The sequence below is a fragment of the Marinobacter sp. G5_S1_61_S3 genome, assembly GCF_054968585.1.
On record NZ_JBQKUK010000011.1, the window covers coordinates 1 to 113,138 of the forward strand.

Below are 113,138 nucleotides of genomic sequence, written 5' to 3' on the forward strand. Positions count from 1 at the left end.
GGCGTTAAAAGGCTAAAATTACATCTTGCCAGGCCCTCCATAAAGGTATATTTTTTATACCTATGTATTCTTTTGAATTTGACCCAAAGAAGAGTGAATCTAACCAGAAAAAGCATGGGATTGACTTTGTTCAAGCCCAAGCCATCTGGCAAGACACTGATTTTATTGAAATTATGGCTAAATCAGAGGATGAGCCAAGGGCTTTGGTGGTCGGCATGATCGGCGGGAAGCATTGGTCTGCAATTATTACTTACCGTAAAGACAAGATTCGGATTATCTCAGTCAGGCGGTCCCGGGAATCTGAGGTGGCACTCTATGAAAGCTAAATCACTGGATAAGAAGTTCGACGATAACCAATCGGATATCGTTGATGAGCTCGATCTATCAACAATTAAGCGTCCCAATCAAACTCAGAAGAGAGTCAACGTAGACTTTCCTACCTGGATGATTGAGTCCCTTGATAAAGAAGCAACACGTCTTGGTGTTACTCGCCAATCCATTATCAAGGTATGGCTTGCTGAACGTTTGGAGCAATCAACTTTTAACAAGTCAAGCAACCGGACGCAGTAAACTGCACCAGTTCTTGAGGCGTTAGATTTTTTAGAGGAAGCTCCCTTTGACCGAAGAAAAAAACAAACTTGAGAATGAGAAAAGCCTATGGATTACCGGTATAGGTCTGTTGGGATTCATAATCGTTTTTTTGGTTGGCGGAAGTCTTGCTGACAGTAAAAGTGATTACGCTCCAGCCGTCATTTGGTTTGGATTAATTTTATTTGTTTACTACATATTCTTGTTTGTCGGTAATACACGGTTTGTTAAAACCATGGCAGGAGAATGGGGGTCAAAAGTTGCATTCAGTGTTGTAATAGCCATTCTTCTTCTTGAGAGTAATAGACAAGCCTCAATCGAAATAAACTCTGTGTTTGGTATCTCCGCTTCAGCATTTTCAGGAACTTTGTATATTATGACCATACTTAAAACATTCATTTTGAGTAAGGTTCTTTTAAGCGTTTTCACAGTCTGGGGTGTAGTGGCGTTTGTCTATTACCTGTTTACTGGCGGCGCAGGAAATCATAAGTCATTTCAAACTTTTATCTTCGCTATTTCTGGGTTGCTGATTGGTGGAGTTGGGTGGCTCCTTGTTGAGACCAAGCTTAATGATGATGTTTTGCATAAGAAAGCCTACTTAGTAGCCCACTCATTCGATTTTAATCAGCATGTGAAATGTCCAGGTAAGGTGGTAAAAGGCGCGGCTGTATTTCTTGGGCCAGCACAAAATAGAGTGCTAGTGGATGAGAGCGAACCTCCCCAAATGGATTGGCTACAGGCTATTTATGCAAATCCTGAAGAGCTCAGTTCGGTCATGTTGCCAGGTGAGAACGAGCTAAGGGTGCTTTCGTGCAGCTAAAATCTAACAAGTTGCTGCACGCGGAAAAATTAGTCGCTGCGCTCCCAATTTTCCGGTGAGCAAGGCGTTAAGTGTATCTATGAAGCTGATCACAGGCCTATTTCTCGTACTCACATTAGTGATTTTGGGCGTTTGGGGAATGGACATTGCTACCGACCGAACCAAGGTCGTTGAGGTTACTGCTCCGGTGTCCGCATACCCTGACTGGGATTGTGGCTATTCCAATCAATCAGGGTGTAGCGTGGTATTCGAGACAAGGGCGGATGCCAAATATGGCGTGCAGCGCATACGGTACGGTAAGGACTTTATGGCAATCGAAATCCAACAAGACGGTTTAAGCGGCTGGATCTTCTCTGGCAAAGAGGTGAGGATCTATGCTGAGCCAAACACTTAACAAGTGCGTCAAATACGTTCCGGGCCTAATGGCCCTCCACCGGACGGCTTTTGCTCCGCTTCGCTGCGCAAAATCCGCCGTTTACGCAGGCGTTAAGTGTCGCTATGAAATTGAGTATGGGTTTAGTGGTTGCATCTGCCTTGGTTGTTCTGGGCGTGTGGTTTATAGATATCGCTTCCGACCGGGAGAATGTCGTGGAGATCACTGGCACGGCGTCCGCATATACTGACTGGGAATGTGGCTATCACGATCAGCCAGACTGTAGTGTCGTATTCGAGGCATATGTGGGTGAGAAATATGACGTGCGGCGCATTCGTTACGGTAAGGATTTTATGGCAATCAAAATCCAGCAAGGTGATTTAAGCGGCTGGGTTTTTTCTGGCGAAGGAGTTCGGGTCAATGCTAAACCAAACACTTAACAAGTGGCGGCAGCCGGACCCAGTTTCCGCTCGTGCCTCGCTACAACTAGCCCGCTGCGCCGGGCGTTATGTGCCTTGTAAGGAGGTCGTGTGGCATTTTCTGATTTAGAAAGAGAAGCACTATTATCTGTTAAAGGGGTTGGCCCTACCGTCCTGAAAAGATTTGAGGAAATTGGAATAGATACTCTTTCTGACTTGGCTACTTATCAGGCGGATGACATAGCGGAAATGGTTGCCTCAATGCTGAGGACAACTTGCTGGAAAAATAGCCCGCAAGCCAAGGCGGCTATTGAGGCTGCAATTTCTCGGGCAAAAGAAGGGCTGTAGTGGGAGCTTGCGCAGCCACACATAACAAGCCAAGGCAGTGGGACATATTTTGTTTCGCTGCGCTCAAAACACAAAATATGCCCCTGCTTGGGGCGTTATACATTAGGAAAATAACTACTCACAGAAAGGAGTCTGACCATGAAAAAACAGATTAAACGTCTCTCACCGCACCAAAATGGAAAGGTTTTTGGGGTGCTCATGGCAGTTGCCACATTGCCAATTTTCTTACCCATGATTTTGATGATGAACCTTGCTGGTCCGTCGGTGGGCCCGGACGGAAACACCGTTGGGTTTCCAACTTTTGTGTTCTTTATTTTCCCGTTGCTCTACCTGATTTTCGGCTACATATCAGTCGTGATTGGCTGCTTTTTCTACAATATCCTCAATCGTTTTATCGGCGGGTTTGAATTTCTTGTCGAAGAGGTTCATTGAGGTCGAGATGTATAACAATGCCATTAAGGTTGTTCCGGGCCTTTGGCCCTACACCGGACGCCCTTGTCAGGGCGCCGCTTATGGCTGGCGTTAGGCATATTTATGGCTGACTTCAGAAATTTACGTGGAAAGGTCCTTTCGGCTGTCCGAGTTGGGAGGAACCACCAAAAGGTTCATCCAGCATGGCAGGACGATACCAATGAGGGCTTTCTGATTTGCTACGACCTAAATTTGGAATTTGAGGACAAAACGGTCTTCTCTGTGCAGCCATGCGAAGTGGAAATTTCTGGGCGCTATCCAAGTCTGGGGTTGGCATTAGAAAACGTTGAAGCAGCGAATTTTACGGAGAGGTTCGAAGTTTCGTGTCTTCCGATGAGAGTAGAAAAAGTGATTCAAACTGATTACTTGGGCGAGAACGCAAACAATCAATTTGACCTAGTTCTAGAGGATGGAAGCAAAATTGTAATCAGGCATGTCTTTCCACCAATGACGATGGGAATAAAGCTGGAGGGAGAAAATGCCTAACAAGTGACTGTGGTGTCAATCGCACACATTAAGCCTTATTTTCGCGCCACGGCTCCTGGTTTTTGACCATGGTATTGAGCACCACGATCATCTTTCTCATACAGGCAATGAGGGCTACTTTTGGGATCTTCCCCTGGGCCTTGAGACGTTCGTAAAAGCGTTTGAAAACCGGATTGCATTGGATGGATTAGAGCATGGCCATGAACATCACGGTTCGAACTCTGTGCCGGCCACCTCGTATCCGCCGCTTTCCATTGAGCTTGCCGCTGTCCCGGTTGATGGGTGCCACGCCGACGAGCGCAGCAATCTCCTTACGGTTCAGCGAACCGAGTTCCGGGAGCTCACTCAGGAAGGTGTAGGCAAGGACCTTCCCAACACCAGGTACGCTGGTCATGATCTCCATTTTGGTACGCCACTGATCGACTTTGGCGACCTCTTGGTCGATCTGTCGGGTCACGGTTTCAATCTGGCTCTGGAGCATTCTGAGCAGGCTTCTGATAGACCGGTGAAGGTATTTGGGCAGTATCTGGAGACGATTTTTCTCCATGGTGGACATTTCCAGAAGCTGAGAGCGTCGAATCAGTAAGTCCTTAATTTTCTGGGGAGTCTTATCCGGAATCGGCTTGATCTCAGGCTTTAGCGTGGCGGCATACAGGGCAATGACCTGTGCATCGATCCGGTCGGTTTTGGCGAGCACACCGATAGCCTGAGCGTAGCGCCGAACGCTGACGGGATTGACCACAATGATGGGCAAACCAGCCTGGTCGCAGGCTTGAACCAGCGCATGTTCGTACCGCCCTGAGGCTTCCACAACGATGCGTTCGACGTTGTAGTTTTGGAGAATTTTAACGAAATGCCGGATGTGGGCTTCGGTATTTGGAATGGTATGGAACTGCCCGGAGGGATGAAGAGCGATGTCCAGGTTGGCTTTACCGACATCGACACCGACGTTGACTGGGGTTTGGATTTCCGTGTTGTTCATAATAAGCTGACTCTGCCTTGCTATACGGGCTCGAGGCCCCGATGACTGTTCGAGTTATCGCTTGAGAGTCATGCAGCGCTACACACTTGTTATCGGTCTCTCGAAAGAGGAGCCAGGCAAGCATCGAGCTGCTGCATGAAGGCCCCCAGCGGCCACTGGGGGTGGGCCTCAATTTACCCAAACACGGCAGAAATTATCCATACAAGTGCAGGCACGGCGACGCCCATTACATTGCGCCTTCGGCTCCATTCCGTGGGCGCGCATGCTGCAAGCGTTAGGCAATGAGCACAGCTGTGTGCGTCAGTTTGCGAGGGCTTTAGTATGAGCAAATCAAAAGGAAGACGCAGGAACAGAAAGAAAGTTGTAACGCCCGCTGAAACTCCAGAGTTACTCAGAACGATTCGAGATGACCTGCTATTTCTCCGAAATCTAAATTTTGGCAGACCAAGCCGCACAGAGGTCCGGTTATCAAGTGGTGTTCTTCGTAGATTACTACACGAAGGTTTACTGCAGGCCGGCTGGAATATCTGTTTCGAGAGTGGCAGCCCAACCATACCTGCGACCGATCTGGAAGCAATGTTGGCAAGGGTTCCGCCGAAATATATTCACTATGCCTATGCAGGCGGAGCTGCAACTGAAGGAGCTCAACATGTTGGTTACTTTCTGTTGGTAATACCAAAAGATGAATATGATAGAAACAATCCAGGAGAAAAAGCCAAAGAGATCCAGAGTCTTTTCGATCATGGCGCGAAAAGAGACTTTTCACTACCTGAATTTCTGAACTCAGCCTGTGTGATTTCGGGGGCAGCAGGCGTAAGCCGTCTTGAGTTAGTGAAGTTTGTTGCGAACAAGTTGGGTGGCGTACATTGGGATAATCATCGTGGTGGTTGGACTGGCCCCGTGTCTAGCAGGCATCTGTTGCTAGATGAAGGCCATTTAATTGTAGGGCGACTTCCTGCACCCCTCTATGAAACTCTTTCTATTGCAGAAGCTATTGCAGAAGCCCCTGACATAGAGGCTCTTTGTAAAAAGATAGACGAAGTCGCTCCAGAGGAGGAGGTTGCCTCAAACGTAATAAAATTTCGCGAAGGTCGAACTGGGAAGTACTCCGATTTGACGTTCAACACTCAATCTGGAAATCCATAATAACAGCAGAGTAGGCAGTTCTATATTAGAGGGGACCGCCTAACAAACACAGCCACGGCGACGTCTACTACATTGCGGCTTCGCCTCCATTCCGTAGCCGCGCGTGCTGTTGGCGTTAAGCACAAGGAAGGTTCATGCACGCGAATATAGCCCGCTACGGAATAATTCTGAACACGGAAAATTTTGAGGCGTGTGTGGCGTTCTATCGAGACCTCTTTGGCCTGCGTCAGCTGTTCGCGAAAGACGAGAACGGCTTTAAGCTAACCTGCCTCGAATACGGAGAGAGTTACTTGATGGTGGAACAAGGCGGCAAAGCAAAGAGCGGCGTCAAGTCGCCCAAAGAGGGGAGCTTCAAGCTGCGTTTCAACGTCAAGGACCTAGAGAAGGCCTTGGCAGAAATTAGAGCATGGGGCATCGACGTTGACATCACAGAAAACCCTTGGGGCAGGACCATCAATATCAGTGATCCCGATGGCAATCGGGTCGGTGTTAGAGATGAAGCCGGCTTCGTTCGTCAGCTTAATGCTTAAGTAAGTGGCTGTGGGGCGATACCACTTTCTGCATTACACCCAGTTCAGCTGTTCCATCCGAATGTTCGCTTTGCGACCTAAGAGTACCAAGCGAATCTATTTGCTTAACTATCGTAGAGCGGCTGTGCCATAGAGAAGGTGGGCTGAAAGCCGTGCAAAGGTCACTGATCGAATCAGAGGTTTTCGGATTGCTCAGGTGCGAGTGAAACAGGTGATGAGGCTTTCTTGAGGATAACTCATTGATTTGCCAAATTAATGGCCCGCCCGTCAGGATTCGAACCTGAGACCTTTGCCTCCGGAGGGCAACGCTCTATCCAGCTGAGCTACGGGCGGAAGAAATCGATGCAAGGTGCGTCAATTTCGAGTGCGCAATCTTACGTGTGATGGTGTTCTCTGTCTAGCCCTGTTGGTATCAAAGAATTCAGTCAAAGGCCTTGAATCAACCATTCGTTGTCCGGGGGTTTTTGGGGTAGTAACGCTCCGGCAGCCGTTCGATATGAGGGAAGAAGCGGGTGTCCTTGTAGGGCATTTTCATGAAGCCGGATACCCCCAGGCCAGTGATCTGGCCGACCGCGGACAGTATCTCATCCAGCAGGCGGCTGAATTCACTTTCCCGGTCCGGGTCCAGCAGGCGGTAATGGCTGTGGATCTTGAGGTGGCGGGGCAGGGCCTCGAAGATGATCATGCCGGTGTGGTGGATGTCGTTGAGGGATTCCAGCGCGGTGATGATGGTTTGCGGCAGCACCAGGAATTCTTCCGGGTCGGGGCCGTCTTCGAAGTAGGAGTGCACCCGTGACTCGTCTTCCACTTCCGGCGCGGCGCTGACTTCGTATTTCAATTGCATGCCGGGCTCGGGCACGAAAGGCTGGTCGGGTTCGGCGCGGTCGATGTGCAGGGTGTTGCGGGCGTTGAACAGGCAACTCTTGAATATCCCCTGGCGGTAGATGGCCTGGGCCAGGTACACCATGTTGTTGACGGCACGGATAAATGCGGTTTTCAGTGTCGGGTCGTGCAGGTTCAGGGACGTGTCGATATAAACGCCATCGGTTTCCCAGCGCACGGCGAGTCCTCCTTCGACGGGATACCGCCCCAGTCGGCTGACGGCGGCCAGGAAGGCTTTTTCGGTTTCTCCCATGCCTTGCATGAAATTTTTATAGTAGCGGTCCAGCTGCACATCGTTCACATCATTGAGGGTTTCCGGGGCGCCTTCCTGGCGGAGGAAAGACTTCCGGGAGCTGTAAACGACCGTGTCGATTTCATGATCGGAGGCGCGGGTCCACACCGGCACCATGGGGGCCAGCGGTGGTTCCGTGAGATCGATCATCACCGTGCGTGCCATTCGCGACATTTCGTTCAGGTAGTAGTCACCGGCTTTTCGCCGCGTCTGTGGGTCCGGAGACAGCATTCCGTCGAGCATGCGGGCGAACTCCATCGGCAGCCCGAGGGACGCGGCGGGAATGGCCTGGTGCCCGAACCGGCAAGACTGGCCGGATGCCAGCGCATACAATGTGCCCGCAGCGCCCTGTTCATCAAAACGAGGGGAAGACAGCCCACCGTTCAGTTGTTCCTCGCCGATAAAGTAGACATCCCCCAACCGGGCGTTGGTCTGTTGCAGGTTATCGGACATCAATTCCATCACGTTGGTGGTGAGGAACTGCTGGTTAGCGTCCAGCTGGGCGAACACCGACGAGCCCCAGTCGATCAGGGCAATGTTCTCGGTGCTGGCGTCAAACACCAGGTTCGAGGGTTTGATGTCACCGTGCACGATGGGGCGCCCCGAGGGGCCATTCTCGCGGCGCAGGTTGCGCAGGATATCCGCAATCTGGTCGGCAATCCGCATGACCAGTCTGGGCTTCAGTCGGCCCTCCCGCAGGGACACCTCTTCCAGGTTCAGGCCTGCCGCGCGTTCCATCACCAGGATGGGTTGGTTGTGGGCCCGTTGATAGGCAACCAGGCGAGGCACCCTCGGATGCCGGACCTGCTCGAGGATATAGGCTTCATCCTCCAGTCGGTCCTGCAGGTGTTGGGGAAGGTTGATGCGGGTGAATTTGAAGACGTGTTCGGGGCCGGAGCTGTCCTGGTGTGGCAGGCGGCCGGCGAATACGAAGCCGTAGGCGCCTTTGCCGATCAGTTCGATGTCCTGGTAACCCAGTTGGCGGAGCTGGGCGGCGCAGAGCGCCACCCAGTCCTTGAGTTTCTTGGCATCGTCATGGCTGAGCAGATAGATCGACTGCTCTTCTGGGATGTAGAACTGCTGCAGTTGCGTCTTCTGCGCCATGATGCTCCGTCAGCCCAGATGCAGCAGCATCGACTGCGGCGATTCCAGGTAGCCTTTCCAGCGATTGCAGAAGCGCGCAATGGTGCCGCCATCAATAATGCGATGGTCGCCTGCCCAGCTCACGGTCATGATGGCCCGCTCGACCACCTGGCCATTGCTGTCAAAGCGCGGCAGTTTCTGGGTACGGCCAAGGGCCACAATCGCCACTTCCGGTGGGTTGATGATCGGGGCTGCGTAGGTGCCACCCAAAGCGCCAATATTGGAAATGGTGATGGTGCCACCCTTGAGATCCTCCTGGCTGACACGGCCCGAGCGGGCAGCCTCGGTCAGGCGCGCTACCTCGTCGGCGATACCCAGCAGGGTCAGGTCTTCCACGCCCTTGATGTTGGGAACCATCAGCCCGGCCTTGCCGTCCACGGCCATGCCGATATTGCACTGCGGCTGGTAGTGGATCTCGGTGACGTCGTCGTTGAGGCGGCTGTTGAGTACCGGGTATTCCTGCACCGCCAGGGCCATGGACTTCATGAAGAAGGGCATCAGAGTCAGCCTTGATCCGCTGGCTTCAGCTTCTGGTTTCAGCTGTTCCCGTAGTTTGAGCAGGTCGGTGACATCGATGTCCTCACTGTAGATGAAGTGGGGAATGGTGGTCGCCGAGGTAACCATGCTGCGGGCCATAGCGGCTTTCATGCCGCGGATGGGCTCAACGCGCACTTCCTGTTCCCGGGATGGCCGGCGGCGCTCACCGCCTGAGCTTGCCGATTGCGATTCGCCGGAGCTGTCCTGTGCCGGTGAGGTTGTGGCGGGTTTGTCGAGATGAGCCAGTACATCGGCCTTCAGTACCCGGCCATCCTTGCCGGAACCTGTGATGTCCGCCAGGTCCAGGTCGTGTTCGCGGACAATGCGGCGTACAGCCGGGCTGGCCGGCGTCCGCGGTTGGTTGCGGGATACAACGGGTTGCGCGGTGGTCGGCGTTGGTTTCGATTCTGCTTCCGGGGCTGCGTGTGACGTTTTCTGGGCCTGAGCCGGCTCGTCACGCTCACGGGGAACGAACTCAAACAGCGGTGAATGCACCCGCGCCATTTCCTGCTGCTTATGGTAAAGCTTCGTGACACGGCCGGCCTTGGGGGCGGTGATCTCGACCATGGCCTTGTCGGTCATGACGTCCACCACCGGCTGGTCTTCTTCGATCTCGTCGCCCTCGGCCACGCGCCATTCCACCACTTCGCATTCGACGATGCCTTCGCCGATGTCGGGAAGGATGAAGTCCTCCGTTGGGTCATCGCCATCGGCTTCGCCGGAGCTTGCTTGTGCCTGGGTTGCCGGCGTTTCGCTGGCCGTTTCCGGGGCTTTGGGCTCAGGCGTTGAATCTTGCTGGCTGTCGCCGCCTTCCTCCACCAGTTCAAACAACGGGGCGTGCACTTTCGCGATGTCCCCTTCCTTGTGATAGAGGCGCGTCACCTTGCCTTTATAGGGCGCCGGGATCTCCACCAGCGCCTTGTCGGTCATGACTTCGGCCACCGGCTGGTCTTCTTCGATGATGTCGCCTTCGCTGACCAGCCACTTGACCAGTTCGCACTCCACGATACCTTCGCCGATATCGGGCAGTATAAAATCACTCATGATTGCTCTCCTGTCCTGATATCAACCTAGAAATCCACGCTCGACCTGATGGCCTCATAGACCTTCAGGTGATTGGGCAGATGCTCTTTTTCCAGCACCAGCGGGAAGGGGGTGTCCATCCCGGTCACGCGAGCGATCGGGGATTCCAGGTACAGGAAGCAGCGCTCCTGTATGGTCGCCGCGATTTCACCGGCAAAACCACCGGTCAGTGGCGCTTCGTGAGTGACCACCAGGCGCCCGGTCTTGAGTACCGACTTGGCCACGGTTTCCACATCCCAGGGCAGGATGGTTCTCAGGTCGATGACTTCACAGGAAATGCCTTCTTTCTCCGCCCGTTCGACGGCGTGCTCAATCACTTCCATCTGCGCACCCCAGCCCAACACGGTGATATCGGTGCCTTCCTTGATCACTTCGGCTTCGCCCAGCGGCAGCCGGTAGTCTTCGTCGGGCACTTCCCCGACGGAGGCGCGGTAGAGGCGCTTGGGTTCAAAGAACAGGGTTGGGTTGGGGTCGTGGATGGCGCCCAGTAGCAGGCCCTTGGCCTGATGCGGGTTGCGTGGCACCACGATCTTCAGGCCCGGTGTGTGGGCAAAGTAGGCTTCCGGCGATTGTGAGTGGTAAAGCCCGCCGGCGATGCCGCCGCCGTAGGGCGCACGAATCGTTAGCCCGCCCACGTCGAACAGACTGCCCGAGCGATAACGGAACTTGGCCGACTCGTTCACGATCTGGTCGAAGGCCGGGAAAATGTAATCGGCAAACTGAATCTCGGCCACGGGCACGGAACCCTGTGCGGCCAGGCCGTTGGCAAAACCGACGATACCCTGCTCGACCAGCGGCGTGTTGAAACAGCGGTCCTTGCCGTATTTCTGTTGCAGGTTGCTGGTGGCGCGGAATACACCACCGAAAATGCCCACGTCTTCACCGAAACACAGCACCCGCTCGTTGGCGGCCATGGCAGTGTCGAGGGCGTTGTTGATGGCCTGGAGCATATTCATCTGGGTCATCTCACGCACCTCCCTTTGCTTGTTCTGCGGTTTTCGGATATTCGTCCGGATGCCGGCGGATGTGCGCCTTGAGTTTGTCGAATTGCTCGGCCAGCCCCGGCGGCACCTCGTCGTAGACGTCGCTCACCAGGGTGTCGAGCGCGGGTGGCGGCCGCTTCTGTGCCCGTTTCATGGTTTCGAGCACTTCCCGGCGCATGTTTTCCTGCAGCTGTTTCTCATCGTCCTCGCTCCACCACTTCTTGCGTTCGAGCCAGAGACGCATGCGCAGGATAGGGTCTTTCTCGCGCCATACCGCTTCCTCGTCCTTGCTGCGATAGCCGGAGGGGTCGTCCGAGGATGAGTGTGCCGCCAGGCGGTAGGTCATGGTTTCAATCAGCACCGGCCGGTTGTGTTCCACCGCCAGTTTGCGGGCAGCCTTGGTGGCCTCATGCACGGCGAGGATGTCGTTGCCGTCAACACGGATCACGTCCATCTTATAGCCGTAGGCCCTGGGTGCCACGCCGTCAGCGGCGAACTGCTCGGCGGCGGGGGTGGAAATGGCGTAGCCGTTGTTCCGGCACAGGAAAATAACCGGAACGCGGTGGACGGCGGCCATGTTCAGGGCAGCGTGGAAGTCTCCTTCCGAAGCGGCGCCTTCGCCAAAGTAGGTGATGGTGCAGTGGCCTTCGCCCGCCAGTTTCTGACCGTAGGCGTAGCCCGTGGCCTGAGGGATTTGCGTGGCCAGTGGCGAGGAAATGGTCATGTAGTTCAGCTTGCGGGAACCGTAATGAACTGGCATCTGGCGACCTTTGCCATAGTCCAGTTCGTTGCCGAACAGCTGGTTCATGAACTCATCAATAGAAAAACCGCGATAGGTCAGAGAGCCCTGTTCACGGTACTGAGCCATGATCATGTCGGCGTCATCCAGTGCGGCGGTACTGCCAATAACCGCGGCTTCCTCGCCGGTGCACTGCATGTAAAAGCTCAGGCGCCCCTGCCGTTGGGCCGCGAGCATGCGTTCGTCGAGAATCCGGGTGGTGACCATCGCCCGGTAGATGCGCAGGGCTTTGTCTTTGTCGAGCTCAGGAGCCTTGGCGCCTTTGTAGAGCGAGCCGTCCTGCTTGAGTAACTTGAAGGTGGGAATTCGGAACTCCGCACCGTCGGTAAAAACCGGGTTATAAACAACTTTGGATTTTGTTGTTGTCATAATCCTCTTCCTGGGGTAGTGGCCTGAGGAACAAAACACCCCTTGTGAGGGTGTCGATGCTTGCTTTGAGTATAGCCAAACTGACGGAACCTGGTGTGGCCCGGGTCAATATCGGCTAAAGTTTACCTTAACGTAAACTGGATCGATCTGGTAGACCCCGACGGGGGATTTTTTACTCAGGGTAGAGCGGTACAGGTGTCACACTGACGAGCGTGTCGTCATTGCCAATATTGACGGTGCCGTCCTGGACGGTGCATTGCAGGTTCATGCCGCGCTCAGCCAGGGCAGCCAGAGATTCGGTGTCGTCTGTCGGCAGGTCGATGATGGTGAGGTTGTCGAAGCGGGTCAGTTTGCCCTGGTGTTTCTCCCACCACAGTGGCACGGCGCGGCCACCGTAGGTGTACAGGATAACCTGATCCGCCCGGTTGCAGGCCTTGCGCAGGCGGCTCTCGTCGGGCAGGCCGAGCTCGATCCACAGTTCGATCTCGTCGCTCAGGCTTTTTTGCCACAGATCCGGCTCGTCGTCCGTGCTGATCCCTTTGGTGAATTCCAGGCTCTCGCTGGCGTTCAGTATGAAAGCCAGCAGGCGTATCATCATGCGCTCGTCGGTCTCGGACGGGTGGCGGGCGATGGTGAGGTGGTGGTCACCGTAATAGTGCCGGTCCATATCCGCGATGTTCAGTGTTGCTTTAAAGATGGTTGCCTTGAGCGCCATGGGGTATCCGAACTGGTGTCAAACTTTGGGTATGGGCTAGTGTAGAGCAATTCGTTACTTGATGAGCATGACAATATGTCGATGTTGCGGGGTTTCCTGACTCTGGTTTTATGTTTCATGCTTGGCGAAGCCTTGCGACTGGTTTTCCTGATTCCGGTCAGCGGCGGTGTGCTGGGCATGATTCTGATGACAATCACGCTGATGCTGAAGGGCAGTGTCAGTGATGACCTGGCCACGGCGAGCCAGGGACTGATTTCGGTGCTGGTGCTGCTGATCATGCCGGGCGTGGTGGGTGTGTTCTTCTCTGCTGATCAGTTCAGCGGCCAGTGGCTGGCGGTGGCGGGGGCGCTCTTGGTGGGCACCTTTTTGAGTGTACTGACCACGCTGCTGCTGATGGCGTCTCTGGTCAAAGCAGGGCAGCGGAGAGCGTCGGATGACTGATCTCCTGGAGCGTTTTCTCGCACTTCCCAATACCCTGTCTGCGAGCCCGATACTGGCGATTGGGTTAACCCTGGGCGCGTTCTTCGCGGGCAACTGGCTTTTCCGGAGGATGGGGCGACCGCTTTGGTTGCCACCGGTGGTGCTTTCGGCCTTCCTGTTGTCGGCCACCATCGCGCTACTGTCACTGGATTACACCCGTTATCAGCAGGGAGCCCAGTGGCTGATGCTGTTGCTCGGGCCAGCCACCGTCGCGCTCGGTATACCGTTGTACCAGCAGATGCACCACGTGCGGGCGTTGTGGCGTCCGATTCTGTGCACCCTGCCAATAGCGGCCACCCTGGCGGCCGTGTATGCGGTCGTGATCGCCTGGGCTCTCGGGGCGACACCTCTGGTGCTGGCGTCCCTGGCGCCGAAGTCGGTGACCGCGCCCATTGCCATTGGTATTACCGAACAACTGGGCGGTTCGGTGCCGCTGATGATGGGCGGGCTTCTGGTGACCGGTGTTGTCGCAACGCTCTTTGTCGACCTGCTTTCCAAGGCGCTGTCGATCACCGACGACCGCATTCTGGGTTTTGCGCTCGGGCTGAACGGCCATGCGGTGGGAACGGCGCGAGCGTTCGAGATCAGTCGCACAGCCGGTGCCTTTGCCTCCCTGGGAATGGGGCTTACAGGGGTGTTCACCGCACTGATTCTGCCGCTGGCGTTTCGCCTTTGGTAAGCGCCCCAAACAGGGTCATTCACTTCACGAATAACGCCAAGTCGCAATTTCGATTGCTGTTCGGGTTTTCCACGACTAGTTTTTAGCGCAGACATCTGGCGTGAAGTTGCGCCGATGTGCCGCAAAAATTCTTAAAACAGCGACGGAAAACGCGATGAAAACACTACTGACTGCTTTTGTTGGTTCCATGGCCCTGGCAACAGCCCCGATGGCGATGTCTGCCGAGGCGAACAAGGAACTGAAAATGGCGTACGACGCCGACCCTGTAAGCCTGGACATTCACGAACAGCTCTCCGGCGGCATGTTGCAGTTAAGCCACATGACCTTTGATCCCCTGATCCGCTGGACCAAGGATCTCGGCTTCGAGCCGCGTCTGGCGAAAAGCTGGGAGCGTATTGACGAGAACACCATGCGCTTCGAGTTGCGTGAAGGTGTGAATTTTCATTCTGGCAACGAGCTGACCGCCAAAGACGTCAAGTTCACCTTTAATCGCCTGAAGCAGAGCCAGGACTACAAAGCCATCTTCAAACCGTTCAGCGAACTCAAGGTGATTGATGACTACACCTTTGAGCTGGTGACCAACGAGCCATACCCGCTGCTGCTGAACACCGCGACTTACATCTTCCCGCTGGACAGCGAGTTTTACACCGGTAAGACCGAAAGCGGGAAAGACAAGAGCGCCATCACCAAGCACGGCAATTCTTTTGCTTCCGAGAACCTGTCCGGCACAGGCCCTTATGTCATTACCGGTCGTCAGCAGGGCGTGCGTGTCGAGTTTGAGCGCTTCGACGATTACTGGGACACCGAGTCACCGGGTAACGTCGGCAAGATCGTGCTGACTCCGATCAAGGAAAACAACACCCGTGTCTCCGCGCTGCTGTCTGGCGGTGTGGATTTCATTGCACCGGTGCCGCCGACCGATCTGGAGCGTATTCGCCGTGACAAGAACGCCGATCTGGTGACCATGAGCGGTACCCGCATCATCCTGTTCCACATGAACCAGGACCGGGTGGAAGCGTTCAAGAACCCGAAAGTGCGCGAGGCCATTGCCTATGCCATCAACCAGGAAGGCATTGCCGCCAAGATCATGAAGGGCTTCGCTACCCCGGCCGCTCAGATGTCGCCGGAAGGTTACCAGGGCCACAACGAATCCCTGGCAACGCGGTTTGATGTCGAAAAAGCCCAGCAGTTGATGAAAGAAGCCGGTTATGAAGACGGTTTCACCATCTCCATGATGGCGCCCAATAACCGTTACGTGAATGACGACAAGATCGCCCAGGCGGTTGCCGCCATGCTGGCGCGTATCAACATCAAGGTGGATCTGAAAACGCTGCCGAAAGCCCAATACTGGCCGGAGTATGACGCCCGCGCCGCCGACATGATGATGATCGGCTGGCACGCAGACACCGAGGACTCCGCCAACTTCTACGAGTTCCTGACCTTCTGCCCGGATGCGGACAGCGGTTCGGGCCAGTACAACGCCGGTAACTACTGCAACCCGGAGATCGACGAACTGGTCAACAAGGCCAACGTCGAGACGGACCTGGACAAGCGCACGGCCATGCTGAAAGAGGTGGAGCAGCGCCTGTATGACGACGCAGCGTTCGTTCCCCTGCACTGGCAGGACCTGGCCTGGGCCAGCAAGAAGAACGTGAAGATCGAACCGATCCTCAACGTGATGAACTTCCCGTACCTGGGCGACCTGGTCGTGGAGTAACAGCCTTTATGGGCGGGCCGGCTTCGGATCAGCCCGGAGCCGGCCTTTTGTTTGCAGCTTGACCCGGAATTTTTCATGTTAGCGTTTTTGGTTCAGCGAATTTCCCAGGCCGTACTGGTCATGTTCGTGATCAGTGTGATTGCTTTCGCCATTCAGGATGGCCTGGGCGACCCGCTTCAACAGATGGTGGGCATGTCCGTCTCGCAGGATGAGCGGGAAGCGATCCGTGAGGAAATGGGACTGAATGACCCATTGGTTGTGCAATACGTCCGGTTTGCCGGTAACGCCCTGCAGGGTGACCTGGGTATTTCCTATTTTTACGGAAAGCCCACCATGGACGTAATCCTCGAGCACCTGCCGGCCACCCTCGAGCTGGTGATCGGCGCCAGCCTGATTATTATTGTGTTCTCGGTGCCCATCGGGGTGTTCGCCGCGATTCGCCCTCAGGCATGGCTGTCCAAATTCTTCATGGGGGTCAGTACCGTCGGGATTTCCATTCCGGTGTTCCTGACCGCCATCGTACTGATTCAGATTTTCTCGATCGGTATCACCGTCGACTGGTTCCCGCAGGATGCTGGCTGGGGGCAGTGGCTGAACGCCGCACTATCCACTGAAGGCGGATTGCCGTCCTACGGTCGGGGTGATGACCTGACGCCGTTATTCGGCACTTGGGAATCCGGCTTTTTCTCCCAGGGCGGCCTCCTGCACCTGATTCTGCCGTCGGTATCGCTGGCGTCCATCATGCTGCCGCTGTTCATCCGCCTGATCCGTGCGGAAATGATGGAAGTGCTGCAGAGCGACTACATCCGGTACGCCCGCGCCAAGGGCCTGAGCTCTTCCCGGGTCTATTTCCTGCACGCGCTCAAGAACACCATGCTGCCGGTGATTACCGTGGGCGGTGTGCAGATCGGCATCATGGTGGCCTACACCATTCTTACGGAAACCGTGTTCCAGTGGCCCGGTGTCGGGCTGATGTTCCTGGAGGCCATCACCCGCAGCGATATTCCCCTGATCGTGGCGTACCTGATGGTGGTAGGCCTGATATTCGTGATTACCAATACCGTGGTGGATCTGATCTACGGTCTGGTGAATCCCACCGTAAAACTGACAGGTAAGAAAGCATGACGACGGCGACTCTTTCACGCTGGGATCGCTTTCGCGAGTCCTTCCTCTGGTACAGCTTCAAGCGCGACAAGGTGGCGATTGCCAGCTTTATCGTGCTGTTGTCCATGGTGCTGGCGGCCGTCTTTGCGCCTTTGCTGGCGCCGGCCGACCCCTACGACCTGGCCCAGATCAACATCATGAACTCCGAGCTGCCACCGGTCGGCCTGGATGGCTCCGATCCGGCCTTCCCGCTGGGCACCGACGCCCAGGGCAGGGATTTGCTCTCCACCATTCTGTATGGCACCCGGGTGTCGTTGTTGATCGGGTTTGGCGCGGTTGTCCTGCAAGCGGCGCTGGGCATCCTGTTCGGCCTGCTGGCGGGCTATCTGGGCGGTCGGGTCGACTCCATCCTGATGCGGATTGCCGATGTGCAGCTGTCGTTCTCTACCCTGATGGTCGCGATCATTGTCGGTGCCGTGTTTAAGGCCAGCTTTGGCAATCTGATGTTCGGCGAAGTCGCTATCTACATGCTGATCTTCATCATTGGTGTGGCAGAGTGGCCTCAGATTGCCCGTACAGTGAGGGCCTCGGTACTGGCGGAGAAGAAAAAGGAATACGTGGATGCGGCGAAGGTGATGGGGTTTCGCACCCGCCGGATCATGTTCCGCCACATCCTGCCCAATACCCTGTCACCGATTTTCGTCATTGCCACGGTACAGATCGCCAACGCGATCATTTCCGAGGCGGCGTTGTCGTTCCTGGGCCTGGGCATGCCGGAAACCCAGCCGTCGCTGGGCTCGCTGATCAAATCCGGTTTTGACTACATCCAGAGTGGTTCCTGGTGGATCACCCTGATCCCCGGTCTGGTGCTGGTGGTACTCGTATTGGTCATCAACCTGCTGGGTGACTGGTTGCGGGATGTCATGAACCCACGGCTGTACAAGGGGTAACGCCATGCCATTGCTGGAAGTAATAGATCTTGAGGCCCGCTTCGCTGTCCGTGGCGGGGACCTTACCGCTCTGCGTGGCATCAGTTTCAGCCTCGACAAGGGCGAGCGCCTGGGGCTGGTGGGGGAATCCGGCGCGGGTAAATCCGTAGCGGCTTTCTCCATTCTCAACCTGATCGCCCGGCCCGGTTACATTGCCGCTGGCCAGATCCTGTTCGAGGGTAAGGACCTGGCAGCCATGAGCGAGCGGGAACTGCGCAAGATTCGCGGCAACCGCATCGCCATGATTTTCCAGGACCCGATGATGACCCTGAACCCGGTGCTGACCATTGGCACCCAGATGGTGGAAGCGCTCAAGGCGCACCGCCGGATCAGCACCAGGGCGGCCCGGGATATCGCCCTGAACAAGCTGCGCAAGGTACAGATTCCGTCGCCGGACAAGCGCCTGGATCAATACCCCCATGAACTGTCTGGCGGCATGCGCCAACGCGTTATCATCGCCATCGCATTGCTGCTGGACCCGGAGATCATCATCGCGGATGAGCCGACGACGGCCCTGGATGTGACGATTCAGGCTGAGATCATGGCGTTGCTGTTGGAGTTGTGCGAGCAGGACAACGTGGCGCTGATGCTGATCACTCACGATCTCGGCGTGGTGTCTCAGGTCACCCAGCGCATGCTGGTGATGTATTCCGGCCGAATCATTGAGCAAGGGCCCACCCGCGAAATCATCAATGACGCCCAGCATCCCTATACCCAGGGGCTGATCAACGCGCTGCCCCAGATGGGTGAGCCCGGCGAGCGGCTGTTCCAGATCCCGGGTTCCATGCCGTCCCTGAAGAATGTGCCCACAGGCTGCCCCTTCCACCCACGCTGTTCCTTCGCCACTGATCAGTGCAAGCGTCGGATGCCGGAGTATGTTCGGTCGGGTAATGTGGATGTGGCCTGTTACGAAGTCAGCAACCTTATTGAGCAGGAGAAACGCATGCAGGAGGTGGAATCGTGACCTCCCCGTCATCCACGCTGGTCGATATACGCGGCCTGGAGAAGAAGTTTGATCTTTCCGGTGGCCTGCTGGAGCAGATCTCATTCAAAGGCGGTCGTTTCCACCGCAAACAGGAAGCCGTGCACGCGATCAATGGGGTTGATCTGCAGGTCCAGAAAGGCGAAGCGCTATGCGTTGTGGGTGAGTCCGGGTGTGGCAAATCGACCGTGGCTCGTACCGTCATGGGGTTGTTGTCTCCCAGCGCTGGCGAGATCCACTACGACGGCCAGCGTATCGACCATCTTGACGGTAAAGAGGTGCTGCCGTACCGCCGCAAGATGCAGATGATCTTCCAGAACCCCTACGCCTCGCTGAACCCGAGGATGACCATCCAGCAAACCCTGGAAGAGCCAATTCGCTTTCATCAGCCGGATGCCTCGGAGTCCCAGATCCGTGACAAGGTGCAGGATGTTATGGAGTCGGTGGGGATCGACCCGGACTGGGGTAGCCGTTTTGGTCATGAATTTTCCGGCGGTCAGCGCCAGCGCATTGCCATTGCCCGGGCGCTGGCGGTGGACCCCGAGTTCATCGTTGCGGACGAACCGATTTCGGCGCTGGACGTCTCCATTCAGGCGCAGGTGCTCAACCTGCTGATGGAAGCTCAGGAAAGCCGCAACCTGACCTATCTTTTTATTACTCATGATCTGGCCGTGGTAGAGCATTTTGGTACCCGGGTCGCGGTCATGTACCTTGGCCGGGTATGCGAGTTGGCAGATACCAGAACGCTGTTCAATACCCCGAGGCATCCATATACCCAGGCGTTGCTGTCGGCCATTCCAAAGCTGGAGGACGACCGGCCCAACCATATCCGGTTGCAGGGCGAGGTTCCGACACCAGTGCAGTTGCCGTCAGGTTGCGTCTTCCATGGTCGCTGCCCGTATGCCGACGACCGATGCCGGCAGGAAATACCTCAGTTGATAGCGACGGATGGCGGCGCCCAGGTTGCGTGTCATGCGGTGGAGGAAGGGCGGCTATAGCCAGTTCCCCACGATGGGCTATGATGCCTGACAACCATTCCCGACGCTGGTAACACCATGGAAATACGCTGGCTTGAAGACTTCATGGCGCTGGCCCGAACGCGTCATTTCTCACGTGCCGCTGAACTGCAGCATGTGAGCCAGCCGACGTTCAGCCGCCGCATCAAGCTTCTCGAGGAAGCCATGGGGGCAACACTGATCAACCGCCAGACCCTGCCATTGTCGCTGACACCGGCGGGGGAGGCTTTTGTTGAGCTGTGCGAGCGCGTAACGCGGGACGTTCGTGAAACCAAAGACCGGATCAGCGACATGGAGTCCGAGGCGTCTGCCCGGATCAGTGTGGGATCAACCCAGGGGCTGTTTTCCCACTTTTATCAGGGGTGGGCCCGGCAGGAGGGATTGGCCGAGCGGCTACAACTGAACCTGAAAGCCACCAACTGGGTGGGGGAGCAGTTTCTGGATGCGCTGGATAGCGGCGAATGTGACCTGGTGCTGTGCTACTGGCATGAGGATCTGCCCTGGAAGGATCATCTGAGCGAGGACCGCTACGAATGGGTGACGCTGGCGAGGGAATTTCTGGTGCCTGTAAGTGTGGCCGATGAAAACGGGCAACCACGATTTGCGCTGCCGGGCACGCCGGAGCAGCCCGTCCCGCTGATTGCCTATCACTCCCGGGGGTTCCTGCAGTCTGCCATTGAGGGGCACCTGAACAGATGCAAGCTGCCAGCCAACTTGTTGCCACTGAATGAAAATACCCAATCGGCCGGTATCAAGGCGCTGGTAAAACAGGGCTTTGGCATGGGGTGGCTGCCACAACGAATGACGGAAAAGAGCGAGCGTTTCGGCAGTCTTACCCGGGCCGGGGACAAACGTTGCGATGTGCCATTGGAGATCCGCTTGATTCGCCTGCGTGAGCCCCGTTCCGACGATCTGCTAACCCTCTGGAAAACACTGGAAAACAAGCATGTCTGACATCGAGTTACTGTCACTGCAGACGGACCATATTCGCACGCTTCAGCAGCGTTACGAGCACGCCATCGCCGAGCAGGGTTATGACGGTCTGCTGATCAGTTCCGGCGCCGCACCCGTGCGTTATGGTGACGACCAGGCATGGCATTTTCAGGGCTATGGCCCCTTCCTGCACTGGACCGGGCTGACCGGGCAGGAACACAGCTGGTTACTTATCCGGCCCGGGCATAAGCCGCTGCTCAGTCTTTATCACCCCGTGGACTTCTGGCATGCCACTCCGGAATTGCCGGACGAGCCCTGGCTGCAGTCGATGGAGGTGCGTTCCAGTGATCGTCGGGAAGCGCCGGTAATGAACGTCAATGGCAGGCTTGCCGTTGTGGGCGACCCGTCCCAGTTGTCCGGGGTTGATGGGGAGCAAAATCCGGAGGGCCTGTTGTCTGCTCTGGACGAAACCCGGGTGCATAAGACCCCGTATGAAATAGCCTGCCTGGCTCGTGCCAACCACGTGGCCATGCAGGGCCACCGGGCGGCCCGAAAGACGTTTCTGGACGGAGGCAGTGAGTTTGAAATAAACCTGGCCTACCAGCAGGCGACCGGGCAGCGTGAAGCCCAAGCGCCGTATCACAGTATTATCGGCGTGAATGAACACGCCGGCACCCTGCATTACCAATACTATGACACCGAAGCCCCTGCGCGTCCCCGCAGCCTTCTGATCGACGCCGGTGTCCGTTTTCGCGGTTACTGTTCCGACATTACCCGCACCACGCCCGGGGCAGGGGAAAGACGTTTTGCCGCGTTGATTCAGGGGTTGGAACAATTGCAGCAACGGCTGTGCGGGATGGTTGCACCCGGCGTGGAGTATGTGGCGATCCATCGCAAGACCCACCAAGGCATTGCGGCACTGTTGAATGCCGCCGGAGTGGTTCAGGGGGTGGATGACGAAACCCTGGTGGAGCAGGGCGTTACCAGGGCGTTCTTTCCGCACGGTATTGGTCATTTCCTGGGAGTTCAGGTGCATGACGTCTCTGGCAAGAAAGAACCGCCGCCGTCAGACGCCCCATTCCTACGCCTGACCCGGACCCTGGAGGCAGGCATGGTCGTCACCATAGAGCCGGGGCTTTATATCATTCCTTCATTGCTGGACCCGGTATTGGATGGGCCACTGGGGAAGAACTTTAACCGTTCAGTGATCGATGAATTACGAGGGTGCGGCGGTATTCGCATTGAGGATAATGTGGTCGTTACACACGATGGCGCCAGAAACCTGACCCGTGAGGCGGGCGGTTAAAAAGAATTTGCACAAAAATCGCTCTTTGGGCTTGCAAAGCTGCATGCAAATGACAATAATTATCACTAGCTTTGTTATCGTTAGTGAGATGCTCCTATGTACGTATGCCTCTGCCATGGTGTAACAGACCGAGAAATCCGTGAAGCCGCCGACAATGGCGTCAGTTCCATGCGCCAGCTTGGCAAGGAGCTCGGTGTTGGCACGCAATGCGGTCGTTGTGCCTGTACAGCACGGGAGATTCTCCGCGAAAGCCGCACCCCTGATTACCTGGCCATGGCTGACATGCTAGCCCAGCCCGCCTGACGGATAGGGTAGTGATAGGGAGAGTGCGGAATCCGTTCTTGCCTGCACCTGATTCCTAAATGTGATTTTTTCTCCCCGCGTGAAAGACTATCCTTGTAAGGATTGCACACTCACGAAAGGAGATCCGTCATGAAAGGCGACAAGAAAGTCATCCAGTTCCTGAATAAAGTACTCGCCAACGAGCTGACCGCCATCAACCAGTACTTCCTCCATTCCCGCATGTACAAGGATTGGGGTATCACCAAACTGGCGGACAAGGAATACGAAGAGTCCATCGACGAAATGAAGCATGCGGATCTGCTGATCGAACGCATCCTGTTTCTGGAAGGGCTACCTAACCTCCAGGACCTAAACAAGCTGCTGATCGGTGAAAACGTCGAGGAAATGCTGTCCTGTGACCTCAAACTGGAAATGATCGCCCATCAGGACCTGAAAGATGCGGTTGTTCATTGTGAGCAGGTGAAGGACTACACCAGTCGTGAACTGTTCCGTGGCATCCTCGACAGCGAAGAAGAGCACATCGATTGGCTCGAAACCCAGCTCGACATGATCGGCAAGATGGGTATCCAGAACTACATCCAGCTTCAGTCGTCCGCCGCGGAGTAAACATCAGTGACAATGGATCTGTCCTGTTTTAAAGCCTATGACCTTCGTGGCCGAGTGCCGGACCAGCTTAACCCAGAGCTGGCCGAACGCATCGGTCGCGCCTATGTGGAAGTGACGGGGGCGAAAAGAGTCATCGTCGGCTACGACATCCGGCTGTCCAGCCGTGAAATCGCCGACGCCCTCTGCTCCGGCCTTATGGCCGCCGGTGCCGACGTTTTCGACATCGGCCTGTGTGGTACCGAGTTGGTCTACTTCGCCACCAGCCATTACAAAATGGACGGCGGCATCATGGTCACCGCCAGCCACAACCCGCGTGATCACAATGGCATGAAGATGGTGGGGCCGGACTCGCGCCCTATCAGTTCCGACAACGGCCTGAATGACATCCGTGACCGGGTGCCTGAGCCCTTCGGTGATGCGCCGGAACAGGGACGATATGAGCCGCTGGAAGTGGTTACCGCCTATATCGATCACCTGTTGGGTTATATAGCGGCAGGATCGCTCAAGCCCAAAACCATCGTGGTCAATGCTGGTAACGGCGGGGCGGGGTTGATTGTCGACGAGCTGGAACAACACCTGCCGTTCGATTTCGTCAAAGTGCACCACCAGGCCGATGGTCATTTCCCGAACGGTGTTCCCAACCCCATTCTGGAAGAAAACCGCGCCGCCACCGCGGATGCGGTTGTGGAGTATGGCGCTGCCATGGGCATTGCCTGGGACGGCGACTACGATCGCTGCTTCTTCTTCGACGAAAACGGCCGCTTCATCGAGGGCTATTACATTGTCGGCCTGCTGGCAGACCAGTTCCTCCGCAAAACCGGCGGCGGTAAAGTCATCCACGACCCAAGACTGACCTGGAACACCATCGACCTCGTCAACGCCGTTGGCGGCGAAGCCATCGAAAGCAAAACCGGCCACGCCTTCATCAAACAACGCATGCGCGACGAAGATGCAGTCTACGGCGGCGAAATGAGCGCCCACCACTACTTCCGCGACTTCGCCTACTGCGACAGCGGCATGATCCCTTGGTTGCTCGTCGCCGAACGCCTGTGCCAGTCCGGCCAGACGCTGTCCTCCCTGATAGACGCCCGAATCGAGGCCTATCCGGCCAGCGGCGAAATCAACCGCACGATCGATGATCCCCCCAAGGTCATTGCCGCCATAGAGGCCAAATACAGCCCGGGCGCCAAAAGTGTCAGCCACGTCGACGGTGCCAGCATCGAATTCGACGACTGGCGGTTCAACCTGCGAATGTCCAACACCGAACCGGTGGTTCGCCTGAACGTGGAATCGAGGGGAGATATTGCGTTGATGAAGGAAAAAACGGCAGAGCTGCTGGCGGAAATGCAAAGGCTAAACGAGAAAGGCTAACTCCGAATTTTGGGGCAGGCCGTCATGGTTCCCTCTCCCGAAACTGTGCGGAGCCATGGATGGCGAAGCCCAAGCGTCACATGGATGTGCCGCAAGGAGCGTGTTTCGGGAGAGGGAACCATGACGGACTGTCTTGCACCAATGGCAAAAGCCGGGAACCACTCAAAGCCAGTCGTTCAACATAACCCCGATACCAATCCGCTGAATCCGCTCATTGTAGTCAATCAGACTCTCACCATAGCCATTGTAATAATGGACATACCCCTTGATCGTATCCCCCATCGGAAAGCTATAACCCAACTCAATCGACGTCTTGTTGTCTGACCGCAAGTTGTTCATCAGCTTCATCGACAGCGTCCGATCCTCACTCCACTTGTAGATCGCCATGTAGTTCGCATAGCCCAGATAGCGCTCAATATCCTCATTGTCGTCCTCGCTGTCATCCTCCGGCAGTCGATACCAAGGCTGAAGGATGAACAGCCAGCGATCATAGCTGTAGGCTGCCGACCCCACGATCCGGTTCCAACTGCGGGAACGGGGTTCCGACTGGCCATTGGACTCATGATTAAAGCCCAGCGTGACACCATTCAGCCTGCCAGGGCCCAGGTCATAATTCGTCTCATAGCGTACAAAGACTTCCGGCTCATAATTGGTTTCCCGGAATGGCGCTGAGTCATCCGTGTTATACACCTGCCAAAACGATTTCTGGGTGTAGCCGAACCAGAGCGTCGTGCGGTCATCCAGCCAGCCAGTCAACAAGGGTACCTTGAAACTGATCTGGTACTTGGCTTCCTGGTTGTCGATGCCATAGTCGTAATCGGTTGCGCCCAGTCTCGGATTTGTGGGTTCACGATTGGCATTCTTCATATAGCTGAACGGCAGGATATACATCGGCCGATGGCCAACAAAACTGCCGGAAAACGAGAAAATAGCCTTCTCTGCGGCGACATAACGGTTCAGGATCGCCGACATCACGCCGGTATCTTCTCCGTCCTCTCCGGTCGTGCTTTCTTCCGCGGGCCCCAGTGTTGCATCGCCGTTTTCCGCATTCGCTGCCTCTTCGTACTGCAGCGCCTCCGTCGACTTATCGATGGCGTCCAGGCTCTCATCAGAGGCACCATTGCGAGCGCTGGCCGGGTCATTGATGGCGTCGTAACATGCGAGACGCTGAACGCCATCCTTGATCAGGGCACAGTCTTCCGGCTTCACTCCCTCAAAATTCCGGTTCCCGGGGGGCTCGTCCTGCGCGGTGGCCGTTCCGGGAAGGAACAGGTTCAGAGACAACAGCAAGCCAGTAAACCTCAAAAGTTCAGGGCGGCGAACGATGGGCATGGTCCAGTCCTTATGCGTTGGAAACACTGATCCAGGTGTTGGCGACGCCGTAAGCCCATACTCCGAGCAGCGTCATCACCAGCAGGGAGAATACGATTTTATGCCGGGGTTTGCGTTCAGCAGCTGCTGCAACTACCCAGCGCAGGTACATCAGCCCGATAAAACTGATGAATACCGCAAGACTTGCGGCGGCGGGAATCAATAACCACACAGGGCTCAGTGCGGCACCCTCTGCCGCGCGGCTGGAAAACCAGCCCATGGACGCCAGCAGTATGGCTACCGCGGTAAACTCGGTGATCAGTAATGGCTTTCGCCAGGGGTGTGGCTGGTTGGTATCAGGCATACATTCGAACCTTCGGTATCTGTTTGGTGCATGGTACCCGGAAAGTGCTTCCGGAGCCCTCTGACTTACGAAATGGCAACGAAAATTGATTGAAATCGGGGGTTCATTTTGCAGTTTGGTTTTTTTGGCCTGCCGCAGTCGCTATAATGCGTGCACTAACGATTATAACGCCCAATTGTGAGGTGCATTGTGATGATGAAGAGAGTCCTGGCTGCCGTATTGCTTGGTTTCGGCCTGACCGCAGGTGCCGTAATGGCCAATGTTGAAGATGAAATTCGCGCTCGCATTGCCCCGGTTGGCGAAGTGTGCGTCCAGGGTGAAGACTGTGGGCAGGCAGCTGCTCCATCTGCAAGCGCAAGCTCGGGCCCTCGTTCTGGAAGTGACGTTTACGATGCAGCCTGTACCGCTTGCCACAGCACTGGCGCGGCAGGCGCTCCCAAGAAGGGCGACACAGCCGCATGGTCACCCCGTATTGAAAAAGGACTGGACACACTGGTCAATCACGCAATCAACGGCTTCAATGCCATGCCGGCCAAGGGCGGTTGTTCCGGGTGCTCTGATGAGGAAATCGAGAGCGCCGTCGAGCACATGGTTGAGGCCAGCCAGTAGCAACTGTATTCCGGCCCACGGTAGATCAAAAAGCCCCCGATATTACGGGGGCTTTTTATTGGTTAGCGGAATGTTCTCCCGTTAGTGAATGGGCATATAGGTCAGTTGTCCTTCGATTCGCTCAGTGCCGTTTTTGGGCGTTGTCACTGCAATTGACCAGGTTTTGGGCCCATCTGCGCTGTTGCTGTCATGCAGAACATTGAGCCGGGAGTCCAGCCAGCCAAAAGCGCCGGATTGAGACATTGTCACCCAGGACGTCTGGCTCGTTTCCGCCGACTGGTTTGGTAGCGCTTTCCAGCTGGGGCTCTCCGTATTAACGGTGACTTCGGTTCGGGTAAATCGTATAAACGCCTCCCCGTCCGTGCCCAATACGGTCAGAGGTTCTTCACCTTGATATCGAAGCAATATGCCCGGGCGCGGTGCATCCAGAATGATTGCACTGAGTCCGGGAATGTCGGGTTGATGGGCTATTCGAGCCTTTACGATGCCGTCCGGAACGTCCTCTGTCTCCAGTGCACCGTGGGCCCCTGCCAGCCCGGAGGCTGACAGGGACACCAGGCCGAACAACACCGGGGCCGCCAGGCGAGCTCCGATCTGTTCGATGTGTTTCATAACAATCCTCCTGACGGTCACAGCAGCTCGAGGGTTGACTCAATGATGCCACCGCTGGTGGTGGTATCGCTGGCCACCTGCGTGGGCGCCATGCAGGCGAGATTCTCATTCACCACAGTGATCGGCGCGGACACCGAGGGTACGCGGCCATCTGGGGTGTCCTTGCTGACGAACAGCATGTATTCGCCGGCGGGCACCACGTTGTGGTTGTCGGGCATGGTCAGAGTCAGCTTGTTGCCAGGGCCCCGCTCCATGACCAGTTCAATGGCACGCTGGTCACCGTCAATGACGTGGGTCATGACCGTACGGCGAATCAGCAGGGCCTTGTCAATCTGATCCGCCTGGTCGACCTTGATGTTGAATCGGTCGCCAATGGTCAGATTGCTGGGTGCACTTTTAATTTTGGGGCGGTCGTCCCGCATGGCGTAGGGCGGAGTGTAGATTTCGAAACTCGGATCGCGGCCGTCATAGGGTGCGAGTCCGAAATCCTGAAGATCCACGAATGTCAGGTAAGCGGTGTTGATTGGTGAGTGGCCGGCAACCATAACGCGGCCGTCCTCCATCAGTACCGCAGTGTTGTGGTAGGTGCGGGCGCGGTGGCCGGTAGCCATTTCCGTCCATTCTCCGGTTTCCGGGTTGAACTGCTCGGCGGTGCGGATCGGGCCTTCCAGGCCGGGCGCTACCACACCGTCACGATTGCCGCCGCTGAACACCATCACGGTGCCGTCGGGCATCACAACGTTTGTGCCGTACCAGCGAGGCTGATTCAGTGGGCCGGCCAAACGCGACTCGTAGCCGATTTCGTCGCCGTTGGTGGTGACAGTATCGATGCGGGTCTGGTCGGTGGGCAGGTAGCCGCCGGGGTTCGTCAGTACTGCATAACTGGGTACGCCGCCCGCGGTCAGCAGTTCCACTTCATTGTAGTTACCGCTGGCGTCTGGTTTCAGCGGCAACATGGTGGACGACGTGGAGCCCCGCATACCACCGGCGATCGCCATGCGCAGATTTTCTTCAGATACCCCAAGATCGGCTGCGCTGGTCAGCAAATCCGTGGGCGAGTCAAGAACATCGCCAAGCAGTGAGCCGACCTGATCAAGCGACAGGTTGGTGATGTTCAGGGTGCTGCTCAACTGACCCAGCCCGGCTTCATCCAGCCTTAGTGGGAGGCCTGCATAGCCAATGTCGTTCCAGCGCTGGGTATCCGGGTTGAAACTGGCGACAATGTTCCACAATGCCTGATCGTAACCCTGGCCGAATGGGTTGAAGGCCTGGCCACCAGCGTTGTAGAAGATGTGTCCATTCGGCAGCAGATGCATGCGTGGATAGAGCGGTAAGGAGCGATCAGCGGTGGACGGATTCTGCGTCCAGGCACCGGCGCAGGGGTCGTAGGTCTCCGTTTGCACCACGTTGCGTCCGCTGTTCAGTGGCTCATCCGGGTACACTGGCTTCAGCAGCTTGGTGACACCACTGGCGACGAAGACGTTGCCGTTGCCCATGGTTACGAGTGATGGATACCAGCGCCCGTAGGTCATATCGCCACTTTGGCGCCAGGTGTTGGTCTCCTCGTCGAATATTCTCGAATTCTTGATACCTTCCAGTTCCGCCACCCCAAGAGGCAGGCCATCAATGCCTGGCTCGGAATAGTAGTCGGTGCCGCCAACGGCCATCACATCACCGTTGGCCAGGCCGATGACGTCGGAGCAGAACAGGGCGCCGTCGTTGGCGCTGGTGTTGTCGGCGGTATCGAGCAGGCCATCCAGCTCGGTGCCATTCAGCAGTGTTTCACTGTCGTTGCCATCCGGGTTGGCGCCGGCATCCAGGGGAGAGGGTTTGATCCAGGATGGATTGTCGTTTTCATCCAGCGACAGAACGCGGGTCTGATCGTTGACGGACACTTCGCCAAATTCCGCAACAATGGATAACTCAACGTTCTCAGTGCCTTCCAGGGCGTTCAGGTAAAGCAGGCGACCGTCTTTGAGAAGTGCCATGGTGCCGGCCGCGGGTTTGCACTCATCCATGCCGTCAGCGCGGGTAATACATTTTTCGTCCGTTTCGACAGCTTCACCATCCACAATAATGGTGGGTTCCGCAAAGGGCTCACTGAACGTGCCCTTGCTGTTGTAACTGTCAGGAGCTGACGGTTCCTCAGTCTGGGTCGTTGAGTCCTCGGATGAGCCGCCCAGCAGGCTGCCGAGAAGGCCCGCGTTGGCGGTGCCTGATCCTGCGATGAGCAGAATCAGCGAACCGGTGACGCTTGATAATCGATTGAATCGACGGGACATGGTGTTCTCCTGATCTTGTTTTTGTGTTTGCCGGAAGCAAAGCTCCCTAGGCTGTTACGGATCAGGAGGTCATAAGGTTGCAGGGATTGTGAAAAAACGTGAAATTCAGCTTCCGAGGTCGCCGAGTAATGCACTGAGGGTGGCCTTACCTTTTTGCTGGTTGGCTTCCACGTCCAGGTCGCCGGTGCCTTCCCATCTCAGGTCGTCCTCGGGCAGCTCATCAAGAAACCGGCTTGGAATAGTTTCCAGCTTTTCGCCGTACTGTTTTCGCTGGGCGGCAAACGTAAGGGTCAGGGTTTCCCGGGCTCGGGTGATACCCACGTACATCAGTCGCCGTTCTTCCTCGACATTGCCTTCCTCAATGCTGGAGCGGTGGGGCAGTATTTCCTCTTCCAGACCCATGATGAACACGTGGGGGAATTCCAGGCCTTTTGAGGCGTGGAGGGTCAGTAGCTGGACCTTGTCGCTGTCGTCCTCTTCTTCGCGCTGCTCCATCATGTCGCGCAGGATTAGCCGGCTGATGGCGTCTTCAATGCCCATTTCGTCGGCCGTACCCTTGCCGTCGTCCAGCATGCGCTGGATGGACTCCACCAGATACCAGATGTTCTCCATTCGCCGTTCCGCCTGTTTTGGCGAGCCGGAATGCAGGTGCAGCCATTCCTCGTATTCGATATCGGTGAACAACTGCTTGATCACCGGAATCGGATCTTCGCTGTGCAGGCGCTCGCAGGTGTTGTCCACCCAGTGAGCGAAGCGCCGCAGACGGTCCAGCCCCTTCTCGGTAACGTGGGTTTCGGCACCCATATCGCCCAGGGCACGAAACAGGCTGACGTTGCGGGAGCGGGCGTAATGGCTGAGCTGTTCCAGCGTGCGGGGGCCGATCTCCCGGCGGGGCACGTTCACGACGCGCAGGAATGCCGCGTCGTCATCCGGGTTCACCAACAGACGCAGATAGGACATGGCGTCCTTGATCTCGTTCTTGGAGAAAAACGACTGGCCACCGGAGATGTGATAGGGGATCTGGTAAGCCTGCAGTTTCATTTCCAGCAGCCGTGCCTGGTGGTTGCCCCGATAGAGAACGGCGAAGTCCCGGAAAGCCAGGCCTTTCTTGAGTTTCTGGTCGAGAATTTCCGTGGCCACCCGTTCGGCTTCCGCGTCTTCGCTGCGGCAGCGGACGATTCTTAGCTCGTCCCCGACCGTATGATCACTCCACAGGGCTTTCTCGAACACGTGGGGATTATTGGCAATGACCGTGTTGGCACAACGAAGGATGCGAACCGTGGAACGGTAGTTCTGCTCCAGCTTGACGATTTTGAGGCTTGGGAAGTCTTCCTTGAGCTGAGCAAGGTTTTCAGGTCGGGCGCCGCGCCAGGCGTAGATCGACTGGTCGTCATCACCAACGACGGTAAAGGCGGCCCGTTCTGCCACCAACAGCTTGACCAGTTCGTACTGGCACAGGTTGGTGTCCTGGTATTCGTCCACCAGCATGTAGCGGATTTTTCGCCGCCATTTCTGCAACACCTCGGGGTTGTCGCGGAACAGCTGTACCGGCAGCAGGATCAGATCATCGAAATCCACCGCGTTATAGGCCTTCAGGTATTCGTTGTAGTGGCGGTAAATGATGGCAATACGCTGCTCCCGCTCATCAGCGGCCCGGCTCCAGGCGTCCTGGGGGCTGCGCATGGCATTCTTCCAGGACGAGATGGTCATCTGCACGTCAGACAGTTCATCGCCGGCATCCGCGCTGGCCTCGCGCATCATCAGGTCCTGCAGCAGGGCCTTGGCATCTTCCGCATCGAAGATCGAAAAACCGGGGTGATAGCCCAGGTGCTCGTGCTCCTCGCGGATCATGTTCAGCCCGAGGTTATGGAAGGTGGAAACAATCAATCCCCGGGTCAGTTTGCGATCCACCAGGCGTCCGACACGTTCTTTCATTTCGCGCGCGGCCTTGTTGGTGAAGGTCACGGCGGCGATATGACGCCCTGGAATGCCAAGGTGTTCGATCAGATAAGCCACTTTGCGGGTGATCACGCTGGTCTTACCGCTGCCGGCACCAGCCAGTACCAGCATAGGACCCTCCGCATAGCGGACGGCTTCACTCTGTCGGGGGTTGAGCTTGTTCACAATAATTGCGCCAATCCGGGAAATTCCGAGATAACCTGGGAAGCAAACATTCTACACTAGGCAGACATGCTGTACCTTGACGATCTATCAGCTATTCTTGAGGGAACGGAGATGTTTGATCACGAGGAACGGGACGCTTCTTAATGACCCTGGCAGTAAAACAACCCAATCCCAGCCATGTACGGCTGCTGGTGCTGACGCCGGAGTATGCGGATTTTCTCTGGCTGGGTGCGCTCCTGTCACGTGATTGTGAAATGGAACCGGACCTGACCTGGTGCCCGGATCTTATCGACTGCGATGATCTGATTCGCAATACCCATTTTGACGTTATCCTCTGGGACTGTGTGTTTCATGGCGGTTCCGAAGACGCTTTCCTGCAGTACCTGTCCGTGTCCAGCAATGAGAAACCGGTGTTGGCACTGAGTGCCGAGCCAGCCTCCGAGCGTGCTGTTGACCTGCTTGCCAATGGCGCTTCGGACTACCTGAGTCGCCAGTCATTGGAAGAGTGGGGGCTGCGCCGCGCGGTACGCTGTCTTTGGTATCGGCAGCAGCTTTCGGAGTCCGCTCACGGCCAGTTGGGCCGGGAAGTGGCCAGTGGTTTTATCAACCGTGACCTGTTCTTCGATCGCCTGCAACAGGCATTGCTGAGGGCCGAGCGTGCCAGCCAGCGGCTGGCGTTGTTGCACATCAACCTGGATGATTTCCGCAGCTTCAATGAATCCTTCGGTTACCAGAAGAGTGACCAGATCATGCTGAAGCTGGCGGAACGGCTGCGACAGAATTTGCGGCGAGTGGATTCGCTGATGCGCATTGGCGGCGACGAGTTTGCGATCATTGTCGAGAAAGTGGAAGACTCCCTGGATATTACCCAGATCATCCGCAAGCTCGTGACTGCGATGGGTGAACCATTCAGCCTTGACGGCCAGAATGTCGTCGTCAGCGCCAGCCTCGGCGTGGCCACCTACCCGGAAGCGGGTGACAGCCCGGAAAACCTTCTGCGACGTGCCAACCGAGCCATGTTTGAGGCCAAGCGCGATCCAGGTACCAGCTACCGGTTTTACGATCGTCAGTTGCACATAACGGCCGGATACCAACTGCGCCTGGAGGCGGATCTCCGTAACGCTCTGCGGGGCAATGAGCTGGAAGTGTATTATCAGCCGCGTATCGACCTCGCGTCGGAGGAAGTTCGTGGGGTGGAGTGCCTGCTCCGGTGGAATCATCCGGAAAGGGGGTTGGTGGGTCCGGACGAATTCATTCCGGTGGCTGAGCGCAGCGGGTTGATCGTTCCTATCGGCTACTGGGTGATTGAACAGGCCTGCAAGCGTCTGCAGGAGTGTTCAGACCTCGGGCACCCGGGGCTGGTGTTTGCCGTGAACCTGTCGTTCCGTCAGTTCCATGATCGCAAGATGACCGAAACCATTTTCCGCATTATCTTCAATGCCAATATCGACACCAGTCTGTTGGAGTTGGAGCTTACGGAAAGCGCCATGATGCATGACCCGGAATATGCCCAGCGATGTCTGCGGGAGCTCAATCAACTGGGTATCAGTTTTGCCCTGGATGACTTCGGAACCGGGTTCTCCTCACTCAGCAATCTTCAGCACCTGCCTATATCCCTCGTAAAAATCGACAAGTCTTTCGTTCAGGAGTTGGGGCAGTCTGCCGACGCCGAGCATATCATCCGTGCCATTATCAGCCTGGCTCACAGCCTGCAAATCAGCGTGGTGGCGGAAGGGGTGGAGACGGAAGGACAACTGGAATTCCTGCGCCAGCAACACTGTGATGAAATTCAGGGTTACTACTACGCGCGCCCCATGCCATGGGCAGATCTTGTGCAATTCCTGGACAACCGTAGCCGCGCTGCTTGCCTGCAGCAATAAGCCGCTGTACCTTTGCGCTTTGACTCGTAAGCATCAGATGAGGTTGCATGAACAGTATCATCAGGCGCATTGCTGACGAACTGGGTGTTCGTGAACAGCAGGTGAATGCCACCGTTGAAATGCTGGACGGTGGCGCCACCGTTCCTTTTATTGCCCGTTATCGCAAGGAAGTCACCGGTTCGCTCGATGACAGCCAGTTACGGTCCCTGGAAGACCGCCTGCGTTATCTGCGTGAGCTGGAAGACCGTCGTTCCACGATCCTCAACAGCATTGAGGAGCAGGGCAAGCTGACCGATGAGCTGCGTGCCAGCATCGATTCGGCGGACACCAAGAACCGCCTCGAAGACCTCTACCTGCCGTATAAGCCCAAGCGCCGAACCAAAGCGCAGATTGCCCGTGAAGCCGGTCTGGAGCCCCTGGCCGATGCCCTGTATGACGACCCCACGCTGGAGCCAGAGAGCACAGCGGAAGGCTATATCAATGATGAGGCCGGTGTTACCGACACCAAGGCCGCGCTTGATGGTGCCCGCTACATTCTGATGGAACGCTTTGCCGAGGATGCGGAACTCCTGGGTGAGCTGCGTGACTTTATCTGGCAGCAGGGGCAGCTCAAGGTCACCGTGGTGGACGGCAAGGAAAATGAAGGTGCCAAGTTCCGCGACTACTTCGACCATGTCGAGCCACTGAAAAAGGTGCCATCCCATCGTGCGCTTGCCATCCTCCGGGGGCGCAATGAAGGCGTGCTTACCTACTCCATTGTGGTTGGCGATGCGGAAGACGACCGTCGCCAGCCCCATCCGGCGGAACAGCGTATTGCCGCGCGCTGGCATATCCGTGACAACGGCCGTGCGGCCGACCGCTGGTTGTCGGAAGTGGTGCGCTGGACCTGGCGCGTAAAGCTGTCCACCCAGATCGAAACCGACCTTATGGCCCAGGTGCGGGAAGCGGCAGAAACCGAGGCCATCAATGTGTTTGCCGCCAACCTCAAGGATCTGCTGTTACTGGCGCCGGCGGGCCCCCGCGCCACACTGGGGCTGGACCCCGGCCTGCGCACCGGTGTGAAGGTGGCCATCATCGACGGCACCGGCCAGGTGGTGGGTCACGGTGGTATTTTCCCGCACGCGCCCCGCAACCAGTGGGACCAGTCCATTGAACAGTTGGCGAGCTGGTGTCGGCAGTACCGCATTGAACTGGTGGCCATTGGTAACGGTACGGCCTCCCGCGAAACCGAAAAGCTGGTCGCGGACCTGAGCAAGCGTTACCCGGAGCTGAAGCTGGCGCGGATTGTGGTCAGCGAATCCGGTGCTTCGATCTATTCCGCCTCTGAATTCGCCTCCCGCGAACTGCCGGACCTGGACGTGACCATTCGCGGGGCGGTTTCCATCGCCCGCCGGTTGCAGGACCCACTGGCGGAAATGGTGAAGATCGAACCCAAGTCCATCGGTGTGGGGCAGTACCAGCACGACGTGTCTCAGGTTCAGTTGGCCCGCAGCCTGGATGCCGTGGTGGAGGACTGTGTTAACGGTGTTGGTGTGGATCTCAACACCGCATCCATCCCCCTGCTGGCACGGGTGTCCGGCCTGAACCAGAGTATTGCCCAGAATATCGTCGATTTTCGTAACCAGAATGGCGTGTTCCGTGATCGCAGGCAGTTGCTTAAAGTGTCCCGCCTTGGTGATCGTACCTTTGAGCAGTCGGCCGGTTTCCTTCGCATTGCGGGGGGCGACAATCCGCTGGACCGCTCGTCGGTGCACCCGGAAGCCTATGGGGTGGTTGAGGCTATTGCCCGCCAGAACAATCGCAAGATTGAAGGTATCGTCGGCGACGCCGATTTCCTGCGCTCGTTGAACCCGCAGGACTATGTCACCGAACAGTTTGGTCTGCCGACCATAAAGGATATTATTACGGAATTGGAAAAGCCGGGCCGTGACCCCCGGCCGGAGTTCCGCTTTGCCAGCTTCGAGGAGGGAGTGGAAACCCTCAATGACCTGAAGCCGGGTATGGTGCTGGAAGGGTCGGTCACCAACGTGACCAATTTCGGCGCGTTCGTGGACATCGGCGTCCATCAGGATGGCCTTGTGCATATCTCTGCGTTGTCGAATACCTTCGTGAAAGATCCGAGGGAAGTGGTCAAGGCAGGGGATATCGTCAAGGTGAAAGTGATGGACGTGGATATCCCGAGAAAGCGGATTGCGCTTTCCATGCGTATGGATGACCAGCCCGGGGAGAAATCCGACAACCGCGCCGGCTCCAGCAGTAAAGGTGGCAAACCTTCCGCAAGAAATGACCGCCACAAGGGCGCAGACAGCGGGCAGAAGGGTGCCATGGCCGGAGCGCTGGCACAGGCTCTGGCGTCGGCCCGCAAAGACGGCCGTTAACCCGCGCCGCTACACACTACCGTAATGGCCGCCGGTGTTCCCGGCGGCCATTCAAGCAGGAGTCATTCATGGGTGAATCCCGCCATCAGCTTTTTCAGCAGTTCACGGCCAACCAATGGGCCGGATTTCGAAAAGGCGTTGAGAAAGAAGGCCTGCGGGTCGATCGCAACGGCTTTATCGCACAGACTCCGCACCCCCGCTCGCTGGGTTCCACGCTGACCCATCCCCGTATCACCACGGATTACTCCGAAGCTTTGTTGGAGCTGATTACCCCGGTGTTCGATACCACGCGAGGGATGCTCGATTCGCTCCGGGATACCCATCGCTTCGTTCAGTGCAATCTTGGGGATGAGGTGTTCTGGGCCGCGAGTATGCCGTGTGAGCTGGACGGCGACGCGAGCATTCCCATTGCCGAGTATGGCACTGCCAATATCGGTCGCTTGAAGCATGTGTATCGCCAGGGGCTGGCCGTGCGTTACGGTCGCATGATGCAAAGCATTGCTGGCGCCCACTACAACCTGTCGCTGCCTGACAGTTTCTGGAGGCTTTGGCAGGACGCCCTTGGTAACCAACAAAGCCTGCAGGACTTCAAGTCGGACCAGTATTTCTGGCTGATCCGCAATTTCCGTCGTCGCAGCTGGATGCTGATGCTGCTGTTCGGCGCTTCTCCGGCGCTGGATGCCAGCTTTGTGGCGGGTGTACGTCATGACCTGAGCAGGTTCAGCGATGATACCTGGTATGGCCGCGAGGCCACATCGCTGCGCATGGGCGATCTGGGCTATCACAACAACGCTCAGGCATCGCTGAATATCTGTTTCAATGAACTGAAGACCTATACCGACACTCTGTTCAGGGCGATTCATACCCCGTGGCCAGCTTACGAAAAGATGGGAACCCGGCGCGACGGCGAATTCATCCAGATCAACACCAGCGTGCTGCAGATTGAGAACGAGTACTACAGCGCCGTGCGGCCAAAGCGCACCACCGAGCGTGGGGAAAAGCCGATACAGGCCCTGGAGTCACGGGGCGTGGAGTACATTGAGGTGCGTTGCCTGGACCTGGATCCGTTCTCCCCGGTTGGCGTTAACGAAAGCCAGATCGATTTTCTTGACCTGTTCCTGCTGGACTGCCTGCTGTCAGACAGCCCCCGCATTGACGATGACGAATGCGATCGCCTTGATGACAATTACCAGGATGTGGTGGCTAGGGGCCGGAATCCGGACCTGACGATCTGTCGCTCCGGTGAACGCGGCCGGGTCGGTGACGCTGCCATTGCCCTGATGGACCGTCTTGCCCCCCTTGCAGAACAGTTGGACAGCTTGAACGGAGATTCCACCTATCGGCGAGCGCTGGATGACCAGCGTGCCAAGCTCGACGATCCGCGTGAGTTACCTTCAGCGAAGGTGCTTGAAGCCATGGAGGCTTCCGGCATGGGTCACCGGGAATGGGGGCTGGAAATGTCCAGGCAGCACCAGCAAACGCTGCGAGGGGAAGGGCTGTCGCCGGATGTGATGGCGGCGTTTGACAAAATGACCGCTGATTCGCTTTCCGAGCAGGATGAAATGGAGCAAGCCGAAAACCAGCCATTCGGAGAATTCCTGGAGCAATACCTGCAATCCTGAACCGGGAGTGCCCCTCCCGGTCGGGCGTCACACTCTCCCCGGACCTGTCGCACAGAAACGTAATTAACGTTTGTCAGCTTCGGTTAGCGCTGTTAGTTTCTGTAAGCAGAGTGACAGCATCTGATGGTGGCTACAGGTAAAGGGAGAACCGGTATGGCCAGAGACATCAAGTTAGGGTGGGATGTTGAGTCCCTGAATAAAGCCTATCGCCAGGGCTATATGGCCGCCTCTATGGGCATGGAACGCAGCCGCTGTCCCTATCGCGGAGAAGTTGTTGTTGCCGCCTGGGAAGCAGGATGGGAAGACGCTGAACAGGTTACCAATGAGGCGCGGCCGGTCGACGACCTGTTCTCCCGCATCGCCTGATACCTGTGCTTGCCGCCTGCTCACCCGGCCGTTGTATTACTTCTGTACAACGAACTCCGTAAACAGCACACCGGTAATGCTCTCACCGGTCTGTTGCTCTTCCAGGGCCGTGTTTATTCTCTTCGTGGCCTCTTCACGCAGCGACTGCTGTCCCTCTTTCGAGGACAGCTGTTCCGCGTCAGTCTGCTCCCCGAACAGCATCACCAGCTCATGACGTAGCCTGGGCATGTGTGCCTCCACCGCCGGGCGGGTGGTTTCCTTCGACGCCCTGATGGTAACCGCTGCCTTGAGATAGGTCAGTTTGGTGCCCGGGTCCCCCACGTGGGTGACAAAGGGCGGATCCATTTCGATGTAGTCCGTGATGGCTGGTTCCTTTTCCTGCTCTTCCTGTGTCTCGTCTCCCCCTTCTTCCTCCTGGGCAAAGGCGGTTGGAGCCAGGGGAAAGGCAAAAAACAGGGCCAGCAGAAGGTACTTTGGCTTAAGTGTCATAGGCTTGAAGTTCGTATTGGTTTAAGGTTAAGTGGCTGGGCGCACGCAGCCGCCACCTGATGCTGGGAGAATAGCAGGCTCGATGCGCGGTTGCAGCATCCGATGCTTTACCGCCCAAGGCGGGCGACAGACTGACCTGAACGTTAACCCGAGGTACCCCTTTGAACTCCAGAGCCGTTTTCTTTCTGATATTCCTGCTATGCGCCGGGCTGCTTGGCGTGGCCTTCTACATGGAGCACGTTATGGGGTTGGAGCCCTGTCCTCTGTGTTGGCTGCAGCGATTCGGTTTTATGGCCGCTGGCATCGTCAGCCTCCTGGCAGCGCTCCATGGCCCCCATGGGTTCGGTGCAAGGGTCTATGGGTTATTGTTGTCTGTCAGCGCCGGTGCTGGCCTGGCGATGGCGGGCCGACAACTGTGGCTTCAAAGCCTGCCGGCGGATCAGGTGCCGGCCTGCGGGCCATCGGTGGATTACATGCTGGATGTGTTGCCCTGGATGGAGGTGTTGACCACGGCGCTGAAAGGCACGGGCGATTGCGCCGAAGTGACCTGGCGTTTCCTGGGGCTCAGTATTCCTGGCTGGACGGCCATCTTTTTCTTGTTGCTGGTGATTGTCGGCCTGGTGATGCTGTTCCGGCCCCCAAGAAAGCCGGAATGGATACAGGGATGAAACGGTTGCGACCGACCGCTGGCATGGGGTAACTTGAGTTTCGATACAACAGAAATCAAACCAGAACGCGGTAACCGGAGATAGGCGTCATGTTGGATAATTGCCGTAATGCCAGGGAGCGTTGGGGTGGCGTCAGCGAGCTGATTGATCGCTGGCTGAAAGAAAGGCAGGAACTGCTGGTACACTACTGCGATTTGTCCGGTACGACGGACTATTCCCAGACAGAGGCGCTGCGCACGAAATTTATCAAGCTGTGTGAGGTGCTGGTGGATTACGTGTCGGCAGGGCACTTCGAAATTTACGAGCAATTGGTTCAGGAAGCCCGTGAATTTAACGACGGTGGACTGGAGCTGGCGGCAAAGCTGTACCCGAAAATTGAGCAGACCACGGAAACGGCACTCAATTTCAACGATCGCCTTAACGGGCAGTCGCTGACGGAGAGCGAAGTTCGCGATTTGTTCCAGCAGCTATCAGAGCTCGGTGAAACTCTGGAAAGCCGGTTTGAGATGGAAGATTTCCTGATTGAGCATCTGCACAATGCCCATGCTGACAAGGTAATGTCGTCGGCTTGAGGTGACGGCTTGAAACCTCCCCCCGATTCCAAAAGGAAATGGGGGGAGTGGCCGTTGTTGCCAAGCGGCTTATTTATTCCGGATTGATTTCCAGAAGTTCCACGTCGAAGACCAGGGTCTCGTTGGGCCCGATCCGCTGGTTTCCTCCAGGCCCATAAGCCAGTTCCGAAGGAATGTAGAGTTTCGCCCTGCTGCCTTCAGACATCAGTTGCAGTCCTTCGGTCCAGCCCGGTATGACCTGATTCAGTCCAAAGGTGACCGGCTCGCCGCGCTCGCGGGAGCTGTCGAACACTTCGCCTGAGATCAACTCGCCGGTGTAGTGCACCTGCACGCGGTCTTCGGCCGTCGGCTTTTCACCATCGCCTTCTTCCAGGATTTCATATTGCAGGCCGGATTCCGTGGTTTTGACGCCGTCGCGTTTGGCGTTCTCCGCGAGGAACTGTTCCCCGGCTTCCTGATTTTTCTTCGCCAGTTCTTCCGCCTGGGCCGACTCCTGCTCCTGGAGCTGAGTCTGGTAGGCCATCAGGGCTTCCTGGATTTCCTCACGGCTCATTCGCGTCTGTTCTTCGTCGCCGTCGTGGCCGTGCTGAATGCCTTGGAGGAATTGCTCCATTTTAAGGTTCGGCAGGTCGTTGCTCATTCTCTGGCCCATGACCAGGCCCATGCCGTAGCTGACTTTCTCATCCGTGGATTCCAGCGCCGGATCTTCCGGAACCGCTTCCTGGGAAGAAGAACAGCCTGCCATGACACCGGCCACAGACAGTGCGATCAGGGTTTTTCTCATTACATCGTCCTTAGTTAAGCTTGCGTTGAATGATCGGGAACGCACAAAAGGTAACGGGTTCTGTCGCCAGATGCCACTGAACATGTGTTAAGGAAGGGAGTAATCTCAACTACCGTTATTGGCAGTGTCAGGGCCGAGCGAAAAAGGTGCGCGATAGGGCGATTGCCAATCGGTTTCCGAGTCGGACACGGGCGGGCGTACGCTCTTGCTTTCAGATCGCTCTATTGCCAGCGCGTTCCAGGGCCCTTGCGCAGGTGGCTTGTCAGCGTAGTGCCAGCTGCCGTCGCTATCCTTCCATTTGAAGACGATGTCGGGCCCTTCAGTTGGAACCGGTGAGGGAACCAGGCCCTCAAACGCGGGAATTTCGGCGTTGGTTTCGGCCTTTGCGGGTTTGCTGGTGGTTTCGGCGGGGTCATTCAGGCCGAAAAACATCAGTGCCACCAGGACGCCGAGAGCGGGAAACGCCAGCCGGATTAGCCATTTCATCAACATGGCTTGTTATCTCCTTCAACGAGGGTCGACAGTTCTCTGGTCAAAATGTCCAGCAAGCTGCCGGTCTCGTTATCCATTGTCTTCTCTGGTGCTGCGGCGAGCAAGTTGCTGAGGGCCAGATTGGCCATTGTTGCCTCACCGCTGCCTGTATGTTTGTTTGAAACCAGAGCCTGATAGGCCAAGGCCAACTCGACCCGTTCCGCTTCAAGTTCGCTACGGGCGATGCACTCTCTTACAATAGCAGTGCCGGGGTCATTCTTCGTAATGGTTTTCTTCGCTGATCGAAGCGGCTCCGTGACTTGGCGCCGCCATGCGGTTACCTGCGCGCTCTCAGTACCCGGAAGCACGTTGCCTGAGGTGGCCAGCCACGCTGCGCAGAGAATCCGGGTAACGCTCCAGCCTCGGTCCTGCAGGCCGAGGCACGCATCCCGTGCTGCAGAGGACTCCCAGAAACGGCAGGCAAACCGCCACAATGGGTTTTCCGGATCTGCATCCTCAGGTATCTTGCTACCGCTACACGCCATAGGGGCCAGGCCGGTTCCTTATCAAACGTTCCTTGATACCATTACGTTATGCTTACGATAACCGATCTCAGTTTACAACGAGGTGGCGTCTGGTTGCTAGAAGCCGTCAACCTGACCATCCAGCCCGGCCAACGGGTAGCGATAGTGGGTGCCAATGGCGCTGGCAAGTCCAGTTTGTTCCAGTTATTGCTGGGGCAGCTGGCGCCGGAGCAGGGCAGTGCGTCTTTGCCCGGAGGGTGCCGAATCGCTCACATGGCTCAGGAAGTGGCCGCCTCGTCCCGCACGGCTCGGGATTTTGTGCTGGATGGCGACTATGATCTGCGACGCATGGAGTCAGAGTTGGCGGACGCCGAAGAGCGGGGTGACGATCACCGCATTGCCCGTATTCATGGCGAGCTCGACATCCATGAAGCCTGGTCTGCGCCTCGCCGCGCGGAAGCGTTGCTGAGAGGTCTGGGGTTTTCGGATGCCGACGCTGATCGGCCAGTGTCTTCGTTTTCCGGCGGCTGGCGGATACGCCTCAACCTGGCCCAGGCGTTGATGCGCCCGTCCGACCTGTTGTTGTTGGACGAGCCCACCAACCATCTGGACCTGGACGCCTGTCTTTGGCTTGAGAACTGGCTGCGGCGGTACGAGGGCACCCTGCTGTTCATTTCCCACGACCGGGACTTCATGGACCGTGTGGCGACTCACCTGGTGCATTTCGACCAACGGCGGCTGGACCTGTATACGGGTAATTACTCATCATTTGAGACCCAGCGCAGTGAGCGCATTGCCCAGCAGCAGGCCGGGTATGAGCGCCAGCAGGCAAGAATTGCCGAGATCCAGCGTTTCATCGATCGTTTTAAAGCAAAAGCCACCAAAGCCCGCCAGGCCCAGAGCCGGGTCAAAGCGCTGGAGCGCATGGAAAAGATTGCTCCGGCCCATGTGGATTCCCCGTTCAGTTTCGGGTTTCCGGTAGCCGATAAAGTGTCCAATCCGCTGATGTCGATTCGTAACGGCGCGGCGGGTTATGGCGACGCCGTTGTACTCGAAGGCATCAACTTGTCACTGCTGCCGGGCAGTCGTATTGGTCTCTTGGGCCCCAATGGTGCGGGCAAGTCCACGTTGATGGATGCCCTGCGGGGGCAAAGCACCCTGTTGCGGGGTGAGCGGACCACGGGAGAACACGTGGCGATCGGTTATTTTGCCCAGCATCAGTTGGAGTCGCTGGACCTGGACGCAAGCCCGTTCCTGCACCTGCAGCGGCTGGCCCCGAAAGCCTCCGAGCAAAGTGTCCGTAATTTTTTGGGCGGCTTTGACTTCCACGGCGACGAGGCCTTGAGTGCTATTCGCTCATTCTCCGGTGGTGAAAAGGCCCGTGTGGCGCTGGCGGTGATTGCCTGGCAAAAGCCCAACCTGTTGCTGCTGGACGAGCCCACCAACCACCTGGACCTGGAAATGCGTCAGGCCCTTACCATGGCGCTGCAAAACTTTGAGGGGGCGATTGTGGTGGTTTCCCATGATCGTCACCTGCTGCGTAACACGGTTGATGACTTCTGGCTGGTGAACGAGGGTCGGGTTACGGAATACGAAGGCGACCTGGAAGACTATGAGCGCTGGCTGGCGGACCGTCGCAAGGACGAAACCGAAGCTCCGCGCCGGGAAAGTAGTGAGGCCCAGGCCGCAGGCGGTAACGCATTGGCTGCGGATAGTGGTGCGGGTGAGAACGCCGAAGATCGCAAGGCCCGCAAGCGGGCGGAGGCGGCCATTCGCCAGAAACTTAGCCCCTATCGCAAGCAACAGGGGGCTCTGGAGAAAGAGATGGATCAGCTCCAGTCCACGTTGGTGACACTGGAGCAGAGCCTTTCAGAGCCGGAGCTCTATGCCGATCAGGGTAAGCAGAAGCTAAAGGAACTTTTGGGTCAACAGGCCGCAGCAAAGAGTCGTCTGGCAGAGGTAGAAGCCGAATGGCTTGAAATCAGCGAAACGGTCGAGAGCCTTGAGGCAGAGCTAACGCCCTAGAATTTCACCTCCAGGGTGAAATCCTGTTTGGCCAGGTAATCCCGTTCGTTTTCAAGATCGGCCAGGGTTAGCGGGCGTTCATCCAGCCACCCTTCAGTGAATTCCACGGCCAGACCATTGGTAGACGGGTGCAGGCGGAATTCGGGGGGCTGCTCATGATTCCGCGGATGCTGCAGTAGCACTGCCAGTCGAACCAGCACGCACAGGTAGCGTAGACGGGGAACGTCTTCGGGGTTCAGCCCGTCGAAAATGGCGGAAGAGAACTTGCGCCGGTGCCCACGAACCAGGGTTGCCAGATCGCGCTGAAACTGTTGACTGAAGCCGGGTAGGTCGGAATACCGCAACAGGTAGGCGCCGTGCTTGTGGTACTGGCTGTGTGAAATGGTCAGGCCGATTTCATGCAGCCGGCAGGCCCAGCGCAGCACTTCTTCATCAACTGCTGTGTTCAGCTCCCAAGTGCTCGCCACCTGTCTCCAGGCCGCGATGGCGGTGTGTTCCACCGCGCTGCCGTGTTCCTGGTCTACGTGGTAGCGTTCCTGCAGGGCCTGAATTGTTCGTACCCTTACATCCTCGTGCTGAATCCGGCCGGCGATGTCGTACAGCAGGCCTTCCCTCAGGGCGCCATCAGCGAACGTCATTTCGGTTATCCGCAGCGACTGGAACGCGCCCATCAAAATCGCAAACCCCGCGGGGAAGATACTTTGGCGATCGGCGCGGACGCCCAGGTCACCGAGCTTCTCAGCCTTGCCCATATCGACCAGCCGGGTCCTGAGTTCCATCATCGCGTCCAGGGTGATGGTGCCGTCCGTGATCCTGAGGCTGGTCAACACGCTGGCAATCGCCTTGATTGAGCCGGATGACCCTACAGCGCTTTGCCAACCCTTGTTGCGGAAATGCTGACGGATGTTGAGCAGTTCCTGTTCGGCGTGGGTAACGGCCTTATCCATTTGCTTGCGGGTGATCTTGCCGTCAGGAAAGTATCGGTTGCGGAACGACACGCAGCCCATGTGCAGACTTTCGAGCTCCTGGGGTTCGAAGCGTTCCCCGATGATAAACTCGGTACTACCGCCCCCGATGTCAATCACCAGTCGCCGGCCACTGTCATCCGACAGGGTGTGTGATACGCCCAGGTAAATCAGACGGGCCTCCTCCCGGCCGGCAATGATCTCCACCGGGTATCCCAGCACCTCTTCCGCCCGGGTCATGAATTCATGGGCGTTGCGCGCCACCCGCAACGCGTTGGTGCCCACCACCTGAACCGCCTCCGGTGGCATGCCCTGAAGCCTCTGGGCAAAACGGCTAAGGCAGGCCAGGGCACGTTCCTGGGCGTCTTCGGTCAGACGGTTATGACTGTCCAGCCCGGCACCGAGCTGTACCTTCTCCCCCATCTTCTCCAGGGTGCGGATCTCACCGTGAACCAGGCGGGCGACCACCATGTGGAAACTGTTGGAGCCCATATCGATTGCAGCGAGCAGTTCTGGCGGGGTGGCGGAAGAGTTGGCCGTCACGTGTAATGAATTCCTTCTGCCAGGCCCTAAATAGAGGGAAGGGAGCTTGAAAGACTGCATGCCGGAAACTCGGCAGCGTTCATGTAACCATTGTTATCAGGGCGAAAGTGGACGTTTAACCACCATGCCTGGGGATTACTATAAGCGATATGCGGTGTAACGCAATGGGGCGGTATTGCTCAGGATGAGGGTAATCCGAAGTGCCGGGGTGGAACGAAGCGCTTCACATACGCCTGACCAATCGCGTAAAGTAAGGCTTACAATAATTTAGGAAATCGGTTGCCCCAAGCCTTTTGCGGCAACTGTCAGAACAGTCAACAGCATCATTCAGGCGGCCAGAGCCGCTGGTGGGTGCACGAATCGGGAAACTGAAATGAGCGGAAATATTGTAAACGTTACAGATGCCTCTTTTGAGCAGGATGTACTGCAGTCAGACGTACCGGTACTGGTCGACTACTGGGCAGAATGGTGCGGCCCATGCAAGATGATCGCGCCAGTCCTGGAAGAGATGGCTGAAGAGTACGAAGGCAAGCTGAAAGTCTGCAAACTGAACATCGACGAAAACGAGCAGACCCCGCCCAAATTCAACATCCGCGGCATCCCCACCCTGATGCTGTTCAAGAACGGCAACGTGGACGCCACCAAAGTAGGCGCACTGTCCAAGTCACAGCTGGCTGCGTTCCTCGACAGCAACCTCTGATTGCTGCGAGTTGGCCAAAAGCCGCCCCTGAGCAAACGCTCACGGGCGGTTTTTTATTGCCAGGCAAACAACCAGTCAGGCGAGTAGTTCCGAACACCCCTTCCGAAAATGTGCGGAGCCAAGGATGGCGGAGCCCAAGCGTACACGGACGTATTCAAAGCGTTTTTCGGAAGGGGTGTTCGGAATTACTCGCCGTCTGGCCACAAAGTTTCGGAGTTAATCCCAACTCTGAGTCCGGTCCAGATCAGCAGCTTTCTGCTCAACCCAGTGCTCCGTGTCGCCCGTGATCTCCTTCTTCCAGAACGGCGCCGACGTCTTTAGTGCATCCATGATGAACTCACAGGCCGCAAATGCATCACCACGATGGGCACTGCACACCCCCACAAACACAATCTGATCAGACAATGCCAGCGATCCCACCCGATGAATAATCCGCGCGTCCCGCACATCCCAGCGTTGTGAGGCTTCATGAACCAGTCCCTCGATAACCTGCTCCGTCATCCCTGGATAGTGCTCCAGAAACAGCCCCGTCACACCGCTCAGGTCACCACTGTCCCGAACGAGTCCGGTAAACGTCGCGATGGCCCCGGTGCCGGAACCGCTGTTCCGAAGGGCACGGTACTCTTCAGCCGGGTCAAAATCCTGTTGCTGGACGCGGATCACATCAACCTCCTGTCACTGGCGGAAAAAAGGCCACTTCATCACCGGGCTTTAGCGCCCTGTCAGGCTTGGTCATTACCTGATTGACCGCAATCATCACCGGTTGCGCGCCGTCCAGCTGGGCCCAGTTTCCCCCTTTAGAAGCAAGGCTGTGCAGCAGTTGACCGGCAGTCAGCCCGGGTTGGGCCTCAACCGTCAGCGTGGTTGTATCCAGTTCCTCCCTCAGGCGGGCAAAGAACTTCACCGTAATAGAATTATCCGTAGCCATGGTCATTCCAGCAGCTCCGCAAACGAGTAATAGGTAACAGGGTCACCGAGGTTAATGGTCGTGTTCTCAGGTACCACAGCCAATCCGTCAGCCCAGCAGGCAGAGCTCAGGACGCCGGAGCTCTGGTTGGGATAGGCCGTGATCATCAGGCCGTCATCGCCAATGCTCTTGCGGGCACGGACGTATTGTCGACGAATTGAGGGCTTCTCCGTCGAAAATCCGGCCGGGATCTGTTCTCCGCCACCAGTAACCCCCGTTCGGCCCTGGCAGGCGCGAATAAACGGCATGCCCATCACCATAAAGCTGACCAGCACGGCCACCGGGTTGCCGGGCAGGCCCAGCACCGGCGTGTCGCCAATCGTACCGAAGGCCATTGGTTTGCCAGGTTTGCTGGCAAGCCGCCACAGGGACAGGTTGCCAGATTCCTCCAGCACCGCCCGAACATGGTCTTCCTCGCCCACCGACACGCCGCCGCTGGTGATGATCAGGTCGGCCTCGGCTGCGGCCCGCTCAAGAGTCTTGCGGGTCGCTTCCCGAGCGTCCTTCAGGGCCTCACAGAGCACCACCTCGCAGCCTGCTTTCGCCAGCAATCCCAGCAGGGTGTAGCGATTGCTGTTATAGATCTGTCCAGGCCCCAGTGGTTGTCCGGGATCCACCAACTCGTCACCGGTTGTGAGAACGGCGACTTTCAGTTTTGCGTACACGGCAACGTCTGCCGTACCAATGGAGCCCAGCAGGCCCATTTCCTGGGGGCGGATCCTGGTGCCCGCCGCCAATGCCAGCTCGCCCTGAGCCAGATCCTGGCCACGGCGACGGATATTCTGGCCTTCGCTGACAGGCCCATTGACGGTGATACCGTCGCCGCAAACGCTGACCCGTTCCTGCATGATGACCGCGTCCGCGCCTGAGGGGATTTCCGAACCGGTGAAAAGACGCACGGCCGTTCCAGGCTTGAGGGTCAGGCGTTCTTCACCAGCAGCTGTGCGCCCGGACACCGGTAGTGGTTCCCCGCCAGCAAGATCCCCGGCACGCACGGCGTAACCGTCGACGGCGCTGTTATCCGCTGGTGGTACATCCGCCGGAACTGTGTAGTCCCGGGCCAGAACCCGGTCCAGACTGTTTGTCAGCGCCACGGTTTGCGAGCGCGTGATCGGGCGCGCCCGGGCAACCAGATGGTCAATGGCTTCTTCAACGGGAGTCAGGTCAGAGCTTGCCATGGATTATCGCTCCGAGCGCTCGCCAATAACCTGGTCGATCCGGCTGAGAGGCTTGTCCGGTTTGCCGAGGGCCAGGTCTGAGAAGTTGCAGGGGCCGTGGCGACTGTCCAACTGACTGACGAGAATGCCGTTCCAGCCGGTGCGGCAGGCACTTGTTGAACCGGGCAGGCAGAAAATCACCGTGTGATTGGCCAATCCGCCAAAGGCTCGGGACTGAATCGTGGAAGAGCCAATCTCGCTGGCGGAAAGCCGGCGGAACTCCTCACCGAAGCCGTCGATGGCCTTGTCCAGCAATGGGGAGACCGCTTCTGGCGTACTATCGCGCTCATGGAAGCCGGTGCCGCCGGTGATGATCACCACATTGATCTCCGGGTCGGCGATCCAGCCGGACATCAGCGCCCGTATGAGATAGACATCGTCCGGCAGGATGCGTCGGGCAACCAGTCGGTGGCCCGCTTCAATGATGCTGTTCTCCAGGAACTTTCCTGATGAGTCTTCCGCTTCACCCCGGCTGTCGGACACCGTCAGCAGGGCGATACTCAGGGGTTTCAGTTCGACGGTGGCGTCGATACTCATGGATGCTCTCCAAAGTTTTTATAGGTCTGTCTAACAGTATCTCTATTGGGAATGATGAATGGAAGGGGAGACATTCATCAGAGGGATACGGGGCATTTGCGGAGGCTGTGGGCGACCCCTTAAGGAGAAATTGGTTCAAAAATGCGCGACATTACTTGACATTGGTACGCAAGGTGGCTGATGATCGCTCTTGCCCGGCGAACGGTTGTTCTTCCTGTCTCTGGCTTCAGTACCTTTCCGGACTCCATCTACACCGGTTGCTCCATCTGGCCAGCACCAAGTTCAACGTATATCCGATCAATCCGTTTAGGGGCACCCCTTTCATTTCAATATTCGTTTACTTCCATTCCTGACTATCTAACAACCTATGAACCTTACTGAACTCAAGCAGAACTCCATGCCCGAATTGCTCGATATTGCGCAAGAGATGGGCCTCGATAACCTGGCTCGCTCGCGCAAGCAGGATGTCATCTTCACGATCCTGAAGAAGCATGCTAAAAGCGGCGAAGACATTTATGGTGACGGCGTACTGGAAATTCTGCAGGACGGTTTCGGCTTCCTCCGTTCCGCCGACGCCTCATACCTTGCCGGTCCTGACGACATCTACGTGTCGCCAAGCCAGATTCGCCGTTTTAACCTGCGGACCGGTGACACCGTTGCCGGCAAGATACGCCCGCCGAAAGACGGCGAGCGTTACTTTGCCCTGCTGAAAGTTAACGAGATTAACTTCGACAAGCCGGACAACGCCCGAAACAAGATCCTGTTCGAGAACCTGACACCGCTGTTCCCGGACGAGCGCCTGATGCTTGAAGCCGGTAATGGTAGCACCGAGGATCTGTCCTCACGGGTTCTGGATCTGGTAGCGCCCATCGGCAAGGGCCAGCGCGGCCTGATCGTGTCTCCGCCCAAAGCCGGTAAGACGCTGCTGATGCAAAGCATCGCCCAGTCCATCACCCGTAACAATCCAGAGTGCCATGTGATGGTGCTGCTGATTGACGAGCGTCCGGAAGAAGTAACCGAGATGCAGCGCACCGTGCGTGGTGAAGTGATCGCCTCCACCTTCGATGAGCCCCCGGCCCGTCATGTGCAGGTGGCCGAGATGGTCATCGAAAAGGCCAAGCGTTTGGTCGAACACAAGAAAGACGTGGTGATTCTGCTGGATTCCATCACCCGTCTGGCCCGTGCCTACAACACGGTGATTCCGTCCTCCGGCAAGGTACTGACCGGTGGTGTGGACGCCCACGCCCTTGAGAAGCCCAAGCGTTTCTTTGGTGCGGCCCGTAACGTGGAAGAGGGCGGCAGCCTGACCATTCTTGCCACTGCGCTGGTCAACACTGGCTCCAAGATGGATGAAGTCATCTATGAGGAGTTCAAGGGAACCGGTAACATGGAGATCCATCTGGATCGCAAGATTGCCGAGAAGCGCACCTATCCCGCCATCAATATTCGCAGCTCTGGCACCCGCCGTGAGGACCTGCTGATGAGCGAGGCGGATATCCAGCGCATCTGGATTCTGCGCAAGCTGCTGCACTCCATGGACGACGATACTGGTGCCATTGAGTTCCTGCTGGACAAGCTGCGTGAAACCAAGACCAACGACGAATTCTTCCAGTCGATGAAGCGTCGTTGATTCTTACAGCGCTCTAGGTTTCGGGGCGCACAGCGCAGGAGCATTCTTCCCCGGACACGCCGTAAATACGTCCCTGTAGGCTTGGTCTTGCCATCCCTGGCAAGACACAGTCCAGGGAAGAATGCTCCCGCGCTGTAGATCTGATTCCGTGCGCGCATCGTTGATACCTCCTCAGGCGCTTCGCGCGCATTGTTTGCAGCTGACTCGGGGCAGGTGAACAGGGTGCTGAATGGCGTCCTCAGACCGTGCATTGCCATGGATGGCAATGCCGAGCCCCCAGGGATGGGTTTACGGCGTGTCTGGGGACGCCATTCAGCATCCTGTTCCTGCACCCAAGTTAAAACCGGAGCAGCCGATGAAATACAACGACCTGAGAGACTTCATAGGCCAGCTTGAAAAGCTGGGAGAGCTGAAGCGTATTTCAGTGGAAGTCGATCCCCACCTGGAAATGACCGAGATCTGCGACCGCACGCTGCGGGCAGGTGGCCCCGCGTTGTTGTTCGAGAACCCCAAAGGCTACGACATGCCCGTGCTTGCCAACCTGTTTGGTACGCCGAAACGCGTGGCCATGGGCATGGGGCAAGACAGCGTGACCGCGCTGCGGGACATCGGCAAGCTGCTCGCCTTCCTGAAAGAGCCCGATCCTCCCAAGGGCTTCAAAGACGCCATCGAGAAACTGCCGCTGTTCAGGCAGGTGATGCGTATGAGCCCCAAAGTGCTTCGCTCGGCGCCCTGCCAGGACGTGGTGATCGAAAAGGACCAGGTGGATCTGTACCAGATACCGGTTCAGCACTGCTGGCCCGGGGACGCAGGGCCTTTGGTGACCTGGCCGTTGGTGATAACCCGTGGGCCCCATAAAGAACGCCAGAACCTGGGTATTTATCGGCAACAGGTAATTGGTCGTAACCGGCTGATCATGCGCTGGCTGAGCCATCGCGGAGGTGCGCTGGATTTTCAGGAGTTCCAGAAGGCCAACCCGGGTAAACCCTATCCTGTGGCCGTCGCCCTTGGGGCGGACCCGGCAACCATCCTGGGTGCGGTGACGCCGGTGCCGGATTCGTTATCGGAATACGCCTTTGCTGGCCTGCTCCGCGGCGGAAGAACCGAATTGGTGCAGTGTGGTCTCAGCGATCTGCAGGTGCCGGCCAGTGCCGAGATTGTGCTGGAAGGGTTCATCTACCCGGACGACGTAGCGCCGGAAGGCCCGTTCGGGGACCATACCGGTTATTACAACGAAGTGGATGAATTCCCGGTGTTCACCGTGGAGCGGGTGACGCACCGCAAGGACCCGATTTACCATAGTACCTACACTGGCCGCCCACCCGATGAGCCCGCCATTCTGGGTGTGGCACTGAACGAAGTCTTCATTCCCATCCTGCAGAAGCAGTTCCCCGAGATTGTGGATTTTTACCTGCCTCCCGAGGGGTGCTCCTACCGTCTTGCAGTGGTGACCATGAAGAAACAGTACCCCGGCCATGCCAAACGGGTGATGATGGGAGTATGGTCATTCCTGCGGCAGTTCATGTACACCAAGTTTGTGATCGTTACCGACGACGACGTAAACGCACGGGACTGGAAAGACGTGATCTGGGCCATGACCACCCGCATGGACCCATCCAGGGATACCACGCTGGTTGAGAGCACTCCCATCGACTACCTGGACTTCGCTTCGCCGGTGTCCGGGCTGGGCTCGAAAATGGGGATGGATGCCACCAGCAAATGGCCGGGCGAAACCGATCGGGAGTGGGGCACGCCCATCACCATGTCCGACGACGTCAAAAGGCGTGTGGACGACATCTGGGACAGCCTGGGGATTGAAGTTTCATCCGATCGCCCCGATTGATATGGCCAGCCGTGAATGTCGTATTCAACTCGTGCCGGCGGTATTGTCCTTTACCGCAGCCGCCGACGAGACGCTGCTTGCGGCAGCCGGCAGGGCGGGCATTGCGGTTCCCGCCGCCTGTCGCAATGGCGTGTGCGAGCTCTGTGAGGCTCGCCTGGTCAGTGGCGAGGCCCTGAATACCCGCAATCAACACACAATTCCGGTCACCGGGCGACTGATGATGTGTCGCACCCTGGCGCTCAGTGACCTTGAACTGGAGATAGACGCCGTTATGGCAGCCGGAGACAACCAGCCTCGCAAGTTCCAGGCAAAGGTGGTGGACGTTCGTTCCATCAGCCACGATGTTTACCGTGTGGAACTGCAACTGCCCCGTCGCCGGGAACTGTCGTTTCACGCCGGCCAGTACCTGTCCGTGAATCTGCCGGATACAGACCCCTGTTATTTTTCCATCGCCAGCAGTCCGTCTGAAGAATTGATTGAGCTGCACATTCAGGCGACACCGGAGTGGGTGTCTGCACAGAAAGTGATTGATGCATTGACCTCTGGCGGAGAGGTGACCGTTGAATTACCCCACGGCCGCGCGTGCCTGGCGTCCGCGCCGGACAAACCGCTGTTGCTGGTCGCCGCCGGAACGGGGTTTGCCCAAATGAAGAGCCTGGTGGACTACCTGCAGAACACGTCTTACGACAAGCCTGTGAAGTTCTACTGGGGCGTTCGCCGCCACGAGGATATGTACCTGCGATCCCTGGCCCAGCAGTGGCAGGAAGAATGGCCGCCCTTTACCTTCCTGCCCGTGGTAGGGGATGACGAAGACAACGAGTGGAGTGGCCACCACGACCAGTTGGTGCGAACCGTGCTGGCGTCGGGCATGGACTGGAGCAACGTGGAAGTTCACGCCAGCGGCTCGCCGACGATGGTCTATACCTTGATGGATGCGTTACTGGAGGTGGGGTTGCCGCAGGAAGCATTTTTCTCCGATGTACTGGAATACGCCCCGAGAGGTTGAGACCCGGGGCCAGCCCCTCAGGCCTTGGGCATCGGCAAATCCGGCAACCCACTATCGTTAACCAATCCCTGCATCAACAGCTTCACACTGTTCTCACCCTCGCCCATGTGAGCATTCAGGCGGCTCAGCTCGGCCATGGTTTCACGGCTGCGGCGTAGCCGAAGGCTGGTTTCGAAATACTCCCGCGCCTTGCCCCAGAGCTCGTTGCGCAGGCTCAGACGGCCGAGTGCCAACAGCAGCTCTGCATTGTTGGGACGATCCTTCAGCCACTGCTCCGCTACCAGCAACTGCTCATCCGGCTTCAGGCCTTTTACGCGGCCATAAAGATTGACCAGTTCATCACCCCAGTGATTGCGCAGGACTTTCCTCAGCAGGGTTTCAGCCTGGGCTTCGTCGCCCAGATCGGCAAGCAGCCGGGCATACTCCCGAATGGTGTGTTCGTCACGGCGGAGAAACCCTGGCAGCTCATCCCAAAGTTTGGTGAGAGGCTCAAGGGACGCTGAAGGCTCACCCGAGTGGCGGCGGCACTCCTCTGCGGCACGCTGCAGAAGGTTTTGCCAAACCAGGCGTTCCAGGTCGCCCTGTTCTTCACTCTCCATCAGGTTGCGCTTGCGGATTTCCGGCAACAGGCGGGACAGCTCACGCCAGTCTTCCAGGCGCACATAGGTGTTTTTCAGCAACTTGAGTACAAACGGATGGTGGGGCGCCTGCTTGCGCAGCCGCACCAGGGTTGCCAGGGCCTGCTCCAGTCGGTTACCTGCCAGTTGCAGTTGGGCCTGAGTAATGCCCACGGCCATGTCGGAGCCCGGGGTGCTTTCAAAGGCCTTGCGCAACAGTTCGTCAACGGCCTCGTGATCGCCGGATTCAAACGAGGCCTGGGCCGCTGCCAGGTAGTTGATCAGTGGCGTGTCCGCGTGCTCTGCTGAAGAAGTGAGCAGCTTGCGGGCACGTGGCCAGTTACCCTCCGCCAGGGCCAGCAGCCCCTGAGTGGTTCGGCGCCGGGCCCGGCGTTCATTGCTGCGGGCCAGCCAGCCGGCGACCATGCCGGTGCCATGGCGCAGTCGACGGAACAGATTGATGGTTAGCACGGAGGCTGCCACCAGCAGTACCAGCAACGCCAGACCAATCCAGAAATTGGTTTCAATCAGATAGTTGCCCAGGCTGATGCGGATGTAGCCAAGGTCGTACTGCAACCCCAGCGCAAGCCCGGTGCCCAGCAGTAAGGCGACCAGGATGATCAGCAAAATGCGGATCATGATGCGTCTCCCTGTTCACCGTTGCTGCCATTCTTTTCGGCCTCTCCGTTGTCCAGTCGACCGGCCAGTCGCGCCTTGAGCAGTTCCAGTGAGCGGCTGATGTCTGGCAGTTCCGGGTCAACGTTCTTTTGTGAGAGTTCCTCCAGGGTCTGCGAGAGCGCGATGATGCGGGTGTTGCTGCTGTCGTACCAATTATTGATGGCATTGCTGGCTTTGGTCAGGGAGCGTGAGTAGAGCTGTTGATGACCGCGAAGTACGGCCAGCTCGGCTTCTTCCAGCATCAACTGCAGATTGAGCCGTGCATAGGCGCTTTGCTCCGGAGACAGCAGGGGTTTGACCGGCTCATCGAGCCTGCGGACCACAACCACCTGAGACAGGGTTTGCTTGACCTTGTGCCATCCCTCGGCAACCAGGCCCTGCCCGGAAGCATCGGCTTCCGGGTTCTCGCCGCTACTGACAAATCCTGGGGCGCGATCATGAATCAGTGCACTGTCTGTCAGTTGGTGGATGCTGTCGATGGCCGCTTCCAGTTTCAGGTAGAGCCCGGTGCGGTCGACATCGACAATGCCCTTGAGCGCCAGGATTTCCTTGGCCAGTTGCTGGCGAACCGGGTAAACGCCGATATCGTCTGATTCCGCCAGAACTTCATCACCGGATTCCAGTGCCGCCAAGGCCCCGCGAATGTCCTTTTCGATCATGAGCCTCTGGTTGGCCACCCTCAGCAGATATTCCGCCTCGGCCAGCAGCCAGTCAGTACGAGTGCGGTTTCCGGCCTCCAGCAGTTCACGGGCGTTGTGGTCGATCTGCCGTTGCTGGGTCGCGATCAGTTCACGCTGTTCAGACAGCTTGTCTTCCAGCGCCTGCAGGCGACGGCTCTGCTCACTGCCGGTCTGGCCGTACATCCGGTCCAGTTGCTCGGTGTCACTCTCCAGATCGGTGATGGACTGTTGCAGTGCCTGGTAGTTGTTCCATTGCTGCCAGCTCCAAAGAGCCAGGGCAACGGCCAGGGCGAGCGCCAGTAGTGTAATGATCCCGAGGGGCCACAGTTTTTGCCGTGTTTGCTGATGCTTTTCGATCGGGGCAGGCAGTTGTGCGTTTGATTCTGTCACGGGCATCCTTACTTGGTGTTTCCGGAGCCTCCGTCCAGGCTGGCAAGTTGTTCTGCAACTGCAGCCACAATCGAGCTATCGGCAAGGCTTCCTGGTATACACGTTCGCCGGAGGCCGGCCAGACGTGCTTGTTCGGCAATCCGCTCAACGGGGACAACCAGTAAAGTGTTTTCAAGATTATGGCCGGTATTGTCACTGAGTGCGATGAGATTGTTCAATGTTTCTCCCGACAGTGTGACGATGGCCTCGGGGGAAAAGTCGTTCAGCATCGCGTTCAGCGTCGCTTTATCATAGTCGGGACAGAAGCGACGATAAAGGGGCAGCACGGTGACTCGCGCGCCTCTGCGTTCCAGGGTTTGCGGGATCAGTTCCCGGCCTTCCTGTCCGCGCACCACCAGAACCTTTTCGTGCTCCAGTGTGGCCAGCTCCGGCAACTGTAGCAAATCTTCGCTGGTGTGGCCGGTTTCCGGTTGCCGCGTTTCCAGGCCATAGTTGCTCAGCACCGTGGCGGTTCCTGCCCCGACGCCGTACCAGTGGATGTCGGTGGGTGTCTGGGGCCACCACTCGTCCAGCCAGTCGAGCAGCAAGGCGGCGGCATAGGGGCTGACGGCAATGACGTGGGCGAACTCGTCCAGGTTGAGGATCAGCGTGCGGGTTGCGGGGTCTTCCGGGAGCGGCTCGCGGGCGATAAGCGGCATGACCCGCGCATCGGCGCCGGCATCGCAAAAGCGCGAGGCCAGCCGGTCGGCTTCCGGTTGTGGCCGGCAGATGAGTATCCGCCGGCCCTCAAGGGGTAGCGAATCAGGTTGGGGTGTGGCCATAGATGTCAGCCAGTACCTTGTCTGCACCCAGTGCGAGTAGGTCTTCCGCCAGTTCGCGTCCAAGGCGCTCGCCTTCGCTGCGGGGCGCGCGGCCTTCAACGCGGAATACCTGGGTGCCGTCGACGGCGCCCACGAGTCCCCGAAGCCAGAGCATGTCATCGTCTTCCAGCAACGCGTAAGCCGCGATGGGTACCTGGCAGCCGCCCTGCAATCGCCGGTTCAGGGCCCGTTCCGCTTTCACTCGGTCCGAGCTGTCGCGATGATCCAGGGGCTCCAGCATGGCGATCAGTTCGGCATCATCGAGGCGGCATTCGATGCCAAGCGCACCCTGGCCCACGGCAGGCAGGGATATACTGTCTGGCAGGCAGTAGCGGATACGGTCATGGAAACCGAGGCGTTTGAGCCCGGAGCTGGCCAGGACGATGGCCTGGTAATCGCCGGCATCCAGCTTTGCCAGGCGGGTGTTGACGTTGCCACGCAAGGTGCGGATTTCCAGGTCGGGCCGGTAGGCACGCAACTGGGCTTCCCGGCGCAGGCTGGCAGTGCCGACTACGGCGCCGTGGGGCAGGGCGTCCACGTTATCGTAGTCATTGCTGACGAACGCATCGGTGGGGTCTTCCCGCTCACAGATGGCCACCAGCCCCAGCCCTTCCGGAAACTCCATCGGCACATCTTTCATGGAGTGCACCGCCAGGTCGGCACTGCCTGCCAGCATGGCCTCTTCCAGTTCCTTGACGAACAGACCCTTGCCGCCAATCTTGGCCAGCGGCACATCCAGGATCTTGTCGCCCTGGGTTTTGATCTTGACCAGTTCCACGGTCACGTTGTCGTGGAGCCGCTCCAGTTCAGACTTGATAAATTCCGCCTGCCACAACGCCAGTGCGCTGCTGCGGGTTGCAATGCGAAGGGTTCGTTTTGACATGGTGTACGTTGCCGGATCTGAAAAATGGTACGCCAAGGGTACTCTTTGTGAGGCAAATTGTGGAGCCGAATGTTGTGCGCCCAGGCTACCCGGGGCGATGCTCCTTTAGCCATTGCCGTACAGAGGCGGCGTGTCTCCGGCTCACGGGCAGTTGCCCGTGCTGGTCTGTCAGATCAATCAGGTTCTGGCCATCCCGTTGTTTCAGCAGCGCTCGGATATAGCGCACGCCTACCAGGGTGTGTCGGTGAATTCGCAGCAGGTATTGCGAGTAGGTGCTTTCCAGTTCTTTCAGGGTGTAATCGGTGACGGTTTCGCCGCGCAGGTGATGGATGGTGACGTATTTCTGATCGGCTTCGCAGTACAGAATGCCCTGGATGTCGATCAGTTCAGTCCCGCGGTGGGTGCGGATGGCCAGCTGTTCGTCCGTACCCGATTGCTTTTCAGTCAGCGCCTGCAATTGCACCCGGTTGACTCGGCCAGCCCGATTGAGGGCGTCGGTCAGCGCTTCACGACGTACCGGTTTGAGCAGGTAGGCCACCGCGTGTACATCGAACGCCTGGATGGCGTAATGATCATAAGCGGTGCAGAAGATGATGGCCGGAGGGGCCTCCAACGAAGCCATCCGTCGGGCGGCTTCCATGCCATCGGTACCCGGCATGCGGATATCGAGCAGCAGGATGTCCGGCGCCAGGCGCGCGGTTTTCTCCAGTGCTTCGTCGCCGTCGCCAGCCTCGTCACAGACATTGTAGCCAGGCAATGCCTCCACCAGTCGGCGTATCCGCTCCCTGGCCAGAGGTTCGTCGTCGGCAATCAGTACGCTGCGGTGATTGTTGTCGCCCATGCTTGCCTACTTGCTCCCTGTTGCCGGTTTTCCGTTGCCACTCGCTGTCTGCCATGGCAGCCGGAGAGTGACAGTATAGATATCATTCTGGTGGCTGTGTTTCAGCACGGCGGGTTCACCGAACAGGGCGTGCAGGCGGGACTGAATGTTGGCAAGCGCCATTCGGTTGCCTTCGTGGCTACCCTGGTCAGAATCCGGGCGCGGGTTCTGCACCATCAGATAGACCGAGGGGCCCTTGCGGTAGGCCTCGACCTTTACGGTACCTCCATTCGGGCGGGGCTGAATGCCGTGATAAATGGCGTTCTCGACCAGCGGCTGGAGGGTCAGGGGAGGGATGGCCTGTTGTTCCAGTCCATCTTCGATATGCCATTCCAGTGTCAGCCGGTCTTCAAGACGAAGTTTTTCAATGGCCAGGTAGCGTTTGCACAGGTCCAGTTCCGCGCTCAGGGGGATCAGGCGGTCACCGTTGCGCAGGCTGGCGCGGAACAGTTCGGACAGATCCAGCACGGCGTCTTCGGCCCGTTCCGGGTTAACAACGATCAGGCTGGCAATGGTGTTCATGCTGTTGAACAGGAAGTGTGGATGGATTCGTGCCTGCAGGGCGGTCAGCCGGGCCTGCATTTCTGACTCCCGTTGTTGTTGCCACTGGAATTGCAGGTAGAAGTATCGCAGCACCATCAGTGTGATCAACAGCGCCAGCAGCAGTTTCTTGGCCACGCCCTGCCAGGCTTCGAGGCCGGGTTGCGGGTGGAGCACGCTGTCTGCGAAGAGGCTGAAGGCCAGCACATCCAGCATCACGATGGTAACAATCACTGTGGTGGCACGGGTAACTGTCAGCCGTGAGAGCCAGCGCCGCATGGGGCAGATCAGGGCGGCGCTGGTCAGCACCGTCCATTGCACGAACAGGGACAGCAGGCCGAAGTAGTTCCAGTCAATCCAGTGGCTTTCGGCCTGAACGATGGACAGCACCAGCACCAGCAGTTCACTGGTGACCACCAGCAGGAAAACGGCCCTGACCCGGCACAGGTCCGGCACATAGAAATCGGCGTCGCTGTCCGCGACTGCCTGGACTGGGCGTTCCCTGTTGTGTCTTGCGGCCATTGGACCTGTTCCTGATTCCTGTTCCTGATTAGGGGAGGGCAACTGGGCGCTGCGGAATGCTATAATCCTGCGATATTCCATTTACCCATTCCCGCAGAATGATGCCGGGCTGTCAGCAGGAAAGATAGACCATGACGGATCAGAACAAGAGCGCCGAGAAACCCTGGGGCGGTCGTTTCACCGAACCCACCGATGCCTTTGTGGAGCGTTTCACCGCTTCCGTGGGCTTTGATCAGCGCCTATACCATCACGATATTACCGGGTCCATTGCCCATGCCACCATGCTGGCGGAAGTGGGTGTGCTGACTGTGGAAGAGCGTGACACTATTATTGACGGCCTGAAAGCCGTCAAGGCGGACATTGAGGCCGGCACCTTCGAGTGGTCGGTCAGTCTGGAAGACGTGCATATGAACATTGAAGCGCGACTGACGGATCGGATTGGCATCACGGGCAAGAAGTTGCACACCGGTCGCAGCCGCAACGACCAGGTGGCCACGGATATTCGCCTCTACCTGCGCGACGAAATCGATGTCATTGCCGAAGAGCTTCGGCGCCTGCAAGCCGGCCTGCTGGATCTGGCCGAGCGCGAGGCCGAGACTATCATGCCGGGATTCACCCACCTGCAGACCGCTCAGCCGGTTACCTTCGGTCATCACCTGTTGGCCTGGTACGAAATGCTGGTGCGGGATGCCGAGCGCCTGCAGGACTGCCGCAAGCGTGTGAATGTGATGCCCCTGGGTGCTGCGGCGCTGGCGGGCACAACCTATCCGATTGATCGCGGTATCACTGCAAAACTGCTGGGCTTTGATCGGGCCAGTGAGAATTCCCTGGATTCCGTGAGTGACCGGGATTTCGCCATCGAATTCTGCAGCTTTGCCGCCCTGTTGATGACCCACCTGTCGCGCTTCAGCGAGGAACTGGTACTGTGGACCTCTGCCCAGTTTGATTTCATCGACCTGCCGGACCGTTTCTGCACCGGGTCGTCGATCATGCCCCAGAAGAAAAATCCGGACGTGCCCGAACTGGTACGTGGCAAGACCGGCCGGGTGAACGGCCACCTGATCAGTTTGCTGACCCTGATGAAGAGCCAGCCGCTGGCCTATAACAAGGACAATCAGGAGGACAAGGAGCCGTTGTTCGATACCGTGGACACCGTGAAAGGCTGCCTCAAGGCCTACGCGGATATGATCCCGGCCATCGAAGCCCGGGCCGACAACATGCGCGTGGCGGCCAAGCGGGGATTCTCCACCGCAACTGATCTGGCGGACTATCTGGTCAAGAAGGGCGTGGCTTTCCGCGATGCCCATGAAATTGTGGGCAAAGCGGTTGCGTTTGGCGTTGCCGAAGGGCGTGACCTCTCCGAGATGACCACGGAAGAACTCACCCGCTTCTCCGGCGTCATCGGCGAAGACGTGTTCGATGTGCTGACGCTGGAAGGCTCCGTGCAGGCGCGTGATCACCTTGGCGGCACTGCGCCGAAGCAGGTGCGCGCTGCAGTCGCACGCGCGCGCCAGGCACTCTAGCTAGCCGCCGATCTTCCCCGTGGTCAGGGTAACCTCCACCGGTTTCAGCTCCTCCAGTGGGCGTGGCCGGTAGAGGCGGAAGCCCTGGCCGTAGTGAATGCCAAGGGTTCGTACCTTTCGGAGGGTGTCGTCGTTCTCAATGAAGGTGGCGACCGTCACCTTGCCCGAGGCTTCCGCTATTTTATGAAGCGCCTCTACCATTACCTGCTGCACCGGATCGTCGTTCAGGTGCTGCATGATCTTGTGGTCCAGCTTGATGATGTCCACCGGCAGTTTCGCCGCCAGGCCGTAACTTTCCACCGACGCTCCCGCACCATCCAGCGCTACCCGGCAGCCAATGCGGTGCAGGCTGTCGCACAGCACCGCGACATCGTCCGGATACTGGGTGGCGTGGGCTTCCCTTATCTCCAGGCAGAAGCATTCCGGGGCAAAGGGTGATCCTTTCAGTGCGGCTTCCATAAAGTCCGCAAACGAGTCATCCAGTACGCTGGCCAGGGACAGGTTGAAACCGCAGTACTTGAGGCGCGGCTCCAGCAGACGGTGCTGTTCGAGCCAGGCCAGGGTCTGACGGATCACCTGGCGATCCAGGCGCTTGGCCAGGTCAAATCGTTCGGCAACGGGCAGGAAAGCGTCCGGGGTCAGAGGAGGGCTGTCAGGCGTCTCACCGGGAATCCGGGTCAGTATTTCGATGTGGTCGCCCCAGGTAACGCTGGCCACGGGGCGCAGCGATTGGTATTCAAGCTTTAGGTGGCCACTGTCGAGTGCCTGCTGGATTTGTGCCAGCACCTCGTTGGCCGTGCCCTCGTCCAGCGACAGGGACATGGCCCGGGCGGCATGAATCCGGTTGCGACCGGACGTTTTTGCGGTGTGGCACAGGTCAGCCGCCTGGGTCAGTAGTTGTTCGGAATCGGTGGGCGCGTCGTCGTCCAGAAACAGCAGGCCGCCACTGGCCGTTGTCTGTAACTGCTTGTCCTGCCAGTGGAACACGAAGCCGCCGATCAGCTCGAGAATGCTGTCGGCAATCTTGCGGGCGCGCGCTTCGGGGCAGTTTTCGATCAGCAGGGCGAAGGTGTCGCCGGCCAGTCGTGCCAGCGCATCCCGCTGTCGGATCTTGACCCCGAGATTGCCGGCCAGCTCACGCAGGTAACGGTCGCAGGTGCCGCTGCCGGCGATGTCGTTGAAGTGGTCAAACCCATCCAGGTCGAGATAGAGCAGGCTGTCACTGCTCTCCCGCCGTGGCTTCTGCTCCAGTGTTCGTTGCAGGCGGCCCAGGAAGGCTTTGCGGTTCATCAGGCCGGTGACCGGATCATGCTGGACGCGGTATTCGCTGCTGGAGGAATTCTGCAGGCGGTCGCTGATGTCCCGGGCCACATGAACGGCGCCAATCACGTCGCCCTGGTCATTGGTCAGGCGTTGATAGTGGATCTCGTACAGGGGCAGCTCCCGGTGCTGCTGCGCCATGGGCATTTCCACCACGAAGCTGTCGCGTTCGAAGGCGCGGTGCCAGAGTCGCTCGATAAGCCGTCGTTCGTTGGGGAAGCCCTGCAATACGGCGCTCAGGTTGCTTCCGGATTCCGGTCGGAGGCCGAAGGTAATCTCGAACTGGCGACTGAAGGCGCGGTTGAAATGCAACAGGTTTAGCTGGCGATCAACGGCGACCACCAGGTCGTTGGTGGCGTTGATCGTGGCACCAAGCATTTGCTCCGCCTGCTGGCGGGCGAGGGTGTGATTGCGCTCAGGCGTGTGGTCAACCAGCGTTCCTCCCAGTCGCTGTATCCGTTCGCCGGCTTTCAGGGCCCGGCCCGTCAACGTCACTTGGCGAACGTTCTGTCGCGCGGTTATCAGATCCAGCGTCAGGGAGAAGGGCTGCCCGGTGCGGATGCAGCGACGGAACAGGGCGCGTATCCTGCCCTGGCTGGACTGGCAGTAGAAAAGTGCCTGTTCGGGCGTGATTTCGCTACCGGGTCTTAATTCCAGCAAATGATACATGCCGTCCGTCCAGATCAACTCATTGCTGTGGAGGTCCAGCTCCCAGATACCAACGCCGGCGGAAGTTTCAGTCAGCCGAATCAGGCGGTGGTCGATGGGGGAATGATCCCGCTGGCTTATAAATGCGCTGGCGGCCTGGTCGGAATCGCGAATGTCCATGCGCAGGCTGAGACCCGCTGTGAAGAAAAAGCCTTCTTTGTGGCGGAAGGTGATCAGTATCGACTCGCCATTTTCAATTCGGTGGCGATGGGCCGGTGCAAAGGGATCGTCCTGGCGTGCGGCCAGGATGCACTGAACCTTGCGACCCTCCAGTTCGCTGGCGTCGTAGCCCAACACTGCCTCGGCGTGATGATCAGCGAACAGGATCACGCCGTCGTCGTTGATGCGGATCAGGGTTCGACGTTCGGCACCCTGGGGGGTGTCGGAACGGTCTCGACGGATAAAGAATTCTTTCACGACGGAAAAGCCTCAGCCAGGTTGTGGCAGGAGCGTGCTAATGTTCTCCCGCTTTTATTTTTTTGCCGATTTTGCCACGATTCGGTCATCATACTGATAATGGTATCGGAAAGAACCTCTCCCGCGGAGTCGCCTTGACCATCCAAACCGCTCCTATTGCCCTGGACTTTGATGAGGGTATAGACCGAAAAACGCTGCGCCGGCTGCGGGACCGGTTCATGGCTGTCAACCGGGAGCGCTGGGATCGTGCCCATTCGGCCCTGACCTATCGGCAACAGGCTGTCCTTGAAGTGTTGCCACTGGTTTTCCATCTAAATCACCCGTCTTTGCCCGGCTATCTCGACAGCGACTGCCCTTACGGACTGAGCCACTATCGGCCCCCCGAGTCCACGCTGAACGCTGCCCGGCGCCTGGCAAGAACCTTTTCACTCAAGGACGAGGGGCGCAGAAAGCCAGACCTGGAAGCCCTCTTCCTGATGGGCAGCCCCGGGACCCTGGGCCATTCGGTGGCCAGTGATCTGGATATCTGGCTGTGTCATCGCCCGGATCTCTCGGAGCGGGGCGTGCGTTGCCTGGAACGTAAGGCTCAAAGTCTGTCCATCTGGGCCGAAAGCCTGGGGGTTGAGCTTCATGTGTTTGTGTTTTCCGCCGCTGACTGGCGTGCCGGAAGGCAGCGGGCGGAAGTGACCGGGGAAAACTGCGGCAGTTCACAGCACTATTTGCTGCTGGACGAATTCTACCGCACGAGCATTCATCTTGGCGGCCGTTATCCATTGTGGTGGCTGGTCCCCGTGGAGGATGAGCGACGCTATGACGAGTGCGCCCGGCAGCTGATTGACTGCCGTTTTATCCGGGGTGATGAGTACATTGATTTCGGCCCCGTGTCCTCGATACCGCAGGAAGAGTTTCTGGGGGCTGGAGTCTGGCAGTTGTACAAAGGCATCGACATGCCCTGGAAGTCGATCCTCAAGCTGCTGCTGATCGAGTGTTATGCCCGTAGTAATGAGAGCCAAGAGAGCGATGAGAAACCACTGCTGTCCCGGGTCTTCAAGGCGGCGGTGTATTCCGGTGAAACCAACCCTGACCGGCTCGATCCCTACGTACTGCTTTACGAACGCCTTGAGCAGTGGCTGCTTGAAGAAGATGCCCCCCAACGCCTGGTCCTGGTGCGTCAGAGCCTTTATCTCAAGGCAGGCCTACCGCTTACCCGTTCGGCACAGACCCTCTCAGGCTGGAGAGCCAGGCTGTTGCAGGCCCTGGTGGACTCCTGGGGCTGGTCGGCTGCTGAGTTGAAAAACCTGGACAACCGGATCCGCTGGCGTGCAGAGGACGTGGTCACCCTTCGGCGGGCCGTGGTGGCCGAGTTGACCCACAGCTACCGGCTGTTGTCTCGGCTGGCTCGGGATCATGGCACCCGTGCGGCCATCACCAGCAATGACATGAACCTGCTGGGGCGTAAGTTGTACGCGGCGTTTCAGCGTAAGGCCGGGAAGGTAGAGCAGATCAACCCCGGGCTAGCCCCCTCCCTGGCAGAAGAGAATCTTGCGTTCCATCACCAGTCGGAACAGGGTGGTTCGGCCGGTCACGACGGCTGGTTGCTATACCGTGATCTTGAGGACCCGTCAGATGCGCTCTGGCAACCGGTCATACGCCGTTCGGGCAATCTCAGTGAACTGTTGGTGTGGGGCTATTACAACGGCTTGCTGACCCGGGCCACACGGTTGAATGTGCGAGCCGGCAGCAGCATTGCCTCGGTGGCGGAACTGCGGGAAATGCTGGATGCACTTGGTGCGTTCCTGCCATTCCCGGTGGAGCCGGCTGGCCGGGAGGCGCTTTCCCGGGGTGTGCACCCGCTGCGCAACCTGCTGTTTGTCAATGTCGGGGTCGACCCTCAGGCCTATCTGACCGAGCGGGGCTTGCACAAGCTTAGCGCCCGTCACGATTCACTGGGCTTCAGCGGTGGACGGGAGAACCTGGTGAATACCATTGACCAGGTCACCTTCAATAGCTGGCACGAGGTGAGTTTGCAGCACTACGCTGCCGGAGACACGCTGGTGCAGTGCCTCAAAAACGTGCTGGCTTCAGTCGCCAACGCTCCGGACCGGTTGCCGGACATCATGGTTCATAGCCACAGCACAGGCCACGGAGCCGCCATAGCCCGGCGCGTACGCGAGCTGTTCATGGACGTGATGCGTTATTTCTTCGCCGGCGGTGTCGGCCCTCATCCCCTGCGTTACGTCATCGAGATGGATCGGCGATACTTCCTGCTTCAATTCAATGGCACTGAGCCCGGATTCGTGGCCTTGGACAGCAACGAAGCACTGATGGCGTATCTGTCCAAACCGCAGGAATCCTATGTGCCAGTGGTGTTTGACCAATACGCCTTGCTGGATGACCTGCCATTACGCGCCGTGTGCCATGCCAGCGAGCCGGATAACATTCAGGTGTTCTACCGGGTCACAGGAGAGACCGCGAAGGTGTGGGTCGTGGATGAACTGGGATCGGTGTTCTGCTGGCAGCAGGGTTACACCAATCGTCGCTTCCTGCTGGTGCCCTTGCTGCGATTCCTGGAGAACCTGATTGAACGCCGGCAGTTGCGACAACTGGACGCCGTGACCGATGTTGCAGGTGTCCAGTGCTATGAGATGGTGCTTCGCGACAGTCAGTGGCGTGCGGAGAGGCGGCCGGACGCCGACAGCAACGTGCGCCTGCCCGGGCTGGATGTACAGGCCATCGGTATTCAGGAGGGTGACTCTCAGGTGCGTTTCGATATTTTCTGTGGCGACCAGGAATTTACCGTCCAGGAGTATGGAGACCAGCTGATACCCGCGGTGGCCCACTATATTCGTTCGCTCCGCCAAAGTGACGAGCGCTACCCGGTCTACCTGACGGATGTTCACCTACCCCATGACCTGGATCCACAGATATACCAGCAGCATATCCAGACCATCCAGTATCTCTACTACCGTACCGAGTTGGAAGATTTGCTGAACCGGCATCTGTAGTATCCGGAATCGTGGGTGGTAGCATCTCGCCGGGCGCGGCCTCACTCAGGTATACTGCGTGCATACAGACAACGGGGGCAGCTACCCATGAAGCCAGGACAGACACTTACGTTCCTGCTGGTGATGGTCGTGTTTCTGGTTGGGTGTGGCCAGAAGGGGCCGTTGTATCGTCAGGCACCTGCCAGTGACGATGCCGCAACCGAGCAGGCCGCACCCAGTCAGAAATCCAGCGAACACGACAGCAGCGAACCGGCTGAAGACCACTAGGTTCGGCAGGCTGCCCCGATAACAGGCTCAGGAAATCCATGGATCACTTCAATTACCGCAGCGGTGAATTGTTCGCTGAGAACGTGGCGGTTGAGGACATTGCCCGGCGTTTTGGTACGCCAGCCTATGTCTATTCCCGCGCCACCCTCGAGCGCCATTACCGCGCCTATGATGATGCGCTTGCCGGTCGGCCACACCTGGTGTGCTACGCCGTCAAGGCCAACAGTAATATCGCCGTGCTGAACGTGTTGGCAAGGCTCGGCGCCGGTTTTGATATTGTGTCTGCCGGAGAACTGGAGCGGGTGATCCGTGCTGGCGGGGATCCTGCGAAAACCGTCTTTTCCGGGGTCGGCAAACAGCGCTGGGAAATGCGCCGCGCCCTCGAGGCCGGTGTTCGCTGTTTCAATGTGGAGTCCGACACCGAACTGGATCGCCTGAACGAAGTGGCGGGTGAGCTCGGTGTCAGGGCGCCGGTTTCCCTGCGTGTGAACCCGGACGTGGACGCCGGTACCCACCCCTATATTTCCACGGGGCTGAAAGAGAACAAGTTCGGCATCGACATTGCGGAAGCTCCGGCCGTCTATGAGCGTGCCGCCGCCATGCCAAACCTGGACATACAAGGTGTGGATTGTCACATCGGCTCGCAGCTCACGTCGGTGTCACCTTTCCTCGATGCGCTGGACCGTGTGTTGGAACTGATCGATACCCTGGCGCAAAAGAATATTAATATCCGGCATCTGGACATGGGCGGTGGCCTGGGGGTCACCTACGATCAGGAGCAGCCGCCGCAACCGTCGGATTATGTGACCGCGCTGGCGGAACGCCTGAGCGATCGGTCGCTGGAGCTGATCATGGAGCCGGGGCGGTCCATTGCCGCCAATGCTGGCATCCTGCTGACGCGGGTTGAATTCCTCAAGTGCACTGAACATCGCAACTTCGCCATCATAGATGCGGCAATGAACGACCTGATTCGTCCCGCGCTCTACAGCGCGTGGCAATCCATTGTCCCGGTAACGCCCCGCAACGACGGTGACGAGAAAGCGTGGGACCTGGTTGGGCCGGTGTGTGAGACTGGTGATTTCCTTGGCAAGGATCGCAAGCTGAGACTCCAGGCGGGCGATTTGCTGGCGGTTCGGTCCGCCGGGGCCTATGGTTTTGTGATGAGCTCCAACTACAACACCCGTAACCGTCCACCGGAACTGATGGTTGATGGTGAACAGGTGCACATTGTGCGTCGGCGGGAAACCCTGGAAGAACAGCTTGGCCCAGAAAGCTGTTTGCCGGAATGAGTGGAGAGGCGGAGATGAGTCAGTCCCGGCGCAATCAGGGCCCAATGCTTAACTTCACCAAGATGCACGGTCTTGGGAACGACTTCATGGTGGTGGACGCCATCAGCCAGCCCTTTCGCCTGCGCCCGGAGATGATCCGCGAACTGGCCGACCGGAATTTCGGCATTGGCTTTGATCAGTTGCTGGTGGTTGAACCCCCGGGGCTTCCCGATGTGGACTTCCGCTACCGGATATTCAACAGCGATGGCTCGGAAGTCGAGCAGTGCGGCAACGGGGCCCGCTGTTTTGCCCGCTTTGTCCGCGACCAGCGCCTGACCAACAAGAAGGTGATCCGGGTTCAGACCGCCAAGGGCGTTATCGAATTGAGAGTCGGACGTGCAGGCATGGTCACCGTCGATATGGGGGTGCCGGAACTCAATCCTCCGGCCATCCCGTTCGCTGCCGACCGCCGCAAGGACGTGTACACGGTGGAACTCGGCGGTGACACCGTGGAACTCAGTGCCGTCTCCATGGGCAATCCCCATGGGGTGCTATTGGTGGATGACGTGGATACCGCCCCGGTAGGCGAGTTTGGCCCCAGGCTTGAGAGCCATCCGCGGTTCCCGGCGCGGGCCAACATCGGGTTCCTGCAGATTATTGACCGGACCCGCGTTCGCCTGAGGGTGTTCGAGCGTGGTTCCGGCGAAACCATGGCCTGCGGCAGTGGCGCCTGTGCGGCGGTGGTCGCCGGCTGCCTGCGAGGGCTGCTGGACAGCCGGGTGGACGTCGAGCTGAAAGGCGGGCGCCTGGTCATCGAATGGCAGGGTGAGGGGGCCCCTGTTATGATGGAAGGCCCGACGGCCAGCGTTTTCGAGGGTCAGCTTCGCCTGCCGGCAGACCAGCCCCCGAAACGACGTAAGAGCACGCGGCACAGCGATGCAAAATCAGGTACCAACCGACAGAACAATCGCCATCGCCAGCCGGCCACATCAAGGCCCTGACCATCAGGAGAGCAGCATGACAGAACAAACGGCCCACAAGAAGGCCGAAGGGCTCACCCGGGAAGCCGTCGCAGATTATCTGCGGAATAACCCCGATTTCTTTATTGATCAGGACGAGCTCCTGCGCAGCCTGACCCTGCCCCACGACAGCGGCCGGGCGATCTCGCTGGTAGAGCGCCAGGTGCACCTGTTTCGCGAACAGCGCGACACCTTGCGTCGCGAGTTGGTAGAGCTGGTGTCCATTGCACGCCACAACGACCGTCTGTTCGAAAAGAGCAAGCGCCTGCTGATGCAGGTGATCGAGGCCCGCAACCTGAATGATATGGCCGCCGCGATTGATGACAGTATCCGTGGTGATTTCGGTCTGGACGCGGCCTCGGTGATTCTCTTCACCGACAGCGAGTTGCCGGCAGCGGCGCAAGGCGCCCTACACGTGGTGTCGCCGGATGAGGCGAAAGCGCGCCTGGGTGGCTTGCTGGAAGGGGATCGCGCCGTTTGTGGCCAGTTCCGTGAGAGCGAGCGCAGTTTCCTGTTCCCGGACCGGGAGGAACCCATTGCCTCCGTGGCGTTAGTGCCACTGCGTAACAACGAATTGGTCGGGGTTTTTGCCGTGGGTAGTTGCGAACCCGGGTACTTCGACCAGAGTATGGGATCACTCTTCCTGACCTACATCAGCGACACTCTGAGCCGTCTGTTGCCGCCTATCCTGCAAAGGCATGCCGCCACGTTGCCTGTCACCGATGTGGTCGCGGAGTCCCGCTGACCATGTCGCTGGCTGACGAGGAAACCGGCCCGGCTGCCACACTGGCAGAGCCTGTGGCCGCGTTCCTGCGTTATCTGGCGTCGGAGAAGCGACACTCACCACGCACCTGCGGCAGTTATCGCGATGACCTGAACCGCTTTGCTGCGTGGGTTGAGCATCTACCGTCACCGGCCTGGCGGTCGGTCACCAGCCACGACTTGCGACGATACGTTGCCCAGCTCAGCCGTGAAGGTTTGGGCGGTCGGAGTATTGCCCGTCACCTGTCTGCCATCCGCCGGTTCTACGAATACCTGTTACGGGAACACCTGGCTGTCGACAATCCGGCGTTGGACATCCGGGCTCCGAAGTCCGGTAGGCGTCTACCGAAGGTGGCGGACGTGGACCAGCTCAATCACCTGCTGGACGCAACGCCCGATGATCCGCTGGAAATTCGCGACCTGAGCATGTTCGAGCTGATGTATTCCTCAGGGCTGCGGTTGTCGGAACTGGCGGGGCTGGATCTCCAATCCGTAGACGCCCGAGGTGGGGAGGTCCGGGTGCTGGGTAAGGGGCGCAAGGAACGCCTCCTGCCGGTTGGGCGAAGGGCGTTGGAGGCACTGGCTCGGTGGCTTGACGTGCGCGGAGCGATGGCGCCAGACGGAGAGAATGCCCTGTATGTGAGCCGGCGAGGTGATCGGCTCAGTACTCGCAGTATCCAGTCCCGCCTCAGCCGGTGGGGAATGTCGAAAGGGGCGGACCAAAGACTGCATCCCCACCTGCTTAGGCATTCCTTCGCCAGCCATATGCTGGAGTCCAGTGGTGACCTGCGAGCGGTGCAGGAGTTGCTGGGCCATGCGGACATCGCGACGACCCAAGTCTATACTCATCTGGATTTCCAGCATCTGGCAAAGGTCTACGATCAGAGCCATCCCAGGGCTCGCCGTCGCGGTAACAGGCAGGAAACGGAGCATCGTTGAGGCATCAGTCACGGAACAGGCGTCCAGTAAAAGGGCCAGGAGCGCTAAATGTCATCGGACCCATCCTGGAAGGATAAGTACCTCCAGGCACTTGAAACTTCAGAACAGCGTGAATCGCATTGGGAAGCTGAAAGGAACCTGCTTCAGCGTATGCTGGTGCGTACCAGTCTGGCGTCCGAAGGACAGACTGCGGAGCTGGACCGTTTGCTGGAACGGGTTCGTGACGAGTTACGAAAGCCCCCTCTCAACGCAGACAGCTGGCGGGATTTGCAGGAGAGAATTGACCGTCAGGTGGCGGCGCTGGACGACCGCAAATCTGAATCCACGGACCGGCTGAGAACCACATTCGAGCAGTTGCTGTCGGAACTGCGCTCCCATCCTATGTTCAAATCCGGCAAGGACCGTATTCGAGACCTGGAGAAGCGACTCCGGAAACCGGAAACCCTTCAGCTCGATGCGACCGGATGGTTGGTCGATCTGGCATTGGTGTTGGAAACTGGGCTGGGCAGCGGTGACGGGCAGGATCGCAAACGAAGTCGGTTTGGCCGGCTGTTTGGTGGCCGGGGAAGCCAGGAGCCGTCCGACCAGCCGATGTTGGCGGAAGCCGCCGAGAACACGCTGGCTTCGCCTGCCGTTGAACTGGCGATGCCTGGCACAGAAGACAGCGAACGCCTGAAGATTGCACGGCGGGTTGGTGAACTGCTGGGGCATATGCTGGATCAGGTGACACTGGAGGCTGCGTCGGAGGCAAGAGCCCGACGGCTACAGGAATCGCTGTTGAGCAGCGATAACTGGGATGAGCTGCGGGAGGGGCTGAGCAGCGTGGCGGAACTGGTAATCGCCGCGGTTACCCGGGGGCAAAGGGAGTTTGAGGCCTTCCTTCGGCGTCTCGATGAACGGCTGGACGCGTTGCGCCAGTGTTTTACCGAGCAGGCGAATGCCCAGGCCGGGCGACTGGATGCCTCGCAGGAATTGGATCGCGATATCCGCCAGGAGCTATGGTCGTTCGGCCAGCAAGTGGAAAGCAGTGTTGACTTCGACGGGCTGAAAGACTCAGTGAGCCAGCACCTCGAGACGATCAGTGGGGCCGTCGAGCGGTTTCGGGAGCAGGAGTCCGAGCGCGAGCGTAACCTGTCGCTGCAACTGGAGCTCATGCAGGAAAAACTGGTGACGATGGAGGCCCAGTCGGAACAGGTCCGGGAAAAACTCCGGGAGGAACGTGAAAAAGCCCTTACCGATGTCCTGACCCAATTACCCAACCGGGAAGCCTGGCAGGAGCGACTGTCGTTCGAGTACCAGCGCTGGCAGCGTTATCGTCATTCACTGTCGGTCTGTGTGCTTGATATTGATTTTTTCAAGCGTGTGAACGATTCCTATGGCCACAAGGCGGGTGATCGCGTGTTGCAACTGGTTGCCCGTGCCCTCCGTGAGCGGCTGAGGGCAACCGACTTCATCGCCCGTTTTGGCGGGGAAGAGTTCGTGATCCTGTTGCCGGAAACCAATGTGGACAACGCCCGGTCGGTATTGGATAGCATGCGCGGGCATATCGCGGAGCTGCCGTTCCATTTCCGGGGAGAACCGGTGTCGGTGACGTTTTCGGCAGGGCTGGCGGAATTTGATGGGGACGACGACGAGGACGATGTGTTCGACCGGGCCGACAAGGCTCTGTACCTCGCCAAGGACTCCGGCCGCGACCAGGTGCTTATTGCAGGACGTGATGTCTGACTCAGTGCCGCATCAGGGCATCGAGCTCATCGATAATTTCCGCCCAGTCAGAGTCGTCCTCGAGGCCCTCTTCGAGGAAATGTGACTGGCTTTCCGACCAGAAAGGGGCATCCTGCAACGCAATTTCCGGGGGCAGTGGCGAGTGCTGGGCGATAAAACTCTCAATGCTGACGCTGTCGGATGGCATACCGAGTTGTTCAAAAAGCGTGCTGAAATCGTGTTTGCTGGTATCCATGGTTATGGTTCTCCCCAAGGTTGCCGGTGCTTTAAAACGCTGTGGGCACGATCAGAGTAGATCGGGTAACCCGCTGAATGCAATCGGAAGAATTTACGGGTATGGTTCCCTGAACTGTAGCCGAACCGGTGAGGATATCCAGTGAGGTCCGTTTTTCATTTTGTGCTGTTGCTGACCGCTATTCTGGTGCCCGGCGTGCCCGCTGCTGAGCCGCCGCAACCCTCTCCGGCGCCGGTGCTGGGTAGCGAGGATCTGCGCTGGCTGGCGGAGAGAGAATCGTTCCGGGTCGGGGTGCGAAGTGGTCAGGTGCCGCTGGTGTTTGATACCGGCGAGGGAGAGCTGGCGGGCATCTTCATTGATTACCTTAATCGGCTGTCAGAGAAGCTTGGTGTGCCTATTGAGCCGGTGTCGGCTCCGGAAGAACAACTCGGTGAATGGTTGCAGGATGGGACCCTGGATGCCCGGTTGAGTACCCATCTGGCCCATCGTTCCCCTCCTTCCAATGTAGTGCTTTCCTCGCCGCTGATGAGTTTGACCTATGGCATATTCGTTGGTGCCGATGATGCAGGCATTCGCACGCTCTCGGACCTTGAGGACGCGAACATTGCCCTGATCACCAACGATCCCAACCAGTTCGCATTGCTTGACCCTGTCGATAGCTTTTCACCCGTGCCGGTTTCCAGTATCAGCGAAGCCGTTGGCAGGGTGTTGTCAGGACAGGCGGATGCGTTTCTGGGCCCGGTTCCGGTGGTGTCGGACTATCTGCAGTCTGCCATGGTCAATGGGGTTGGGGTGGCCACGCTGCTGAACCAGCAATCGGTCGACGTGGTGCTGGAAATGGCAGCGGAGAGTCACCAGGAGAATGACCAGGAGCGCGACCAGTTGTATCGGGTGCTCAACCAGGCAGTTCTGGCGATTGACCACGGTGAGCACCGGTCGATCCGCCAGTCGTGGTTGCAGACCGAGTTGCCGGAACTGGATCCCTCCGCCATTTCCCTGTCGGTTGACGAGAGGGCATTTCTCAATCAAAACCCGAATCTTCGAGTGGCCTTCCGGCCGGATTGGCCGCCGTTCGAGTATACCCAGAATGGTCAGTCTGCCGGGCTCGTGCCGGATCTGGTCAAACGCCTGGAAGAACAACTGAACATTCGCTTCAGCCGTCAGGTGATGGACAACAGCGCCGATGAGGAAAACGCTTTGCGTTCGGGGGAGGTGGATATACTGCCCGCAATGTCCCGAACCCCAAGGGTCGAGGAATCTTTCCTGTTCAGCCGTGCCTATTTGACCGTTCCCATTGCCCTTGCCATCCGTGACGACGGTCGCTTTATCGGCGAATTGAGGGAGCTGAGAGACGAAAAGGTGGGTGTGGTTAATCGCCAGGCGGGGCATGATTACCTATTGATCAACCACCCCAACCTCGACCTGTATCCGATGACGTCCATCGAGGAAGGGCTGCTGGCCCTGTCCAACGGCGACCTCGATGTCATGGTGACTCATATTCCGGCAGTCAGCTATACCGTTGCCCGCCTGGGGTTGTCCAACCTTCGGATAACAAGCATCACGCCTTACCAGTATGAGCTACGGTTCGCCGTCAGCAAGGAACGGCCCGAATTACAACGCATCCTCAATAAAGCGCTGGGCAGTCTGGATGCCACCGAGACCGAGTCGATCTACAATCGCTGGATCCACCTGGATATCGAGCAGGAAACGGACTACACCGTGGTGCGTCGTATTGTGCTTATCGCCCTCGTGGTGGTACTGATCTTCCTGTACTGGAACCGTAAACTGTCACGGGAGGTGGACGAGCGAATCCGATCTGAAAACGCACTACGCCGCAGCGAAGACGAGCTTCGGGCGGCCAAACTGGAGGCGGAACGCCTGGCGCGGGAAGCTGAGGCGGCCAGCCTGACGAAAAGCGAATTCCTCGCCAATATGTCCCATGAGATCCGCACGCCGATGAACGCGGTGATTGGCTACAGCGACTTGCTCAGTAATACCGTCAAGGATCCCCAGCAGCGGAATTACCTGGATGCCATTCGCGCGGGCAGCCGCAGCCTGTTGATGCTGATCAACGACATCCTGGACCTGTCCCGCATCGAAGCAGGAAAGATGCGGCTGGAGTATTCGGCGGTGTCGGTGCGGCGGCTGCTCAGTGATGTACGCCACATATTCGACCTGCGCGCCACCGAGCAGGGTATCTCGCTGGAAGTCAGCGTTGACTCCAAGATGCCGGCGGCGATGATGCTGGATGAAACACGACTGCGGCAGGTGCTTTTCAATCTTGTTGGCAATGCCATCAAGTTTACCCATGAAGGTGGTGTGACGGTCCGCGCCACGGCCACACCGCGGAAGTCATCGGAGAAGCAGCCGGTCGAAGAGGTGGCCAGTGAGGCAGATCGTCGCTGCTTTTACCGGTTGGTTGTGACGGTGTCCGATACCGGCATCGGCATTCCTCCCGGCCAGCAGGAGCAGATCTTCGACGCTTTTGAGCAGCAGGAAGGGCAGAACACGCGGCGTTATGGGGGCACGGGGCTGGGCCTGGCCATCAGCCGCAAGCTGGTGCGCATGATGGGCGGTGAACTGCAGGTTGAGAGTGAGCCTGGCTCGGGCTCCACCTTTACGGTCAAGCTTCCTCGGGTTGAGGCAACCGGTGCCCAGGCCGAAGAAGATGGTACGCCCCAGGAGTCGGAACGCCTGCTGGCACAGACGCTCAGCATGCAGGAGCGTGGATGGTTGCAGGAGCAACTTGCACGGGATTTTGGCGACGAGTGGGAGACGGTACGTGAAAGCGGCGATCCGGAACAGATGAAGGATTTTGCCAACCGGGTGCTGGAATGGGGTAAGCGGTTCCGTTCGCCCTCGGTTACCCGATATGGAGAGAAACTGCTGGCGGACGTGGAGGCGTTTAACCTGGATTCCGTGAACAGTGCTCTCGAATCCTTTCCGCGCCTTCTGGGACGGGATCAGTGACTGGAAAGTGTCAGAGGCAGTCGAACTGCGACTTGCGGTCAAAGGCGACAGCGACCATGTCGTAGCCCGAGTCGGACAGCGAGCGAATCAGCTCGCGATCTTTCAGCAGAGCCATGCAGACCCGGTGTACGTTGGCCTGAAGCTGTTCCTGAGGGGGCTCGGACTCGAATCTGAAATCGACGATCAGGTATTTACGCTCGACGGCCGATGTGGCGGGAATGTCTTCACGCTCAATGCTTTCATAGCCAATGTAAGTAGCTTGTTTATCGGGGAAGATTCCACTTAGCAACACGTCCAGGTTGCCTGCCATGACCGGTTGCGAGGCCAGTGCCAGTAACAGGCTGAGAGCGCCGGTGATGCGTTTGATGGCCATGAGAGCCGCTCCTTTGGAATCGGTTCGTCGATCAATGTAAACATATGTAACGTTTAGTTACTGATGATTATCGCAGAGTGCGAACAGGTTTGCGTATTTTTTGCACGAATTTTTCAATTGTTTGCAATGTTCAGAGAATCCATCGGCTGGGTGTGGATTTCCGCAGCCTGCCAGGATCAACTACTATGGATAAAAACAGAAGCGCATAGAGGCAGGATGATGTTCCAACTCGTCTTCAAAGGTGAATGCACACCGGGAACCGACCCGGCAACCGCCCGCAGTAATGCCAGAACCCTGTTCAAGGCAACGGTGGACCAGATTGAGCGTATGTTCAGCGGTCAGCCAGTCGTTATCCGCAACAAACTGGAGGAAGTCCAGGCGGAAAAGTACCGCGCGGTGCTGCAAAAGCACGGCATGGTGGCTTATGTGCAGCCCATGGAGGGCGCCGTTGCCTCTGCAGCCGAGCGCGCGGCGCCCGCCGCTCAACCACAGGCTGAGCCAAAACCTGCCCCTGCAACGCCCCCAGCAGGGGCAGCGGGTACTGATGCCGGGTCCGGGAGCGCCGTTGCCGTGGAGCCGGGCGACCGCTTGCCAGTGGCGGGCGATAAAGTCGACAGCATTCTTTCCGGGTCCGGGCTGACACTTGACCCCGTTGGCGTCACGCTTGAGGAACACCGGGAGGCTCCCGCTCCCATGTTCCAGCATTTGGACGACTGGACACTGGCGCCTCCGGGCAGTGACCTGGGCGTGAAGCGTGAGGTTCCACCACCGGTTGTACCTGATGTCTCTCACCTGTCCCTGGCGGACGAGGATCCCACAGACGATGCCTGACAGTCGGACGGGATGATGTTAACAGCCAGATTGACCGCCCTCCTGCTTGCCGTGCTCGCAGCTATGCCCCTTATGGCCGACGTAGGGCGGCCGAAAGTGGGCCTGGTGCTAAGCGGCGGAGGGGCCAAGGGCATGGCCCATGTGGGTGTGCTGCGAGTGCTGGAAGAATTGAAGGTGCCCGTGGACATTGTGGTGGGCACCAGTGCCGGCTCCGCGGTTGGGGCACTCTATGCCTCTGGTATGGAGGTCCAGGAGATTGAAGAGCGCTTTATCGAGATGGACTGGGTGTCCAGTTTTCGTGACGACCCGGGCCGTGCCTACAAGCCTGTCAGGCGCAAGCGTCAGGACTGGCGCTACCCGGTCTCGCCCGGCATCGGTGTGCGCATGGACGGCCTGCATTTGGGGGGCGGTATCATCGCCGGTCAGAACCTCGGTTTTATCCTCAATGAGCTCACCCGTGATGCAGCCCTGGTTGAAGATTTTGATGAACTGGCCATCCCGTTCAGGGCCGTCGCCACGGACCTGGAAACCGGCGAGGAAGTGGTGATCGGCAGTGGCAACCTGTCGGAAGCGATCCGCGCCAGCATGAGTATTCCCGGCGTCTATGCGCCGGTCACACTGAATGGGCGTTTGCTGGTGGATGGAGGTGTGGCCAATAACCTGCCGGTCAGCGTGGCCCATGAGCTTGGGGCCGACATTGTCATTGCCGTGGACATCACCGATCCCCTGTTGGAGCGGGAGGACATACGCGAGGCGTTCTCTGTGGTTGGTCAGTTGACCACCATGATGACGCGGCAAAACACCGAGCGGCAGCTCAAGTTGCTGGATGATCAGGACATCCTGATGCGACCGGATCTGCAGGGCTTGTCCTCAGCAGATTTCTATGAGGCTCCGGCGCTGTTTGAGCTGGGCGCCAGCAGTGCTCGTGGTCACGCAGGGGAACTTCGTCATCTGAGCGTCAGTGATGATGAGTGGGATCGATTTCGCGGTCGCCTGAAGGCGCACTCCTTCAACCCGGGCGTTATCACCGATATTCGCATTGACGACCGTTCTCGCCTGGCGGGGGATTTCCTTCGTGAGCGCATACGCCAGCAGACGGGTGAGCCTCTGGATGTGGATGCACTGGAGGAGGATCTCAAGCGTATTTACGGTCTTGGCTACTATGAAACCGTTTCCTATTCGCTGGTGCCGACCGACGGCCCCGGCACGGACCTGGTTATTCGGGTTCGCGAGAAAAGCTGGGGACCGAACTACCTGTCCTTTGGCCTGAACTACGAAGACAATTTCGAGAACGATACCCGGTTTAATGTCGCCACGTCGTTGCGGATGACGGGGCTGAATGCCCTGGGCGGTGAGTGGACGACCGGGCTTCAGTTGGGCACCCAGCCCCGGGTTCGAACCGAATGGTTCCAGCCACTGGACTATGGTTTCGAAAGATTCCTCACGCTGGGCGGTGCCTATTCCCGTGAAAGCCTGAGTGCGTTCGATGGCGAAGGCGAGCGCATAACCGAAGTGGATATCACCAATCGCCAGGTGGATCTGGCCCTGGGTACCGAACTGGGTGTAAACGGAGAGGTGCGTCTTGAGTATGTGCGGGGCTACGCCACCGTCGACGAGCAGATCGGCGCACCGATGGCGCCCTCCGGCTCCATCCAGAGTGGCAGTCTCCGGCTCCAGCTTGTTCACGACTCCCTCGACGATACCTTCCTGCCGGAGTCCGGCGGGTTCGCCGGCATTCGTGGCCGGTTCGAGCGCCCAGGCCTTGGGTCCGACCGTCATTTTGATTCGGTCACCGTCATGGCCCTGGGCACCGCAAGCTGGAGACGGGCGAGTATCACCGGCCTGTTGTATGCCAACGCGGTCACCAAGGGCGTGGCCGGCATCGAGAATTCAGTACTGCTGGGCGGCTTTCACCGGCTATCGGCATACAGCCAGGGCGAAGTGGCGGGAGAGGATGCGGCTCTGGCAGGCGTCTTTGTCCGGCAGGAATTTGGCGGGCCGTTTGTGCCCTGGTTTGCCGGAGCCGGGTTCGAGACTGGTAACGCCTGGTCCTCGCTGGGGGAGGCCCGCTGGAACAACCTGTTGCGCTCTGGGAGCCTGTTTGCCGGCGTTGAAACCTTTCTGGGACCGGTGCAGATTGCCACGGCCTACAACAACCGGGATGACTGGAGTGCCTACCTCAACGTCGGCTTTTCGTTTACCCGGTTGTTTGAATGAGCCGCCCGTTGCTCAAGCCGTAGCCGATGCGCTGTGAATAGCGTCAAGCACCTGCTGACACTGTTGTTCCGCGTACCCGGCCAGAATGGCCGCAAGACGTTCCTCGTCCCGTTCCTTGATCGCACCGATCGATTCCCGCACATGGGCCAGGTTGTCTTCCAGCACCCGGTTGCCACCACGCTGGAACGCCACAAAGGCGCAACGTTTTGCCGATGGCCACAGATCCTCAATGGCGGAAATGATGAAATAGTTGTCGGCATAGGCCAGTGAGGCCTGAGTGTACTCTATGCCCAGCTCCAGAAACGCCAGCAGGTCGTTATTGTCATGGCAGCCTTTCATACGCTGGTAGAGGGATTCGAGTTTGTCCATGTCGGCTGCCTGCCACTGCCGCACCAGCTTGCGACCGGTATGGGTCAGGTACAGTTGCAGCACTTCGTACAGGCTGCGTACAAAATAGTCGTCCAGCGGCGTAACGAATGCGCCCTTGCGGGGCACGTTCTGTACCAGATGGCGTTTTTCAAGCAGCAGCAAGCCTTCGCGGATCGACCCGTGGCTTACGTCCATTTGCTTTGCCATGGCGCTTTCGTAGATGCGTTCGCCGGAGCGAAGCTGACCGAAAGCGATGAGGTTTTCGATGTGACGGGCGACCTGTTCGGTCAGGGTTTCGCGAGGCTTGAATGTGGTCATGGTCCTGCTTCGTTACAGCATGCTGGCTCAATGGTTCTGGAATACTCTCACATTCTTTGCGTATGGAAAATGGGCACACCAAAACGGGCCAGGCCCTGGTGGAGGGTTTCAGAGCAGGGGGCCAAGCAACCGTATGGTGCGGCACGTCAACCGGAAGGCCACAGAACGGTCCCGGTAATCCCGTTCCGTCATCAGTCGACTGGTGGTGAGATCCTGTTCCAGCAGATGTTCAATGCCGCTCACAAACTCAACGGCGGTACTGATGGCGGTTATCTCGAAGTTCAGTCGCATCGAGCGGTTGTCCAGGTTGGCGGTGCCGATGGCCGCGTAGCGGTCATCCACCAATACGACTTTCTGATGCATGAAGCCCGGCTGGTAGCGATAGATGCCAATGCCGGCGCGGCATGCCTGTACCAGGTATGAGTACGCAGCCAGTCGGATCAGCCGGCTGTCAGATTTCTCGGGGATAATGATTCGCACGTCCACACCCCGCAGGGCCGCCAGTTGCAGGGCGTTCATGATCTGAACGTCGGGCACGAAATACGGTGAGGCGATCCAGATCCGCGTACGGGCATTGTTGATGCAATTGAGGAAAAACAGCGTGCAGGTTTCGTAGGTATCCGCCGGGCCGGTGGGCAGAATCAGAACTTCCTGGTTGCCAGGCGTCGGTTGGGAAGGCGTCCAGTTGAGCGTCGGGAAGTCCTCACTGGCCCAGTTCCAGTCCTCGAGCCAGGCCAGTTGCAGCCCGGTCACCGCCGGGCCGGTAATGCGGCAGTGGCTGTCACGCCAGGGCTCCTCGTCCATGGCAGTGCCCAGATACTCGTCGCCGAGGTTGATGCCTCCGACAAATCCGACCTCACCATCACAGACCAGCAGTTTCCGATGATTGCGGAAGTTGACCTGCAGGCGCATGCGACGAAAATTGCCGTCTCCGAACGAGGCAACCTTTGCACCGGCGGCGGCCAGTTCCCGGAGGTACTTCCGCGGTAGCCAGACACTGCCAATGTCGTCATAGAGGAACCAGACCTGAACGCCCTGGGCCAGCTTGCGTTTCAGGATCGACTTGATGCGTTGGCCGACCTTGTCGGAGCGAACAATGTAGAACTCCAGGAGAATGTAGTGTCGGGCGTTTTCCATGGCATCGAACAGCGCCTCAAAGGTGGCTTCCCCATTCTTGAGGAGGTCGCATCGATTCCCGGTGGTAAACGGCTGTCGGCCCAGCTTGCAGAGGACCTGGAGTTCGTCCGGAACATGTTCATCGTTGCGTTTGCTGACCGCTGCCGTCTGCTGTTCGAAATGGTTGAGCAGTTCCGTCAGCGCGGCGTCGCCGGTGCGTCTGGCCCTGATATAGCCGCCGAACCGGTTGCGTCCGAACAACAGGAACATGGGAACGGCGACATAGGGCAGGCCGATCAGTGCCAGAATCCAGGCGATGGCTCCCTGTGCCACGCGGTAGGTCATCAGTATCCGATAGATGCAGGCAGCCGCGGCCAGGTAGATCAGGGCCAGTGCGAGGGGCAGCCAGGGCACGTCAGCGATACTCATTCCGGCGCGTCTCCATTGTCGATGTTCAGGTGGCGGGCGCGGTACTGGGCCGGTGCCATCCCGGTCCAGCGCTTGAACGCGCGGCTGAAGGCGCTGAGCTCGGAAAAACCCAGCAGGAAAGCGATTTCGCCCAATGCGTAGTGGTCCGACGCCACGTAGCGCATGGCTTTGTCCTTGCGGACTTCCTCCACCAGCTCGTGAAATCCAAGCCCTTCTTTCTTTAACCGTCGATACAGGGTTTGTCGGCTCATATGGCACTGTTTCGCCAGTGTGTCGGCGTCGATGCGATCGGTGGACATCTGGCGTGAAATCAGTCGCCGGATCTTGCGGCCGAAGGTACGCCTGCTTTGCAGCCGGGCCAGCACTGCGTTGACCTGCTTCAGCACGGCGGAATAAACGTAGGGGTTGCGATGGGGAATCGGATGGCTCAGGTGGTGGCTACTGAAGGCCAGGCGAGTTGCACCACAGCCAAAAAACACCGGGCCACCCAGTAATCGCTGGTATTCATCGGCATAGCCCGGTTTCGGGTGGGCGATCTCGGCCCACTCGGCAACGATGGATGGGTGGATGAAATGCCGGGTGCGGCATAGAGCCGCCGCCAGCGTCCGGTCCATATCCTGGCGACAGTAGTGCCCGGGGGTGTCCGCCTGCCAGGTCAGGATGGCCTGCTCGCCGGTTTGTTCAAAACTCAGGATCACCGATTCGTTAATCAACCGGTGCAGGCGAACATACTGGGTAACGGCCTCGCCGAGAGTGTCGCAATTGAAAAACACGTGGCCGACCAGGCCCATTCGGTCAGGATCGACCACCTGGCCGGCATGGAGGCCAACGGCAGGGTCTCCGGTGACCTTTTCAGCGTGTTCCCACAGGCGGTAATGGCGCTCGGCCGGAATGCGCAGGTCCGGGTCTGCCAGCTCGTTTTTGTTGAACCCGGCGATCCGCTCAACGGTGGGGATGTCCAGCACGCCCTGGCGGTCCAGGTAATGAACCAGGGCCAGCGTGCTCGAGGCTGCAACCAGTGGCGATGTGGTGGCTTTTGCCTGGGGTGAGTTCACGGTCACCTATGATTGAGGGTTAACAGGAATTCATCGGTGCTGATACAAAATGTCAAACCTGTGGGACAACCTGTCAACGGTTTATTGTCCTAACAACGATAGCATTAAGTCATCGAGGATTCTCACTCGCACATCTGGATTGGAGGTGTTTTCATGGAACTGGAAATTTTTGTGCCCCATAACGAGCTGGAGCGCTCCAATATTGCCGCTTTGGCTGAGTACCTGAACAGCATGTACTACTGCTAATCAGTTTCAGCAAACGTTTATGACCTGAGCCGGGGGAGACCCCGGCTTTTTTTTGCCTGAATTATCTGACCGGTTGTCGGGTAAGCCTGCGGCTTGCCCTTGTTCCAATAACATTCGATGGTAATGTAGTCGGCTTAACGATAGCAGCCCGTTCTCACACGAACCTGTCCGGCGACTCCAGGAGGTCATGACCATGAGTGTTGAACTCAATTACCGCATTACCGGCGAAGGCCCGCCATTGATCCTTCTCCATGGCCTGTTTGGCTCGCTGGAAAATCTGGGAGGCATCACCCGTCGCCTGCAGGACCAGTGGCAGATTCATGCTCTGGATCAGCGCAATCACGGCGCTTCCCCCCATACCGACACCATGGATTACCCGGCTATGGCCGACGATGTGTTGGCTTACATGGATGCTCAGGGGCTGGAAAAGGCGTCTATTCTGGGGCACTCCATGGGCGGAAAGACCGCGATGCAGGTGGCATTGCAAGCTCCGGGCCGGGTTGAGCGAATTATCGTGGCGGATATCGCACCTGTGACCTATAAACCCCGTCATGATGCGGTGCTGGAGGGGCTGACCTCAGTGGATCTGGGCTCTATCCGCACGCGACAGGATGCCGACAGGGTGCTGGCAGACCATGTAGAGGAGCTTGGTGTCAGGCAGTTCCTGCTGAAGAACCTGGTGCGGGTGGGGGATGACGAACAAGGCCAGCATCCCGGACCGTACCGCTGGCGGCTGAACCTGCCGGTGATAGAGCAATGTTATCCCCGCCTTGCGCAGGCACCGGAGGGGGGCGGGCCGTTTGAAGGTCCGGTATTGTTTATCAAGGGGGCCGATTCGGCCTATATCCAGGAGAAACACCGCGACGACATCCGTCAGCGCTTTCCCGCAGCGGATTTGCGAATCATCAACGGCACAGGGCACTGGTTGCACGCAGAGAAACCCGACAGCTTTGCGGCACTGTGTCGTCGTTTTCTCACGGATTAGCGCCTGGTAGCGGCGGGTACCTGCCAGTTTAGCCGCTGGCGGGTGTCTGATAAGGTTACGGAATCGTATCTGACAGGAACAGGCATCCTCTATGAAGTGGCTTCTGGGCGCATTGCTGATTGGTTTTTTGGTGCTGGGGGGCTTCCTGTTGTCGCCATCTCCCATTAATAGCCAGGCCTGGAACGCCCCTTCGCCGCAGCCATTGACCGGTAAGCTGGCGCCCAACGAACGCCTGAGACTGGCAGACCTGCTGGCCAGGGGAGAGGTGTACGGCCCTGAAGACACCACGGTGGATGACGACGGTATTCTCTACACTGGCACGCAGGATGGCTGGATCGTCCGGGTCAAACCGGATGGCCAGACGGAGAAGTGGCTGGAAACCGGAGGCCGGCCGTTGGGGATGGTGTTTGATCGCCACGGCAATCTCATCGTGGCGGATGCCTGGAAGGGGCTTCTCTCCATAGCGCCGGACAAGACCGTCACCGTACTGACCCGAGAGGCAGAAGGCTTGCCATTCCGTTTCACCGACGATGTGGATATTGCCCCGGACGGCCGCATCTACTTTACGGATGCCAGTTCGCGATTCCGTCAGCCTGAGTATCAGCTGGATTTGCTTGAGATGCGCCCTCACGGTCGCCTGCTTCGTTATGATCCGGCCACCGGTAAAACCGAGGTGTTGCTCAGCAACCTGCATTTTGCCAACGGCGTGGCGGTGTCGCCGGACGGCGAGTACCTGTTGGTGAATGAAACCTGGAAGTATCGAATCCTCAAGTACTGGATTGGTGGCCGCTATCCCGGACAGGCGGAAGTGTTCGCCGACAACCTGCCCGGGTTCCCCGACAACCTGGCGGTCGACCACGAGGGTCGCTACTGGGTTGCGTTTCCCACGCTCCGGAATGCCCAGGTGGATGCCCTGCATCGGCAGCCATGGCTGAAAGACCTGCTGGCCAAGCTGCCAGACTATTTCAAGCCGAAGCCCCAGGAATACGGGCTGGTAGTGGCCATGGACGCGGACGGCAGCGTGATTACCAGTCTTCACGACACCAAGGGTATCCATCTGCAGGAGATCACGTCGGTCAACCCCCATGACGGTCACCTCTACTTTGGTTCACTTCACAACGACCGCATCGGCCGGCTAGCCTTGTCGGCTATTCCGGGGTTGGGAGACAGCGACAATGAGTGAGTTTGATCCGGTGAACTGGGATCTTCCCGAACCATTCACCATGACCATCGACGTCCGGGACGCGGACACTGACAGGCTCGGGCACGCCAATAACGTGGTGTACGTGCGCTGGCTTGAAGATATCAGCTGGCAGCACATCGACAGCCTCGGCATGACCTGGGAGCTGCATGAAAAAACCGGCAAAGCCATGGCCATTACCCGTACTGAAATCGATTACCTGGCGTCCGCCAATGCCGGCGACCGGCTGGTGCTGGGCACCTGGCTGACCGGGTTTGATGGACGCTTTCGCTCGGCGCGGCAATTCCAACTGGTGCGTGAATCCGATGGCAAGACCCTGGTGCGCGCGGTATCCACCCATGCCTGTGTCAACATGAAGAGCCAGAGGCCCTCGCGGATGCCTGCGGAATACGCCGACATCCTCGGTGGAGCGATGGTGCCCGGTGGTCGCGGCTTTGATACCACACCTTGAGGATTCTGCTAGTCTGAACAAATGATCCTGTCCCCGAAGCTGTCTGGAGAGCCCCATGGAAAACACCGTTGATCCGAATTCTGGTCATGCCATGCGTCACGTGGTCTATGACCACTTTGGCGATACTGACGTACTGCGGATCGAAAGTTCCACCATTCCCGAACCGGGCGCCGAGGAAGTTTTGCTCAGGGTGGCGGGCGCGGGGTTGAACCCCATCGACTGGAAGACGCGGAAAGGCCTGGGATTTGCCGCCCGGCAGATTGAAGACCACCTGCCATGGACGCCCGGCTACGATGTTTCGGGCGAGGTGATTGCGGTTGGTGCTGACGTGACGACGTTGGCGCCAGGCGATCGGGTGATGGGCATGGTGGGCTTCCCGGCTGGCGGAGGAGGTTATTCCCAATACGCAGTGGCTCGCGCCGACGAGTTGGCCATTGTGCCCGAGGAACTGGACCTGATGACTGCCGGCGCTTTGCCGCTGGCCGCGTTGACCGCCTGGCAGGCATTGTTCGAAGTGGCGGAACTGGAGGCTGGTCAGAAAGTGCTGATTCACGCCGGTGCTGGCGGAGTCGGGCATTTCGCCGTGCAGTTTGCGCTTGAACGGGGCGCCCATGTGATCGCCACTGCTTCAGCCAGTAATCGCGATTTCCTGGCGGCTTTTGGCGTCCATGAGGTGATTGATTACCACACCACCGACGTTGTAGACGAGTGCTATGGTCTGGACGTGGTGCTGGATCTGGTCGGCGGCGAAGCGGGCAAGCGTTCCCTGCACACCCTGAGTGAGCACGGCGTACTGGTCACGATTCCCACCGTGACGGCAGATGAGATCATAACCGCGGCTGAGTCCCTTGGGTTGAGAGCCCATGGCATGACCGTCCGCCCCGATGTGTTTCATCTCGATGAGATCGCCGAACTGATCGAGGACGGCGAGGTGCGTGTCCATATCGACAAGGCCTTCCCGCTGGATCAGGTCGCTGATGCCCACCGCTTGCTGGAGGGTGGGCACGTTCGGGGTAAACTGGTCCTGGACTGCGGGGCCCGCTGATACGCTCAGGTTGGAGCGGGTTCCGGTGGCTGTTCCGGTGACTCCCCGGTATCCCGCTCCTTGCGTTCCTTCCTCGCCTGGGGTGGCACCAGGCTTACCAATGTCCAGTCTTTCTCGGGCTTGATGGCCTCCATGCTCTTGACCGGCGTGATGTGTTCGCGCGTGTTCACCACGAACAGCACCATGGCCTGACGGTCGTACTTGTCCAGGAAATCCTCGAACGTAAATTCGTCACTGAGCTGGGTGGTCTTCACCGTATACCCCTGGCTGGCCAAACTGGCCAGCTTGGCGTAGCTCACTCCGTCGAAGAGTCCTCTCGTAAGCTGTATTTTCTCGGCGGTCTGGTGCCGGGCCTTCTGGTCCTGATCCCCTTCGGCCAGGGTTAGCACTGAGTCTTTTCCGAACCAGTCCAGGAAGTGGTAGGTGGCCAGGGAATTCATGTGCTTGTAAGGGGAAATAACCAGCAGGTTGCCAATGCCGGTGAGATCCAGGTGGGTCGATGCATGCTCCGACACGGGGTTGCCGAAATACACCTGGAGGTTTTCCATGCGCGCCTGTTTGACGTTCTCCCAGTTGGTGTCCGCCAGGGTAACGGGGACCTCCAGCTTTTTCAGTGCCAGGCCGATTTTTCGGGCCACCGGGTTGGCACCGAGAATCAGGAAGCCGTATTCCGCCGGCTCGGCGACCTTCAGAAGCCTCGCCAGAGGTCTCGCGGTAAGACTCTGCAGGGTGACGGTGGCGATGATCAGCATGAATATCAGTGGCACCAGGGCTCCGGCGCTTTCGTAGCCCAGTTTCTGCAACTGAAACGCAAACAGGGCGGATACGGCAGCGGCTACAATGCCTCGGGGGGCGATCCAGCTCAGGAACAGTTTGTCGCGCCAGTTGAGACTGGTGCCAATGGCCGACAGGAAGATGCTTGCCGGGCGTGCAACCAGCATCAGCAACGCCAACACGGCCACCAGCCCCCAGCCCAGTTGAGCGATGGCTTCGAACTCCACCCGTGCTGCCAGGATAATAAAGAGAGCGGAAATCAGCAGCACGCTCAGGGATTCCTTGAACTCCAGGATGCTGTCGATGGGGACCTGCTTCATGTTGGCCATCCAGATGCCCATCACAGTGACCGTCAGCAGGCCGGACTCGTGGGCCATTTCATTCGACAGGGCATAGACCCCGAGCATGAACGTCAGGGTGCCGGCGTTGTGCAGGTATTGCGGCAGCAGGTGCTTGCGCAACGCAATGCCGTTCAGCCAGCCCGCTACAGCGCCAATCAGGAAACCCACTGCCAGGGTCTTGCCAAAAATATACAGCGAGTGGCTGAACACGTTGCCCTGGCCCCAGGACACAATGCCCTCGAAGACCAGCACCGCCAGCAGGGCGCCCACTGGGTCGATGATGATGCCCTCCCAGCGCAGAATGTTGGCCAGTTTTGCGTCCGGTCGCACGGATCGGAGCAGAGGGGCGATGACGGTAGGGCCGGTGACGATGGATATGGCGCCAAACAGGAGGGCCACCTCCCATGACACATCAAGGATCCAGCGGGCGGCCAGGGTGCCAATGATGCAGGTGACAATGGAGCCGACGGGAATCAGATTGCGAACCATCTTGCCATGGCCACGTATTTCGTCGTAGCGGAGCGTCAGGCTGCCTTCAAACAGGATAATGGCAACGGCCAGGGAGATGACCGGGAACAGCAGGTCTCCAAACACGATTTCGGGGTCCAGAAATCCCAGCAGCGGCCCGGCGGCAATGCCGCCGGCCAGCAGGAACAGGATGGCCGGCATGCGAACCCGCCAGGCGAGCCACTGGCAAAACAGGGAGAGCACACCGATACAGGCAAGGAGAAAGACAGTGCTGACGGTCATAATGGGGTCAGTTCCGTTGAAGTATGGGTTTAATTCTGTAGTCCTGCAGGGAAGTCTGCCGTCTTGTCGGAATTGGCCTTGCGCGCCAGGCGAGCCAGCAACCGCGCCGCCGCGAAGAAACCAAAACTGGCGGTGACGGGGCTGGCAGCACCAAACCCGGAGGCGCAATCCAGACGGACCGGGCCTTCGGTGGCAGGCTTCTGTAGGCAAACCTCACCGTCCCCTGCAGGATACGTGAGCTGTTCCAGGGAGTACACGGCTTCAATTCCGAAACGCCGTTTGGGATTGCGTGAGAACCCGTACTCCCGACGGAGTGTATTACGCACCTTGGCCAACAATGGATCCTGTGTGGTTTTGCTCAGGTCACTGACGCGGATCTGGGTCGGGTCCATCTGACCGCCGGCGCCGCCAGCACACACCAATGGAATCTTGCGACGCTGACAGTGTGCAATCAGCCCGGCCTTGGCTTTGACGCTGTCGATGGCATCGACCACCCCTGACATCTCCGGGGTAATCAGTTCATCGACGTTTTTCGTGTTCAGGAACCCGAAATGGACCCGAATGTCACCCTCCGGGTTGATCGACCGCAAACGGTCTGCCATGGCGTCCGTCTTGGTGCGCCCGTATTGCCCGCTAAGCGCGTGGAGCTGGCGATTGGTGTTGGACACGCAGATATCGTCCATGTCGATCAACGTCAAGGTGCCGACGCCGGAGCGGGCAAGGGCTTCAGCCGCCCAGGAGCCCACGCCACCCAATCCAACGATGGCAATGTGAGCGTGACGGAAGTGCTCCAGTGCCCGGCGGCCATAGAGTCGTTCGATACCGCCGAAGCGGAAATGGAAGTCGTCACCCGTCATGCTGCATCTCCGGAGAAAAGTCACGATTGTAACCCAGCCCTGCCGGCTGTCTCTAATCAGTCGTCGGATATCGTATTCATGGGGTGAAGTGAGCAGGCATAAAAAAGGCCACGCAAGAGCGTGGCCTGTAAGCAAGTGCCCAACCCGACGGGGGGTGGGCCGGACTAGTTCAGAGACACTAATCAACGTAATCAGTATCGTTTATCAACGTGTCGTCCGGAAGGTCACAAACTGACAAAGGCCGGTCATTTTCGGCCAAGGCTTCGGCCAGGCCGGTACAGTTTCCGGTCCATCCGCCTCAGCGTATAAAGGGGTTCAATAAGCGAGTGAACGTGCCGGTTAATTTAACCGGTGCGCTGAGCACCGACATGGTGATGCAGTCTTCGCAGCCAACCGCCACAGGTTTGTGCTCGTCTTCCTGATTGAGTACCACGAAGTCCCACTGGTTGAACACACCTTTCTGGTCTGAGAATGCACCCTGAAGAACTATCGTGGTTTCACTCCCTCTGTGGGTATGCGCGGGTGCCTTCCCACCGGCGGCCAGTTTCTGAAGCACCACCTGCTCGCTCTGGCCGGGAAACCGTTCGCTGATATCCAGCACACTGACATCGCCGAGCTGACGTTTCCAGGGCAGCGAGTTGAGATCGTCGCCCAACAACTTTTGAAGAGGGCTCATGCGCTTGGCTTGTGTACTGATGTAGGTCTCCGTCATGTCAGGCTCGCTGTCTATGCGTGACAGGATAGCGTCAAACATGTCCGATGAAACACCGACCTGGGGCTGACTTTCCATCATGACGGCCCCCAGGCTGTCGAGCGTATCCACACGGCTGCGACAATGGGGGCACTGGTCCAGATGGAGACGAATGCACAGTGCGTGGGGCTCACTGAGGTTGCCCGCACTGAATTCCATCAGGGTAAGTGTGTCTGGATGGTGCCGTGTCATACGTTCTGGTCCTGCAAAATCACTTTCAGTTTGTTCAGCGCCAGGCGTACCCGGCTTTTAACGGTACCTAGCGGTATGTTGAGCTCGTCCGCCACCATCTGGTGTGACTTGCTTTCCATGTAGACCTTGGCGATTACTGTAATCTGTTCTTCCGGCAGGTGGCTGAGGGACTCTCGCACGCGACGTTCAGACATCAGGCGGTGCAGCGACGTAACCGGCTCGTCTTCGTTTTCGCCGGGAATTTGCCACAGATCTTCCGTTTCAACCGGCATCTCCGCACTCGTGCGCTTCATCTTGCGCAGCATATCAATGCGTTGGTTACGGGCGATGGTGAAAATCCAGGTCGACGCGGCTGCCTTCCTCCAGTCGTACAAGCAGGAGCGCCGCCAGATCGATACGAAAACCTCCTGTACCAGCTCCTCGGCGTGACTCGCCATGCCATTGGCCATGGCGTAATACTTGATCTGAGGACCAAAGTGCTCGAACAAAGCGTGGTAGGCCTGCCGATCCTGGTTCTTTCCCACTTTCTCCAGCAATTGGCTCCAGGGGTCCTTGCGGCCCTCGGCTCGTGCTGGCTTCTGATCCAGTGTGGACACCGGACGCTCCTTGACAGTCGCATGATTTGGCATTGTTGTGTTCATCATTCTATGCACTCGCCCCGGGTTTGTCAGTCACGATATTTACGGGGGCGATGGGCAGACGGATCTGTTGGGCGGTATTTTTTCCCCACTTGTACTGGCTGGCTTCTCCGCCGCTCGGTGTCGTCTGCAGGGAGATTGCCGACCGCTATCATCACGGCTAATCTTTTGCAGGTATTTATTCAGGAACGCTTGGCCAACATGAATGCTCCCGGAAAGACCGGCAATCTGCCCGTTATTCGCGCCCACTACGCCGATATCCTTTGCCAGTTGGCGGAAGAGAAGGGTGCTGCGCGTCCCGAGTTGCTGCGCTCGGCCGATATTCGTCCGGCCATGTTGGGGCACCCCGACAACTTCATCACCGTGGAGCAGTTCAGTAGTCTTTGTCGCTCGGCATTGGCATTGAGTCACGATCCGGCCCTGGGGTTGGAATATGGCAAGCGCCTGAAGTTCACTACCCATGGTTCCCTGTCACAGGCCGCCATCAGCTGTGACAACATTGGCCAGGCTCTTACGGTGCTGATCAAGTATTTCCGTATCCGATTCGTGTATATGAATCTGAGTTTCTTTACCGAGGGCAGCGACGCTGTGCTGCAACTCGATATCGTGCACGCCCTGGATGATCTGCATCGGTTCAATGCAGAAGTCGTGCTGGCCTCGCTTATGGATGTGAACTTGCTCCTGTTCGGACGCCGCCTGCTTGATGGTGGAAGTTGTCGACTGAATTATCCGCCACCGGAGTATGCCCAGGCCTATGAATCCCTGTTCGGCAATCGTATCCGGTTTGACGCCGGCGCCAATCAGCTCCGTTTTCGCAAGGAATTTCTGGAACTGCCAATTTCCCTGTCCAATCCTGTGGCGCGTCGGGTAGCGGAAGCGCAATGCCAGGAGGAAATGCGATCGCTGGAGGCGACCACATCGATTCCCGAGCGTGTGGGGCGGTTGCTGGAATCGGTACGGGATGGCCGGCTTCCGGGTATTGATTCCGTGGCGGCGCAACTGGGTGTGTCACCCAGGACGCTGCGCCGTCAGCTCAGTGCCGAAGGCGTGAAATTTCAGGGCATCCTTGATGACATCCGCCACCGGCGCTCCCTGGAGTTGCTTCGGCGCACCGACCTCGGGATCGATGACATTGCCTATCGCCTGGGGTATAGCGACCCGTCGAATTTCGGCCGTGCCTTCCGCAAGTGGGAGGGTCTGTCACCCTCAGCCTGGCGCGCAAGCAGGGTCTGATCCGGGTTACTCTTCCAGGTAGGTATAGCCGCCCAGGCCATTCTCCAGTTCTTCCAGCAGGCTCGTCTGTATGTCTTCTGGCAATCCGCTGGCGGCAAATTTCTGCTGATAGGCCCGAAGCAGGGCAGTGGGTTCGAAGTTCACATACTGCAGCACCTTGGCCACGGTATCGCCATGGATTGGCTCACTGACGGTATGGCCGCCGCCGGGATTGCGTCGCACATCCACCGAATGAGTGTCGCCGAACAGGTTGTGCATGTCACCGAGGATCTCTTGATAGGCACCGGTCATGAAAAAGCCCATCAGCATGGGTTCTTCCGGCGCCTCTTCAGGCAGCGGGAAGGTGGTTTCGATGCCCTGGCCGTCCACGTACCGGTCAATTCGCCCGTCGGAGTCACAGGTAATATCCTGGATGACCGCACGACGGGTGAGGGGGCGATTCAGTCCGTTCACAGGCATGATCGGGAAGATCTGATCAATACCCCACACGTCCGGCAGTGACTGGAACAACGAAAAATTCACGAAGAGCTTCTCCGCCAGTTTTTCATTGAGCTCGTCAATGATCTCCCGGTGCGCGCGATTCGCGGAGTTCAGCTGTTTTCTCAGAGCCCGGCAGCAGGTGGTGTAGAGCGTTTCCGCCCGTGCGCGGTCCGCCAGTGACAACAGGCCGTGGGCAAACTGGGTGTGGACATCCGCCATGGCGTGGAGCACGTCGTGGTAGATCTCAGCCAGGGAACGGCGCGATGCCTCATCCCGCAGGCTCTCCAGGTCGCGCCACAAATCCTGCAGCGGTGCCGGGGCATCACTGACCGGTTGTTCAGGCGGACGCTTGTCGGGTATCTCCCGGTCAATCACATTGGTCACAAGTACCGAGTGGTGAGCCGTCAGCGCACGGCCGGATTCACTGATCAGGTTGGGATGGGGGATGCCCGCCCGATCGCACTCCGATTGCAGGATATGAATCACGTTGTAAGCGTATTCGTGTACGCTGTAATTCATCGAACAACTGCTGCGTGAACGGGTGCCCTCGTAGTCCACACCGAGCCCGCCGCCAATATCGACCGTGCCAACCGGTGCCCCCATGTGGCGCAATTCACTGTAGAAACGGGCACACTCGCGCAGTCCGGTCTGGATGTCTCGGATATTGGCTATCTGCGACCCCAGGTGAAAATGCAGCAACTGAAGGGATTCCAGGGCCTCGGCACGGCGCAGGGTTTCGACCACATCCAGTACCTGGCTTGCGGACAGGCCGAATTTCGACTTCTCACCGCCGGTGTTCTGCCAGTTGCCTTTGCCGATGGTGGCCAGCCGTGCGCGCACACCAATCAGCGGAGTCACTCCCAGACGGCGCGCTTCCTCGAGGATGAGCGGCAACTCGGACTGTTTTTCAACCACAATGAACACCCGGTGCCCCAGTTTCTGCCCGATCAGCGCCAGCCGGATATATTCGCGGTCCTTGTAGCCATTGCAGACAATCACCGACTCCTGCTGGCGCGACAGTGCCAGAACCGCCATTAACTCTGGCTTGCTGCCGGCTTCGAGGCCAATCTGGTTGTCGCTGGCGGCCGGTTCGGCGCAGAGCAGTTCCTCAACCACCCGGCGCTGCTGGTTGACCTTGATCGGGTAGACGGCGGTGTAGCCTCCCTGGTAGCCGTGTTCGCGAGCGACCTTGTTAAACGCGCCACACAGTTTGTTGACCCGATCATGGAGAATATCGGTAAAACGGATTAACACCGGAAGCTGAACCCCCTCACTGACCAGGGAGCGGGTAAGGTCGGGCAGGTTGATGTCCTCGCCGCTGTGCCCCCGGTCGGGTCTTATCAGTACCTCGCCACGGGCATTTACATCGATATAGCCATCGCTCCAGTGGGCGATGTTGTACACCTTGTGGGCGGCGCTGAGAGTTGGTTCGCTCATGGGGCTTTCCTGTGCTGAGTCCGCAGCCGGCAACGGGCCGGCCTATGGCGCTCATTGTATGGATTCCACCGCCCCGCTAAAAGAACAACACCCGAAAAACACGGCCCGGGGGTAATGATAGTCCTTTAGGTGTGGTGGTTACGCACCTACAATACCCTCAATACGAACAGGCTCAACGCGCACATCCGGAGACACGACATGACTGCACTGAACGATGGCTGGTTTACCGAAGTATTCCAGGACCAGGGAACCGCCTTTTCCCTGCAGGTAAAGAAAAAGCTGCACGAAGAACAAACCGAGTTCCAGAAACTGGAAATCTGGGAAACCGAAACCTTCGGTAACCTGATGGTGCTCGATGGCTGCGTGATGCTGACCACCAGAGACAACTTCCTCTATCATGAGATGATGACTCATCCGGCCCTGTTCACCCATAAAGACCCGAAGAAAGTGGTCATCGTTGGTGGTGGTGATTGTGGAACCCTGAAAGAAGTCCTCAAGCACCCCGGTGTGGAAGAGGCCTGGCAGGTGGAAATCGACGAACGTGTCACTCGTCTCTCAGAACAGTATTTCCCCGAACTCTGCGAGTCCAACACCGATCCCCGCGCCAACTTCTTCTTTGGTGATGGCATCCAGTGGATACGCGATGCGGTGCCCGGAAGCCTCGACGTCATTATCATCGACAGCACCGACCCGGTCGGCCCCGCCGAAGGCCTGTTCGCCCTCGACTTCTACCGCGACTGCATGATCGCCCTGCGCGACGGTGGCATCCTCGTCCAGCAAAGCGAGTCACCGCTGCTGCACACCAACACCATCATCAAAACCATTCACGACGACATGAAAAAGGCCGGTTTCGACCACGTCCGCACCCTGCCGTTCCCGCAACCGGTGTATCCCACCGGCTGGTGGAGCTGCACTATGGCGGGTAAGGAAAAGCCGGTGGTGTACTTCCGTGAGGAAGACGCGGATCAGCGGCCGTTTGTGACCCGCTATTACAACGCCGACATCCACCGTGGGGCATTGGCGATGCCGCAGTTCATGGTGGATGCACTGGAAGATGAGGTGATGTCGAGCGAGCGGTAAAGTGGAAAAAAAGAGGGGCGCCCGTGGGCGCCCCTCTTTCGATCCAGTGTCAGCCCATATTACTTGCTGCTGACAAACTCCGGATAGGCTTCCATGCCACACTCGGACAGATCCACACCTTCGTACTCTTCCTCTTCGGTCACCCGAATACCCATGATTGCCTTGAGGGCGCCCCAGACAATCAGGCTGGTCACGAAGACCCAGACGAAGATGGTCAGCATACCAACCAGCTGACCCATGAAGGTCGCGTCCGCGTCGGACAGCAGTACCGCGAAGATACCCCAGATACCAACCACACCGTGTACGGAGATGGCACCGACCGGGTCATCAATACGCATCTTGTCGAGTGTCACGATTGAGAACACCACGATAATGCCGCCGATGGCGCCGATAATGGTCGCCAGCAGAGGCGAAGGATCGGCGGGTTCAGCGGTAATCGCAACCAGGCCAGCCAATGCACCGTTCAGGGCCATGGTCAGGTCAGCCTTGCCGAACATGATGCGGGCTACAATCAGAGCACCGATCAGGCCGCCGGCAGCGGCCGCGTTGGTGTTCAGGAACACGTTGGCCACTTCGTTGGCAACACCGATGCCGCCCAGTTTGAGGGTAGAACCGCCGTTGAAGCCGAACCAGCCCATCCACAGGATGAAGGTGCCCAGAGTCGCCAGCGGCAGGTTGGCACCCGGGAAGGCCTTGATCTGGCCATCCGCGCCGTACTTGCCTTTACGGGCGCCCAGCAGCAGGACACCGGCCAGAGCCGCAGCGGCACCCGCCATGTGTACGATGCCGGAACCAGCGTAGTCGCTGTAGCTCAGTTCATAGATACCGAATACGGCATCGCCGTTCCAGGTCCAGGAGCCCTGCATCGGGTAGATGAAACCACACATGACAACGGCGAAAGCCAGGAAGGCCCAGAGCTTCATGCGCTCGGCCACGGCACCGGAAACGATGGACATGGCGGTTGCAACGAAGACAACCTGGAAGAAGAAATCAGAAGCCCCGGCGTATTCCCCCATCTCACCAAAACCGGCTTCGTTGGAAGCGGCAAGGACTCCGGCGATCGCCGCGTCGTCCATTTGAGCGACCGTGGTAACGCCGCTGAGGAAGAGCCCACCACCGTACATGATGTCGTAACCGCAGATCAGGTACATGGTACAGGCTACAGCAAACAGGGAAACGTTCTTGGTCAGGATCTCGGTGGTATTCTTGGCACGCACCAGGCCTGCTTCAAGCATTGAGAAGCCCGCGGCCATCCACATGACCAGAGCACCGCAGACAAGGAAGTAGAAGGTATCCAGCGCATACTGGAGTTCAAAAATATGATTGAGATTGCTTTCCATGTGAAGCCCTCCGCACGAGGCTTTTCAAGTTATAAATTTTTTGCGTTGGCTGTCTGGTTGATCAGGCTTTGATCAAACCGCTTCTTCGCCGGTTTCCCCGGTTCGGATCCGGATCGCCTGTTCCAGTTCGGTCACGAAAATTTTGCCGTCACCGATCTTTCCGGTGTTGGCTGCCTTGGTGATGGATTCGATGACCTGATCCAGCAGGTTGTCGCCGATAGCAACTTCAACCTTGACCTTGGGCAGGAAGTCCACCACGTATTCTGCGCCTCGGTAGAGTTCGGTATGACCCTTCTGGCGACCGAAGCCTTTGACTTCAGTGACCGTTACGCCTTGTACGCCAATCTCGGATAGTGCCTCACGGACATCATCCAACTTGAAAGGCTTGATGATCGCTGTCACAAGTTTCATTGCTTTCTCCTTGGTAAAGCCGTCTCAACATCTGGAACTCTTCGGCCCGTTGTTGAGGTCGGGATGCTGCCACCTCGCACACCAATTGTGCGGATTGCGTACAAGGCTTTTAGCATCGGGTGTGCCAACGCAAAAAATAATATAACTATCAGACAGTTGGCTGTCTGTTGATCCAGAATGGATCGTCAGGGCGCACCATTTCGGGGCTTGTCTGTCTTGGGCGAACCATAATGATGCACGAACTCGGTGCAAGCATTAGGGGTGCCTGAGCCACATTATACTGTCGACGGCCACAGTATGGCAGGGGAGGCATTAGTGTTACACTCCGATCCGTCGTTCAGGCACGACGAAAAGCCCGCCGAGGACGAGGTATAGTCCAGCGCAGCGATTTTGACCGGTGATTTTTGAGAGGTGACTCGTGAAAGGTCCACAGGATTTCTTTTCCCAGCTTCAGGGACAGTTCGGCCAGTTCGTTCCCGATATGGCCCGTGCCGCCCGTGAGGACTTTGAAGCTCAGGCCCGCGCCACAGTGATGACGGTTCTGTCGCGCCTTGAGTTGGTCACCCGAGAAGAATTCGATGCCCAGCAAGCTGTACTGATGAAAACCCGCGAAAAGGTCGAAGCGCTGGAAAAGCGCGTGGCTGACCTGGAAAAGCAGTTCCCGAGTAGCTGACAGGCAGGACGCCCGTCAGGCGGCCAAGCCGCTATTCCCTATAACCATGGAAGGTTGTCATGTTTGCCGTTGTCCATACCCGCGCCAGTATTGGCGTTTCAGCACCCTCCGTTACCGTTGAAGTCCACCTGTCAGGCGGCCTGCCGGCGCTGTCCATCGTCGGGCTCCCCGAAACGGGGGTTCGTGAAAGCCGGGAGCGTGTTCGCAGTGCGCTGATGAACGCCGGCTTTGAATTCCCCGCCCGCCGAATCACCATCAATCTGGCTCCTGCGGACCTGCCCAAGGAGGGCGGCCGCTTCGATCTCCCCATTGCCCTGGGCATTCTTGCCGCTTCCGGACAGATTCCGGCGGAAAGTCTCGCACAGTATGAATGCGTGGGAGAGCTTTCCCTGGATGGTGCGCTGAGACCGTTGAAAGGTGTGCTCCCGGCGATACTGGCAGCCCGCAACGAGGGGCGTCGGTTGCTGATCCCCCAGGCCAATGCCGCGGAAGCCGCACTGGCCAGTCAGGACGATGTGTTGCCAGCCGGCCATTTACTGACGGTCTGCGAACACCTGTGTGATCGGGCAAGGATTTCCCCGGTACCGCCAGCGGTGCTGGACACGGGCGTGAACGCCGGTCCGGACCTTGCGGACGTGCATGGTCAGAGCGTGCCGCGGCGGGCGCTGGAAATCGCCGCCGCCGGCGGGCATAACCTGCTGATGTTTGGTCCACCGGGCACTGGTAAAAGCATGCTCGCCAGCCGTCTGCCGGGTATTTTGCCACCGCTAACCACCGAATCTGCGCTTGAGGTAGCAAGCATCCACTCCGTGGCCGGTCATCCCGTACGGGACGGAGAGTGGTGCCGGCCGCCGTACCGCGCGCCCCATCATACTGCCTCGTCGGTTGCCATGGTGGGTGGCGGTAGCAGTCCGCGCCCCGGAGAAATCTCCCTGGCGCACCGCGGTGTGTTGTTTCTCGACGAGCTGCCAGAGTTCGAGCGCCGGGTGCTGGAAGTGCTGCGGGAACCCATGGAGTCCGGCGAGATTGCCATCAGTCGCGCAGCAAGGCAGGTGACTTTTCCAGCCTGTTTCCAGGTCGTGGCGGCCATGAACCCGTGCCCGTGTGGCTATCTGGGGCATCCGACGATTGAGTGCCAGTGTACGCCCCCGCAGGTGCTCCGTTATCGGGCAAAGATATCAGGGCCACTGCTGGACCGGTTCGATTTGCACGTGGAAGTGCCGGTTCAGAGCGGGGAAGTGCTGATGAAGCGTGACGGTGGGGGTGAGTCCAGCACGGTTGTGCGGGATCGGGTGTATCAGGCCCGCGAGCGGCAAATGCAGCGAGGATCCGGAAACGCCGCGTTAAGTGGCGGTGAGCTGCAGACGCACTGCCGCGTGGATGCAGCAGGCGAGGCCATGTTATCCGCCGCCATGGAGCGGCTGGGGCTCTCTGCCAGGGCATTGCATCGCATCCTGCGGGTGGCACGGACCCTGGCGGACCTGGACGGCCTCGACCACATTGGCAATGGCCATCTGGTTGAGGCGTTGGGTTACCGCAAGCTGGACCGGCAGCAGACCCGGAATGCGCAGGTTTCGGTATAGTCCGCTGGGCGGCCTCTGGTAAACTGTCGCCATAACCCATTGAAGGAAAACCGCACAGGGCGGTTGAGGACGTCAGATGACCGATCACAACGATGTTTCCGGCGATTCACCCGTGACGACCCGCCGTGGCGTACGCAGTTTCGTGCTGCGCCAGGGGCGGATGACCGAAGGCCAGAAAAAGGCCTACGACCGCAGTTGGCCCAAATACGGCCTGACCCGTGAACAGGGCATGATTGACCCACGCCAGATCTTTGGACGGGACAACATGCTTAACCTGGAGATCGGGTTTGGTATGGGCAAGTCCCTGGCAGACATGGCGGAAGCGGCACCGGAGCAGGACTTCATCGGCGTGGAAGTGCACCTGCCCGGGGTTGGTGCACTGCTGAAAGAGATTGAAGACCGGGGGCTGGAGAATGTTCGTGTCTACGCCATTGATGCCAACGATGTGATCGACCGGTGCCTGCCCGATGCAGCGCTGGACCGGGTGATGGTGTTTTTCCCGGACCCGTGGCACAAGAAGCGCCACCACAAACGCCGGCTGATCCAGCACGAATTCGTCCAGCGCCTGCGCCATAAACTGCGCGTGGGCGGGATCCTGCACCTGGCCACCGATTGGGAAAACTACGCGGAACACATGATGGAGATCATGGGAGAATCCGAGGGTTTTGCGAACTCACAGGACATCGGCGAATATTCGCCGCGCCCGGAAGACCGCCCGATCACCAAGTTTGAGAAACGGGGCGAGACGTTGGGGCACGGCGTCTGGGATCTGGTGTTTTACCGCACCAACTAGGCTGTCGGTACGCTGACGGAAGTTGCTACTCGTGGGCCAGCGGATGGCGCCGGGCGGCACGAATGATCACCAATCCGGCGCAGCCCAGCATCAGGCCGGTGAATTTCACCAATGCGCAGAGCGTGGCGGACAGGCTGACCATATCCGTGGGCGGGTCCATGTTATTGAGTAGCAAGATGTTTTCCGTTAGATCGCCGGCCCCCGCGGTCACAAACAGGGCCTTCACCCAGCGTGCCACGTTACGTTCCCGAACGCCCGGCCGGTCCCGCATCAGGTGATTGGTCAGGAAAATCAGCGTGGCCAGGTAAGCGGGTACAAACAGGAAGTCCAGCCAAAGGGATATCTGTGCCCATAGCATGCCGTCCTGTCGCCAGCTGCGCAGTATGGCCATGGACTGGTCCGCCGTGGCGGCCATCTGAAGGCTGACGATGCCCTGGGGAGCCGAACCGGTCTGCAGGGGCTGATTGACCACAACCAGGACCAGCAACAGGACGGCGGTGGCCGCCAGGCTCAGGTTGAGCCGTTTGGGCAACAGGGTCATAAGGCGCGGCAGTGACATCAGAGGAAGCGCTCCAGCAGACTGTTCAGATAACGCTGTCCGAGTTCCGTGGTCTGTATCCGTCCCGGTTCCAGCATGTTTTCTTTTCTTAGCGCCTCAAGTTTTACCGCAACTCTGCTCAACGGTAAACCTGTACGCTCTGTGAACAGGTTTTCCGGCACACCGGACGTCAGCCTCAAGGCATTCATCAGAAACTCCAGTGGCCTTTCTTCCAGTTCGACCATTTGGCTGCCCGCGGTGCGGCTGCCGATGCGGTTCATGTAGGCTTCGGGTTGCCGGGTTTTCCAGAAACGCCGGATATCGCCGTTGCGGAAGGTAACCTTGCCATGGGCACCAGCGCCCAGCGCCAGATAATCTCCGAACATCCAGTAATTCAGGTTGTGGCGGGACGCCATTCCAGGCCTGCTCCAGGCTGATACCTCGTAGTCCGTAAACCCCTGCTGATGCAGGTAGTCGGCACCCTGGCAATAGATTTCCCAGAGGTGGTCGTCGTCGGGCAGTTGGGGCGGGCGGCTGTAGAACTCGGTGTTGGGCTCCAGGGTCAGCTGGTACCAGGACAGGTGCGGGGGTTGCCACGACATGGCCGCCCGCAGGTCATCCAGGGCGTCTGCCGGTGTCTGGCCCGGCAAGCCATGCATCAGGTCCAGGTTGAAGTTGTCAAAGCCGGCATTGCGGGCGGCCTCGATAGCCCTGTGGGCCGCCTTGTCATCGTGGATGCGCCCCAGTGCCTTCAATCGCAGGGGGTTGAAACTCTGGATGCCCAGTGAGAGCCGGTTTATGCCGGCGCCACGGAAGCCGTTAAAGCGAGTCTGTTCCACTGTGCCCGGGTTGGCCTCCAGTGTAATCTCGGCATCGTCAGTAAACGACAGGTGAGTGCGCAGCCGGTCGAACAGTATGTTGTAGAAGTCCGGCGACATTAACGAAGGCGTGCCGCCGCCGATGAAGACGGTTTCGATCGGGCGCCCCTGAATTAATGCGAGGTCACCGGCAAGGTCCTCCATGATTGCATCAAGATAGTCGTTCTCGGGAATGTCGCCGGTCAATGCGTGGGAGTTGAAGTCGCAGTAAGGGCACTTTTTCACGCACCAGGGTACGTGAATATACAGGCTTAGCGGGGGCAGGGTGCTCACCGCTGTGTCGGGCGTCGGGGTCATGGTCACCCCGGCTCTTTCCCCAACTGGTCCAGAAGCAGCGCCAGTGCCCGCCCGCGGTGGCTGATACGGCCTTTTTCAGCACGGGGCAGTTCAGCGGCACTGGTGCCGGTTTCCGGTACCAGGAACACCGGGTCGTACCCGAAACCACCCTCACCCCGGGGCTCTGGCAGGATGCTTCCTGGCCAGCGGCCATGACAGATCACCGGTGTGGGGTCATCGGCATGGCGCAGGTAGACCAGTACGCAGTGGAACTGGGCCGTGCGTTGGCCCTCGGGAACGTCTTTCAGCGCGTCGAGCAGTGCCCGGACGTTGTCTGCGTCGCTGGCTGTGTCACCGGCGTAACGGGCCGAACGGACGCCGGGTGCCCCGCCAAGGGCATCCACCGCCAGGCCAGAGTCATCCGCAAGGGCCGGCAACCCGGTGATCCGGGCGGCATGGCGTGCCTTGAGGATGGCGTTCTCCACGAAGGTGACCGCTGGCTCCTCCGCCTCGCCAACCCCCAATTCACCCTGGGCTACGGGCGTCAGCCCGAGTGGGCCGAGCAAGTCTGTGAGTTCGGCGATCTTGCCCTTGTTGTTGCTGGCAATGACCAGTCTGTTGGTGGCGTTAGTCATCAGTCGTTAAACAGCGTGTGGGTGAAACGGATGGGCAGATCCTGTCTGGCACCCGTGGGACGGGTGGTGATCTGGAAGGTCATCAACTCGGCGTTGCTGTATTGGTATTCGGCGATGAAATAGACAGCGTTGCCTTCCTGGATGCGTCGAAACGCCAGGAACCGGGCCTGCTGGATATCGTTCATGACCTTGCCTTCCACCTGGCCTGATACCGGCTCCAGGCCGCCATCCTCGGTTTCCCTCATGATGGATATGTTGACGATACCGATGCCGCGGCTGCGATTAAGGTTGTTCTCGCGGGCAATTTCCGGGGCCAGGAAGGTGCTTGGGAAAACGCTCCAGTGTACTTCGAATTCACCAAAATCCTTTGAGTCGGCATGGCTCTGGCTGGCGAACAGAATCAGGCACGCCAGCGACAGTATCGCCTGCCAGTGATTGCGACTATGTATGGTCATGATTCCTCCCGGGTTATCCGGTAAATGGCGATCTGCCCCAACATATTGGGCCAAAGGCGGCTGAGCCAACGATCCTGGTGTTCACCGTCAACCACCGTGCGGTTCAGTATCCGGACGTCCTTGCGGAAGCAGAGGGCTTCAAAATCCTTGAAGGTGCACAGGTGGATGTTAGGGGTGTTGTACCATTTGTACGGTAGCGTTTCGGATTCAGGCATACGACCCCGGCGCATCAGGTACCAGCGCAATCGCCAGTAAGCGAAGTTGGGGAAGGTTACGATGCCCTCGCGGCCCACGCGAAGCATCTCGTCGAGGACCATGTCCGGGCGCCGGACCGCCTGCAAGGCTTGTGTCATCAGCACGGTGTCGAAGGAGTGATCTTCGAAGTTCCCCAGGCCCTGGGTGTCCAGGTTCTGCTCAATGACGGACACCCCGCGACCCATGCAGGTGGTGATATGGTCCGGATTGATTTCCAGGCCAAACCCTGTTGCTCTTTTTTCCCGCTGCAGGTAGTCCAGCAGGGTGCCGTCGCCGCAGCCCAGATCCAGTACATGGCTGCCGGCGCTGATCCATTGCTCGATGATTTTCAGGTCTGTTCTCATGCGCCTACCTCCCGTGCGACCCGGTCCATGTAGGAATGGAAGATGGCGGTGTAACGTGGTGTGGGAATCAGGAAGGCGTCATGCCCCCAGGGTGCGTCGATTTCAGCATAGCTGACCTTGCAGCGGGCCGCGATCATGGCATTTACTAATTCCTCGGACCGTGCCGGGGTAAACCGCCAGTCGGTGCTGAACGACACGACAAGGAATTCGCAGCGCGCACGGAGCAGCGCCTTTGCCAGGTCATTGTCGTGCTCGTAGGCTGGGTCAAAGTAATCCAGAGCCTTGGTCATCAGCAGGTAGGTATTGGCGTCGAATGACTCCGAGAAACGCTCACCCTGGTAACGCAGGTAACTCTCCACCTGGAACTCTGCGTCATAGCCGAACTTGTAGGCCTGGTCGCGCAGTTCGCGGCCAAATTTCTCGCCCATGGAGGCGTCGGACAGATAGGTAATGTGGCCCACCATGCGTGCCAGCATCAGCCCCCGGCGCGGCAACGTGTCGTGCTCATAGTAGCGGCCGTCGTGGAACTCACGGTCGGACGTGATCGCCTGTCGCGCCACTTCATTGAAGGCGATATTCTGGGCGCTCAGGCGTGGTGTGGAAGCAATGGTCACGGCATGCCGCAAACGGTCCGGGTAGTCCAGGCTCCACTGAAGCGCCTGCATCCCGCCGAGGGAGCCTCCCACTACGGCGGCCCAACATTCAATGCCGAGTCGGTCGGCCAGTAACGCCTGGCTGTGGACCCAGTCGCGTACCGTGATCACCGGGAAATCAGGGCCGTAGGGCTGGCCGGTCTTCGGATTGACGCTGCCGGGTCCGGTGCTGCCATGGCAGCCACCCAGATTGTTCAGGCTGACAACGAAAAACCGGTTGGTATCGATGGGCTTGCCGGGGCCAATGCAGCTGTCCCACCATCCCGGCTTGCGGTCTTCCTTGCTGTGATAACCGGCGGCATGGTGGTGGCCGCTGAGGGCGTGACAGATCAATACCGCGTTGGTGGCATCCGCATTCAGCTTGCCGTAAGTCTCAATCACCAGATCGTAACTCTCCAGCGTCTGACCGCAGGCGAGAGTGATCGGTGTATCGAAGTGCAGTGTCTGTGGGGTGACTATCCCGACAGAATCCGTTGGCAAGGGATCGGGCATTGGCGCGACAGGTTCCTGATTCAGTCCGTATTATCTGGAAGACGTTTCAGGCAATGGCCGGGCGGAAACCTGCATGTAAGTGCAGGCCTAACTGATATGGCCAGGCGATTGCCAGCCAAGCAGTTTAAAGGCCGGCCTGCATGGCTGCAACCGCCATTTCCGGCGCCGGTCAGACCGCGCCGGAAATGTTGACCACCTTCTGTTGGATCAGAGTGGGTGCTGGTTTACGGATTTGCCGCTGCATGGCGTCAGCCAGTTCAAGCTGGCGTGTCAGATCGCTGATGGTGTTCTGCAGTCGTTCGCGTTCGGCCCGGCTGTCGCGGTCGCTGCGAACCATGTCCCGGAGGCGACGGATCTGGTGCTCCAGCAACTGCTTCTGTTCCATGGAGTACTGCATGATTGGTAGTAGTGCTTCCGATGGCCAGCGTTCGACATCGGCCCGCACGCGCAGATGCAGTGTTCGGGCTTCGCCCACCATCACGTTGAAGAAGCGCCTGACCAGCAGCGACTGCTCCGTCAACAGATTTTTGGGGCTGATGCGGAAGCGTTTTGCCTTCTTGCGCAGTTCGCGGATGGCAATAACGTGACGACCTGCCCGTAATGGAATTGGCTCCAGGTGACGGGCCCGGGTGTCTTCGTTGTAGCGGCGGTAGATGGCGCCCACCATTTTTTCGGCCAGCCGCCCTTCGCTGAGAAGGTTGCTCAGATCATTTTCCAGCAGCTCGAAGAAATGATCCATGCTGTGGTTCATGCCGGCAGTGGTCCAGCTCTTCGACATCTTCTGGCGGACTTTCTCGGCATGGGACTCAAACCGATCCTCGCTAACCAGCCCCTTGAGCATCTCGCCCTGGGAATCCATCAGCCGGCGGCTGGACCGGAGCGTAATCAGCTTCTTGTAGTAGAAGTCATAGTCCCGCTGGGCGCGGTCGGCCAGGCGCCGCAGTGCGTCAGTGTCCATGGTGACGCCAGAACAGGCCTGCAGCTCTTCTTCCAGTGCGTCCAGCCGGTTTTGCATGGCGGCCTGACTGTTCTGCAGCATGCCCAACAGGTCGTTGATCAGGCTCTGTGTAATCAGCTGTTCCTTGTGCATCAGGATGCGCTGGATGATCAACTGTTCCAGTTGGGCGAGGTTCGAACGTTCAAGCAGTTCTTCGTTGCCTTTGACCCGGGCCAGCAGGCCTTGCTTGGCGGACAGCGGTATCACGTCGTTCTGGCGCATGCCGAGGTGGTCGGCGGTGTAGCTACGCACCCGGTCAATGGCTTCCTGGGTATGCTTCTCGCCCTGGAGATCATCCCAGAGCACGTCGATCTTGTTGAGCACTGCGAATCGGCCAGCGCGGTGGTCGGCGTGCTCGGTGTCGATGTGATCCTTCCAGATCGTCATGTCGCTGGCAGTGACGCCGGTATCCGCGCTCAACAGGAAGATAATGGCGTGGGCGCGAGGCAACATACTGATGGTCAGTTCTGGCTCTGAGCCGAGAGCGTTGAGCCCCGGGGTGTCCAGTATGCGCAGGCCGCGTTCGAACAACGGATGGCGAATGCTGATCTGGGCGTTGCGCCAGGCCGGCACCACGACATTACCCGGCTTGTTGCGGTCATGCTCCAGCATGTCCTCGTCGAAGCCCAGTTTGCGGGCTTCCTGCGGAGTGACGCTCTTTACGCGAGCCACTTCCGCCAGAACTTCCCGCATGATTTCCGGGTCGCGCTCGTCCAGGTCGTGTTTGACCCAGCGTTCGGGCTGCTTGCGCAGTTGCTGCAGGGAGAGCTCGCCGGTCCTGGTTTCGATCGGGAGCAGCAACAGGTAGTTGCTGTTTGACGTGCGGTCAAAGAACAGCTCGGTCGGGCACATGGTGGTGCGGCCCGCCTGGGATGGCAGCATGCGCTGGCCGTATTCTGAAAAGAAGAGGGCGTTGATCAGTTCCGTCTTGCCGCGGGAATACTCACCCACGAAAGCAATGGTGAGTTCGTCTTCGATCAGCAGCTCAAGGCCGTGACGAATGCGGTTGCTGACATCGTCTGAAAACAGGTTGTTGTCCTGCAGCCACAGACGGTAGCGACCGATCTGCCTGATCAGTTCTTTTTTCCAGCCGTGGTAGGCCTCTACCTGCTGCGACAGGGTTCCTTGCTTGTTCATCGGACCATCCTTCTGCGCGACTTCCGGGCGACTGCGTTGGATCTTGGTTGGTTAAAGTTGTGCCAAAAATATAGCTAATGTTACCGCATTGGCGCGGCAAATCTGCGGCGGCGATCACGGGTCTGTATAGCAGGGCGACGTGTAGAAGGAAAAAAGTGCAGCTGATTCAGATAGATGAACCAGCTGCAGGTGAGAGTAGTTTATTGTCCTGATATGTAACGGAATGTGTTTTTGAGAGGTGGTCTACATTCCGACGATGGAGCCCATGCCGGCGGCTACCTTCATGTGGTCGATCACCACCGAAACCACATTGAGGATCAGGAACACGATAATCGGGGACAGATCCAGGCCGCCCATGGATGGCATCACATTGCGTACGGGGCGCATCACGGGTTCGGTGATCTGCGCAACCAGTTGGATAGCAGGGTGGCCGCTTTGTGGCGCAATCCAGCTGACGACCACGACTGCAATGACGGACCAGAAGTAGATCTTAACGATCAGATCAAGAACGTTAAGGATAGCCCAGCTGAGCAGGGTGAGCGGGTTGATCGCCGGTATGCTGCTGTTCAGGGCCACAAGAATGAGGAAAAAGGTGATCGCCTGGATGATGACCGCCAGCACCAGGGCTGCGCCGTCGATACCGCCCCAACCGGGAATAAAGCGGCGAAGCGGACGCAGCAGCGGGTTGGTGGCTTTCACAACAAACTGCGAGATCGGATTGTAGAAATCCGCCCTGGCCAGTTGCAGCAAAAAGCGCAGCAGCACGATCGTCAGGTAGAACGTCGAGGCAATGAGCAGAATGGTGATCAGAATGTCAGCCAGCATGAAGCCGTGTCTCCCGTTATTGGTTACTGTTTATTGGCGAGTTCTTTGGCCATTTCCCCGGAGCGCTTGTAAGCGGCTGAGTAGGCCTTCTTGACCAGATCTCTCATGCCACCTTCTTCAAAGGTCTGGATGGCCTGTTCTGTGGTGCCACCGGGAGACATGACATTGCGTTTGAGCTGGCCGGGGTCGTGTTCACTGCGTCCTGCCATTTCGGCGGCGCCGGCCATGGTCTGGATTGCCAGTGCGCGTGCGGTCTCGCCGGCAATGCCGGCATCGGTGGCCGCCTCTTCCAGTGCTTCCAGCATCAGGAAGAAATAGGCGGGGCCGCTGCCAGAAAGTGCAGTCACTGCATGCAGGAGGGATTCGTCCTCCACCCAGAGCGCCGAGCCAATGCTGTTAAAGACCGACTCCACCATGGTCTTCTGCTTTTCCTTGACCTGATCATTGGCATAGAGCCCGGCAGCCCCTTTACCAACCAGCGATGGCGTGTTGGGCATCACGCGCACCAGCGGCAGTCCGCCACCGAGCCACTCGTCCAGGGTGGAAGCTTCCAGCCCGGCCGCGATCGACACCATTAGCGGGCGGGTGTTCTGCACCACCGGGGCGATGTCTGAGCAAACACTTGCCATAACCTGTGGCTTCACCGCCAGAACCACCATGTCCGCCTGCTCGGCGCAGTAACGATTGTCGGTGGTGACGCTGACACCAAATTGTTTGCGGATGGATTGAAGATGGTTGTCATCGGGGGCGCTGACCCAGATGTTGGCGGCCTTGAAGCCGCTGTCCAGCATGCCACCGATGATGGCGCTGGCCATGTTGCCGGCACCGATAAACGAAATCGTTGGTGATGTGCTCAAGGTTCACTCCACGTTTGGATCAGTAGTGGTCAATTGTCAGTCTGCCGCTGATGATAACAGGATCTGGGCCTGTCAGCTTCCGGTTACCGAGGCCCGAACAGGGCGGTACCGACTCTTACCCAGGTTGCGCCCTCCTCAATGGCCATCTCAAGGTCGCCGGACATGCCCATGGAGAGGGTGTCCAGCGGACCGCAGCCGGGAGCCTCCTGGCGCATGTGCTTCAGCGCATTGGCCAACTTGCGAAAACTTGAGCGTAACTCCGCCTCGGGCTGATCCGGGTCCGGAATCGCCATCAGCCCCCTGAGCGAGAGATTTGGCATCTCTTCGATGGCGTCTGCCATGTTGGTGAGATCCTCCAGGGTACAACCGGACTTGCTCTCCTCATTGTTGATGTTCACCTGAAGGCAGATATTCAACGGCGGGAGAGTGGAAGGGCGCTGATCGTTCAGGCGCTGAGCAATCTTGAGTCGGTCAACGCTGTGTGCCCAGGCAAATGCCCCGGCAATCTGGCGGGTCTTGTTGGATTGAATGGGGCCTATAAAGTGCCATTCGATGGCGTCCAGTTCCTTCAGCTCCTCCATTTTGTCCAGAGCTTCCTGAACGTAGTTTTCACCAAATGCCCGTTGGCCGGCGCTGTAAGCCGTGCGAAGCTCGTCGGCCGGGCGCGTCTTACTGACCGCCAGCAGATGCACGGAACCCGCGCTGCGGCCGGCCTTCAATGTTGCTTTTTGTATGCGTCGGGTTACGCTCCCGATGTTGTCTGCTATGCTGCTCATAGTGCGAATCCGCCGATTCCGGTCAGTCTCTGATACGCTGACACGTTACCCGCAGGTTACTGAAATGCCAAGTGAAGCCGTTCAGTGCCAATGACCGGAGCCGGCGCATACCGGGATAAAAGAAAAAAGCCTTCCGAGGACCCCTATGGATATTACTGAACTGCTTGCCTTTTCGGCCAAACAGGGCGCATCAGACTTGCACCTGTCTGCCGGCCTTCCCCCGATGATCCGTGTTGATGGCGATGTCCGCCGCATCAACCTTCCGCCAATGGAGCATAAAGAAGTCCATGGGCTGATCTACGACATCATGAACGACAAGCAGCGCAAGGACTACGAAGAGTTCCTGGAGACCGACTTCTCCTTCGAGGTGCCTGGTGTCGCCCGCTTCCGTGTTAACGCGTTTAACCAGAACCGTGGCTCCGGTGCTGTCTTCCGGACCATCCCGTCAAAGGTACTGACGATGGAAGACCTCGGTATGGGGCAGGTGTTCAAGGACATCGCCTCTGTGCCACGAGGTCTGGTGCTGGTTACGGGCCCAACAGGCTCCGGTAAGTCCACCACCCTGGCGGCGATGATCGACTACATCAACGACAGCCGCTATGAGCACATCCTCACCATCGAGGACCCCATCGAATTCGTACACGAATCCAAGAAGTGCCTGCTGAACCAGCGGGAAGTGCATCGTGACACCCTGGGCTTCAACGAAGCCCTGCGCTCCGCACTGCGGGAAGACCCGGACATTATCCTGGTCGGCGAGCTGCGGGACCTGGAAACCATCCGCCTGGCCCTGACGGCGGCGGAAACCGGTCACCTGGTGTTCGGCACCCTGCACACCACCTCGGCGGCCAAAACCATCGACCGTGTGGTGGACGTGTTCCCGGCGGAAGAGAAATCCATGGTTCGTTCGATGTTGTCAGAGTCGTTGCAGGCGGTTATCTCCCAGACCCTGATGAAGAAGATGGGCGGTGGCCGGATTGCGGCTCACGAGATCATGATTGGCACCTCGGCGATCCGTAACCTGATCCGCGAGGACAAGATTGCTCAGATGTACTCGGCAATCCAGACCGGTGGCTCCCTGGGCATGACAACCCTGGATCAGTGTCTGGAAAAGCTCTTGAAGAAAGGCCTGATTTCCCGCGAAGCCGCGAGAATGAAGGCAAAAATGCCGGATAATTTCTAAGCTTGGTAGCGGGCTTGGCACATAATTCGGGAGGTGTCGGGTAGGGCCCGTTCCAGGGACGTCAAAAAGCAGGGATGTTTTTGTCGAGCGTACATGGACGTATTAACAGCGTGCCCTGGAACGGGCCCTACCCGACACCCGGACACCGAAAGTCAGAAAAATAGGTAGAAAGTCATGGAATTCGAAAAACTGCTCCGTTTGATGGTGGAAAAAGGCGGTTCCGATCTTTTCATAACCGCCGGTGTGCCACCCTCCATGAAGGTCAACGGCAAGGTCCTGCCTGTCACCAAGAATGCATTGACGCCTGAGCAGACGAGGGAGTTCGTCTATGGTGCCATGAACGACAAACAGCGGGTCGAATTCGAAGAAAGCCACGAGTGTAACTTCGCCATCAGTGCCCGAGGCATCGGTCGCTTCCGTGTCAGCGCCTTCTTCCAGCGCAACCTCTGCGGCATGGTCCTGCGGCGGATCGAGGTGAAAATCCCGCAGATTGATGACCTGGCACTGCCGGAAATCATCAAGGATCTGGCCATGACCAAGCGTGGCCTGATCATGTTCGTGGGTGCCACCGGTACCGGTAAGTCCACCTCGCTGGCGGCTATGCTCGGGCATCGTAACCGCAACAGCCGGGGCCACATTATCTCCATCGAAGACCCCATCGAATTCGTGCACCAGCACCAGGGCTGTATCGTGACCCAGCGAGAGGTGGGCATCGATACCGATAGCTTTGAAGTGGCTCTGAAGAACACCCTGCGCCAGGCACCGGACGTGATCCTCATCGGTGAGGTGCGTACCCGCCAGACCATGGAATACTCTGTGCAGTTTGCTGAAACCGGCCACCTGTGCCTCGCTACCCTGCACGCCAACAACGCCAACCAGGCGCTGGACCGGATTATCCAGTTCTTCCCGCCGGAACAGCACAACCAGATCTGGATGGACCTGTCCCTGAACCTCAAGGCCATCGTCGCTCAACAGTTGATCCCGACGCCGGACGGGCAGGGCCGCAAAGCCGTCATTGAAGTGTTGATCAACACACCGTTGGTCGCGGACCTGATTCGAAAAGGCGAAGTGCACCGACTTAAGGAACTGATGTCCAAGTCCAACGAGAGCGGCATGCGCACCTTTGATCAGGCGCTTTATGAACTCTATGCCGAAGGCTCCATCACTTATGAGGATGCCCTCGCGCACGCGGATTCAGCCAACGACCTGCGCCTGATGATCAAGCTGGGTGCCGATTCCCAGGGCGCTGACAAGCTGGCTTCCAGTGTCGACAAGTTGTCGATCCAGGACGATTGATCGAGGATTAGACTAAAGTAGTAAACAATTAGGGTTCTGAATCAGTAGGGATGGCATTTGAGGCCATTGGCCCGTGATGCGTATACTCCGCTCCGACGATCATCCAGGGGGATTTATGCGCAAAAACAAAGTATTGCCCGGCTCTGTTATCCGAATCGCGACGGTATCGGCGTTGGTGGCACCCGCCGCAGCGCTGGCCGGTGGTTTTTCACTCAATGAGCAAAGTGCCAGTGCCATGGGCGTTGCTAACGCCGGCACCGCAGCCAATCCGGAAAATGCCACTACGGTTTTCTTCAATCCGGCCGGCATGAGCCAGCTTTCCGGCACCAATATGTCGTTTGGTGCCGCCGTTCTGGATATTGATGCCGAGCTCAAGGAAGGCACTGGCAGTGCCGTTCGCGATGACGGCCGTCCCGTCGCCGGTGGAAACGGTGGTGATATCGCCGACCCGGCCGTCCTTCCCAATTTTTACATGACCCACGAAATCAACGACTGGCTGGACGTGGGCTTCGGTCTGCACGCCCCCTATGGCCTTGCGGCGGATTACGAGGATGACTTCAAGGGGCGCTTTTTCGCGGACAAGACCGAGCTGACCGCCATTGCATTCAGCCCGTCCATTGCCGTTAACGACGGTAATGGATTCTCCATGGGTGCTGGCGTCAATGTGATCTACGCCGAAGGCCGGCTGACCAAGTTCCAGGACTACAGTGGTACGGAAGCCCGCTTCGGGTTGCCCCCGGGGACCCTGGAAGACGGTTACGCGGATATCGAAGGCAGTGACGTGGCGCTCACCTTCGCCTTTGGCTTGCTTTGGGAAATGTCGGAGCGAACACAGTTTGGTATATCCGCCCAGACCGGAACAGAACTGGAGCTGGATGGCGACGCGGAAGTTCGTAACTATCCGCAGGGTAGCCTTAGCGGTGGTGGCCTGACGTTCAGCCAGTCCACGGTCACTGAACGGGTGACTGTCCCGCTGGATATTCCCGAGAGCATTACCTTCGGTGCCCGTCACCAATTGACCGATACCGTAACACTGCTGGCAGGTGCGACCTGGGCCAAGTGGAGCCGGTTTGAGGCATTGGATGTGGTCAGCCGTGAGGACAATGGCCCAATTTCTTCTCAGGCAGGGCCCGGTCTTGGTGATGAGCGCCTGGTGACGCACGTTTCGGAAAACTGGAAAGACACCTGGCAGGCCAATGTCGGCGCCATCTGGCAGGCGACCCCGGAGTGGGCATTCAAGGCTGGCTATGCCTGGGATGAGTCGCCGGTGAACGACGATTTCCGTACGGCTCGAATCCCGTCAGGGGATCGCGATTGGGTCACGCTGGGCGCACAGTACGCCGACGCCCGTTCAGGCTGGACGGTAGACGTGGCCGCCGGGGTGTTGCTGTTCGACGACGAAGAGGTGAACGAACAGAACTATGACGTCAACGACGAGCCCATGCCCGGGGCGGCTCGCTACCGTGGTACCTACGAGCTTGATGCCTGGAGTGCGGGGGTACAGGTCAGCAAGCAGTTTTAAGTGATACCTTGAGGGGCGTACGGCGCCCCTCAATCAATAACCTGCCCACGATAGATAACCTTCTTCTTTCTCGCCCTTTCTGCTTCCGTTTCGGAAGCACTACTGTCGCCCCTAGACGTTTCCTCGGCAATTTCCTGTCCGCGATACATTCGCTTCGCATTGTCGGTATCGTCGTGCAGGTCCAAGTGAGGGATCTGGGGTCTGAGTATTTCCCAGGTGTGGATGAGGTGGGCTGAGCGGGTTTTGCTGGCGTAGTCCGCTAGATGCCGTTCCAGGTGCTCTTCCGTGAGGTGCAGCTTTACCCCGAACTCAGACTGAATTAAGCGGCGACACTGGTGAACCAGTTTCAGTAAGCCAGGGTTCATAAGCCAACTGCGCTCGGAAGCCAGAAAAGTCATGGTGAGTGCCTCGGGTAGAAAAGTGTCACAACATGGCCCCGGTATTCACTCATGCGAATGCGGGGCCGACCCTCACAAGGCTTGCGAATTTCGTGCCGTTTTCGGCTGTCGAGCCCAGCGCCGTCGTTGCTGGGAGCATACTGGTGAGACTGCAAAAAGAATGGTGTGTTTTGGGGCGAAACCACCTTGTTCGCCCCAAAACGGAACCTGGGCGAGAGGGTTCAGTGGGCTTCGTCCCAGTTATTACCGACGCCGGCCTCCACCAGTAAGGGTACATCCAGCGATGCTGCAGCAGACATCCGCTTCTCAAGGCCTTCGCGAATCTTGTCCACGGCGGATTCACGCACTTCCAGAATCAGTTCGTCGTGAACCTGCAGGATCATTCGGGCATCGTCCTGGTGATGTTCCTGTAGCCAGTCCTCAACGCTGACCATGGCCCGTTTGATAATGTCCGCGGCAGTCCCCTGCATGGGGGCATTGATGGCCGTACGCTCGGCGGCCTGTTG

At 58.3% G+C, this 113,138-nt stretch carries 107 protein-coding genes, 1 tRNA gene and 1 pseudogene (1 of these 109 running past the window's edge); 57 read left to right on the forward strand and 52 right to left on the reverse strand.

The features are described from left to right. The first annotated feature begins 62 nt into the window (after positions 1-62). The 8 genes from ACTRWH_RS12110 to ACTRWH_RS12145 all read left to right on the forward strand — a co-directional run bounded on the left by ACTRWH_RS12110 (position 63) and on the right by ACTRWH_RS12145 (position 3,505). Positions 63-326: a BrnT family toxin gene (locus tag ACTRWH_RS12110; RefSeq protein ID WP_462826451.1), complete on the forward strand. Its 264-nt coding sequence runs from the start codon at positions 63-65 to the stop codon at positions 324-326. Beyond that, positions 316-570: a type II toxin-antitoxin system BrnA family antitoxin gene (brnA, locus tag ACTRWH_RS12115; RefSeq protein ID WP_462826452.1), complete on the forward strand. Its 255-nt coding sequence runs from the start codon at positions 316-318 to the stop codon at positions 568-570. Before ACTRWH_RS12110 ends, brnA begins: the two co-directional genes overlap by 11 nt. Positions 571-616: 46 nt before the next feature. Further along, entirely contained in the window at positions 617-1,408 is a 792-nt protein-coding gene (locus ACTRWH_RS12120; RefSeq protein WP_085681728.1) for a hypothetical protein, read from the forward strand. Positions 1,409-1,487: 79 nt separating this feature from the next. Next, a complete protein-coding gene (locus ACTRWH_RS12125; RefSeq protein WP_462826453.1) occupies positions 1,488-1,802 on the forward strand; it encodes a hypothetical protein in 315 nt (104 codons plus the stop codon). A gap of 104 nt (positions 1,803-1,906) precedes the next feature. After that, positions 1,907-2,221 (forward strand): hypothetical protein, encoded by a 315-nt coding sequence (locus ACTRWH_RS12130; RefSeq protein ID WP_085681727.1) that lies wholly within the window; start codon positions 1,907-1,909, stop codon positions 2,219-2,221. A gap of 90 nt (positions 2,222-2,311) precedes the next feature. Next, positions 2,312-2,548, forward strand: coding sequence for a hypothetical protein (locus ACTRWH_RS12135; protein WP_085681726.1), 237 nt, complete (start codon positions 2,312-2,314; stop codon positions 2,546-2,548). A 138-nt stretch (positions 2,549-2,686) separates the two neighbouring features. Beyond that, complete coding sequence (locus ACTRWH_RS12140) at positions 2,687-2,980, forward strand: hypothetical protein (protein WP_085681725.1); 294 nt, start codon at positions 2,687-2,689, stop codon at positions 2,978-2,980. A gap of 102 nt (positions 2,981-3,082) precedes the next feature. Then, a complete protein-coding gene (locus tag ACTRWH_RS12145; protein WP_085681724.1) occupies positions 3,083-3,505 on the forward strand; it encodes a hypothetical protein in 423 nt (140 codons plus the stop codon). Positions 3,506-3,692: 187 nt separating this feature from the next. Here ACTRWH_RS12145 and ACTRWH_RS12150 read toward each other — a convergent pair whose 3' ends face one another. Further along, positions 3,693-4,487, reverse strand: coding sequence for an IS110 family RNA-guided transposase (locus ACTRWH_RS12150; RefSeq protein WP_198324870.1), 795 nt, complete (start codon positions 4,485-4,487; stop codon positions 3,693-3,695). 321 nt (positions 4,488-4,808) lie between these two features. Here ACTRWH_RS12150 and ACTRWH_RS12155 point away from each other — a divergent pair, with 321 nt between their 5' ends. Further along, on the forward strand, positions 4,809-5,633 hold the full coding sequence (locus ACTRWH_RS12155; protein ID WP_157665623.1) for a hypothetical protein: 825 nt from the start codon (positions 4,809-4,811) through the stop codon (positions 5,631-5,633). Positions 5,634-5,767: 134 nt separating this feature from the next. After that, positions 5,768-6,163: a VOC family protein gene (locus ACTRWH_RS12160; protein ID WP_085681722.1), complete on the forward strand. Its 396-nt coding sequence runs from the start codon at positions 5,768-5,770 to the stop codon at positions 6,161-6,163. 256 nt (positions 6,164-6,419) lie between these two features. Here the strand turns inward: ACTRWH_RS12160 and ACTRWH_RS12165 are convergent. The 6 genes from ACTRWH_RS12165 to ACTRWH_RS12190 form a co-directional block, all read right to left on the reverse strand. Continuing rightward, positions 6,420-6,496, reverse strand: a tRNA-Arg gene (locus ACTRWH_RS12165). Positions 6,497-6,602: 106 nt separating this feature from the next. Then, complete coding sequence (locus tag ACTRWH_RS12170; RefSeq protein WP_085681721.1) at positions 6,603-8,441, reverse strand: protein kinase domain-containing protein; 1,839 nt, start codon at positions 8,439-8,441, stop codon at positions 6,603-6,605. A gap of 9 nt (positions 8,442-8,450) precedes the next feature. Then, positions 8,451-10,061: a dihydrolipoyllysine-residue acetyltransferase gene (locus tag ACTRWH_RS12175; RefSeq protein ID WP_085681720.1), complete on the reverse strand. Its 1,611-nt coding sequence runs from the start codon at positions 10,059-10,061 to the stop codon at positions 8,451-8,453. A gap of 26 nt (positions 10,062-10,087) precedes the next feature. Then, on the reverse strand, positions 10,088-11,065 hold the full coding sequence (locus tag ACTRWH_RS12180; protein WP_036202919.1) for an alpha-ketoacid dehydrogenase subunit beta: 978 nt from the start codon (positions 11,063-11,065) through the stop codon (positions 10,088-10,090). 1 nt (position 11,066) lies between these two features. After that, positions 11,067-12,251, reverse strand: coding sequence for a thiamine pyrophosphate-dependent dehydrogenase E1 component subunit alpha (locus ACTRWH_RS12185; protein WP_085681719.1), 1,185 nt, complete (start codon positions 12,249-12,251; stop codon positions 11,067-11,069). A gap of 172 nt (positions 12,252-12,423) precedes the next feature. Further along, the gene (locus tag ACTRWH_RS12190) at positions 12,424-12,966 is read right to left on the reverse strand and encodes a YaeQ family protein (protein WP_462826454.1); all 543 of its coding nucleotides are present in this window, start codon (positions 12,964-12,966) and stop codon (positions 12,424-12,426) included. A 75-nt stretch (positions 12,967-13,041) separates the two neighbouring features. Here ACTRWH_RS12190 and ACTRWH_RS12195 point away from each other — a divergent pair, with 75 nt between their 5' ends. The 12 genes from ACTRWH_RS12195 (at position 13,042) to ACTRWH_RS12250 (ending at position 24,452) form a co-directional block, all read left to right on the forward strand. Beyond that, positions 13,042-13,407, forward strand: a complete 366-nt coding sequence (locus tag ACTRWH_RS12195; protein WP_075194983.1) for a CidA/LrgA family protein — start codon at positions 13,042-13,044, stop codon at positions 13,405-13,407. Beyond that, entirely contained in the window at positions 13,400-14,125 is a 726-nt protein-coding gene (locus ACTRWH_RS12200; RefSeq protein WP_462826455.1) for an LrgB family protein, read from the forward strand. The genes ACTRWH_RS12195 and ACTRWH_RS12200 overlap by 8 nt, the downstream gene beginning before the upstream one ends. 154 nt (positions 14,126-14,279) lie before the next feature. Then, the gene (locus ACTRWH_RS12205; protein ID WP_075194985.1) at positions 14,280-15,842 is read left to right on the forward strand and encodes an ABC transporter substrate-binding protein; all 1,563 of its coding nucleotides are present in this window, start codon (positions 14,280-14,282) and stop codon (positions 15,840-15,842) included. 75 nt (positions 15,843-15,917) lie between these two features. Then, complete coding sequence (locus ACTRWH_RS12210) at positions 15,918-16,967, forward strand: ABC transporter permease (RefSeq protein ID WP_075194986.1); 1,050 nt, start codon at positions 15,918-15,920, stop codon at positions 16,965-16,967. Further along, positions 16,964-17,896: an ABC transporter permease gene (locus ACTRWH_RS12215; protein WP_036202948.1), complete on the forward strand. Its 933-nt coding sequence runs from the start codon at positions 16,964-16,966 to the stop codon at positions 17,894-17,896. The genes ACTRWH_RS12210 and ACTRWH_RS12215 overlap by 4 nt, the downstream gene beginning before the upstream one ends. 4 nt (positions 17,897-17,900) lie before the next feature. Beyond that, positions 17,901-18,899 (forward strand): oligopeptide/dipeptide ABC transporter ATP-binding protein, encoded by a 999-nt coding sequence (locus tag ACTRWH_RS12220; RefSeq protein WP_462826457.1) that lies wholly within the window; start codon positions 17,901-17,903, stop codon positions 18,897-18,899. Continuing rightward, positions 18,896-19,915: an ABC transporter ATP-binding protein gene (locus ACTRWH_RS12225; RefSeq protein ID WP_085681714.1), complete on the forward strand. Its 1,020-nt coding sequence runs from the start codon at positions 18,896-18,898 to the stop codon at positions 19,913-19,915. Before ACTRWH_RS12220 ends, ACTRWH_RS12225 begins: the two co-directional genes overlap by 4 nt. Positions 19,916-19,972: 57 nt before the next feature. Then, complete coding sequence (locus ACTRWH_RS12230; protein WP_036202957.1) at positions 19,973-20,887, forward strand: LysR family transcriptional regulator; 915 nt, start codon at positions 19,973-19,975, stop codon at positions 20,885-20,887. Beyond that, positions 20,880-22,172: a Xaa-Pro dipeptidase gene (gene pepQ / locus ACTRWH_RS12235; protein WP_462826458.1), complete on the forward strand. Its 1,293-nt coding sequence runs from the start codon at positions 20,880-20,882 to the stop codon at positions 22,170-22,172. The genes ACTRWH_RS12230 and pepQ overlap by 8 nt, the downstream gene beginning before the upstream one ends. Before the next feature lie 96 nt (positions 22,173-22,268). Further along, entirely contained in the window at positions 22,269-22,475 is a 207-nt protein-coding gene (locus tag ACTRWH_RS12240; protein ID WP_007153573.1) for a bacterioferritin-associated ferredoxin, read from the forward strand. 129 nt (positions 22,476-22,604) lie between these two features. Continuing rightward, positions 22,605-23,081, forward strand: coding sequence for a bacterioferritin (gene bfr / locus ACTRWH_RS12245; RefSeq protein ID WP_007153572.1), 477 nt, complete (start codon positions 22,605-22,607; stop codon positions 23,079-23,081). 12 nt (positions 23,082-23,093) lie between these two features. Then, on the forward strand, positions 23,094-24,452 hold the full coding sequence (locus ACTRWH_RS12250; protein ID WP_462826474.1) for a phosphohexomutase domain-containing protein: 1,359 nt from the start codon (positions 23,094-23,096) through the stop codon (positions 24,450-24,452). A gap of 162 nt (positions 24,453-24,614) precedes the next feature. Here the strand turns inward: ACTRWH_RS12250 and ACTRWH_RS12255 are convergent, their stop codons facing one another. Then, positions 24,615-25,784 (reverse strand): phospholipase A, encoded by a 1,170-nt coding sequence (locus tag ACTRWH_RS12255; RefSeq protein ID WP_278366721.1) that lies wholly within the window; start codon positions 25,782-25,784, stop codon positions 24,615-24,617. A 10-nt stretch (positions 25,785-25,794) separates the two neighbouring features. Beyond that, positions 25,795-26,127 carry a hypothetical protein gene (locus ACTRWH_RS12260; protein ID WP_036202970.1) on the reverse strand — a complete coding sequence of 111 codons (333 nt, stop codon included), beginning with the start codon at positions 26,125-26,127 and terminating at the stop codon, positions 25,795-25,797. A 195-nt stretch (positions 26,128-26,322) separates the two neighbouring features. Here ACTRWH_RS12260 and ACTRWH_RS12265 point away from each other — a divergent pair, with 195 nt between their 5' ends. Beyond that, positions 26,323-26,736, forward strand: coding sequence for a c-type cytochrome (locus ACTRWH_RS12265; protein ID WP_036205573.1), 414 nt, complete (start codon positions 26,323-26,325; stop codon positions 26,734-26,736). 81 nt (positions 26,737-26,817) lie between these two features. On the opposite strand, the gene ACTRWH_RS12270 is transcribed toward ACTRWH_RS12265, so the two are convergent. The 3 genes from ACTRWH_RS12270 to rep form a co-directional block, all read right to left on the reverse strand. Continuing rightward, positions 26,818-27,348: a hypothetical protein gene (locus ACTRWH_RS12270; protein ID WP_036202972.1), complete on the reverse strand. Its 531-nt coding sequence runs from the start codon at positions 27,346-27,348 to the stop codon at positions 26,818-26,820. 17 nt (positions 27,349-27,365) lie between these two features. Beyond that, positions 27,366-29,630, reverse strand: a complete 2,265-nt coding sequence (locus ACTRWH_RS12275; RefSeq protein ID WP_462826459.1) for a galactose oxidase-like domain-containing protein — start codon at positions 29,628-29,630, stop codon at positions 27,366-27,368. Positions 29,631-29,735: 105 nt separating this feature from the next. Then, the gene (gene rep, locus ACTRWH_RS12280) at positions 29,736-31,754 is read right to left on the reverse strand and encodes a DNA helicase Rep (protein WP_075194993.1); all 2,019 of its coding nucleotides are present in this window, start codon (positions 31,752-31,754) and stop codon (positions 29,736-29,738) included. Positions 31,755-31,897: 143 nt separating this feature from the next. Between rep and ACTRWH_RS12285 the strand changes: the two genes are divergently transcribed. From ACTRWH_RS12285 to rmf, 4 genes are all read left to right on the forward strand, one after another. Continuing rightward, on the forward strand, positions 31,898-33,634 hold the full coding sequence (locus ACTRWH_RS12285) for an EAL domain-containing response regulator (protein ID WP_075194994.1): 1,737 nt from the start codon (positions 31,898-31,900) through the stop codon (positions 33,632-33,634). A gap of 47 nt (positions 33,635-33,681) precedes the next feature. After that, positions 33,682-36,012 carry a Tex family protein gene (locus tag ACTRWH_RS12290; RefSeq protein ID WP_036202982.1) on the forward strand — a complete coding sequence of 777 codons (2,331 nt, stop codon included), beginning with the start codon at positions 33,682-33,684 and terminating at the stop codon, positions 36,010-36,012. Between the two features lie 68 nt (positions 36,013-36,080). Continuing rightward, complete coding sequence (gene gshA / locus ACTRWH_RS12295) at positions 36,081-37,634, forward strand: glutamate--cysteine ligase (RefSeq protein WP_075194995.1); 1,554 nt, start codon at positions 36,081-36,083, stop codon at positions 37,632-37,634. A 153-nt stretch (positions 37,635-37,787) separates the two neighbouring features. Beyond that, positions 37,788-38,000, forward strand: a complete 213-nt coding sequence (gene rmf, locus ACTRWH_RS12300) for a ribosome modulation factor (protein ID WP_036202988.1) — start codon at positions 37,788-37,790, stop codon at positions 37,998-38,000. 36 nt (positions 38,001-38,036) lie between these two features. On the opposite strand, the gene ACTRWH_RS12305 is transcribed toward rmf, so the two are convergent. After that, positions 38,037-38,489 carry a flagellar basal body-associated FliL family protein gene (locus ACTRWH_RS12305; RefSeq protein ID WP_462826460.1) on the reverse strand — a complete coding sequence of 151 codons (453 nt, stop codon included), beginning with the start codon at positions 38,487-38,489 and terminating at the stop codon, positions 38,037-38,039. Between the two features lie 161 nt (positions 38,490-38,650). Between ACTRWH_RS12305 and ACTRWH_RS12310 the strand changes: the two genes are divergently transcribed. Then, positions 38,651-39,157 carry a disulfide bond formation protein B gene (locus ACTRWH_RS12310; RefSeq protein ID WP_036202995.1) on the forward strand — a complete coding sequence of 169 codons (507 nt, stop codon included), beginning with the start codon at positions 38,651-38,653 and terminating at the stop codon, positions 39,155-39,157. An 89-nt stretch (positions 39,158-39,246) separates the two neighbouring features. Continuing rightward, positions 39,247-39,729: an Rsd/AlgQ family anti-sigma factor gene (locus tag ACTRWH_RS12315; RefSeq protein WP_041332608.1), complete on the forward strand. Its 483-nt coding sequence runs from the start codon at positions 39,247-39,249 to the stop codon at positions 39,727-39,729. A 73-nt stretch (positions 39,730-39,802) separates the two neighbouring features. Here ACTRWH_RS12315 and ACTRWH_RS12320 read toward each other — a convergent pair whose 3' ends face one another. The 3 genes from ACTRWH_RS12320 to ACTRWH_RS12330 all read right to left on the reverse strand — a co-directional run bounded on the left by ACTRWH_RS12320 (position 39,803) and on the right by ACTRWH_RS12330 (position 41,529). Further along, on the reverse strand, positions 39,803-40,513 hold the full coding sequence (locus tag ACTRWH_RS12320; RefSeq protein ID WP_036203000.1) for an FKBP-type peptidyl-prolyl cis-trans isomerase: 711 nt from the start codon (positions 40,511-40,513) through the stop codon (positions 39,803-39,805). 105 nt (positions 40,514-40,618) lie between these two features. Continuing rightward, positions 40,619-41,005, reverse strand: a complete 387-nt coding sequence (locus ACTRWH_RS12325) for a hypothetical protein (protein WP_036203003.1) — start codon at positions 41,003-41,005, stop codon at positions 40,619-40,621. Beyond that, the gene (locus tag ACTRWH_RS12330; RefSeq protein ID WP_091642217.1) at positions 40,999-41,529 is read right to left on the reverse strand and encodes a DUF2390 domain-containing protein; all 531 of its coding nucleotides are present in this window, start codon (positions 41,527-41,529) and stop codon (positions 40,999-41,001) included. The genes ACTRWH_RS12325 and ACTRWH_RS12330 overlap by 7 nt, the downstream gene beginning before the upstream one ends. 48 nt (positions 41,530-41,577) lie before the next feature. Here ACTRWH_RS12330 and ACTRWH_RS12335 point away from each other — a divergent pair, with 48 nt between their 5' ends. Beyond that, a complete protein-coding gene (locus ACTRWH_RS12335; RefSeq protein WP_462826461.1) occupies positions 41,578-43,533 on the forward strand; it encodes an ATP-binding cassette domain-containing protein in 1,956 nt (651 codons plus the stop codon). On the opposite strand, the gene ppx is transcribed toward ACTRWH_RS12335, so the two are convergent. Then, positions 43,530-45,041: an exopolyphosphatase gene (ppx, locus tag ACTRWH_RS12340; protein ID WP_462826462.1), complete on the reverse strand. Its 1,512-nt coding sequence runs from the start codon at positions 45,039-45,041 to the stop codon at positions 43,530-43,532. The genes ACTRWH_RS12335 and ppx overlap by 4 nt on opposite strands. Positions 45,042-45,414: 373 nt before the next feature. Here ppx and trxA point away from each other — a divergent pair, with 373 nt between their 5' ends. Next, the gene (gene trxA, locus ACTRWH_RS12345) at positions 45,415-45,741 is read left to right on the forward strand and encodes a thioredoxin TrxA (protein WP_007153552.1); all 327 of its coding nucleotides are present in this window, start codon (positions 45,415-45,417) and stop codon (positions 45,739-45,741) included. Positions 45,742-45,957: 216 nt separating this feature from the next. Here the strand turns inward: trxA and ACTRWH_RS12350 are convergent, their stop codons facing one another. Genes ACTRWH_RS12350 through moaB form a run of 4 tightly spaced genes read right to left on the reverse strand, consistent with a single transcriptional unit; the run spans position 45,958 to position 48,462 of the window. After that, entirely contained in the window at positions 45,958-46,404 is a 447-nt protein-coding gene (locus ACTRWH_RS12350) for a molybdenum cofactor biosynthesis protein MoaE (protein WP_036203014.1), read from the reverse strand. A 1-nt stretch (position 46,405) separates the two neighbouring features. Then, a complete protein-coding gene (gene moaD / locus ACTRWH_RS12355) occupies positions 46,406-46,675 on the reverse strand; it encodes a molybdopterin converting factor subunit 1 (protein WP_421858429.1) in 270 nt (89 codons plus the stop codon). Then, positions 46,672-47,886: a molybdopterin molybdotransferase MoeA gene (locus ACTRWH_RS12360; RefSeq protein ID WP_036203017.1), complete on the reverse strand. Its 1,215-nt coding sequence runs from the start codon at positions 47,884-47,886 to the stop codon at positions 46,672-46,674. Before ACTRWH_RS12360 ends, moaD begins: the two co-directional genes overlap by 4 nt. A gap of 3 nt (positions 47,887-47,889) precedes the next feature. Then, positions 47,890-48,462 carry a molybdenum cofactor biosynthesis protein B gene (moaB, locus tag ACTRWH_RS12365; RefSeq protein ID WP_036203020.1) on the reverse strand — a complete coding sequence of 191 codons (573 nt, stop codon included), beginning with the start codon at positions 48,460-48,462 and terminating at the stop codon, positions 47,890-47,892. Between the two features lie 367 nt (positions 48,463-48,829). Here moaB and rho point away from each other — a divergent pair, with 367 nt between their 5' ends. The 3 genes from rho to ACTRWH_RS12380 all read left to right on the forward strand — a co-directional run bounded on the left by rho (position 48,830) and on the right by ACTRWH_RS12380 (position 52,941). After that, positions 48,830-50,092 (forward strand): transcription termination factor Rho, encoded by a 1,263-nt coding sequence (gene rho / locus ACTRWH_RS12370; protein ID WP_036203025.1) that lies wholly within the window; start codon positions 48,830-48,832, stop codon positions 50,090-50,092. A gap of 355 nt (positions 50,093-50,447) precedes the next feature. Then, positions 50,448-51,935: a 4-hydroxy-3-polyprenylbenzoate decarboxylase gene (ubiD, locus tag ACTRWH_RS12375; RefSeq protein WP_036203027.1), complete on the forward strand. Its 1,488-nt coding sequence runs from the start codon at positions 50,448-50,450 to the stop codon at positions 51,933-51,935. Position 51,936: 1 nt separating this feature from the next. Continuing rightward, positions 51,937-52,941 carry a 2Fe-2S iron-sulfur cluster-binding protein gene (locus ACTRWH_RS12380; protein ID WP_462826475.1) on the forward strand — a complete coding sequence of 335 codons (1,005 nt, stop codon included), beginning with the start codon at positions 51,937-51,939 and terminating at the stop codon, positions 52,939-52,941. A gap of 17 nt (positions 52,942-52,958) precedes the next feature. Here the strand turns inward: ACTRWH_RS12380 and ACTRWH_RS12385 are convergent, their stop codons facing one another. The 6 genes from ACTRWH_RS12385 to ACTRWH_RS12410 all read right to left on the reverse strand — a co-directional run bounded on the left by ACTRWH_RS12385 (position 52,959) and on the right by ACTRWH_RS12410 (position 58,991). Beyond that, on the reverse strand, positions 52,959-54,197 hold the full coding sequence (locus ACTRWH_RS12385; protein WP_036203032.1) for a heme biosynthesis HemY N-terminal domain-containing protein: 1,239 nt from the start codon (positions 54,195-54,197) through the stop codon (positions 52,959-52,961). After that, positions 54,194-55,312: a uroporphyrinogen-III C-methyltransferase gene (locus ACTRWH_RS12390; protein ID WP_462826463.1), complete on the reverse strand. Its 1,119-nt coding sequence runs from the start codon at positions 55,310-55,312 to the stop codon at positions 54,194-54,196. The genes ACTRWH_RS12385 and ACTRWH_RS12390 overlap by 4 nt, the downstream gene beginning before the upstream one ends. Positions 55,313-55,314: 2 nt before the next feature. Beyond that, positions 55,315-56,127: a uroporphyrinogen-III synthase gene (locus ACTRWH_RS12395; RefSeq protein ID WP_075195005.1), complete on the reverse strand. Its 813-nt coding sequence runs from the start codon at positions 56,125-56,127 to the stop codon at positions 55,315-55,317. Continuing rightward, positions 56,108-57,049: a hydroxymethylbilane synthase gene (hemC, locus tag ACTRWH_RS12400; RefSeq protein ID WP_036203041.1), complete on the reverse strand. Its 942-nt coding sequence runs from the start codon at positions 57,047-57,049 to the stop codon at positions 56,108-56,110. Before hemC ends, ACTRWH_RS12395 begins: the two co-directional genes overlap by 20 nt. 85 nt (positions 57,050-57,134) lie before the next feature. Then, positions 57,135-57,890: a LytR/AlgR family response regulator transcription factor gene (locus ACTRWH_RS12405; RefSeq protein ID WP_305937429.1), complete on the reverse strand. Its 756-nt coding sequence runs from the start codon at positions 57,888-57,890 to the stop codon at positions 57,135-57,137. Positions 57,891-57,896: 6 nt separating this feature from the next. Further along, positions 57,897-58,991, reverse strand: coding sequence for a sensor histidine kinase (locus ACTRWH_RS12410; protein WP_085681695.1), 1,095 nt, complete (start codon positions 58,989-58,991; stop codon positions 57,897-57,899). 131 nt (positions 58,992-59,122) lie between these two features. Between ACTRWH_RS12410 and argH the strand changes: the two genes are divergently transcribed. Beyond that, entirely contained in the window at positions 59,123-60,514 is a 1,392-nt protein-coding gene (gene argH / locus ACTRWH_RS12415; protein WP_085681694.1) for an argininosuccinate lyase, read from the forward strand. On the opposite strand, the gene ACTRWH_RS12420 is transcribed toward argH, so the two are convergent. Beyond that, a complete protein-coding gene (locus ACTRWH_RS12420) occupies positions 60,515-62,959 on the reverse strand; it encodes an EAL domain-containing protein (protein ID WP_085681693.1) in 2,445 nt (814 codons plus the stop codon). 134 nt (positions 62,960-63,093) lie between these two features. Between ACTRWH_RS12420 and ACTRWH_RS12425 the strand changes: the two genes are divergently transcribed. From ACTRWH_RS12425 to ACTRWH_RS12455, 7 genes are all read left to right on the forward strand, one after another. Next, the gene (locus tag ACTRWH_RS12425; RefSeq protein ID WP_462826465.1) at positions 63,094-65,964 is read left to right on the forward strand and encodes a class I adenylate cyclase; all 2,871 of its coding nucleotides are present in this window, start codon (positions 63,094-63,096) and stop codon (positions 65,962-65,964) included. A gap of 87 nt (positions 65,965-66,051) precedes the next feature. Beyond that, entirely contained in the window at positions 66,052-66,231 is a 180-nt protein-coding gene (lptM, locus tag ACTRWH_RS12430) for an LPS translocon maturation chaperone LptM (protein WP_041332617.1), read from the forward strand. A gap of 38 nt (positions 66,232-66,269) precedes the next feature. Continuing rightward, positions 66,270-67,520 carry a diaminopimelate decarboxylase gene (gene lysA, locus ACTRWH_RS12435; protein WP_462826466.1) on the forward strand — a complete coding sequence of 417 codons (1,251 nt, stop codon included), beginning with the start codon at positions 66,270-66,272 and terminating at the stop codon, positions 67,518-67,520. Positions 67,521-67,534: 14 nt separating this feature from the next. Next, positions 67,535-68,500 carry a diaminopimelate epimerase gene (gene dapF / locus ACTRWH_RS12440; protein WP_052479657.1) on the forward strand — a complete coding sequence of 322 codons (966 nt, stop codon included), beginning with the start codon at positions 67,535-67,537 and terminating at the stop codon, positions 68,498-68,500. A 16-nt stretch (positions 68,501-68,516) separates the two neighbouring features. Then, the gene (locus ACTRWH_RS12445) at positions 68,517-69,263 is read left to right on the forward strand and encodes a DUF484 family protein (RefSeq protein ID WP_036203058.1); all 747 of its coding nucleotides are present in this window, start codon (positions 68,517-68,519) and stop codon (positions 69,261-69,263) included. A 2-nt stretch (positions 69,264-69,265) separates the two neighbouring features. Further along, positions 69,266-70,219 carry a tyrosine recombinase XerC gene (gene xerC, locus ACTRWH_RS12450; RefSeq protein WP_085681688.1) on the forward strand — a complete coding sequence of 318 codons (954 nt, stop codon included), beginning with the start codon at positions 69,266-69,268 and terminating at the stop codon, positions 70,217-70,219. Between the two features lie 48 nt (positions 70,220-70,267). Beyond that, on the forward strand, positions 70,268-71,944 hold the full coding sequence (locus ACTRWH_RS12455) for a GGDEF domain-containing protein (protein WP_085681687.1): 1,677 nt from the start codon (positions 70,268-70,270) through the stop codon (positions 71,942-71,944). 1 nt (position 71,945) lies between these two features. Here the strand turns inward: ACTRWH_RS12455 and ACTRWH_RS12460 are convergent, their stop codons facing one another. After that, a complete protein-coding gene (locus ACTRWH_RS12460) occupies positions 71,946-72,179 on the reverse strand; it encodes a DUF2789 domain-containing protein (RefSeq protein ID WP_036203064.1) in 234 nt (77 codons plus the stop codon). Between the two features lie 141 nt (positions 72,180-72,320). Between ACTRWH_RS12460 and ACTRWH_RS12465 the strand changes: the two genes are divergently transcribed. After that, positions 72,321-75,149: a transporter substrate-binding domain-containing protein gene (locus ACTRWH_RS12465; protein WP_151982884.1), complete on the forward strand. Its 2,829-nt coding sequence runs from the start codon at positions 72,321-72,323 to the stop codon at positions 75,147-75,149. Between the two features lie 10 nt (positions 75,150-75,159). Here the strand turns inward: ACTRWH_RS12465 and ACTRWH_RS12470 are convergent, their stop codons facing one another. Next, entirely contained in the window at positions 75,160-75,522 is a 363-nt protein-coding gene (locus ACTRWH_RS12470; protein ID WP_036203070.1) for a hypothetical protein, read from the reverse strand. A 219-nt stretch (positions 75,523-75,741) separates the two neighbouring features. Between ACTRWH_RS12470 and ACTRWH_RS12475 the strand changes: the two genes are divergently transcribed. Continuing rightward, the gene (locus tag ACTRWH_RS12475) at positions 75,742-76,353 is read left to right on the forward strand and encodes a hypothetical protein (RefSeq protein WP_036205590.1); all 612 of its coding nucleotides are present in this window, start codon (positions 75,742-75,744) and stop codon (positions 76,351-76,353) included. A gap of 12 nt (positions 76,354-76,365) precedes the next feature. Then, positions 76,366-78,570: a patatin-like phospholipase family protein gene (locus ACTRWH_RS12480; protein WP_136634176.1), complete on the forward strand. Its 2,205-nt coding sequence runs from the start codon at positions 76,366-76,368 to the stop codon at positions 78,568-78,570. Positions 78,571-78,582: 12 nt separating this feature from the next. On the opposite strand, the gene ACTRWH_RS12485 is transcribed toward ACTRWH_RS12480, so the two are convergent. From ACTRWH_RS12485 to ACTRWH_RS12495, 3 genes are all read right to left on the reverse strand, one after another. After that, a complete protein-coding gene (locus ACTRWH_RS12485) occupies positions 78,583-79,257 on the reverse strand; it encodes a GntR family transcriptional regulator (RefSeq protein ID WP_036203076.1) in 675 nt (224 codons plus the stop codon). Positions 79,258-79,365: 108 nt separating this feature from the next. Then, positions 79,366-80,802: a cardiolipin synthase gene (gene cls, locus ACTRWH_RS12490; RefSeq protein ID WP_136634177.1), complete on the reverse strand. Its 1,437-nt coding sequence runs from the start codon at positions 80,800-80,802 to the stop codon at positions 79,366-79,368. Next, entirely contained in the window at positions 80,799-81,863 is a 1,065-nt protein-coding gene (locus tag ACTRWH_RS12495) for an AraC family transcriptional regulator (protein ID WP_087148992.1), read from the reverse strand. Before ACTRWH_RS12495 ends, cls begins: the two co-directional genes overlap by 4 nt. A 433-nt stretch (positions 81,864-82,296) precedes the next feature. Here ACTRWH_RS12495 and ACTRWH_RS12500 point away from each other — a divergent pair, with 433 nt between their 5' ends. From ACTRWH_RS12500 to ACTRWH_RS12515, 4 genes are all read left to right on the forward strand, one after another. Then, positions 82,297-83,088 (forward strand): alpha/beta fold hydrolase, encoded by a 792-nt coding sequence (locus ACTRWH_RS12500; RefSeq protein ID WP_228210347.1) that lies wholly within the window; start codon positions 82,297-82,299, stop codon positions 83,086-83,088. A gap of 91 nt (positions 83,089-83,179) precedes the next feature. Continuing rightward, the gene (locus tag ACTRWH_RS12505) at positions 83,180-84,271 is read left to right on the forward strand and encodes an SMP-30/gluconolactonase/LRE family protein (RefSeq protein ID WP_228210348.1); all 1,092 of its coding nucleotides are present in this window, start codon (positions 83,180-83,182) and stop codon (positions 84,269-84,271) included. Then, positions 84,264-84,740, forward strand: a complete 477-nt coding sequence (locus ACTRWH_RS12510; RefSeq protein WP_036203084.1) for an acyl-CoA thioesterase — start codon at positions 84,264-84,266, stop codon at positions 84,738-84,740. The genes ACTRWH_RS12505 and ACTRWH_RS12510 overlap by 8 nt, the downstream gene beginning before the upstream one ends. A gap of 55 nt (positions 84,741-84,795) precedes the next feature. Beyond that, positions 84,796-85,785 (forward strand): NADP-dependent oxidoreductase, encoded by a 990-nt coding sequence (locus tag ACTRWH_RS12515; RefSeq protein WP_036203087.1) that lies wholly within the window; start codon positions 84,796-84,798, stop codon positions 85,783-85,785. A 5-nt stretch (positions 85,786-85,790) separates the two neighbouring features. Here the strand turns inward: ACTRWH_RS12515 and ACTRWH_RS12520 are convergent, their stop codons facing one another. The 4 genes from ACTRWH_RS12520 to ACTRWH_RS12535 form a co-directional block, all read right to left on the reverse strand. Continuing rightward, positions 85,791-87,650, reverse strand: a complete 1,860-nt coding sequence (locus ACTRWH_RS12520; protein WP_126810656.1) for a cation:proton antiporter — start codon at positions 87,648-87,650, stop codon at positions 85,791-85,793. A 29-nt stretch (positions 87,651-87,679) separates the two neighbouring features. After that, positions 87,680-88,507: a tRNA cyclic N6-threonylcarbamoyladenosine(37) synthase TcdA gene (tcdA, locus tag ACTRWH_RS12525; RefSeq protein WP_041332623.1), complete on the reverse strand. Its 828-nt coding sequence runs from the start codon at positions 88,505-88,507 to the stop codon at positions 87,680-87,682. A 298-nt stretch (positions 88,508-88,805) separates the two neighbouring features. Further along, a complete protein-coding gene (locus tag ACTRWH_RS12530; RefSeq protein ID WP_228210349.1) occupies positions 88,806-89,450 on the reverse strand; it encodes a ChrR family anti-sigma-E factor in 645 nt (214 codons plus the stop codon). Further along, positions 89,447-90,046 (reverse strand): sigma-70 family RNA polymerase sigma factor, encoded by a 600-nt coding sequence (locus ACTRWH_RS12535; protein WP_036203098.1) that lies wholly within the window; start codon positions 90,044-90,046, stop codon positions 89,447-89,449. Before ACTRWH_RS12535 ends, ACTRWH_RS12530 begins: the two co-directional genes overlap by 4 nt. 243 nt (positions 90,047-90,289) lie before the next feature. On the opposite strand from ACTRWH_RS12535, the gene ACTRWH_RS12540 reads away from it, so the two are divergent. Next, a complete protein-coding gene (locus ACTRWH_RS12540) occupies positions 90,290-91,321 on the forward strand; it encodes an AraC family transcriptional regulator (RefSeq protein ID WP_036205596.1) in 1,032 nt (343 codons plus the stop codon). Between the two features lie 6 nt (positions 91,322-91,327). Here ACTRWH_RS12540 and speA read toward each other — a convergent pair whose 3' ends face one another. Then, positions 91,328-93,238 (reverse strand): biosynthetic arginine decarboxylase, encoded by a 1,911-nt coding sequence (speA, locus tag ACTRWH_RS12545; protein ID WP_085681683.1) that lies wholly within the window; start codon positions 93,236-93,238, stop codon positions 91,328-91,330. Between the two features lie 198 nt (positions 93,239-93,436). Between speA and speE the strand changes: the two genes are divergently transcribed. After that, entirely contained in the window at positions 93,437-94,318 is an 882-nt protein-coding gene (gene speE, locus ACTRWH_RS12550; protein WP_041332626.1) for a polyamine aminopropyltransferase, read from the forward strand. Between the two features lie 59 nt (positions 94,319-94,377). Here the strand turns inward: speE and ACTRWH_RS12555 are convergent, their stop codons facing one another. Beyond that, positions 94,378-95,658, reverse strand: a complete 1,281-nt coding sequence (locus ACTRWH_RS12555; protein ID WP_228210350.1) for an ammonium transporter family protein — start codon at positions 95,656-95,658, stop codon at positions 94,378-94,380. Positions 95,659-95,730: 72 nt separating this feature from the next. Further along, positions 95,731-96,069: a P-II family nitrogen regulator gene (gene glnK, locus ACTRWH_RS12560; protein ID WP_004578958.1), complete on the reverse strand. Its 339-nt coding sequence runs from the start codon at positions 96,067-96,069 to the stop codon at positions 95,731-95,733. A gap of 418 nt (positions 96,070-96,487) precedes the next feature. Between glnK and ACTRWH_RS12565 the strand changes: the two genes are divergently transcribed. The 3 genes from ACTRWH_RS12565 to trmB all read left to right on the forward strand — a co-directional run bounded on the left by ACTRWH_RS12565 (position 96,488) and on the right by trmB (position 99,118). After that, positions 96,488-96,742 (forward strand): accessory factor UbiK family protein, encoded by a 255-nt coding sequence (locus ACTRWH_RS12565; RefSeq protein WP_036203113.1) that lies wholly within the window; start codon positions 96,488-96,490, stop codon positions 96,740-96,742. A 59-nt stretch (positions 96,743-96,801) separates the two neighbouring features. Further along, complete coding sequence (locus tag ACTRWH_RS12570) at positions 96,802-98,325, forward strand: YifB family Mg chelatase-like AAA ATPase (RefSeq protein WP_228210351.1); 1,524 nt, start codon at positions 96,802-96,804, stop codon at positions 98,323-98,325. A gap of 76 nt (positions 98,326-98,401) precedes the next feature. Next, a complete protein-coding gene (gene trmB / locus ACTRWH_RS12575) occupies positions 98,402-99,118 on the forward strand; it encodes a tRNA (guanosine(46)-N7)-methyltransferase TrmB (protein WP_007154277.1) in 717 nt (238 codons plus the stop codon). 25 nt (positions 99,119-99,143) lie between these two features. Here trmB and ACTRWH_RS12580 read toward each other — a convergent pair whose 3' ends face one another. From ACTRWH_RS12580 to ACTRWH_RS12625, 10 genes and pseudogenes are all read right to left on the reverse strand, one after another. Beyond that, complete coding sequence (locus ACTRWH_RS12580; protein ID WP_041332628.1) at positions 99,144-99,677, reverse strand: hypothetical protein; 534 nt, start codon at positions 99,675-99,677, stop codon at positions 99,144-99,146. Beyond that, on the reverse strand, positions 99,677-100,831 hold the full coding sequence (hemW, locus tag ACTRWH_RS12585; RefSeq protein WP_174447628.1) for a radical SAM family heme chaperone HemW: 1,155 nt from the start codon (positions 100,829-100,831) through the stop codon (positions 99,677-99,679). Before hemW ends, ACTRWH_RS12580 begins: the two co-directional genes overlap by 1 nt. A 2-nt stretch (positions 100,832-100,833) precedes the next feature. Next, on the reverse strand, positions 100,834-101,445 hold the full coding sequence (gene rdgB, locus ACTRWH_RS12590; protein ID WP_041332631.1) for an RdgB/HAM1 family non-canonical purine NTP pyrophosphatase: 612 nt from the start codon (positions 101,443-101,445) through the stop codon (positions 100,834-100,836). After that, positions 101,445-101,900, reverse strand: coding sequence for a DUF4426 domain-containing protein (locus ACTRWH_RS12595; RefSeq protein ID WP_036203129.1), 456 nt, complete (start codon positions 101,898-101,900; stop codon positions 101,445-101,447). Before ACTRWH_RS12595 ends, rdgB begins: the two co-directional genes overlap by 1 nt. Then, entirely contained in the window at positions 101,897-102,499 is a 603-nt protein-coding gene (gene metW / locus ACTRWH_RS12600; RefSeq protein WP_036203131.1) for a methionine biosynthesis protein MetW, read from the reverse strand. The genes ACTRWH_RS12595 and metW overlap by 4 nt, the downstream gene beginning before the upstream one ends. Next, the gene (metX, locus tag ACTRWH_RS12605) at positions 102,496-103,644 is read right to left on the reverse strand and encodes a homoserine O-succinyltransferase MetX (RefSeq protein ID WP_036203135.1); all 1,149 of its coding nucleotides are present in this window, start codon (positions 103,642-103,644) and stop codon (positions 102,496-102,498) included. Before metX ends, metW begins: the two co-directional genes overlap by 4 nt. A 1,324-nt stretch (positions 103,645-104,968) precedes the next feature. Next, a pseudogene (locus ACTRWH_RS12610) lies at positions 104,969-105,778 on the reverse strand (dynamin family protein); the annotation flags it as partial. A 243-nt stretch (positions 105,779-106,021) separates the two neighbouring features. Further along, positions 106,022-106,603 (reverse strand): YggT family protein, encoded by a 582-nt coding sequence (locus ACTRWH_RS12615; RefSeq protein WP_036203140.1) that lies wholly within the window; start codon positions 106,601-106,603, stop codon positions 106,022-106,024. A 23-nt stretch (positions 106,604-106,626) separates the two neighbouring features. Beyond that, a complete protein-coding gene (proC, locus tag ACTRWH_RS12620; protein ID WP_036203143.1) occupies positions 106,627-107,460 on the reverse strand; it encodes a pyrroline-5-carboxylate reductase in 834 nt (277 codons plus the stop codon). An 83-nt stretch (positions 107,461-107,543) separates the two neighbouring features. Next, positions 107,544-108,236: a YggS family pyridoxal phosphate-dependent enzyme gene (locus tag ACTRWH_RS12625; RefSeq protein WP_228210352.1), complete on the reverse strand. Its 693-nt coding sequence runs from the start codon at positions 108,234-108,236 to the stop codon at positions 107,544-107,546. Positions 108,237-108,381: 145 nt separating this feature from the next. Here ACTRWH_RS12625 and ACTRWH_RS12630 point away from each other — a divergent pair, with 145 nt between their 5' ends. From ACTRWH_RS12630 to ACTRWH_RS12640, 3 genes are all read left to right on the forward strand, one after another. Then, positions 108,382-109,416, forward strand: coding sequence for a type IV pilus twitching motility protein PilT (locus tag ACTRWH_RS12630; RefSeq protein ID WP_027830795.1), 1,035 nt, complete (start codon positions 108,382-108,384; stop codon positions 109,414-109,416). A gap of 174 nt (positions 109,417-109,590) precedes the next feature. Then, entirely contained in the window at positions 109,591-110,712 is a 1,122-nt protein-coding gene (locus ACTRWH_RS12635; RefSeq protein WP_036203149.1) for a PilT/PilU family type 4a pilus ATPase, read from the forward strand. Positions 110,713-110,827: 115 nt separating this feature from the next. Continuing rightward, complete coding sequence (locus ACTRWH_RS12640; protein ID WP_177190611.1) at positions 110,828-112,234, forward strand: OmpP1/FadL family transporter; 1,407 nt, start codon at positions 110,828-110,830, stop codon at positions 112,232-112,234. A gap of 29 nt (positions 112,235-112,263) precedes the next feature. Here the strand turns inward: ACTRWH_RS12640 and ACTRWH_RS12645 are convergent, their stop codons facing one another. Both ACTRWH_RS12645 and polA read right to left on the reverse strand, forming a co-directional pair. Next, on the reverse strand, positions 112,264-112,632 hold the full coding sequence (locus ACTRWH_RS12645; protein ID WP_228210353.1) for a hypothetical protein: 369 nt from the start codon (positions 112,630-112,632) through the stop codon (positions 112,264-112,266). Positions 112,633-112,853: 221 nt separating this feature from the next. Continuing rightward, positions 112,854-113,138 carry the final stretch of a DNA polymerase I gene (gene polA, locus ACTRWH_RS12650; RefSeq protein WP_228210354.1) on the reverse strand. The gene runs 2,451 nt beyond the window's last position, so the window shows 285 of its 2,736 coding nt (coding positions 2,452-2,736); the start codon falls outside the window, past its right edge; its stop codon occupies positions 112,854-112,856.

What these genes read in the sequence shown, in the direction of transcription:
- ACTRWH_RS12500 (WP_228210347.1), top strand. Translation starts at nt 82,297, where the DNA reads ATGAGTGTTGAACTCAATTACCGCATTACCGGCGAAGGCCCGCCATTG.
- ACTRWH_RS12125 (WP_462826453.1), top strand. Translation starts at nt 1,488, where the DNA reads ATGAAGCTGATCACAGGCCTATTTCTCGTACTCACATTAGTGATTTTG.
- trxA (WP_007153552.1), top strand. Translation starts at nt 45,415, where the DNA reads ATGAGCGGAAATATTGTAAACGTTACAGATGCCTCTTTTGAGCAGGAT.
- speA (WP_085681683.1), bottom strand. Translation starts at nt 93,238, where the DNA reads ATGAGCGAACCAACTCTCAGCGCCGCCCACAAGGTGTACAACATCGCC.
- ACTRWH_RS12530 (WP_228210349.1), bottom strand. Translation starts at nt 89,450, where the DNA reads ATGACACGGCACCATCCAGACACACTTACCCTGATGGAATTCAGTGCG.
- ACTRWH_RS12515 (WP_036203087.1), top strand. Translation starts at nt 84,796, where the DNA reads ATGGAAAACACCGTTGATCCGAATTCTGGTCATGCCATGCGTCACGTG.
- ACTRWH_RS12410 (WP_085681695.1), bottom strand. Translation starts at nt 58,991, where the DNA reads ATGGCCGCAAGACACAACAGGGAACGCCCAGTCCAGGCAGTCGCGGAC.
- glnK (WP_004578958.1), bottom strand. Translation starts at nt 96,069, where the DNA reads ATGAAACTTGTGACAGCGATCATCAAGCCTTTCAAGTTGGATGATGTC.
- ACTRWH_RS12185 (WP_085681719.1), bottom strand. Translation starts at nt 12,251, where the DNA reads ATGACAACAACAAAATCCAAAGTTGTTTATAACCCGGTTTTTACCGAC.
- ACTRWH_RS12210 (WP_075194986.1), top strand. Translation starts at nt 15,918, where the DNA reads ATGTTAGCGTTTTTGGTTCAGCGAATTTCCCAGGCCGTACTGGTCATG.
- ACTRWH_RS12555 (WP_228210350.1), bottom strand. Translation starts at nt 95,658, where the DNA reads ATGGAAAGCAATCTCAATCATATTTTTGAACTCCAGTATGCGCTGGAT.
- ACTRWH_RS12305 (WP_462826460.1), bottom strand. Translation starts at nt 38,489, where the DNA reads ATGACACTTAAGCCAAAGTACCTTCTGCTGGCCCTGTTTTTTGCCTTT.
- ACTRWH_RS12335 (WP_462826461.1), top strand. Translation starts at nt 41,578, where the DNA reads ATGCTTACGATAACCGATCTCAGTTTACAACGAGGTGGCGTCTGGTTG.
- moaB (WP_036203020.1), bottom strand. Translation starts at nt 48,462, where the DNA reads ATGAGTATCGACGCCACCGTCGAACTGAAACCCCTGAGTATCGCCCTG.
- ACTRWH_RS12150 (WP_198324870.1), bottom strand. Translation starts at nt 4,487, where the DNA reads ATGAACAACACGGAAATCCAAACCCCAGTCAACGTCGGTGTCGATGTC.
- ACTRWH_RS12175 (WP_085681720.1), bottom strand. Translation starts at nt 10,061, where the DNA reads ATGAGTGATTTTATACTGCCCGATATCGGCGAAGGTATCGTGGAGTGC.
- ACTRWH_RS12595 (WP_036203129.1), bottom strand. Translation starts at nt 101,900, where the DNA reads ATGACCATACATAGTCGCAATCACTGGCAGGCGATACTGTCGCTGGCG.
- ACTRWH_RS12250 (WP_462826474.1), top strand. Translation starts at nt 23,094, where the DNA reads ATGGATCTGTCCTGTTTTAAAGCCTATGACCTTCGTGGCCGAGTGCCG.
- gshA (WP_075194995.1), top strand. Translation starts at nt 36,081, where the DNA reads ATGGGTGAATCCCGCCATCAGCTTTTTCAGCAGTTCACGGCCAACCAA.
- ACTRWH_RS12640 (WP_177190611.1), top strand. Translation starts at nt 110,828, where the DNA reads ATGCGCAAAAACAAAGTATTGCCCGGCTCTGTTATCCGAATCGCGACG.
- ACTRWH_RS12470 (WP_036203070.1), bottom strand. Translation starts at nt 75,522, where the DNA reads ATGGCCATCAAACGCATCACCGGCGCTCTCAGCCTGTTACTGGCACTG.
- ACTRWH_RS12390 (WP_462826463.1), bottom strand. Translation starts at nt 55,312, where the DNA reads ATGCCCGTGACAGAATCAAACGCACAACTGCCTGCCCCGATCGAAAAG.
- ACTRWH_RS12615 (WP_036203140.1), bottom strand. Translation starts at nt 106,603, where the DNA reads ATGCTGGCTGACATTCTGATCACCATTCTGCTCATTGCCTCGACGTTC.
- metX (WP_036203135.1), bottom strand. Translation starts at nt 103,644, where the DNA reads ATGCCCGATCCCTTGCCAACGGATTCTGTCGGGATAGTCACCCCACAG.
- ACTRWH_RS12480 (WP_136634176.1), top strand. Translation starts at nt 76,366, where the DNA reads ATGATGTTAACAGCCAGATTGACCGCCCTCCTGCTTGCCGTGCTCGCA.
- argH (WP_085681694.1), top strand. Translation starts at nt 59,123, where the DNA reads ATGACGGATCAGAACAAGAGCGCCGAGAAACCCTGGGGCGGTCGTTTC.
- ACTRWH_RS12200 (WP_462826455.1), top strand. Translation starts at nt 13,400, where the DNA reads ATGACTGATCTCCTGGAGCGTTTTCTCGCACTTCCCAATACCCTGTCT.
- ACTRWH_RS12180 (WP_036202919.1), bottom strand. Translation starts at nt 11,065, where the DNA reads ATGACCCAGATGAATATGCTCCAGGCCATCAACAACGCCCTCGACACT.
- ACTRWH_RS12270 (WP_036202972.1), bottom strand. Translation starts at nt 27,348, where the DNA reads ATGAAACACATCGAACAGATCGGAGCTCGCCTGGCGGCCCCGGTGTTG.
- ACTRWH_RS12520 (WP_126810656.1), bottom strand. Translation starts at nt 87,650, where the DNA reads ATGACCGTCAGCACTGTCTTTCTCCTTGCCTGTATCGGTGTGCTCTCC.
- ACTRWH_RS12190 (WP_462826454.1), bottom strand. Translation starts at nt 12,966, where the DNA reads ATGGCGCTCAAGGCAACCATCTTTAAAGCAACACTGAACATCGCGGAT.
- ACTRWH_RS12405 (WP_305937429.1), bottom strand. Translation starts at nt 57,890, where the DNA reads ATGGGCGACAACAATCACCGCAGCGTACTGATTGCCGACGACGAACCT.
- ACTRWH_RS12290 (WP_036202982.1), top strand. Translation starts at nt 33,682, where the DNA reads ATGAACAGTATCATCAGGCGCATTGCTGACGAACTGGGTGTTCGTGAA.
- ACTRWH_RS12160 (WP_085681722.1), top strand. Translation starts at nt 5,768, where the DNA reads ATGCACGCGAATATAGCCCGCTACGGAATAATTCTGAACACGGAAAAT.
- ACTRWH_RS12580 (WP_041332628.1), bottom strand. Translation starts at nt 99,677, where the DNA reads ATGTCACTGCCGCGCCTTATGACCCTGTTGCCCAAACGGCTCAACCTG.
- ACTRWH_RS12130 (WP_085681727.1), top strand. Translation starts at nt 1,907, where the DNA reads ATGAAATTGAGTATGGGTTTAGTGGTTGCATCTGCCTTGGTTGTTCTG.
- ACTRWH_RS12285 (WP_075194994.1), top strand. Translation starts at nt 31,898, where the DNA reads ATGACCCTGGCAGTAAAACAACCCAATCCCAGCCATGTACGGCTGCTG.
- ACTRWH_RS12170 (WP_085681721.1), bottom strand. Translation starts at nt 8,441, where the DNA reads ATGGCGCAGAAGACGCAACTGCAGCAGTTCTACATCCCAGAAGAGCAG.
- dapF (WP_052479657.1), top strand. Translation starts at nt 67,535, where the DNA reads ATGAGTCAGTCCCGGCGCAATCAGGGCCCAATGCTTAACTTCACCAAG.
- pepQ (WP_462826458.1), top strand. Translation starts at nt 20,880, where the DNA reads ATGTCTGACATCGAGTTACTGTCACTGCAGACGGACCATATTCGCACG.
- ACTRWH_RS12330 (WP_091642217.1), bottom strand. Translation starts at nt 41,529, where the DNA reads ATGGCGTGTAGCGGTAGCAAGATACCTGAGGATGCAGATCCGGAAAAC.
- ACTRWH_RS12510 (WP_036203084.1), top strand. Translation starts at nt 84,264, where the DNA reads ATGAGTGAGTTTGATCCGGTGAACTGGGATCTTCCCGAACCATTCACC.
- ACTRWH_RS12205 (WP_075194985.1), top strand. Translation starts at nt 14,280, where the DNA reads ATGAAAACACTACTGACTGCTTTTGTTGGTTCCATGGCCCTGGCAACA.
- ACTRWH_RS12110 (WP_462826451.1), top strand. Translation starts at nt 63, where the DNA reads ATGTATTCTTTTGAATTTGACCCAAAGAAGAGTGAATCTAACCAGAAA.
- metW (WP_036203131.1), bottom strand. Translation starts at nt 102,499, where the DNA reads ATGAGAACAGACCTGAAAATCATCGAGCAATGGATCAGCGCCGGCAGC.
- ACTRWH_RS12630 (WP_027830795.1), top strand. Translation starts at nt 108,382, where the DNA reads ATGGATATTACTGAACTGCTTGCCTTTTCGGCCAAACAGGGCGCATCA.
- moaD (WP_421858429.1), bottom strand. Translation starts at nt 46,675, where the DNA reads ATGACCATGGCTACGGATAATTCTATTACGGTGAAGTTCTTTGCCCGC.
- tcdA (WP_041332623.1), bottom strand. Translation starts at nt 88,507, where the DNA reads ATGACGGGTGACGACTTCCATTTCCGCTTCGGCGGTATCGAACGACTC.
- ACTRWH_RS12385 (WP_036203032.1), bottom strand. Translation starts at nt 54,197, where the DNA reads ATGATCCGCATTTTGCTGATCATCCTGGTCGCCTTACTGCTGGGCACC.
- rdgB (WP_041332631.1), bottom strand. Translation starts at nt 101,445, where the DNA reads ATGACTAACGCCACCAACAGACTGGTCATTGCCAGCAACAACAAGGGC.
- ACTRWH_RS12505 (WP_228210348.1), top strand. Translation starts at nt 83,180, where the DNA reads ATGAAGTGGCTTCTGGGCGCATTGCTGATTGGTTTTTTGGTGCTGGGG.
- lysA (WP_462826466.1), top strand. Translation starts at nt 66,270, where the DNA reads ATGGATCACTTCAATTACCGCAGCGGTGAATTGTTCGCTGAGAACGTG.
- ACTRWH_RS12315 (WP_041332608.1), top strand. Translation starts at nt 39,247, where the DNA reads ATGTTGGATAATTGCCGTAATGCCAGGGAGCGTTGGGGTGGCGTCAGC.
- ACTRWH_RS12255 (WP_278366721.1), bottom strand. Translation starts at nt 25,784, where the DNA reads ATGCCCATCGTTCGCCGCCCTGAACTTTTGAGGTTTACTGGCTTGCTG.
- cls (WP_136634177.1), bottom strand. Translation starts at nt 80,802, where the DNA reads ATGAGTATCGCTGACGTGCCCTGGCTGCCCCTCGCACTGGCCCTGATC.
- ACTRWH_RS12570 (WP_228210351.1), top strand. Translation starts at nt 96,802, where the DNA reads ATGTTTGCCGTTGTCCATACCCGCGCCAGTATTGGCGTTTCAGCACCC.
- ACTRWH_RS12325 (WP_036203003.1), bottom strand. Translation starts at nt 41,005, where the DNA reads ATGTTGATGAAATGGCTAATCCGGCTGGCGTTTCCCGCTCTCGGCGTC.
- ubiD (WP_036203027.1), top strand. Translation starts at nt 50,448, where the DNA reads ATGAAATACAACGACCTGAGAGACTTCATAGGCCAGCTTGAAAAGCTG.
- ACTRWH_RS12475 (WP_036205590.1), top strand. Translation starts at nt 75,742, where the DNA reads ATGTTCCAACTCGTCTTCAAAGGTGAATGCACACCGGGAACCGACCCG.
- ACTRWH_RS12220 (WP_462826457.1), top strand. Translation starts at nt 17,901, where the DNA reads ATGCCATTGCTGGAAGTAATAGATCTTGAGGCCCGCTTCGCTGTCCGT.
- ACTRWH_RS12460 (WP_036203064.1), bottom strand. Translation starts at nt 72,179, where the DNA reads ATGGATACCAGCAAACACGATTTCAGCACGCTTTTTGAACAACTCGGT.
- ACTRWH_RS12380 (WP_462826475.1), top strand. Translation starts at nt 51,937, where the DNA reads ATGGCCAGCCGTGAATGTCGTATTCAACTCGTGCCGGCGGTATTGTCC.
- ACTRWH_RS12155 (WP_157665623.1), top strand. Translation starts at nt 4,809, where the DNA reads ATGAGCAAATCAAAAGGAAGACGCAGGAACAGAAAGAAAGTTGTAACG.
- rmf (WP_036202988.1), top strand. Translation starts at nt 37,788, where the DNA reads ATGGCCAGAGACATCAAGTTAGGGTGGGATGTTGAGTCCCTGAATAAA.
- speE (WP_041332626.1), top strand. Translation starts at nt 93,437, where the DNA reads ATGACTGCACTGAACGATGGCTGGTTTACCGAAGTATTCCAGGACCAG.
- ACTRWH_RS12140 (WP_085681725.1), top strand. Translation starts at nt 2,687, where the DNA reads ATGAAAAAACAGATTAAACGTCTCTCACCGCACCAAAATGGAAAGGTT.
- hemC (WP_036203041.1), bottom strand. Translation starts at nt 57,049, where the DNA reads ATGTCAAAACGAACCCTTCGCATTGCAACCCGCAGCAGCGCACTGGCG.
- ACTRWH_RS12485 (WP_036203076.1), bottom strand. Translation starts at nt 79,257, where the DNA reads ATGACCACATTCAAGCCTCGCGAAACCCTGACCGAACAGGTCGCCCGT.
- ACTRWH_RS12230 (WP_036202957.1), top strand. Translation starts at nt 19,973, where the DNA reads ATGGAAATACGCTGGCTTGAAGACTTCATGGCGCTGGCCCGAACGCGT.
- ACTRWH_RS12635 (WP_036203149.1), top strand. Translation starts at nt 109,591, where the DNA reads ATGGAATTCGAAAAACTGCTCCGTTTGATGGTGGAAAAAGGCGGTTCC.
- ACTRWH_RS12265 (WP_036205573.1), top strand. Translation starts at nt 26,323, where the DNA reads ATGAAGAGAGTCCTGGCTGCCGTATTGCTTGGTTTCGGCCTGACCGCA.
- ACTRWH_RS12260 (WP_036202970.1), bottom strand. Translation starts at nt 26,127, where the DNA reads ATGCCTGATACCAACCAGCCACACCCCTGGCGAAAGCCATTACTGATC.
- hemW (WP_174447628.1), bottom strand. Translation starts at nt 100,831, where the DNA reads ATGACCCCGACGCCCGACACAGCGGTGAGCACCCTGCCCCCGCTAAGC.
- ACTRWH_RS12395 (WP_075195005.1), bottom strand. Translation starts at nt 56,127, where the DNA reads ATGGCCACACCCCAACCTGATTCGCTACCCCTTGAGGGCCGGCGGATA.
- brnA (WP_462826452.1), top strand. Translation starts at nt 316, where the DNA reads ATGAAAGCTAAATCACTGGATAAGAAGTTCGACGATAACCAATCGGAT.
- xerC (WP_085681688.1), top strand. Translation starts at nt 69,266, where the DNA reads ATGTCGCTGGCTGACGAGGAAACCGGCCCGGCTGCCACACTGGCAGAG.
- ACTRWH_RS12455 (WP_085681687.1), top strand. Translation starts at nt 70,268, where the DNA reads ATGTCATCGGACCCATCCTGGAAGGATAAGTACCTCCAGGCACTTGAA.
- ACTRWH_RS12625 (WP_228210352.1), bottom strand. Translation starts at nt 108,236, where the DNA reads ATGAGCAGCATAGCAGACAACATCGGGAGCGTAACCCGACGCATACAA.
- ACTRWH_RS12275 (WP_462826459.1), bottom strand. Translation starts at nt 29,630, where the DNA reads ATGTCCCGTCGATTCAATCGATTATCAAGCGTCACCGGTTCGCTGATT.
- ACTRWH_RS12240 (WP_007153573.1), top strand. Translation starts at nt 22,269, where the DNA reads ATGTACGTATGCCTCTGCCATGGTGTAACAGACCGAGAAATCCGTGAA.
- ACTRWH_RS12445 (WP_036203058.1), top strand. Translation starts at nt 68,517, where the DNA reads ATGACAGAACAAACGGCCCACAAGAAGGCCGAAGGGCTCACCCGGGAA.
- ACTRWH_RS12540 (WP_036205596.1), top strand. Translation starts at nt 90,290, where the DNA reads ATGAATGCTCCCGGAAAGACCGGCAATCTGCCCGTTATTCGCGCCCAC.
- ACTRWH_RS12145 (WP_085681724.1), top strand. Translation starts at nt 3,083, where the DNA reads ATGGCTGACTTCAGAAATTTACGTGGAAAGGTCCTTTCGGCTGTCCGA.
- ACTRWH_RS12360 (WP_036203017.1), bottom strand. Translation starts at nt 47,886, where the DNA reads ATGGCAAGCTCTGACCTGACTCCCGTTGAAGAAGCCATTGACCATCTG.
- ACTRWH_RS12195 (WP_075194983.1), top strand. Translation starts at nt 13,042, where the DNA reads ATGTCGATGTTGCGGGGTTTCCTGACTCTGGTTTTATGTTTCATGCTT.
- ACTRWH_RS12320 (WP_036203000.1), bottom strand. Translation starts at nt 40,513, where the DNA reads ATGAGAAAAACCCTGATCGCACTGTCTGTGGCCGGTGTCATGGCAGGC.
- rho (WP_036203025.1), top strand. Translation starts at nt 48,830, where the DNA reads ATGAACCTTACTGAACTCAAGCAGAACTCCATGCCCGAATTGCTCGAT.
- ACTRWH_RS12645 (WP_228210353.1), bottom strand. Translation starts at nt 112,632, where the DNA reads ATGACTTTTCTGGCTTCCGAGCGCAGTTGGCTTATGAACCCTGGCTTA.
- ACTRWH_RS12215 (WP_036202948.1), top strand. Translation starts at nt 16,964, where the DNA reads ATGACGACGGCGACTCTTTCACGCTGGGATCGCTTTCGCGAGTCCTTC.
- trmB (WP_007154277.1), top strand. Translation starts at nt 98,402, where the DNA reads ATGACCGATCACAACGATGTTTCCGGCGATTCACCCGTGACGACCCGC.
- lptM (WP_041332617.1), top strand. Translation starts at nt 66,052, where the DNA reads ATGAAGCCAGGACAGACACTTACGTTCCTGCTGGTGATGGTCGTGTTT.
- bfr (WP_007153572.1), top strand. Translation starts at nt 22,605, where the DNA reads ATGAAAGGCGACAAGAAAGTCATCCAGTTCCTGAATAAAGTACTCGCC.